We start from the raw sequence: 115,099 nt of genomic DNA on the forward strand, positions 1-115,099 counted from the left end.
CAAAGAGTCAGCACTATTAAAGATGCAGATACAATAATTGTGTTGGATGAAGGGCAAGTTGCGGGGATCGGGACACATGAGCAATTGCTTATCAGTTGCAGCGTATACCAAGAAATTGTGAAGTCACAAGGCATTGTGGAGGAGACAGTATGAGTGGACAACATCACAGCAAAAATAATTCACCGATTCCCTCAAAGGGCCACGGGGGTCCAAGCCATATGCCTGTCCAAAAAGCAAGGGATGCAAAAGGCACACTGAAGCGTCTTGCCAAATACCTTGGTGCATATAAGCTGCAGCTATTATTTGTTATTCTAGCTGCCATTCTTAGCACTGTCTTTTCAGTATTTAGCCCGAAGATTTTAGCAAAGGCAATTGATAAAATCTTTAACGGGCTGATGGCCAAAATGAACGGTGTACCAGGTGCTGTCATTGACTTTGGAGCAATTGGACAAATTCTGTTATGGCTTATTGTTCTTTACATCGTCAGCTCCTTATTTATGTATATACAGCAGATTATTATGGTCAATATTTCACAGAAGACAATATTCCAGCTGCGGCAAGAGGTACATGAAAAGCTGGAAAGACTCCCGCTCAAATATTTTGACAGAACACCACATGGTGAAACATTAAGTAGAGCTATTAATGATATTGATAATATCAACAATACGATGCAACAAAGTGTGACACAATTAATTACATCTGTGATTACATTTGTCGGAGTTATTATTATGATGCTTACTATCAGTCCTGTTCTTGCACTAGTATGCTTTTTGACTATTCCTTTGAGCATATTTGCAACAGTGAAAATTGCCAAACGCTCACAGGTTCAGTTCAGAAGTCAGCAGGCATCATTAGGTGCATTAAATGGTCATATTGAGGAAATGTTCACAGGTCATCAAATCGTAAAAGCATTTGGTCATGAAAAGAAAGCAATTGAAACATTTGACGGTATTAATGATAAATTATTTGAATCAAGTTGGAAGTCTCAGTTCATATCAGGTCTGATCATGCCATTGATGCAATTTATTAATAATATCGGCTATGTATTCGTCGTCGTAATCGGAGCAATTTATGCTTCAGCAGGAAGAATTACTGTCGGAGACGTTCAAGCCTTCATCCAATATGCAAGACAATTCTCGCAGCCTATTCAACAGCTCTCCAATATCTCTAATGTCATCCAATCAACGATTGCCTCTGCTGAGAGGGTGTTTGACCTATTGGATGAAGAGGAAGAATCGAAGAATTCGGATGAGAAGACTGTCATTGACCATCCATCTGGTGCCGTACAATTCAATTCTGTCTATTTCAGCTATAAAGAGGATGAGGAGCTTATTAAAGACTTGAACATTCAAATTAAGCCAGGACAGAAAGTAGCAATCGTGGGACCAACTGGCGCCGGGAAAACAACCCTAATCAACTTATTAATGAGGTTTTATGACCTTAATCAAGGCTCTATTAAAATTGACGATGTTGATATTTCCACAATGGAGCGAGGGCATTTGCGCAGCATGTTTGGCATGGTGCTCCAGGATACTTGGTTATTTAAAGGAACGATTCGGGACAATATTGCTTATGGCAAGCAAGGTGCAACAGATGAGGAAGTGCGCAAAGCAGCTGTGCTGGCAAACGCCGCACACTTTATCCGAACATTGCCTGATGGCTATGAAACAGTTATTAATGAAGATGGTTCCAATATTTCGCAAGGTCAAAAGCAATTACTTACTATTGCCAGAGCACTATTAGCAGATCCAGCTTTGCTAATTCTAGATGAAGCAACAAGCAGTGTCGACACAAGGACAGAAGCACAAATACAAGAAGCAATGGCAGAGCTTATGAAAAATCGTACCAGCTTTGTTATCGCACATAGACTTTCAACCATTAAAGATGCAGATGTCATCCTAGTCATGAAAAACGGTCAAGTGATCGAACAAGGAAACCATGAAGAGCTGCTGCAACAAAACGGATTTTACGCAGACTTATATAACAGCCAATTTTCAGAAGCAACAGCTTAAAATTTGGCAGAAAAACCGAGCTATGATTCAGAATTCTCTTATGTGAATTTCGACATAACTCGGTTTTTTCTTTATTACTATCAGTGATTTAGCTATATCAACTCTTAATAGTTGATATGGAAACAACTAACTTTAAAGTCATACACGAAATAAAAAAATCATCTGTCCAATATTTCATAGTAAATTCTAAGCCTATAGTCTGAGAAAAGATAATGCTAAAGTTTGTTCACCAAAACGGCAAACGTCTATATGATGAAAAGAGGGAAAAGCTTCATTTACTGAAATTCATCCTTATATACAGTAATCAGTAAGGTGAATGGACTATTTTTTCATAAATGGAAACCTTTTGCATTATTAAATCGTTATACAATAAAATGTAATTTTGGTGGAGGTTAAGAATGGATGAGCAGACTGTTTATTTAATACTAAGTGATACTGGCACCTTGTTCACAAGATGCATTAAGCTTTTTACAAAAAAACCACATAACCATGCCTCTATTTCTTTTGACTCCCAGTTAGTAGAAGTTTACAGCTTTGGACGAAAGAAACCGAAAAATCCTTTCATCGGCGGGTTTGTTAAAGAAGATATTAGAGATGAATTTTTCAAAAACGCCTGCTGTGCCATCTATAGCATTCGTGTTACAAAAGAGCAGCATGACAAGATGAAGGACATTATTAATCAGATTGAAAAGGAAAAGCATTGCTATCGCTACAACTTAATTGGTTTGTTTTTTATTATGTTTAATATTCCTTTTCCCCGTAAAAATGCTTTTTTCTGTTCGCAATTTGTCGCGTCTGTTTTACATGAAAGCGGGGCTTTATATTGGAATAAACACCCATCTTTAGTAACGCCATATGATTTGCTTGATGATTATAAAATGGAGCATATATATGAGGGGAAACTGCAGCATTATTATGTAAAACCAGCAGCTTCCTTTTAAATACATTAATAGCACTTATATCTATTTTATCCCTAACCATCCAATGATGGTTTTTTTTATTTTTATTAAAAAGATGGTTATCAGAAAAGCTTTTGGTGAAAATATAAAAAGAAAGTAAATAACTTTTGACAAATAACTTCTCGATATAATATGATAACTTTTGTCTTACAAGACATATCGGAATTAGGAGGATTTTTCGCATGAAGAAATTCAGTTTACTGCTATGCTTATTATTAAGTTTAACAATAGCATTGGCTGCTTGTGGCAGCAATGCAGATAAAGACGATTCAAATTCAAATGCTGATAACAACAGTAAGGATTTGCTCGAAAAAATAAAAAGTGATGGGAAAATTGTCGTTGGTACAGAAGGTACATATGCACCATTCACTTTTCATGATGAAAAAACAGGCGATTTAACAGGATTTGACGTTGAAATTGCTCAAGAAGTAGGCAAGCGTCTTGGCGTCGATGTAGAATTTAAAGAAACACAATGGGATGCAATCTTTGCAGGTCTTGATGCAAAACGTTTTGACATGATCGCAAACCAAGTAGGTATTAATGATGAGAGAAAAGAGAAATATCTATTCTCAGATCCATATATCTCCTCTACAGCAGTTCTAGTTACGAAGTCTGATTCAGATATTAAAAGCTTTGAAGACCTTAAAGGCAAGAAATCAGCTCAGTCACTAACAAGCAACTATGCGAAAACAGCAGAGTCTTACGGTGCTGAACTTGTCGGTATTGATGGCTTTAACCAAGCGGTTGAATTGCTGAACTCTGGCCGTGTTGATGCAACAGTCAATGATAAACTGTCATTCTTAGATTATAAAAACCAAAAGCCTGACACAGACATCGTCATTGCAGACTCAGCAGATGATGTGGCACAAAGTGGTTTAATGTTTAGAAAAGACAGCGAATCATTAGTAACAGAGGTTAATAAAGCACTTACAGATATGATCGATGATGGCACATACAAAAAAATATCTGAGAAATGGTTCGGGGAAGATGTTCTTAAATAATATCTTTACAGATCCTGAGCAGCTTCAACGTTATACGGATATAGCAACAAGTTCCCTTCTGCCTTTGCTGAAGGGGGCCTTTTTGTATTCGTTGCCTTTAGCCATTGTGTCTTTCATCATCGGTCTTGTTCTCGCGGTGCTAACCGCCCTTGCGCGTTTATCGAGCGTAAAGATTTTTCAAATTATTGCTCGTGTCTATGTTTCCATAATTAGAGGTACACCGTTATTAGTACAGCTCTTTATTATTTTTTATGGTCTTCCGAATTTAAGTACGGAACACCTTACCATCGATCCAGTGCCGGCAGCAATTATCGGTTTCTCCTTGAATGTCGGCGCATATGCGTCAGAAATTGTCCGAGCATCGATTTCGAGTATTTCAAAGGGACAATGGGAGGCAGGCTATTCTATTGGAATGACATACGGACAGAATTTAAAAAGAATTATTCTGCCACAAGCAGCCCGAGTGTCTCTGCCGCCATTATCAAACACATTCATCAGTTTGATAAAGGATACATCACTTGCGGCACTTATCCTTGTTACGGAAATGTTCCGCAAGGCACAGGAGATTGCAAGTACTAACTACGAGTTTTTACTGCTGTATTCAGAAGTAGCTTTGCTTTATTGGCTAATTTGTTTTCCGCTATCCATTGTTCAGCAAAGGTTGGAGGACCGCTTCAGCAGGCATTTGCTTAAATAGACAACACAATTGCAGAAAGGAGGATGCCAAATGATTAAGATTACAGGCCTATCCAAAAGCTTTGGAGAGCTGGAGGTTTTAAAGGACATTAGTTTAAATGTAGAAAAAGGGAAAGTGATTGTTGTGATTGGACCATCTGGATCAGGGAAAACAACAATGCTTCGCTGCTTGAATCTTCTTGAAACACCATCTGGAGGAACGATTGCTATCAGCAATAAAAGCATTGATTTCTCTCAGAAAGTTTCTAAAAAAGAAGTAACAGAATTTCGTAAACTGACAGGTATGGTATTCCAAGGCTATAACCTGTTTCCTCACAAGACAGCATTACAAAATGTAATGGAAGGACCGGTTATCGTCAAAAAAGAGGATAAGGAAAAAGCTCGGAAAAAGGCAGAACAGCTTCTCGCTAAGGTTGGCTTGGCCGATAAGCTGGACTTTTACCCTTATCAGCTTTCAGGAGGACAGCAGCAGCGTGTTGGTATTGCGCGCGCGCTTGCGATGGAACCGGAAGTTATGCTTTTTGATGAGCCGACATCAGCACTAGACCCAGAGCTTGTCGGTGAAGTATTGAAAGTTATGAAGGATCTTGCAAGAGAAGGAATGACGATGATTGTTGTTACACATGAGATGAAGTTTGCCAGAGAAGCAGCAGACGAGGTCTTATTTATGGATGGCGGCTATATCGTAGAAAAGGCAACTCCTGAAGAATTTTTTACTAATCCAAAGGAAGACAGAACAAAAAGATTTCTGCAGTTGCTGCAATAAAAAAAAGAGATATTCGGCTAATAAATCCTTAGGGGGGATGATTGCCTAATATCTCTTTAACAAAAGGGGGAATTACACTTTGTAATAACATTGTGGTCTCCCTTTTTGATTTTTATACATTCATTCTAAAAAAAATTATTCGCCCCGTATTTTTTGATGAATAATTTCATCCTCCAGCAAATTAATGAAGGCAAGTACAATGCCAGCAATTAGTGCAGCAATCGTATACACGGAAATATCAGTGATGATATAGAACAAAAGTGTGCTGATAAACGTCCAGACCATACAAAACTGGACACTTGACAGCTTTTTGAGTTTTTCCAATGGAGCCCCTCCTAACAGCGACCAACAATCTTCCCCCTACAGTATATGGCAAGACCATTCTCTTTAGAAGACAGATATGGACATGCATCAATTTTTTATTAGGGGCTTGCCCTTTTTCAGAAAAAAACAGGATAAGCCCTCACTTTTCCTCAGAAAAAGCATATCTAATAAGTATAAAGAATAGCTTGTATCATCTTTTCCGAAAGAGTTACAGCGCTTTTCTTTATACCGTAACCCCATAACCTCCTCTCACTTTTGAGCATTATGTGCATGCACATAATGCTCCTTTTTTTTGTTTAACTAGTAAGAAAGTTCTAATAAATGGCTAAATAAATCAAATGAGATGACCGATAAAATAAATATATGCTATATTGTACCTATAAGTATTAGGTATTATATCCTATAAATTAAAAAGTTAGGGCGGTTTAAAATGAAAAAGAAAAATCTGTTTCATAGTTTACGGACAAAAATAGCTTTCATTATTGTTTTAGCAACAATGATAAGCACGCCTATATCCATACAATTAAATGATATGCTTAGGAATGCGGGAATCTTCGCACCAGAATTAGGAATGGTCATTAATACGGTTATCAACTTGGTGTTCACAACCTTGATTGCGTCTTTATTCACGCGCAGAATTATTATCAAGCCAATTAAAAATCTGCTTGCAGCAACGAAGGAGATTCGCAAAGGAAACCTTGAAATTGACCTTCAAAAAAAATCAAATGATGAAATTGGTCAATTGACTGACGAGTTTGTTTTAATGAAAGACTCCATTAAATCGATGGTAGACAAAGTAAATGAAACTGCTGGAATAGTTAATTCATCTGCAGAAACACTTACAGCTAATACAGTAGAAACAAGTCATGTATCGGAGCAAATTTCTTCGGCCATCCAAAGTGTTGCTGTCGGTTCTGAAGAACAAACAAAGGGTATGGAAAGTGTCGCAGATGCAGTTTCAGTAGTGAATAGTGAAATAATGGATATCGCCAAAAATACAGAAGAGATGGTTCAAGCATCGAATGACACAGTTAATAAGGCAAAAGAAGGACAAGAGGTTGTTGAAAGCACTGTTAAACAAATGAGCCTTATCCAAAATTCAGTCAAAGAATCGAACCAAACAATTGAGCTTCTGCAGGAGCGCTCCCAAGAGATTGGCCAATTCTTAAATGTCATTACCGAAATTGCTGATCAGACTAACCTGCTGGCTCTGAATGCAGCCATTGAAGCAGCAAGAGCAGGCGAAGCAGGGAAAGGGTTTGCTGTTGTTGCAGAGGAAGTCAGAAAGCTTGCTGAACAATCGAATCAATCAGCTAAACAGATTGCCGTTCTCGTTAATGAAATTCAAAAAGACACATTAACCTCTGTTAAGACGATGAGAAGAGTAACAGATGAAGTGAAAGACGGCATAAATATAACAAACAATACGAAGGAAAAATTCAACGTCATTTCAAGCAGCATGGAGAATATGAGTGATCAGATGAAAAACATCCTTGCTGCAGCGAAAAACATCAATGCAAGCATTGTTGAAGTGGCCGGATCTGTTGATCAAGTCACAACCATTGCAAAAGAAAACAGCCAAAATTCCATGAATGTATCTGCTTCTTCCCAAGAACAATTAGCAGCAATTGAAGAAATAACAGTATCCACACAATCCCTTGCACAAATCGCAGATGACCTAGTGGAAGTAGTTAAGATATATCATAAGTAAGAATGGGATATAAGTAGTTAGTCTAGATAAAACCGAGCTAATCGATTACCGAATTATCGATTAGCTCGGTTTTATTTGTGTTTTTAGGAATAAACAAAACTTAAAAAACCTTAGTAAAATGGAGCGGAGGTCACTCAACACTTGCGTGAAATAGAGACGCTTTAGTCCCCGCAGGCGGAGCCGAAGATGATCCATTCCTCCCTGTGCAATGGATGAACATAATATTTTAAGGTAGACTTAAGCTAGGAAGTATATATTAACATCTATAAAAAGAGTTACAGATTTTCTTCCCGTGACAATATTAAAAATACTAAGTGGAATAATATGGAGGATTACATTAAATTTTCATTAAATCCTTGTCGAAAGTTGTTATTTACTGCAATTACAAATATAATGAAGAATTGTATAAACTATTATGTAGGTTACTCTTTTTTAAACCATTTAACTTAAGTTTTCACATATTCGAGGAGCAATGAGAAATGACCCCAAACAGGAATACATCAAAAATAGACTTTACACTTGTACTTATATTAATGCTGTTAAGCTTGGCAAGTCTTGTTGCCATTTATAGTGCCAATTCGAGTTTTGTTATTAAACAAGTTGTCTTTTATGTAATTGGAACGGCGATTATCGCGGGAATTATGCAATTGGATTCAGATCAGCTGAAAAAACTGTCCTGGTATTTATATGGATTTGGACTTGTGCTCCTTTTGCTGCTAATTGTTGCACCTTCTAGTATCGCTCGCGAAATCAATGGTGCGAAAAGCTGGTTTACACTGCCTGGCTTCTCTTTACAGCCTTCTGAGTTCGTTAAAGTCTTTTTAATCTTAACCTTATCTAAGATTATTGTGGACCATCAGGAAAAGCATATCTCAAAGACTACCCAGAGCGATTTCTTATTGCTGCTGAAAATCGGCGGAATTACATTTGTACCATTGCTGCTTGTTATGCAGCAGCCTGATTTAGGTACATCGCTTGTACTTATTGCCATAATGGTTGGGATGATTTTTATATCAGGTATCTCTTGGAAGATAATAACGCCGATATTTGGCGGCGGAATATCCATAGCTACTGGAGTGCTGTATATGGTAATTTGGCATCCAGAGTGGCTGAAGAAGTATTTAGGTGTGCAGGAATACCAATTTGGAAGAATTTATTCATGGTTAGACCCATATAATTATCAAAGCTCTACTGGCTATCATTTGACACAGTCATTACTTGCGATAGGTTCAGGGCAGACGACAGGAAAAGGGATTGGCACAAGCGAAGTTGTTTTGCCGGAAAATCACACAGACTTTATCTTCAGCGTTGTCGGAGAGGAATTCGGATTTATTGGTGCGAGTGTTATCATAAGTTTGTTCTTTCTGCTGATTTATCACATAACTAAAGTTGCGCTTGAAACGAAAAACTCCTTTTACACATGCATTTGTGTTGGTGTCATCAGTATGATAACCTTCCATGTGTTCCAAAATATTGGTATGACTGTTGGAGTATTACCGATAACAGGTATCCCCTTGCCATTTATAAGCTATGGAGGAAGTTCCTTGCTTGGTAATATGTTGGCCATTGGGCTTATCTTCTCGATACGTTTCCATTATAAAAAGTATATGTTCTCAAGTAATGAATAAATTGGCAACAAAAAAGATGTCCTTTTCTTAGGACATCTTTTTTTCTAGTATTGGCTCAGGGGCTATTATTTTTTTATGAGGGGGAAAAATAATAGGTGAGACCACTAGTGCGGTTTAATCAATATTGATAATCATTATCAATTGATTTAAATTTATAATAAAATATAATGAACTTAATGTCAAATGAAAAAAGAGGAGGATACAAGTTTGGATAAAGAATTTCTCGAACAATTTGATTCATTAGTGACAAAATATACAGAGTTATTGCTTGGGGAAGAACAGGAGCATCTTAAGAAGGAAGTGGAGATTTGGATGCTGTACAATCATATGGCAAAATCAATGCCAAGTTTAGTTAAGCATTGGAATGGCCAATTTCCTGAAGCAAAACAGCAAATAGTAGGCATGATAAGTGAAATAAAAAAATTAAATGATTTTCAAAAACAAAAAACAAAATAAATCATATGATGCTAGTAGGAGGACAACTATTCCGCTGTCCTTGCTACTAGCTTTTTTATTTATTGCAAGCCGCCGTTTCCGTTAGGAAACTGTGATTCATATCCTTTAAACTGTTGAAAGGATTGCTGCAATTTTTGCTGATCCGCTGATTCGAGCTTATACCAGCCAGCACGAAACATAAGATCATACAGCTCTCTCTGCATGTTTTGTGTTTCGGTAAAGATGCCGAGCAAATCCTGATACAATACTTCATTGCTTGCTTCATTAAGGGCCGTTGAATAAGAAGCAGTCATGTATTTTTCTGTTGCCAGTAAATCATTAATGAAATCTCTGTCGTTCATTTGTGGAGTTTTGGCTACCTGTTTTTCTGGATTTTGAACTTTTTGTTGATTCATTCTTTACCTCCGTTCACTGCTGCTGCAGTCCTGACGTTTGAGTTTGATTTGTGTCATTCAAGTGAGCCAGTATTTTTTCATAATGCTTCTGGTGCATTTGAGCACATTTTTCTGCTTGCAGTTTCATATTGGCATCTTGAATATTTTGAGCGAAAAAATGAGCTTTTTTAATGGCAAGCAGATTCCAAGAAAGCATATCAGTTAAATACAAGGAGTCTTTGACTGTAACCATTACAGGCGGTTGCATCATTATTCCTTGGTTTTGGTTCATACTGTTAATTGCTTGCTGTTGCATTAATGTACCTCCATTTCCTAATAAAAAGTATGAAAATCGCAATCCTTATTTTTTATACTGGTTGTTTTGGCTATTCCTTTTGCCGCCACCATCACTTTCAACTGTCGGTCCAGCATCTCCCTTAACACTTGCAGCGCTAACTCCACCTTTAGAAGGATTTTTTTTCATCTTGGCCATAATACTCACCCCCTCATTCCTTTTTAGGATTGCCTATTTAGACGGTTTTAAAGATTAAACTTTTTCTTTTCGGCAAATGGGATTAAAATCCGCATATGTTTATTGAGAAGTTCATCATTGTTTTTTATTGTAAAGAAGAAGGCACTCACCCCCTTGCCTTTACTTGTAGATTAAAGAAGGAGGAAGACGGAATGTACAGTATAAAGAAAGCAGCTGTTATTGGTTCCGGAGTCATGGGCTCGGCCATTGCTGCACATCTGGCAAATGTGGGTATTTCAACATTGCTCCTTGATAAAATACCTGCAAGCCTCTCGAAAGAGGAGCAATCAAAAGGCTTAGCCCTTGCTGACAAAGAAGTGCGCAACAGGTTTGCTGCACAAGCGCTTCAAAGAATAAAAGTAAGCAAACCGAGCATGCTCACGGCAATCAGTCACATGACATTGCTGGAAATAGGCAATACAGAAGATGATTTGGAAAGATTGAAGGAAGCAGATTGGATTATTGAGGTTATCACAGAGGAAATAACTGCGAAAAAGGCACTGTTTCAAAAAGTGGATAAAGTAAGAAGACAGGGGTCCATTGTTAGCAGCAATACATCAGGAATATCCATTACACAGATGAAAGAAGGGCTGTCAGATGACTTTCAAGCCCATTTCTTAGGCACTCATTTCTTTAATCCACCACGATATATATCATTGCTTGAATTCATCCCAACAAACAACACCTCAAGTGAAGTTATTTCCTTTATGAAATCATTTGCTGAAACCGTCTTAGGAAGGGTAGTGGTAGAAGCCAAGGATACTCCGAACTTTATTGCTAACCGAATCGGGGCACATGCTTTTCTTACTTCATTGGAAGCAATGGTCCAGATGGATATGACAATCAGTGAAGTAGATCAGCTGACAGGACCACTTATTGGCAGAACAAAAAGTGCTACCTTCCAAACACTTGATATGGTTGGATTAGACACATTTTTTCACACTGTTAAAAATGTTCATAACCGAACAAAGGATAATTTGGAAAAGGAGCAGTATAAGATTCCCGCATTCTTGCTAGAAATGCTTAATGAAAACCTGTTAGGAAGGAAAACAAAGCAGGGGTTCTACAAGAAGACAAAGGATAAAGTTCTAGTCCTTAATTATCATACGATGCAATATGAAGAAGAACTAAAGCCAAAAAGAAGCGAGAAACGTAAAAAGCTAAAGGAGCTTATTTATAATCACAGTACGGAAGGAACCTTTTTATGGAAAAGTGTAATGCCATATTTGCTTTATTCTGGTGAACATGCAACAGAGATTGCAGATAATATCTTCCAAATAGATTTAGCAATCAAGACAGGTTTTAACTGGAAAAGCGGCCCGTTTGAAACATGGGATGAAATAGGACTGACAGAATCACTTGAAAAGCTGAAGCAGGAGAATCAGAAGCTGCCTGAATGGATTGAGCAAATGATGGAGAATGGCTTTACTAGCTTTTATAAAAGGATAGATGGAAAACAATTCTATTATCATAATGGAAAGTATGTACCTATTCCGCTTACGAGCGACGAATATCGATTAAAGCATAGAAAGCAAATTGGCGGAATACTTGCTTCAAATAAAGCGGCAAGTATTATTGACATGGAAGATGATGTGCTTCTTTTTGAAATGCATAGTCCAAATAATGTCATCGGCATGGATATGATTAAGATGCTGAACAAAACAATTGATATGGTGGAAAATACGGACAGAATTAAAGGTCTTGTGATAGGCAGCAGCGGCAAAAACTTTAGTGCAGGAGCAAATTTAGCGATGATGCTCCTTGAAGCACAGAATCAAGATTATATCGAGTTACAGGTAGTGGTGAAGGCATTTCAAGATGTTCTGAAGCGCATTAAGTATTGCAAAAAACCAGTCGCAGCAGCAAGCCATCGTAAAACATTAGGTGGCGGTGCAGAAATTTGTCTTGCCGCTGAGAAAATTCACGCCTCTATCGAAACATATATTGGCCTTGTTGAGACGAGTGCAGGACTTATCCCAGGTGGTGGCGGTACGAAGGAGCTGTACTTAAACATGCTGGCAGAGCAGGAAAACCCAAATGTTGTTGCAGCAGCGGCGCAGGCCTTTAAAGCAATATTGACGAGCAATGTGTCCACATCAGCAGAAGAGGGCAAGGCAACAGGCTTTCTAAAGAGCGGCGATACGATAACATTTAACAGCATGAATGTTATGGAAGAGGCTAAATCTGCCGTAATTGAAATGTTTGATAATGGCTATGAGCTGCGAACAGAAATGAAAATACCTGTCGCAGGCAAACAAGGCTTTCAATTTCTTATGGGTCTGGTAAAAGAATTTGCAGACAAAGGTGCAATATCAAAACATGGTGAAGTTATTGCAGAGAAGCTTGCATACGTTATAACTGGTGGAGATGTTGAGATTCATACGGAAGTGGAGGAAGATTATTTATTGCAATTGGAAAGACAGGCGTTTATAGATCTGTTGCGGGAGAAAGAGACGATAAAAAGAATGCTGCATGTACTAACAGCAGGTAAGCCCCTGCCATTGTAGACAGACATGAAGGAGTGGAGCGATGATGAATAAAGGTGGAAGTTTTTTGCTTGAGGATTCAAGCTGGAAAGATGTATACACACCAGAGGATTTTTCAGAGGAGCATGAGCTGATCGGAGAAATGACAAATGACTTCGTACGAAATTCCGTTATGCCTCATTTGGACAGCATGGAAAAGCATGACTTTAAAAAGGTGCTTGAGCTGATGAAGCAGGCCGGAGAACTTGGACTGCTTGGCGCTGATGTACCTGAAATGTTTGGAGGAGCAGGTCTTGATAAAATAAGCTCTGCCATCATTTCTGAAAAAATGTCCATCGCTGGTGGCTTCTCCATAACGCATGGAGCACATGTCGGAATTGGCTCACTGCCAATCATTCTGTTTGGTAATGTGGAGCAAAAGCAAACGTACTTGCCTGCATTAGCTACAGGAGAAAAGATTGCATCCTATTGCCTAACAGAGCCTACAGCAGGATCTGATGCATTAGGGATAAAAACAACAGCAACATTAAATGCTGAAGGAACCCATTATATTTTAAAGGGACAGAAACAGTGGATTACTAATGCCGGCATCGCAGATGTTTTCACTGTTTATGCGAAAGTAGATGGCAAGGATTATTCTGCTTTTATCGTAGAACGAGAGTTTCCGGGAGTATCTATCGGGAAGGAAGAGAAAAAACTTGGTATTAAAAGCTCCTCCACTTGTTCTGTAATATTGGATAATGTTCTTGTGCCAAAAGAAAACCTTCTTGGAGAAAAAGGGAAAGGACATCTCATTGCCCTAAATGTTTTAAATATGGGCAGGTTTAAATTAGGCATGGGAGCAATTGGCGCAAGTAAGGAAGCATTGAAGGTGACTGTGCCATATATAAAAAATCGTAAGCAATTTCAAACACCAATTTCTGAATTTCCCCTGACAAAAGCAAAAGTCGCCACATTGGCGTCATTGCTGTATGCCTCTGAGAGCTCTGTTTATCGCACAGCAGGATTATTATCGGATGCCCTTGACCCGTTAGAGGGAACAGAGGATTGGAAAATTCCTGCTAAGCTTGTTAATGAATACAGTATGGAATGCAGCTTAAATAAAATATTTTCATCTGAGGCGTTAGACAAGATAGTGGATGAATGTTTGCAGCTTCATGGTGGCAACGGCTTTATGGAGGACTACGCAATTTCAAGAATGTATCGTGATTCAAGGATTAACCGCATTTTTGAAGGAACAAATGAAATTAATCTCTTGGCCGTACCAGGAAATTATTTAAGAAAAGCGATGAAGGGAGATGTCCCGTTATTTGCTGCAGCAAAAGCTATTGAGCGTGAAATGATTACCTTCATTCCAAGTGAGCCTGATGACAGCGTTCTTTCTCAGGAAAAGCTGTTTGTTAAAAATGGCAAAAAGATAGTTCTTATATTACTGGGTTTATTAGCGAAAAAGTATACAACGGAAATAGAGCAGCAGCAAGAGGCACTCACTTCGATTGCAACAATCATATCCCATGTGTTTGCAATGGAATCATGTATTCTGCGTACGGAAAAAGCAATTGCGACAACGAATACAGAAGAAAATCAAAAGCTGTTATATACAGAAATTTATTGTCAGGAAGCATTTCAAATCATTCATACTGAAGCCCAAAACACACTAGCTTACATGGAATCTGGAGATGACTTGCGCCTTGCTCTCTCAGTCCTCAAAAAATATACAAGATTTTTACCAAAGCCGTTGATTGCGTTAAAAAGGGAAGCGGCTGAAAAGGTGATTGCGGCAAATGAGTATATTGTATAAATAAAGGCTGGTAATATAAGATTTTCTCTCAATTAAACCTGAATGATTAGGCGAAATTCATATATTGGCCTAATCATTCAGATTCTTGCATGTTTTTTTGAAGAGTGCAGTAAAGCCAAGTTAAGAATTATTCGTCTTTCGAAGGTTTTCGATAAATCCTTAATATAATGACCGATATATTTAGAAAATGAATGTTATGAATTTATCTTGATATATGATAATATTCAATTATAAATTTAAAAAATACATAAGTAAGGTGAATCGTATGGAGCTTACATTTTATTGGTATCCAAAATGCAGCACTTGCCGAAACGCAAAAAAATGGCTGGATGAAAATGGAGTAGGTTATAAAGAAGTACATATTGTGGAAAATCCTCCTTCACGCTCTACGCTTGAAGACCTATATAAACATAGCGGCTTAGAATTAAAGAAATTCTTTAATACTAGCGGCCAGCGTTATCGCGATCTTGGCTTGAAGGATAAGATGAAAGATATGTCGGATTCAGAGCTTCTCGATATACTTGCTTCTGATGGCATGTTGATTAAACGTCCTTTCACTACAGATGGAAAAAAGGTTACGTTAGGGTTTAAGGAAGAGGATTTTAAACAAAGCTGGACATAATAGTGCCGCTTGCAGGATATTAAACTATTTGGAGGGATAAGCATGAGTACACCGAAAGATTTGCGCTATTCAGAAGAACATGAATGGGTAAAAGTTGAAGGGGAGAATGTGCGAGTTGGAATTACACATTTTGCTCAATCAGAGTTGGGAGACATCGTATTTGTTGAACTTCCAGAGGTTGGAGATGAAGTAAAAGCGGACGAGCCTTTCGGCAGTGTAGAATCTGTCAAAACAGTTTCTGAGCTATATGCACCAATTAGCGGCAAAGTAGTGGAAGTAAATGAAGATTTAAGTGATAATCCTGAATATGTAAACGAATCACCATATGAAAAAGCTTGGATGATTGTTGTTGAACCAACTAATCTTGCTGATGTTGAGCAATTGATGACAGTTGAACAATATGAAGAAATGACAAACGAAAACTGATTTAAGAAGAAGCGCCGGCATATTATCGGCGCTTCTTTGTGTCTAAAATGCCGATAACTTTAACTACTAAAGGCAATATGTTAAAGTATTACATAATAAAACCCTCTCAAGCTGGGGAGAATATGCTGCAAAAATAATATTCTTCAGGTGATTATAATGGATAAAATTATTATTGTAGAAGGTACATCAGATAAGCGGAAAGTAAAAGATATTGTGAGAGAACCAGTGGAAATTATTTGTACAAATGGAACCATCGGTATTGCGAAAATAGATGATCTTATTGAAGATTTATTTGAAAAGGATGTATATATACTCGTGGATGCAGATACATCCGGGGAGAAAATAAGAAAGCTGTTCAGGAAGGAATTGCCTGAAGCAGAGCATATTTTTATCAATAAAATGTATCGTGAAGTCGCAGCAGCACCAAGTCAGCATATTGCTTCCGTTTTGCTGCAGGCTAATATTGATGTTTACCCTGAATTTTTGGATATGAGGATGAAGTAAGTATGGATGAATGGACAGAAAAGGGGCTTCAGGCTTCCTTAAAAGATAAAGGACGATCTTTCCTTTACTTATACACACCCATGTGTGGTACTTGTATGGTAGCAAGCAAAATGCTTACAGTTGTGGAAACAATGAACAATGACTTTTCAATAGGTAAAATGGATTTGAATTATGCGCCTCATTTAGCGGAAGAGTACAAAATAGAAAGTGTTCCATGTCTATTAATTTTTGATGACGGAAACCTAAAAGAAAAATTATACCGCTTTGAGTCGGTACCGCATTTGTTGGAAAAGATGTCTATATAGTTCTTTATCATTCGACAGGAATATTCATATTTCCTGGGAAATGATGAAACATGTCAAAAAGTATTTTCCTTGAACGGAAAGGGAAACAAGCGAACAAGCAGAATACCTTCTATATGAAAATATAGAGGGTGTTGATAAATGCAGCAGATGTTCGCTCAGCTTGTAAATAACTTAAATACAAATCATGTTATTAAGCCGCTATTAAGAAGAGAAGCTTTTATCCTAGAATTAGATTGTGAAGGAAAGACATTTTACTTAGAGCTAAAAAACGGTGTCTTCTCTGTTTTAACAACAACGGAGGACAAGAATATATGCTTGAAGGGTGAACGATGCGTGCTGCAGGATGTATTGCTTGGCAAAGTGCTGCTTCGCCATGCGAAAAAGAAACGGACAGTAGAAGTACATTCTTCCTTAAGAAAGTTATTGCTGTTAGAATCGATCCTTCATTTAGTCAATGTAAATGAGCCGGCAATTTGCAAGCAGTGCTCCTAAAAAAATACTCCTTAAAAAGGGGTATTTTTTTATATATCAGGATAATTTATTAGAATAGTAAGAATTTTCATTTCGTTTATAGGTTAACTCTTTATTGACCAGTAATAACGGGGAATACAGAAAAATACCTTGTTTATATTATTGTCAGAAAATATGACGGTTATTTAATCGATAATTCAGAAAAAACACTATATTAGAAACTTAAAAAAAAATATTGACACCTCCTATTTACCCATGGTACATTACGACTATCAAATTTAACAACGAACTTATTATAACTATATATTCTATACTCTTATCGAGAGAGGTGGAGGGATGTGCCCTATGAAGCCCGGCAACCGTCATATATTGACATGGTGCCAATTCACACAAAGCGTAAGCTTTGATAGATGAGAGGAAGGTTAACTGATAATGCCTTTCTGCTCATTTTATACAAGCGGGAAGGCTTTTTTTATGCAAAAAGTATGGAATGGACTAATTCGTAAAACAATACTTACGATAATAAGTAGTAGGAGCATTTGATAAGACAGTAAAGTAGGTGAACAGTCATGATTAATATCCAAAAGGTTAAAAAAATATATCCTTCTAAACGAGGAAAAGTTACAGCAGTCGACAACGTCAACCTTACGATTGATAAAGGCGAAATTTTCGGTGTGATCGGATACAGCGGTGCAGGTAAAAGTACATTAATCCGTATGCTTAATGGTCTTGAGATTCCTTCAGAGGGAACTGTTTCTGTTGCAGGCTACGAGGTTTCGAAAATAAAAGGGCGCAAGTTAAGACAGGCACGTCAGGAAATCAGCATGATTTTCCAGCATTTTAATTTGCTCTGGTCAAGAACGGTTAAACAAAATATTAGCTTTCCACTTGAAATAGCTGGTGTTGGTAAAGCGGAACGTGACAAGAAGGTGCTTGAGCTTATCAAGCTTGTTGGGCTTGAAGGAAGAGAGGATGCCTATCCATCACAGCTGAGCGGTGGTCAAAAACAGCGTGTCGGTATTGCAAGAGCGCTGGCGAGCGATCCTAAAGTGTTACTTTGTGATGAAGCAACATCTGCTCTTGATCCGCAAACAACAGATGCTATTCTAGATTTGCTTGTAGACATCAATAAACGATTAGGTCTTACTATTGTCCTGATTACACATGAAATGCATGTTATCCGCAAAATTTGTCATCGTGTTGCAGTGATGGAAGGCGGCCGAGTGGTGGAAACAGGTCCTGTAATCGATGTTTTCAAACAGCCTGAGCAAGACATCACAAAAAGGTTTGTCCAGCAAGTTATTGAGCCTGATGAGGCAAAAGACACGATTGAACATTTAGTTGCGAACTACAAAACAGGCAAAATTATCATGCTTGGGTTTGTTGGTGAAAGTGCAGAAAAACCGATTATTACACAGTTGATTCGCTCATTTGATATAACAGTAAACATCATTCAAGGTAAGATTTCACCAACCCAAAACGGTTCATACGGAACACTGTATGTCCATTTGGATGGTAAAGGAGAAGAAGTTGACAAAGCACTTCAATTTCTTCAATCACAAGAAATCAGCGTGGAGGTGATTGAAGGATGACACAATTATTTCCGAATGTAGATTGGGAAAAAATGTGGGCAGCTACTGGAGAAACGCTCTATATGACTGGGTACTCCATTGTTGTCACATTTGTATTAGGTTTAATATTAGGAATTACGCTGTTTCTAACAGCGAAGGGGAATATGTGGAGCAATGTGGTCATCAATAAGATCATCAGTGCGATCGTTAATATATTCCGATCTATTCCTTTCATTATATTGATAGTTCTGCTAATTCCATTCACAAAGCTGCTTGTCGGCAGCATGATTGGGGCAGAAGCTGCATTACCAGCATTGATAATCGGTGCAGCACCGTTTTATGCAAGACTAGTGGAAATTGGTTTGAGAGAAGTGGACAAAGGTGTTATTGAAGCTGCCAAGTCCATGGGAGCAAAACCGATGACAATCATTATGAAGGTATTAATACCTGAATCTTTACCAGCATTAGTATCTGGTATTACCGTTACTGCAATCGCCCTTGTTGGTTCAACAGCAATGGCAGGAGTTATTGGGGCAGGAGGATTAGGAAACCTAGCATATTTGGAAGGCTTCCAGCGCAACAGATCTGATGTCACATTAATGGCAACTATTATTGTTCTTGTTATCGTATTTATTATCCAATTTATTGGAGACTTTATCACATCGAAGATTGACAAAAGATAATAACATGATCATGATTTTCTTTCATTAGCTTGTGTGAGACAAATCATTCCATGATAAAAAAACAAAAAAAGAGGGGTAATTAGCATGAAGAAATTATTGTCTTTACTATTCGCTGTAACATTATTGTTGGCTTTAGCTGCTTGCGGTGCTTCTAAAGATGAGGGTTCATCATCAGACAGCAGTGATACAAAGAAATTGGTTGTTGGAGCATCAAACGTTCCCCATGCTGAAATTTTAGAAAAAGCAAAACCGATCTTAGCTGAAAAAGGTATAGACTTAGAAATTAAAGTATTCCAAGACTATATCCTTCCGAATAAATCATTAGAATCTAAAGAATTGGATGCGAACTATTTCCAACACATTCCTTACCTTGAGCAACAAATTAAAGAAAATGGTTATGATTTTGTAAATGCTGGCGCAATTCACATTGAGCCAATGGCTGTTTACTCTAAAAAATACAAAAGCTTAAGTGATCTTCCAGATGGTGGAACAGTTATTTTCTCTAACTCAGTAGCAGAACAAGGCCGTGTACTTTCATTATTGGAAAAAGGTGGCTTAATCAAGCTTAAAGATGGCGTTGAAAAAGTAGATGCTACAATTGATGACATTGCTGAAAATCCAAAGAATATCAAGTTCAAACCAGATTATGAGCCATCCCTATTGCCTCAAATCTATAATAATGACGAAGGTGATGCTGTTGTTATCAATGCGAACTATGCGTTAGATGCAGGCTTAAACCCAGTTGATGATTCTATTGAAATTGAAGGCAGTGAGTCTCCATATGCAAACATCATCACAGTTCGCAAAGGTGACGAAAACAGAGAAGAAATCAAAACACTTGTTGAGGTTCTTCAATCTAAAGAAATCCAAGACTTCATTAATGAAGAATATAAAGGTGCAGTTATCCCTGTATCAGAATAATGTCAAAAAAAAACGCTTTAGGCTTTTGCCTAGAGCGTTTTTTTTGGAATAAGAATGCCTGCAAATATTAATACTAAGTTTGCAATTCAATACTGTGATAATGCTGCAAAAATCACTGATAAAGTTAATTCTTTAAAAATGGAGGGAATTATTGATGGATATGCAAACACATGGTTCAATTGGAAGTGCGATTCACAACTATAAAGAGGGTATGGGGACTTTTACAAAAAAGATGCCTGAGCTTGCTGAATTATTTAACGCTTATACAGAAAAGTGCTTTCAGGAGGGGCATTTATCTCAAAAGGAAAAGCAGCTCATCGCCCTTGGAATAAGTCTTTATTCTCAAGATGAGTACTGCATTATCTATCATGTTAAAGGCTGTATTGATCAAGGAGCAACAGAAGCGGAGATTCTTGAGGCAATCGGTGTCACTGCCGCTTTTGGAGGCGGAGCTGTTATGAGTCAGGCAGTTACGTTAGTACAAGAAGCAATGACAGAATTTACATCTATCCAGCAATAATTTAGAAACAAAAGTAAGGAGCCGGGTTTAGAGTGTATCTACCGGCTCCTTCTTCGTGATTTTTTTTGAGATATATAATAAGGAAGTAAAATGTTTTTTTGATAAAATCTGCTCGTTTCCAAATGGTATGAAATTCCACCAAATTACTTCAAGAAAATGAAATAATCGGGATATTTTAAAAATTAAACAATATTTGTTATTATTATGTATAGCGTACAAATAAGTTTAAGGTATCAAAGGTTGCCATTAGATTTTATTTGTTATAAGATTAGAATGATAATAAATTGATAATGAAGTTTCGACAATTTTGTGAACAAAACTTCTTTTACTGTGGAGGTATTAAATAATGGGTCAATCTAAATTAGTAATTAATGACTTACATGTAGCAATTGATGAGAAAGAAATTATCAAGGGTCTTAACCTTGAAGTTAAAGGCGGAGAAATCCATGCAATCATGGGACCAAATGGTACTGGTAAATCAACTCTTTCTTCTGCAATCATGGGACATCCTAAGTATGAAGTAACAAGCGGAAGTGTTTCTCTTGATGACGAGGATGTATTGGAAATGGAAGTAGACGAGCGTGCTCGTGCTGGCCTTTTCTTGGCAATGCAATACCCAAGTGAAATCAGCGGTGTCACAAATGCTGACTTCTTGCGTTCTGCACTTAACAGCAGACTAGGTGAAGGCAATGAAATTTCATTGATGAAATTTATCCGTAAAATGGATAGCAATATGGAATACTTGGAAATGGATCCAGATATGGCACAAAGATACTTGAATGAAGGTTTCTCTGGCGGTGAAAAGAAACGTAATGAGATTCTTCAATTAATGATGCTTGAGCCGAAAATTGCTATTTTAGATGAAATCGATTCTGGTTTGGATATCGATGCATTGAAAGTCGTTTCTAAAGGAATCAACCAAATGCGTGGCGAAGACTTCGGTTGCCTAATTATTACACATTACCAAAGATTATTGAACTATATTACACCTGATTTCGTCCATGTCATGATGCAAGGTCGCATTGTTAAGTCTGGCGGACCAGAACTAGCAGCACGTCTTGAAGCAGAAGGTTATGATTGGATTAAGCAAGAGCTTGGAATTGAAGACGAAACAGTTGGACAAGAAGCGTAATAGTTAGGAGGACCCTACCATGACAACGGAAATTAAATTACCATTTGATCAGGAATATATCACTTCCTTTTCAAAAGATATGGGTGAACCAGCTTGGTTAACAGATTTGCGTGTGAAAGCATTAGAATTGGCTGAAGACCTGCCAATGCCAAAGCCTGACAAAACAAACATCAAGAACTGGAACTTCACTCAAATTGATAAACATATCGTGAGCAGTGAGGATTTCGACAGTGTAGATGATTTGCCAGAAGAGGCAAAAGCGCTGATCGACCTAGAAAACAATAAAACTCTTTATATACAACGCAACAACCGCCCTACTTTTATTGCTGTTTCTAACGAGCTAAAGGAAAAAGGTGTGATTTTCACAGACATTTTCACAGCAGCAAGAGAGCACGGCGACCTATTGCAAAAATATTTCATGAAGGATGCTGTAAAAGTTGATGAGCACAAATTAACAGCATTACACGCAGCATTGTTGAATGGTGGAGTATTCCTTTACATTCCGAAAAATGTTGAAGTAGAAGAGCCGATTCAATCCATCTTCCTTCATGATGACGAGGAAACAAACTTGTTTAACCATGTATTGGTTGTGGCAGAAGATAATAGCTCTGTTGTGTATGTGGAAAACTATCTGTCTGTTGCAGAGCCGAAGGAAGCAGTTTTCAACATCGTTACAGAGGTTGTAGCGAATGCAAATTCTAGAGTACAATACGGTGCTGTTGACAACTTGGCTTCTGGTGTAACAACATACGTAAACAGACGTGGTGTTGCTAACCGTGATGCTAAAATTGAATGGGCATTAGGCTTCATGAATGATGGCAACACAATCAGTGAAAATACAACAAACCTTATGGGCGACGGTTCATATGGTGATACGAAATCTGTTGTTGTTGGGCGTGGCGAGCAAAAACAAAACTTCACAACACAGGTTATACATTTCGGGAAAGCTTCAGAAGGCTATATCTTGAAGCATGGTGTTATGAAGGACAGTGCATCATCAATATTCAATGGTATTGGTAAAATTGAGCATGGAGCTACAAAAGCAAATGCTGAACAAGAATCACGCGTACTTATGTTAAGTGAAAAAGCTCGCGGTGATGCAAACCCAATCCTTCTTATTGACGAAGATGATGTAACAGCAGGACATGCTGCATCTGTCGGCAGAGTAGATCCACTTCAGCTTTACTACTTGATGAGCCGCGGTATTCCAAAGCATGAAGCAGAAAGACTTGTTATCCATGGCTTCTTGGCTCCTGTAGTAGAACAGCTTCCAATTGAAGGGGTTAAAAAGCAATTGGTTGAGGTAATTGAAAGGAAAGTAAAATAATGAATATCAAAGATGTTCGTCCATACTTCCCAATCCTGAATCAAGAAGTCAACGGTCATCCTTTGGTATATTTAGATAGTGCTGCTACGTCACAAAAGCCAGTGCAAGTAATTGAAGCATTGGAAAAGTACTATAGAGAATACAACTCTAATGTCCATCGCGGTGTTCATACACTTGGAACAAAAGCTACTGATGGTTATGAAGGCGCAAGAGAAAAAGTCAAAAACTTTATCAATGCTAATTCTACGGAAGAGATTATTTTTACTAGAGGTACAACCACTGCACTAAATACAGTTGCTCAAAGCTATGCGATGGCTAATCTTAAGGAGGGAGACGAAATTGTCATCTCTCCGATGGAGCACCACAGCAATATTATTCCTTGGCAGCAAGTGGCAAAAAGAACAGGTGCTGTTTTGAAGTACTTGCCTCTTCAAGCCGATGGCACCATTAGTTTGGCAGATGTGGAGGAAACGATCACTAATGCAACGAAGCTTGTATCTGTGACGTATGTTTCCAATGTGCTTGGTGTCATTAACCCTGTTAAGGAAATTGGTGCAATTGCCCACAAAGCTGGTGCAGTGCTCGTAGTAGATGCTGCTCAGGCAGCTCCACACTTAAAGGTAGACGTACAGGATATTGACTGTGATTTCCTTGGTTTCTCTGGCCATAAGATGTGCGGTCCAACAGGGATCGGTGTTTTATATGGCAAAAAGCAGTTGCTTGAGAACATGGAACCAATCGAATTCGGCGGCGAGATGATTGATTTTGTAGGACTGTATGAATCAACATGGAAGGAGCTTCCATGGAGGTTTGAAGCAGGTACACCAATCATAGCTGGAGCAATTGGACTAGGAGCAGCAATTGACTTTTTAGAAGAGATTGGCCTAGATACTATTACAGAGCATGAGCATAAGCTTGCTGCATATGCAATGGAAAGAATGTCAACAGTCAATGGTCTGACAATATATGGTCCGAAAAGTGCCGAGAACAGAGCTGGTGTAATCACATTTAATATTGAGGAAGTTCATCCTCACGATGTGGCTACAGTACTTGATGCTGAAGGTATTGCTGTGAGGGCAGGCCATCACTGTGCACAGCCGTTGATGAAGTGGCTGAACGTTTCTGCAACTGCGAGGGCGAGCTTCTACCTCTATAATTCCGAAGATGATATTGATAAATTTGTTGACGGAATTGTTAAAACAAAGGAGTATTTCAGCGATGTCTTTTAATAATTTAGATACACTTTACAGAAGTGTCATTATGGATCATTATAAAAATCCCCGCAATAAAGGGATTTTAGAAGGCAGTCTGACTGTTAACATGAATAATCCGACCTGCGGTGACCGCATTCTGCTGACATTGCAAGTGGAGGATGGCATTGTAAAAGACGCAAAGTTTGATGGGGAAGGCTGCTCCATCAGTATGTCTTCCGCATCCATGATGACACAGGCAATCAAAGGGAAAAAGGTAGACGAAGCATTTGGGCTTTCAAAAACCTTTTCTGATATGATGCAAGGCAAGGATTATAGTGATGATATAGATTTAGGGGATATTGAAGCACTTCAAGGTGTTTGCAAATTCCCTGCGAGAATTAAATGTGCAACATTGGCATGGAAGGCAATGGAAAAGGGCTTTAATGAGGGGCTTAACTAATTAAAGATCCCTTTTCTTCTTATCCAAGGCCAGCTTGGCTGCATATAGAATGGAGGAAAACGAAATGGCAAAAAAAGCACCCGATATTGGGGATTATAAATATGGATTCTCAGACAAAGACGTTTCTATCTTTCGTTCTAAACGTGGTTTAACGAAAGAAATCGTCGAAGAAATTTCAAAAATGAAGGAAGAGCCGCAGTGGATGCTTGACTTCCGCTTAAAGTCTCTTGAGCATTTTTACAAAATGCCAATGCCACAATGGGGCGGAGATATGGCTTCATTGAACTTTGATGAAATCACTTACTATGTTAAACCATCTGAGAAAACAGAGCGTTCTTGGGATGAAGTACCAGAAGAAATCAAGCAAACTTTCGACAAGCTTGGTATTCCAGAAGCGGAACAAAAGTATCTTGCAGGTGTTTCTGCTCAGTACGAATCTGAGGTTGTTTATCACAATATGCAAGAGGACTTGGAGAATATGGGGATTGTCTTCAAGGATACAGACTCAGCATTGAAAGAAAACGAAGATGTTTTCCGTGAACACTGGGCGACTGTTATCCCGCCAACTGACAACAAGTTTGCTGCATTGAATTCAGCAGTTTGGTCTGGTGGTTCCTTCATCTATGTACCAAAAGGAATCAAAGTGGATACACCGCTGCAAGCGTACTTCCGAATTAACTCAGAAAACATGGGGCAGTTCGAAAGAACATTGATCATCGTTGATGAAGGCGCACATGTTCATTATGTTGAGGGCTGTACAGCTCCTGTTTATACAACAAACTCCCTTCATAGTGCAGTAGTTGAAATTATCATCAAAAAAGATGCTTATTGCCGTTATACTACAATCCAAAACTGGGCTAACAACGTATACAACCTTGTTACAAAAAGAGCTGTATGTGATGCCAATGCAACAATGGAATGGATTGACGGTAATATCGGAAGTAAATTAACGATGAAATATCCTGCTGTTATCTTAAAAGGTGAAGGCGCACGAGGAATGACATTGTCTATCGCTCTTGCAGGTAAAGGTCAGCACCAAGATGCTGGTGCGAAAATGATTCACTTAGCACCAAATACTTCTTCAACAATTGTTTCGAAATCAATTTCGAAGCAAGGCGGAAAAGTAACGTACCGCGGTATTGTTCACTTTGGCCGTAAAGCAGACGGTGCTCGCTCTAATATTGAGTGTGACACTTTAATAATGGATAATAAATCTACATCAGATACTATCCCTTACAATGAAATATTAAATGATAATATTTCACTTGAGCATGAAGCGAAGGTTTCTAAAGTTTCAGAAGAGCAATTATTCTACTTGATGAGCAGAGGTATTTCCGAAGAGGAAGCTACTGAAATGATCGTAATGGGCTTCATCGAGCCATTTACGAAAGAGCTGCCAATGGAATATGCTGTTGAGATGAACCGCTTGATCAAGTTCGAAATGGAAGGCTCCATCGGTTAATGCCAAAAAAATTCGTATCTAATTTAGATACGAATTTTTTTTATAAAAGATTAAGTTCCTCCTGACGGTTATGTTAAGATATTTATATTGACTATATTAAAAAGGTAAAATCCAAAAAAATGGCCAATAGGTCATTAGGTCTAGGAAGTGTGGCGGTTTTCGTCCATAATGTTAGATAGAGGTGGTCATTTGATTCATATTGGCTTAACTGGATGGGGCGACCATGATACTTTATATGGTTCCCATGTTTCTTCGCGAAATAAGCTGCAGGAATATGCAAGCTACTTCCCAGCGGTCGAAGTAGACTCCTCTTTTTATGCAATACAACCAGTAAAGAATGCGGAAAGATGGACAGGAACTACGCCAGACCGTTTTCAATTTGTCGTTAAGGCATTTCAGGGAATGACAGGCCATCAAAGGGGAGAGCTTCCATTCGCAACACAGGAAGAAATGTTTGATGCGTTTCTTGAATCTATCTCACCATATGAAGCAGCAAATAAGTTAAGTATGGTGCTTTTTCAGTTTCCTCCATGGTTTGATTGTACGAGAGCACATGTGGATTATCTAAGGGAATGTAAGGCTAAGATGAAGGATATTCCTTGTGCATTGGAATTCCGCCATCAATCATGGTTTAACAATCAATTTAAGGAAAAAACACTTTTATTTATGAAAGAAGAAAACTGGATACACAGTATTTGTGATGAGCCCCAGGCAATGCCTGGTTCAATTCCAGCGATTTTAGAGCCTGTTCAAAAGGATAAGGTTCTTATCCGGTTTCATGGCAGAAATTATTATGGATGGACACAAAAAAACAATCCAAACTGGAGAGAGGTTCGTTATCTTTACAGATATAATCAGAAGGAATTGGAAGATTGGGCAGAGAATATTAAACGGTTGCACGAACAGTGCAAAAATGTCTATGTCTTGTTCAACAATAATTCTGGTGGAGACGCTGCAGATAATGCACTGCAGTTAATGAAGATTTTAGGCATAGTATATGAAAATCTTGCTCCAAGACAGTTGGATTTGTTTTAGCAATTTTGTGATCAAGAATCAATATACGACAGGCAGGCGAAATAAATGGAAAACATCCATATATATCATACTAATGATTTGCACAGTCATTTTGAAAACTGGCCTAGAATCATAGAACTTTTCAGAAAAAGAAAACAATGGCATACAGAGGCCGGAGATGCGGTCTTCTTGTTTGATATCGGTGACCATTTGGATTTATCACATCCATATACGGAGGCTACACAAGGAAGAGGCAATGCATCTTTATTAGAGTCAGAGCAGTTTGATGCAGTCACAATCGGTAATAATGAGGGTATAACGCTTCCCTTTGCTGCGCTGGATCATTTATATGATGATGCAACCTATGATGTCATTGTTGCAAATCTTTTTTATGCGAATGGTATAAGGCCAGATTGGTGCATTCCACATAAAATTTATGTTACTGATCAAGGTACACGGATTGGTGTTATCGGTTTAACTGCCTATTTCCATACATTATATGAACTGCTTGGCTGGAAGCTGTCTGTTCCTTTTCAAGCATTAAGAGAACAGCTCGCACTGCTGCAAGGTAAAACAGACATCATTGTTGTATTGTCTCATTTAGGGATCAATGACGACGAGCAGATGGCTGAAATCTTTCCGGAAGTTGATATTATTTTGGGAGCACACACCCACCATATTCTGCATCAGGGCAAGCTAATAAAAAACAGCCTACTAGCTGCTGCGGGGAAATACGGCCAATACGCTGGTCATATTGAAATAAAATACGACCCAGCGACAAAAAAGGTGTTGGATAAAAGGGCCGAAGTGTATGATACAAATAAACTTCCTTTAGCAAATAAGGAAGAGGAATACATTGAAAATCTCTATTTAGAAGGAAAAAAAGCACTTTCCGAGGAAGTACTCTCTCTAAATAAGTCACTACCTAAACAAGAAATTGCAGGACTTTTATGTGATGCGGTCCTTAAATGGTGCAATGCAGACGTATCTATTCTTAATGAGGGCTTAATCCTTGATGATTTGAGCAAAGGATGTGTAAGCTTTTACGACTTATTAAGTATTTGCCCACATCCGATTAACCCTTGCACTGTTATCTTGACAGGAGCAGAGCTAAAGGAAGTCCTAACAGATATGAAGCGGGATTCTTGGGAGACCCTTCCGGTGAAAGGTCTTGGATTCCGAGGTACATTAATGGGTAAAATGATTTCTAAAGGAGTTAAGTCTGAAGTGGAAGGCCAGATTACATCCTATTGGATAAATGGCCAACAACTTAATCCTAAAACAAACTATACAGTGGCTATCCCTGACATGTTCACATTTGGTGATTTTTTTCCTTCCATATACCGTGCAACAGAAAAGCAGTATTTCCTGCCAGAATTTATGAGGAATATATTGGCAGAAGCCTTAAAGAGGTCTCAAAAATAATCTGTCTGTCAATACACGCCTTTTTCCTTACTGAATAGTATATAAGGAAAAAGAGAGGGGTGATTGTCATGGTAGAATTATATCCTATTGTGATTGAGGAGCAGACATTTATTGCCGTTAGCGTTCAGTTGCCCAAAACAAATCTGCTTGTTGTTAAGAATGATAAAGGATATATAATGTGTGGAGCGTTGGATGTAGGATTATTAAATGAAAAGTTGAAAGATCGAAAAGTGATTGCTGGGCGAGCGGTCGGGGTTAAGACAATCGAACAGCTGCTTGAAGCCCCGCTAGAATCAGTAACTTATGAAGCTGAAAATCTCGGCATTCATAAAGGGATGATCGGTAAAGACGCTTTAGTAAAGATGGTGTAACGTTTCTGCAGCAATTTAAGGCCAAGTGTGAGGCTGAAAAAGGATGGGAATAGCCTTTCCCTCCTTTTTATGTATTTTAAGAACGCACATATTAAAATATTTTGTCATTTTTTTAAATCATGTTAAATTAGGAGCTAGTATGGAATGAAATTAGTTGGAACAAAATACCTTGCAGAAGGAGCAATATTAGCGAAACCGATACATAATGAGCGAGGCAATATTCTCGTTAACAGTGGCGTAAAGCTCGATAAGCAATTAATACAGCGTTTGCTGCAACTTGGTATTGCCTATTTATACATAGAAGATAAATTGACAGACGACATCTTCCCTGTTTCCGTTATCTCTGATAAGTTGAAGAGAGAAGCAATGAAAACAATTGAAGCAAGCTTCCAGGAGATTAAGAATTCTAAAAGTACAGACAGATCCTTTATTATGGAAAAATCAGCACCTGCTTTTAAAGCGTTGATTGAAAAAGTTCTCGAGGAGCTTAAAAAGCATCAGGAGCTATTTTCCATTATGAGTGATGTATTTCTTTATGATAATTATATTTTCTCACATAGTTTAAATGTTACCCTTTATTCCTTAGCATTAGGTTTAGAATTGAAGCTGTCCAGAAAACAGCTGGAGGACCTGGGACTTGGAGCAATTCTGCATGATGTTGGCAAGATGGATATTCCCTTGGAGATTCTGTTAAAACCGGGGAAGTTAACCTTTGAAGAATTTACTGAAATAAAAAAGCATGCAAATGCAGGCTTTGATATACTGCGTAAGGTCCATAATATGCCTTTAATTGTGGCACATTGTGCTTATCAGCATCATGAAAGAATAAACGGATCTGGTTACCCAAGAGGAATTACCGGGGAAGAGATTCATCTTTTCGGCAGGATAATCGCCGTTGCAGATGTTTTTGATGCCATTACCTCTAATCGTGTATATAGGCAGGCCATGCTCCCGCATGAGGCCCTTGAGATTCTCTATACAGGGATAGATACACTTTTTGATGCGAAAATTGTCGAAGCATTTCGTAATGCAATCATTCTTTATCCTAACGGTGTGAGTGTGGTATTAAGCAGTGGTGAAAAGGGCATTGTTTCAAAACAAAATAAAGGCTTCAATGAACGTCCAGTTGTTCGTATTATGGAAAGGGACGGAGAAAAAATTGATCCTTATGACCTTGACCTTAAGGAAAACCTTGCCATTATGATTATTGAATGTGAAGCAATCGGCTAGTTAAATAGTAAGTCAAATCATACACATAACAAATAGGATTAGCCTTCTACATGTCCCTCTTTCAGCATATACATTAGCTTGGAAGGAGGGATGTTTTTTTGCGGAAATTTTATTTTCGACAAAGGATGCCAAAGAAAAAACCGTTGACTTTTCAGCAGGTTCTTTTGATTACAGCTGTGTTTTTTATCTTTTCCACCATATTGAGTTTTTGGATCATTAATAATGGCTTAAAGCCGACACTTTCTTATTATGCACAATCACAAACGAAGAAGCTGGCAACATTAGTTATTAACGATGCACTTAAGGATGAGGCGGAAGAGGAAGATAATAATCTAATGATAGATGGCAATAATTTTGTGTTTAATACAGCACAAATTGTAAAAAAACAGCAGGAAATTACCAGCTTAGTCCAGGAAAACATAACTAGAATGGAAAAAGGAGTCATACCCGCTGGAGCACAATTGTCAGATATTGAATTAGATAAGAGCTTGACGGCACAGGGGAAAGGAATTGTGTATAATGTTCCAATTGGCCAAGCAACAAACAATGCTTTGCTTGGAAATCTAGGTCCAGATGTTCCAATAAAATTTAATGTAGTAGGCAGTGTGAAATCAGATTTAAAGACAGAGATGGAAAATGTGGGCATCAACTATGTCGTGGTAAAAGCATTTGTGGAAATAAAAGTAGACATACAAATTATTATTCCTTTTGCTACAAAGCTGACAACTGTCAAACAGGATATACTTATAGCAATGGCAGGGTTTGAGGGAGATGTACCTGAGTTTTATAACGGGAGTGGCAGCAGCAGTATTCCTGCGCTACAATTGCCGGCAGATAATAAAAAATGATATTGCTCACCCCAAAAGCTGGGATGAGCAGTGTCATTATTTTTTTGATTTTAATCTGATTCTTTCTTGTCTTTCCCACAACTTCAAATGAGAGTATGGATCATATGACCATTCTGTAAAGCCATTATCTTTATACATTCCATAATGTAGGTGCGGCGGGAATTTCCCAGAAGTTCCTGGAGGTCCATAGCCTGAGGAGCCGACTCCACCAATTAGCATTCCAGGCTCAACAATCATCCCATTATGCACATCCTTTGCAAAACCACTTAAATGAGCAAAATAATGATAGTTATTATTTATGTCCCGAATACCAATCCGCCATCCGCCATATCTATTCCAGCCTTTCATTTCGATAATTCCATAGGAGGTGGCTCTTACTGGAACGCTGTAATCGGCAAAGATGTCAGTACCTTCATGGATTCGTTTGCCTCCCCAGCCTCTGGCATCTCCCCATGTGCTTCGATAGCTGTGATTGCTCCGCAGCGGCACAGGAAATGCATGCTCATCAAGATTAAGTCGCCCAAAATGCCTGTATATGGCAGCTTTACCCATAATGATACTAACTGTTTTATCTCGTTTGTAGTAATCCCAAAGCCCAATCCGGAAATTATCTTCATCCACACCATACCGCAAGATATAGTTGGCAAAGGTAAAAAGCACATCCTCATCGTTTAAAGAGTCGGCTTTACCATCACCATTACCATCGACCCCGAACCCTCCAAAAAAGGCGATGCTTTTTGGATCCGTATCATCTTTGTCTGGATTTATGATGCCAGCCCATTTTTCTTTAGGGAAGTAAATTCCTGTTAAGCCAGCCGCTTTAGGAAGGTCCTTTCGTGAAGACCGTATATTCCGTTCATATTGGTCAACTGCAGCAATATAGTACCATGGAAGTTGTGTTACCGCCTCGATCTTTTCATATAATTCCATCCTTTTGTAATATGTATCATCTGCAGAGGATTTTTCTGCAGCATGAGATACAATATTAGGTGCCAGGAATGCAAACAGGACGGCTAATAATATTTTTCGCATCAATATCCCTCCTTCCTAAAAGCTAATCGTTATATTTTGTGTGAATTAACAAAATAAATGAATATCAATAAATGGTAATAACAAAACTACAGCTTGTAGCAGTGTTTTGGTTATGTTAAAGTGACATTGGAACAATTACTAGGCTATATTTTGTGTTATAAGATACATCTAAACCATTGAGGCAGGTGTTGTAGTATAGCCCTTTTTTTTAGTTCTAAGCGGTGTTATAAATTTCACATATGAAGAGCATCCTGCCCTACATACAGTTTTCTTTTCACATGGCAATAAGCAATTGTAAATGGCAAAAGAAGGCTTTAGGAAATGAGTTTCATTATGAATCCAGGAGATGAATTGTAAATGGCTGAAAGAAAAGACGAATACCAACGCAAACCTGAATGGCTGAAAATCAAACTTAACACGAACGAAAACTACACTGGCCTTAAAAAAATGATGAGGGAAAAAAAGCTGCATACAGTGTGTGAGGAAGCAAGATGTCCAAATATTCATGAATGCTGGGCTGTCAGAAGAACAGCTACCTTCATGATATTAGGTGATACTTGTACAAGAGCTTGCCGCTTTTGTGCAGTTAAGACAGGCCTGCCGACAGAACTAGATTGGCAAGAGCCGGAAAGAGTCGCAGATTCAGTTGTTACAATGAACTTAAAGCATGTGGTTATCACAGCTGTTGCCAGAGATGATTTAAAGGATGGCGGTGCAGCTGTATTTGCTGAAACAGTTAGAGCAATCCGCAGAAAAAACCCATTCACTAGCATTGAGGTTCTTCCATCTGACATGGGGGGAGTAGAAGAAAACCTGCGCGAATTAATGGATGCAAAGCCTGATATTTTAAACCACAATATTGAAACAGTAGAACGTTTGACGCCAAGAGTGCGTGCACGCGCTAAATATGACAGATCACTGGAGTTTTTAAGAAGAGCAAAAGAAATGTATCCAGAGATTCCGACTAAATCAAGCTTGATGATTGGTTTAGGGGAAACAAAAGAAGAAATTATTCAAACGATGGATGACTTAAGAGCTAACAATGTTGACATTATGACTATAGGACAATATTTGCAGCCAACTGCTAAGCATCTTAAAGTGCAAAAGTATTATCATCCAGATGAATTTAAAGAATTTAAGAAAATAGCGTTAAGCAAAGGCTTCAGTCATTGTGAAGCTGGTCCGCTTGTACGCTCATCCTACCATGCCGACGAACAGGTAAGTGAAGCGAAGAAGAACCAAATGCTCGGAGCCCAGAAAAAAGAAGCGTGAAAATTTTAGAGAGTAATCAAGGCAACTAATTACAGCCATGGTTATTCTCTTTTTTATTTGCTCCATAAACAAGTTGAATCTTGTGCAGCAGAAACACATCACCCGTTGTATTGTAAATAATTATTTCAGTTTTTGCTTTTCAGCACTATGTAAATTATCTGTTATCAGGTTATAATGAAGTGGTGAGAGATAGTACCTATTGGGTAAGATGGACGCTAGTCTAAATAGGACTTATTTAGGAGTACATATAATAATTATACAAGTATACATATGATCAAGAATGTTTCAAAAAGTGAGGTGAAGGTTTTGGTTTGCATAAATAATCACTGTTATGAACTCATAGAAGAACGCAAGGAAGGCTTTAATGAGGAGGCATTTAAAGGCAGATACAGCGATATTCTAACAAAGTACGATTATATTGTCGGAGATTGGGGATACGGACAGCTCAGACTTAGAGGGTTTTTCGATGACCAAAATCAAAAATCCAGCTTTGATACGAAAATTAGTACATTGACAGAATATTTATATGAATACTGCAATTTTGGTTGCCCGTATTTTGTCGTTAAGAAAATAAAAAAACATTGATACGAGAAGAGTGCTGATGGACTTAGCACCGCTTCTTAATACAGATGGGAAACGCTTTCCAGTTGACAGGCAAGTTTAGTCTTTAGAAAGCAGTTTTTCCTTTGTCTTTTTGCTATTACTTACAGGTTGCTGTATGAGAGGAAATGAAGCGATGGTCCATGTTGATGTTAAAAAAATAAAAAGCTTGAAGAACTGGGGGAAAATCATCTTTCCTGCCAGTAAATTAAAATATTATCCTCCGCAATTCATATTGCGGGATCCTGTGCAGCAAAACGTGAAGGCTTCCTTTCAGAAAGGTAATGAAGTCGCAGTAATTGTCTTTTCCATTAAAAACATGGCCATTATGAAAAGAGGAATGGAAACGGCAGTATTGAAAAATGTTTGGCAGGAAATGAAAAAGTCATTTCAAACTGTTGTCACAAAAGAGCTGCCTACTGAACAGATTGTTGCAGTTCGAGATTACCATCAAGGTGGGATTGCCCTGTTTTTGAGCATAGATCACAAGATGGATTATATCCCGAATATGGACGCAACCATCCAGTTGATATTGGAAAAGCTGAAGGAAGAAGAAAAAAGTAACCAGCTATTAGTAAGGCCGATATTAAGTACAGGCTATATGTTTATTGACAAACAGGTTGATGTATTACAGGATGCTATTTATCTGGCCTATCAACAGGCGTTAGCTATGGCCCAAAAAGGGTTTAAATCTGAATTCAATGAAATGACAATTGCCTTAGGAAAAATCGTGGCAAATAAGGATATTCGTTTATTGGCACAGCCGATAATGGATGTGGAGACAAATGTAGTTAAAGCATGTGAAATGCTGACACGAGGTCCACACGGCACTTCGCTGGAAAATCCGCTGCAGTTATTTTCTGTTGCCCGGCAAACAAATCATCTTTATGAGTTAGAAATGATTGTACTCGAAAAGACGCTGGAACAAATTAAATTGACAACATGGAAGTATGATATTTTTATTAACTTTACACCGTTGACAATAGGCAACCAGCATTTTGTTAAAGACTTAAAGAAGTTAATGAACAAATATAAAGGTATTGCTCCAAGCAAAATCACAATTGAAGTGACAGAACGGGACTCAATTGAAGGGCTCGAATATTTTATTTCTAACTTAAAGCTTTTACGTCAAATAGGCTTTCGAGTCGCAGTAGATGATACAGGTTCAGGTTATGCAAGCTTAAATTCGATTAGTGAAATTATGCCTGATATTATAAAAATAGACCGTTCTGTTATCCAAAATATTGATAAGAACTCTGTAAAGGAGTCCATGCTTAAAGGCTTGCTACTTATTGCAAAAGAGGTCGGCTCTGTAGTTGTGGCAGAGGGAATTGAAAGTGCTGAAGAGGCACTTGTCTTATCAAGAAACAAAGTGGACTTAGCACAAGGTTATTTTTATGCACGGCCGACAAGCTTAAGTAATAACCTGCAAACACTTGCTTAAAGTTAAATTTACATACCTATATAAAGGAACTAATGAGGAGGCATTCAAATGTATTTTGTGGATCGTAATAAGATCGGACAGCAATTGGAATATCTGCAGCAATTAGTTCAGCTTTTTAAAGAGAGAGAAGCTTTTGACAGCCCATTGGAAAAACTGGGACTGGAAAGACTAGCCCATATGATGATTGAGGCAATGCTTGATGTTGGTAACAGTATGATCGATGGATTTATTATGAGAGATCCGGGGAGCTATGACGATATTATGGACATACTTACAGATGAACGAGTGCTCACTCCAGCAGATGCAAGTGCGATAAAAGGGCTGCTTGCTTTAAGAAAAACACTGGTGCATGATTACACGAGTATTAACCATGATCAGGTTAAAAAAGCTGTAGCAAAAGAGCTTCCTGCTGTCACAGCATTTTCTGAGTCAGTTAAAAAATACTTAATTGATGAGCTTGGTCCTGTCACTGCCTTCAAAAATTAAAGCCGCATATGCTAGAAAGGACTTTATTTGATGAAAAACTATAAAGGTTACTTAATTGATCTTGATGGAACGATGTATAAAGGGACAGAGGTCATTGAAGAGGCTGCTGCTTTTGTCAAACGCTTGATAAAGCTTGAAATCCCTTATTTATATGTAACGAATAATTCAACCAAAACACCAGAGCAGGTTGCTCAAAAGCTGCGAGATTTTGATATCCCTGCAAAAAAAGAAGAAGTATTCACCTCTGCAATGGCTGCAGCTGGATATATATATGAACAAAACAATGAAGCAAGTGTTTATATGATTGGCGAAGAGGGCTTAAGATATGCTCTTCATGAAAAAGGTATAAAGATAATGGCTGACAGTGAGGGTGCTGATTTTGTAGTAGCAGGCATGGACCAACAAATCACTTATGAGAAGCTCTCGCAGGCATGTCTTGCCGTTCGGTCAGGAGCAAAATACATTATAACAAATGGCGATACTGCATTGCCGACCGAAAGAGGTCTCCTGCCAGGGAATGGGGCACTGACCTCCGTTATTACTGTATCTACTCAGACTACGCCTGTTAACATGGGGAAACCGGAAGCAATCATAGTGGAACAGGCGTTGAAGCTGCTTGGAATAGGAAAAGAAGATGCCATTATGGTTGGCGATAATTATCATACAGATATAATGGCTGGGTTAAATGCTGGTATTGATACTTTGCTCGTTCACTCTGGTGTAACAACTTTAGAGCATTTAGCAACATACGAGAAAAAACCAACGTATTCTGTTAATAGTCTGTCAGAGTGGGAATAGAAATAAAAAAAGGAAGAGCTGCAACCTTTGCATCTCTTCCTTTTTTATTTCGTTTATTTTTCACCTCTGACACTATGTGCCAGCCTGCTTGATGCTGCAGCGGCAATAGCACCAACAATATCATCTAAAAATGTATGGCAGCTGCCTGATGATTTATCATTAAGCTTTTTTAGTATACCTGGTTTTAATTTGTCTACATAACCATAATTAGTAAAGCCGATGGAGCCATAAACATTCACAATGGAAAAGCTAAGAACTTCATCAACACCATACAAACTTTCATCACTTTCAATAATGCCTTGAAGTGGTGCTTCGAGCATTTTCTTTTCTGCAAGCACATCTAGCTGAATCCCTGTCAGCAGAGCATTTTGAACCTCTCTTTTTGACAATACTCGCTCAACATTATGAATACACTCTGACATTTCTAAATCATCATGGTACTTTTCCTGTAATAAGTAGACCAGTTCTGCAATATCTTCTATTGTCACTCCACGTTCATGTAGCCATTTTCTAGCTGTTTTTTCTGTAATATCTGACATATTATCACCTTTTCTTTCTCGGATTCACTATGTATACACAGTGTGGTTTTTATCATGCCAGTAGTGGCTGTACGCTAATTTCAGGCAGGCTGTGATAATAGCTGTATATCCTTTAGTATATGTAGGACTTCTATAAAGGTATGTGTGATTTAAAAATGAAAATTTTTTTAGGTGGCGGTCTTTGTTAAATAAAAAACACAAGATTGTCAGCTGCTGACATATATTTTCATATAGGCTCATTGTTGATGGGGCATTTACGCAAGAGGAGGGATAGAATGATTCGGAAAATCTTATACAGCCATTACGGTATAGAGGTAACAGACGAAATGCGGTTTGGACATTATGAAGCATGCAGAAAGGATGATAATTTATACACTTTAATACCGGTGGATAATAAAGAGGAAGAAGAACTCCAAGAGCTGGAAGAGCTTGTGCAACATATGACAAGATTAGGTGATCATCGTGTAAGCAGATTTTTAGAATCAAAGGAAGGGAATATCAGGGAGGAAGTGGATGGGCAGGCATATTGTGTTTTGCTGAATGAACATCTCCAGCCATTGCAGTCAAAGCAATTGGGCAGAAAGCTTGGGAAATTTCATTATAGAGGCAGATCCGTCCAGTTTGGCGTTCAGAAGATCTCCAGAATGGGACAATGGAAAGGGATGTGGGAGCAGCGAATCGATCAAATGGAAACTTATTGGAACACGAAGATGTATCAGGAGCCCGAAAGCGAATTCGATAAGCTTTTTCTTGAAGCATTTCCTTACTACATGGGAATTGCTGAAAATGCGATTCAATATCTCGTTGATACAGAGCTTGATGACGAAACCTCATCAATAGACAGCGGGACAGTTTGTCATAACCGATTTATGAAGTCCACCTGGAATGGCGAATACTATGTGAAGAATCCGTTTGATTGGGTATTCGACCATTGTGGCAGGGATTTAGCAGAATGGACAAGAGAACGTTATTTTATCAATATTAAGACATACCACCGCGATGTCAGGAGTTTTTTTACTGATTATCAAACTGTCACACCACTTAGCTCCTTTTCCTGGCGGCTCATTTATGCAAGGCTGCTGTTCCCCCTTCATTTCGTGGAATGCGTAGAAAATTATTACTCCAGTTCCAGTGAGGCAGAAAGGCATTTTTTGGAGGATCAATTTAAGAAGTATTTGAATCAATCAAAGGATGCAGAGGAATTTCTGCGAGTCTTCTATGAAATGGTTGAAGCACCTGTGAAGAAGACAAAAATCCCCACATTAAGCTGGCTTTATTGAGTTAGGCCAGTGCCGCATCAAATGTCACAAGCTTCCCGGCAATACTAATTCGCCATGAATTATGCCGGGAATCCTTTCCAAAATAGTTGCCCTTTTTTTAGTGAATTACTTTATAATAGAAAAAACAGTAAAATGACAAAAATAAGAGTTGAATAAATTTTCAAAGAATATATAATTCACCTCTTGTAAAAAAACAGAACAAACACTATAATGTCTACTATACGAAGACAGTTGTATGTTTATGGAGAACATCTTAGGGGGAATGGCAAAGTGGAGACAATATCAATAGGACTGCTTGGATTGGGCACAGTAGGGACAGGTGTTGTGAAAATTATTGAGAACCATCAAGATAAAATCATGCACCAGATTGGCTGTCCAGTAAAAGTAAAAAAGATACTTGTGAAAAATATAGATAAAGACCGGGATGTTTCAATTGCAACTGACATGTTAACAACAAATCCAGATGAAATTTTGAACGATCCAGAAATAGATGTAATCATCGAAGTAATGGGCGGTGTCGAAGAGACGAAGGAGAAATTACTTCACGCTCTTAAAAATCGCAAACACGTTGTTACAGCCAATAAGGATTTAATGGCTGTCCACGGAGCGAAGCTTCTGCAGGTAGCTTCAGAAAATAACTGCGACCTTTTCTACGAGGCAAGTGTTGCAGGTGGTATTCCTATCATTAGAGGACTTGTTGATGGCCTTGCATCAGACCACATTACAAAAATGATGGGTATTGTGAATGGCACAACGAATTTTATTCTAACAAAGATGACCAAGCAGGGTAAAGCTTACGAAGAGGTACTAGAAGAAGCGCAAAGACTTGGGTTTGCAGAAAGCGATCCGACATCAGATGTAGAAGGTCTTGATGCGGCACGTAAAATGACAATATTGGCAACATTAGGATTCTCCATGAATATCAGCCTTGAGGATGTGAAGGTAGAGGGTATTACAAAGGTGACAGAGGAAGATATCCAATATGGTAAACAGCTTGGCTATACGATGAAACTGATTGGTTTTGCACATCGACAGGATGAAAAGGTGGAAGTAAGCGTACAGCCGGCCTTCTTAATTGACAGCCATCCACTGGCAGCAGTCAATAATGAATTTAATGCTGTTTATGTTTATGGGGAGGCAGTTGGTGAAACGATGTTTTACGGCCCTGGCGCGGGCAGTATGCCAACAGCTACAGCTGTTGTTTCTGACTTGGTTAATGTTCTTAAAAACATGAGACTCGGTGTAAATGGAAAAACAGCAACTACACCGCAGTTTAAGAAAAACTTGAAGAAACCAGACGAAATGTACTCCAAATACTTCCTTCGTCTACAAGTAGAAGATGCAGTTGGTGTATTTGCTGAAATTACATCAATCTTTTCTAAGAATGGCGTTAGTTTTGAGAAGATACTGCAATTGCCTGTTAAGGAAAAGGGTATGGCAGAAATAGTTTTAATTACACATCACGCATCCTTGTTAAACTATGAAAATATATTAATTCAATTAAGAGACTTATCATCTGTCAGAACAGTAAAAAGCTCTTACCGTGTAGAAGGAGGAACTAAGTAATGAGATGGAATGGCCTGCTTGAAGAATATAAAGAATTTTTACCTGTGAACGAAAACACACCAAAATTGACATTAAATGAAGGAAATACGCCTTTAATTAAACTAGAACACCTGTCTCAAGAATGGGGAGTAGAGCTCTATGTGAAAACAGAGGGAACGAATCCGACGGGCTCCTTTAAGGACAGAGGAATGGTTATGGCTGTCGCAAAGGCGAAGGAGGAAGGTAATTCCACTGTTATTTGTGCTTCTACAGGTAATACATCCGCAGCCGCAGCTGCATATGCGACACGTGCCGGCATGCGCTGTATCGTCGTCATTCCGGAAGGGAAAATCGCTATGGGTAAGTTAGCGCAAGCTGTTATGTATGGTGCAGAGATCATTTCAATTGAAGGGAACTTTGATCAGGCGTTGCAAATGGTGCGCAAAATAAGTGAAACAGAGCCTGTTGCCCTTGTGAATTCTGTTAATCCATATAGACTGGAAGGCCAAAAGACAGCAGCATTTGAGGTATGCGACCAACTTGGCGGCGCGCCTGATATATTGGCAATTCCTGTTGGAAATGCCGGCAATATCAGTGCCTACTGGAAAGGCTTTAAGGAATATAATGAAGTAAAGCAAACAGGACTTCCAAAAATCCATGGCTTTGAAGCAGCTGGCGCAGCAGCGATTGTTCATAACCGCGTTTTTGAAAATCCGGAAACAATTGCAACAGCTATTCGTATCGGTAACCCTGCAAGCTGGAAGCTGGCTGTACAAGCCCAGCAGGAATCAGAAGGAATTATTGATGAAGTGACAGATGAAGAAATTATTGCTGCATATCGCTTAATTGCTGCGAAGGAAGGTGTGTTTGCAGAACCTGGTTCATGTGCATCAATCGCTGGAATTTACAAGCATCTGCAAAGCGGAAAAATCGCTAAAGGGAGCAAGATAGTAGCAGTATTAACAGGTAATGGCTTAAAAGATCCAAACACAGCAATTGATGTAAGTCCGCTTAAGCCGGTCGTTCTTCCAAATGATGAAAAAGCAGTTGCAGCTCATATTAAGGGAGTCGTTCATATATGATGGAAAGCGAAATGCTCCAAATTAAGGTTCCGGCAAGCACAGCAAACCTAGGACCGGGATTTGACAGCATTGGTTTGTCTTTAAGCCTTTATTTGGAGCTGCAAGCTTCTCCAGCAGAAAAATGGGAGGTTATTCCTCTTTCTGAAGAGCTGAAGGCATTTCCAGCAGATGAAAGCAACTTCATCATTGCAACAGCCTTACAAGTGGCAAAGCAATATAACAAGGAATTGCCACCATGCAGAGTAACGGTTGCGAGCGAGATACCTTTGGCAAGAGGGCTTGGTTCCAGTGCATCAGCAATTGTCGCAGCGATTGAACTTGCTGATGCATTAGGTGAACTCGGTTTAACTAAAGAGGAGAAATTCACTATTGCCACAAATATGGAGGGCCATCCTGATAATGTTGGGGCTAGTATTTTTGGCGGACTTGTGGTCGGCTGTCAGCTTGGTGAGGAGGCAGATGTTGAGGTAATTCATTCTGTAGACCTTGAACTGCTGGCAGTTGTTCCTAATGAAGAGCTGCTTACGAAAGCAGCAAGGGATGTTCTGCCAGCAGCGATGCCTTTTGCGGAAGCAGTTGCAGCAGGGGCAGTATCAAACCTGCTTGTTGCAGCCTTGCTGACAGGAAACGATAAGCTTGCAGGCAAGATGATGTCTCTTGATAAATACCATCAGCCGTACCGAAAGCAGCTTGTGCCTCACTTGGAGCTCATTGAAAAAGAGGCTCCTCTGTTAGGAGCTTATGGTGTCGCATTAAGTGGAGCAGGTCCGACAGTTCTTTGTTTCATTGAAAAAGGAAAAACGGAGGCAGTTAAAGCTGGATTGCAGAAGCATCTGCCAGACATGAGTCTTCTTCCTGTTGAGATGGACAAGGAAGGTGCAGTTGTGAAAGGGAAATCATATACGAGTAAATAAAAAGGGCAGCCTTTAAGGCTGCCCTTTTTATTTCTTGGCTGTTCATATACTTAGAATACTTGCTCTACTTCATATACTCCTGGAACTTCTTCCAAAAGCGCACGCTCAATACCTGCTTTTAGTGTGATTGTCGAACTTGGGCAGCTTCCGCAAGCTCCTAGCAAACGAAGCTTAACGATACCGTCTTCCACATCTACCAATTCACAATCCCCGCCATCTCTTAGAAGGAATGGGCGTAATTTATCTAATACTTCTTGTACTTGTTCTTTCATTTCTAATTCTGCCATTCATATCGACTCCTTTCCTATAATTTATTATAATCACATTAAAGAGAAAAATCTATTCTAGAAACACGAAATCATTAAACAATCAATTCCAGTTTGCATTGTCTCGTTAAAGAGTGTAAATGTCAACACTGTAAAGCAGAAAACAAGCAGGAAAGAGAGGAAGAAAAATGAAAAAAGAGCTCGAAGTCAGCATATATGGAGCAGAGCAAATTTGTGCAAGCTGTGTGAATCTCCCTTCTTCAAAAGATACATATGAGTGGCTGCAGGCTGCCATAAGCAGAAAATTTCCTGATCAAAGCTTTAAAATTCATTATTATGATATTTTCCAAGCAAATTACGAGGAAGAAAAAAATGCATTTTGCCATAGAGTCATTGAAGAGGATTTATTTTATCCAGTTGTAGTTATTGAGAATGAAATAATTGGTGAAGGAAATCCAAAGCTAAAGCGTATCTATGAGGAATTTGAGAAGTATGGCTACTTAAGCGCTCAGTAATGAATACAGGGAGGCGTTAAAAAAACCACCTTAAATAGAGAATAGCTTGAAAGCTTAGGTTTAATTGTGCGAATATTCACTCCGTTATTTATATCTAAGCAGCAAAACACCTGAACTATTACGCCAACTCCAAGCAAATAATAGGCGGAATAGTTCAGGTATTGTTTAGAGCGAAATAATTATTTTTTTGCCTTGGCATATTTATCTTTTTGTCCATATTTTATAAACAGAGTGTATTAGCTTTTTTTTTTATTTTTATCCTTCCACAAAATACTGTGCTTTAGAATTCTTGGGATTCGCCCAGTTAAGGCAGTGTTAGCAACGAGCCCGAAACCGTGTTTTTTTCCGAGTGAGCCTAATACTCCTTTTAATCTTATTGGAGGTAAGGAGGGAGGCTTTGCTCCTTGCCAACGGGCAATAAGAACTGCTGCGACTTGCTCGGCCTGTTTTTCTGCCAGCTGTGCACTTGGTGGCAGATTAAGGCTGGCACAATCACCAACCACGAATATCTTATCATCAGCAGGCAAGTGATGAAGGTCTGTTAACAATATGCGACCTTTTTTATCCTTCGCGACTGTCAGGTCAGCAACTATCTTGCTTGGCATAACACCAGCAGTCCAGACAATGCAATCAAAGGGAAGAGGGTCTTCTTTATTATATAAAGTATTTTCTTCAATTAAAGTTATATTTGAGTTTTTGTGAAGTTCTACATGGTGATCCTCAAACCACTTTTCTACATAAGCGCTCACCTTTGGTGGATAAGAGGAAAGAATGGTACTTCCCCGATCGAACAAGGTAATCTGCAAATCTGTTCGGTTTTCTGCTAATTCTGAAGCGAGTTCTACACCACTTAATCCACCGCCAATAATTGCCACTTTTGCGCCTGCAGCCAAGTTATTAAGCTCAGAATAGGTTTTTTGTGACTTGCTTTTGGTTTGAATGCTATGTGTAAACTCAGCGGCACCCTTTATACCATGAAAGTTATCCTCACAGCCTAAGGAAATGACTAAATCATCATATTCCATACTTTCTCCATTAACTAGGTTCACTGTATATACTGATCTGTCGATACTGGCTACTTCTGCATTTAGAATGGATACTTGGGGATGTTTTGGAAAGGGAATCCTGATATGCTCATCTGAAACAGTGCCTGCTGCTAGAGCATAGAACTCTGTTTTTAGAAAATGGTATGGGGCTTTATCAATAAGGATGACCATTATATTATATGGTAGATTGGAAATCAGTCGTGACAGGAGCGTCATTCCACCATAGCCGCCGCCGAGAATAATTAGTTTTTTCATATAACCTCCCCATTAGTTTGTATCATGTTTATATTTGAACAAAAGGCTGTATGTAACAATGCCTGCTTGCTTCCAATTTTAGTTGTCATTCTTTAAGAGTATATTATGAGGAATGGGCAGTTTATTCGTAAATGAGGAAGAAATAAGAAACATAGTAATGCTTGATTAATAAAACAAAAAAAGTTAGTATATGTTTTATTGAAGAGGTGATTACATTGTTTAAACCAATAGTTGAATTTTGTTTAAGCAATCTAGCATCTGGTTCTGAGGAGGCAAAGCTACTCTTAGAACAGGATGATGAACTGGATGTTATAGATTATGGCTGTTTAGGCATGTGCGGACAATGCGGAGAAGCATTATTTGCCTTGGTAGATGGAGAAATAGTAACAGGTGAAACATCTAAGGAGCTTGTAGAAAATGTGTACAAGCATATTGAAGAAAACCCGATGTTTTAATATAGGAAGCATAAAAAGCAGGCGGATAAATTCGCCTGCTTTTTATTTATGCTTGTTGCAAGTCTCTAATTTTATGCCAGCCGTCTTTTGCTAAACTGATAATTTTTGTCTCAACCGTTCTGCTTTGCTGCTCAATTACTTTTGAAAAGTATTTGATGGCTTCCTCTATTTTTTGTGTTCTTCTTGAAAGCTCACCAGCCAAGTATAGCGTTTTCAATTCAGATACTTGTGTTCCAAGAAAATCTCCAGTAGAGTAGGAAAGCTCATATTCTGATAGGGCCAGCTGCATAAAGCGTGTTTCCTCATGTCTATCCTCCAGCAATCGATAAAGCCATGCCAGTCGTATGTATAGCCCTGCGATTGCTATATGCCTGTCATTTCTTAACATACCTGCATAGGCAGCAAGCTTATACGTTTTAATACTGTCACCTATTGACCTGGTTTCCCCAAAGTTTTGCTGCACCCAGTTGTTCGAGATATTTTTTATTAGGATGGCTTTTTCTGCCTCCTTTAAACGAATTTCAACTTCATCCGAATAGGCAAATCCGCATAATGGACAAACATTAACATAATACAAAGTTGGATTATGTTCTTCATAAAATGGAAAAAAGTCAGAATCAAAGCCTTTTGCTTTAATGAATCTAGAGCGCATTTTTTTTGTAGTAAAATGGGCAGTACATAAAGGGCATATGCACTTTTTGTCATAAAGAGGTCCAATGGTCGTCATTTTCTCATACCTCTCGTTAAAAAGTAGTTATATTATACTACTATTATACATCTTATTAAGATTAAATACCTATTTAGAAATTGTATTTTTAAAAAAAACATGACTTTTCGATTAAAGGTAATGCAATTAATTGGTATGTTATTAGCGAGTTGCACGAGTTGAGTAGTTGTGTTTTGCGGTATATAATATAGAGAAAGGCTACACTAACGAAATGGAGGATATATTCATGACAGAAGAAGTATTGCACTTAACGGAAGCGGCAGCATTACAAATAAAAGAAATGATGAAGGAAAATGAGGAAGAAGGCTCTTTCTTAAGAGTAGCAATTAAAGGTGGAGGCTGCAGCGGTTTATCTTATGGTATGGGCTTCGCACCAGAAAAAGAAGACAATGACTATCTGACAGAACAGCACGGCATACAGGTTATTGTTGATAATAACGATACAGCCATCCTAAAAGGAACAAAAATTGATTACAAACAATCCTTAATGGGCGGCGGTTTCACAATCGATAACCCAAATGCCATTGCATCTTGCGGATGCGGGTCATCCTTCCGCACGGCGGTAAATGCAGGTTCTCCAGAAGAGTGTTAAAATATTTAAAGCCTTTTCCGCATTGCGGAAAAGGCTTTTTTCTTATTCATCCTTAAACATGGATGTACTGTGGAGCGGCTGTACTCTTGCTTTTGGATCAAGATATGATTTTGCGTTGTTTACCGCAGTCGGTGCTTCGCCAAAGCCTGATGCAATCAGCTTAACTTTACCGTCATATGTACAGATGTCACCAGCTGCATATATTCCTGGAATATTTGTTTCCATTTTGCTGTTAACAACGATAGAATTCTTTTCTATTGCTAAGTCCCAGTCTTTAATTGGACCAAGTGAAGAGACAAATCCGTAGTTGACGATAACAGCATCTACATCAATCACTTCTTTTTCTTGTGTTTGCACATTTTCAAGGACAACTTGTTTAATTGCTTCTTCTCCAATAAGCTCTGATGGAATATAAGGAGTTTTAATTTGCACACTTGAATTCTTCAAGTTTTCCACACTGTGTTCATGAGCACGGAATTTATCTCTTCTGTGTGCAAGGTAAACAGTGTCAGCAATAGGCTCAAGCATCAATGCCCAGTCTACCGCGGAATCTCCACCGCCAAACACCATTACTTTTTTGCCTGCAAATTGATTTAGGTCATTGATGAAGTAATGCAGGTTTTTGCCTTCATAATTCTTTGCCTGCTCCAATTCAAGCTTACGTGGTTGAAAAGCACCGTTTCCAGCAGTAATAACCACCGTTTTAGTGAAGTGAACTTCTTTGTCTGTTGTTAATTTGAACACACCGTCAGCCTGTTTTTCCAAGCCTTGAACCGCTTGCTCCAGTACGATTGCCTGCTCAAACTTATCCATTTGTGCCTTAAGGTTATCAACAAGCTCCTGGGCTCGGACTTTCGGGAAGCCGGCAATGTCATATATATATTTTTCAGGATAAAGTGCAGTAAGCTGCCCGCCTAAATGAGGGAGACTTTCGATAATTTTCACAGTAGCTTGTCTCATTCCTCCGTAAAACGCAGTAAACATCCCTACTGGACCACCGCCAATAACCGTTATGTCATAAATTGTTTGATCCTCTTTCAATGAAGATACCCTCCTACATCAAGTTAAAATTCTAATCAATATCATATCATAATTGATATTATTTCTCACTTCTTTGATTTTATATCTTCTCTTAAAATATGTAAAACATGCGCTTATACTTATAAATAGAGCATATGCAGGGAACTTACCTGAGTAAGCTGCAAGCTTTTTAGCCAGAATAAACGCTAAAAACATGCTTTATTCCAGAAAAAAACCGCCTTTTTATAACAATTTTTGTTAATTTACTAGGAAAAAAGCTTCTCTTTTAAACTATTTGTGAATAATTGTCTTTATTTTGGGAAATGAATAGTTTTGGAGGAGTTGAATTATATGACAAATAAAAAAATTCTTAGAAGGGTCGGAATGACCTTCCTTTTCGTTGCAGCACTATTAACAACATTTCAATCCATTTCAGGCGTTCAAGCAAGTTCATTCCATCTTTCAAATAATGAGGAAACAAAAGAAGATAACTATCTCAATCATACTTTTAAACAAATTGGCTTTGGTTTTAAAAACTTGAAGGAAGCCCTTGCTGATACGACGCAAATATCTTCTAGCACTGAGGTTGAAGGAAACCCGCCATTACTTGAAGATAGAGATTGGTCACAATATCAAAAAAGGCAAGTTGTGGCTACTGGCTATACTGCTGGTTATGAATCGACAGGAAAAAATCCTAATCATCCGTCATTTGGCATTACATACTCTGGAGTGAAAGTAAAACGAGATTTATACAGCACAATTGCTGCTGACATAAGTGTTTTCCCAATTGGAACAGTGCTTTTTATTCCTGACTATGGTTTTGGGGTAGTAGCAGATACAGGCTCTGCCATAAAAGGGAACAAGCTTGACTTATATTATGAAACAGTTGATGATGTCTACAGCCAGTGGGGTAAGAAAACAGTTGATGTATACGTTGTTGAAATGGGTAAAGGAAAACTGACAGAGGATACTTTAACAGCCTTTAATGAGGCAAAGGCTATGCAGGTGTTCCGTTCGCAATATACTAGTGCTGAAAGTAAATAAAAAAAAGTTCCACAAGAAAATCTTGTGGAACTTTTTTTTATCGAAAGATTAAATCAAGTATAAGTGTCAGTGCAATTCCGGTAAGACCTCCAAAGAAAACCTCAATCGGCTTATGTCCAAGAAGCTCTTTCAGCTGTTTTCTTTTCTGCTGTTCAGGTTTTTGTTGCCAGTCCTTTGCATCCTCCACAAATTTATTAAAATCATTCACAAGTTGATTCAGAACGATAGCTTGTTCTCCAGCTTGCCTTCTTACTCCTGTTGCATCAAACATTGTGATGATTGCGAAGATAGCAGAAACTGCGAAAATCGGTGAATCAGCACCAGTTTCCATGGCTACCCCTGTGGCCAGTGCCGTCACTGCAGCCGAATGAGAACTAGGCATTCCTCCTGTACTTGTTAACAGAGACCAATCAATTTTTTTTGTAACAAAAAAAGTAATAGGAACCTTAACGAATTGAGCGAAGAAAATTGCTGCAAGACTTGCTAAAAAAGGAAAGTTAATAAGAAGTTCCAAAAAAAATCACCTCAAGGTTATGTATTTCTATAAAATAAAACATTACCCTTATTGCAGCAAATTAATCATCTCTATAATAAAAGACCGCAATTATGGAAATAGTGTTAATTGAAAGAAAATCACTTTATTACTATTATAACATAACCAAAATGATGAAGTTCTACTTAAAAAAGCAATTTTCTGATAGTGAAAAGTAATTAGCTATACGAAATATCTAAAGGTCCGCTATAATAGAAAATGGATTAGAAGAATGGAGGAATGAAAAAGAATGTTTACATTAAAACAAGAATGGAACTTTACAGATAAATTAGAATGTATAGTAGTCGGATTGTTTGAGAAATCTATTAAACTGGAAGGCCAATTAGCGGAATTAGACGAGGCCTTTGACGGTGAGCTGACAAAATTATTAAAGGAAAGCGATCTTTCCGCAAAGAAAAACCAAATACATATTGTTCATACTTTTGGTAAGATTGGTGCCAAAAGAATTGTTTTCGCAGGATTAGGAAAACAAAAGGAATTATCCTTCCATGATTTGCAAGAGGTTTACGGTGCTGTTTTTCAAGAGTTGTCTAAATGGAAGTATCAACAAGCTGCCGTTCTGTTGAACTCTTTTACTACAGATGCCCTTGATTCGCTTGATGCTGCACATGCTTTAGCAGAAGCATTTGCATTGTCTACATATGAATATACAGGCTATAAGCAAAAATCAAATGAGCCAGACAAAAAGATAGAGGAAATCATTTTATATAGTCAAACAGATGAGAAAGAAATTCAGGCGGCTGCAAACGTAGGCTATACATATGGCAGCGGAACAAATTCGGCAAGAACACTTGTTAATTTGCCAGGTAATATGCTGACTGCAACGGATATGGCTGCATATGCAGAAAAGCTCGGTGAAAAATATGGATTTGAAGTCGAAATACTGGAGAAAGAGGATATGCTTAAGCTTGGCATGGGCGCAATTCTTGCTGTAAACCAAGGCTCGACAGAACCTCCGAAGATGATTGTACTAAAATATCAAGGAAAAGAAGAATGGACAGATGTTATCGGTCTTGTCGGGAAAGGAATCACCTTCGACACTGGTGGCTATTCGATCAAGCCGAAGGACGGCATTGTTGGAATGAAGACAGATATGGGTGGTGCTGCAGCAGTTCTTGGCGCAATGGAAATTGTCGGAGAGCTTAAGCCAGAACAAAATGTTGTGGCTGTTATTGCTTCAACAGACAATATGATAAGCGGATCTGCCTTTAAACCAGATGACGTTATTACATCCATGAGTGGAAAAACAATTGAAGTGTTGAACACTGATGCTGAGGGCCGATTAGTGCTTGCAGATGCTGTTACTTATGCAAAACATCATGGTGCAAACTATCTTGTTGATGTCGCTACATTAACAGGTGGTGTCATTGTTGCGCTTGGGATGGAAACGACAGGTGCAATGACGAATGATGAATTGCTGTTTGAACAAGTACTTGAAGCATCGTATGAAGCAGGAGAACCTATCTGGAGATTGCCGATTTTTGAAAGCCATAAAAAAAGAGTAAGAAATAGTCCAGTAGCAGACTTAAATAATTCTCCTGGGAGAGAAGGACATGCAATTGTTGCGGGTGCTTTCATTGGAGAATTTGCAGAAGGCACACCATGGGTACATCTGGATATTGCAGGCACATCCTATACGAGTAAAAATTCAGAGCTGCAAAAAGCGGGTGCTACAGGCGTCATGACAAGAACGTTAGCTTTATTGGTCGAAAGATTTGGTCAAGAGGATTAAACGAAAAAGAAGCTGTGCTCATAAGGCACAGCTTCTTTTTATTCAATGGGATTAATTAGAGTCCGCTCCATCTATCTCTATGCAATGGTTATAAAGCCATTCTTCCATTGGGTATGGCATGTTTTTGTTAGCAACTAACGATGCATGACCACCTTCAAACAAAACGAATGTCTTATCCTCACTGCCAACGACGTCCATGATGGGCTCACAAAGGGTGCTTGGGACAAGTGGATCATATTTAGTGGAAAATACAAGCAGGTTACAAGTAATATTGCTGAAGTCGACAGGCTCTCCGTTAATTTCCAAGCCGCCTTCCACGATTTTGTTATCACGGATATAGTCATTCATAAGCTGCTTGAATGCCTTGCCTGGAAGCGGGATATGGTCAAGTGTCCATTTGTTCATTCTCAGCCATTTCTCCCGGTATTTTGGATCATCGACTCTGTTCAGCAATGCCAAATAGTGGCTGTAGGACACAGGTGCTGCAATCATTCTAGTTCCATATTTAATAAAGTCCGGTGGAACCATCGAAATGGCATCAGTAAATTCCTCCATTTCAATTTCTCCGTTGCGGAGCGCTTTAAGCCATTTATCATACATAGGGAAACTAGAAAAATCAATTGGTGATACGGCTAGTATCAGATTTTTTATTTTTGCCTTCGTAACCGCCGCAAAAACGGCTGCAAGTGTTCCGCCGAGGCAAAAGCCAATGACCGTCATTTCGTCGGTGCCTGCATGACGCAGTGCGCGCTGGTAGCCTTTATCAATATACTTTGTAATATAGTCATCAATTGATGTGTCGCGATCTTCAAAGCCAGGAATGCCAAAATCAATTAAATAGGTGTCATATCCAGCATTTGTAAAGGACTCAATCAGACTGATTGATGGAGCCAAGTCTAAAATATATGCCTTATTAACGATAGAATATATAAGGAAAATCGGTTCTTTAAACTTTTTTTGCCGAGCTGGATAATACCAGAGGGTTGTTTTGTTTGTCTTCCAAATAGGGTACCTTTCGGAGAGGCCGACAGGTATATCTTCCTCCGTAAGTGCCCCGAAAAATGTGGAAAATCGTTTCAGCACCATAGTTAATTCACCTTATAAGGGTCATCAGAGGATGCTTCTGTCAAATAAAACTGTTCTTTTTGCTCGGCCATTTTCTGTTTAACATCCAGCATTTCTTGTTGAAGGGACGCAATTTCTTCCTCTTGCTTGGCGATTTCTTCACTTAAACTAAGAGAAATTGGTTCAGAATTTGTTTCCTCGCTTGCAGCAATCTTTTCAACAAGCTCTTTCATCTCTTGCAGCATTCTTGTCATTTGATAAATTTGGTCATCAATATTATCAATTTTTTCTTCTGATTGAATAATGAGCTGAGTAGCATTGGATAAATCCGTTTTAGTTGGGAAATTCAAAATGGTAGCAGTCTGTTCTGTATATTTTTGAACTAGCTTTATTTTTTTGGCAAGCGCTTTTGGTTGCGACTTGGCTAATTCAATTAGGGAATAATTATTAAGCTGATTTTGAATCATATTATTGATTTGGAATTGAAGGAAAGTTCCTCCTCGTTTCAGTAAATCATATACATCTAAGGTAACCTGACCCATAAAAAACATCCTTTCTTCATTTGTTCATTATTTTTTTAAATTGCTAAGCTACTCTTAAAGCATGGATGACATGCCACCATCTATGGCAATTGTCTGTCCAGTTATATAATCAGAACCAGAACCTGCTAATAAAAGTGTCAGTCCTCTTAAATCTTTTGAATCACCAGCCCTATGTGCTGGTATCTTCATTAAAAGCTGTTTTTCGTGTTTTTCTAAGACAGATGTTATCTTTGTTGGGAAAAAGCCAGGTGCAATTGCATTCACTTGAATATTATAAGGAGCGAGCTTAACTGCCAGTTCTTTTGTTAATGTGATAATAGCACCCTTGCTGGTGTTATAAGCAATGGCGTCTAAAAAGAGTGGGTGTGTGCCGAATAAAGCAGTCACAGAGGAGATATTGATAATTTTTCCTGATTTTTGCTGAAGCATTTTTTTTGCAGCAGCTTGTGAAAATAAGAAGGCTCCCTTTACATTAACATCCATGACTTTGTCCCATTTATCCTCAGGATAATCTAATGTAGGAGCTATCCAGGAAGTTCCGCTATTATTAATAAGGATGTCAATCGAGCCAAACTGTTCCTCGGTTTTTACAATTACTTCTTCTATTTCTTTTTGATTTGCTACATCACACGCAAGTGCGATTGCTTGAATTCCCTTTGCTTTAAGAAATTCCACTGTTTCACTGCAATTTTCAAGCTTTCTCGAACAAATTACAATATTGGCGCCAGCTTCTCCTAAGCATGCAGCCATTTCTTTTCCTAACCCTCTTCCACCACCTGTTACGATAGCCGTCTTTCCTGTAAGATCGAATAACTCATTCATCTATATGATTATCCTCCTGTAGTTAAAGATTTCCTTATAGTATAAACAAGCAGTGGGTGAAAGGTGCTTAAAATAAGGAAATCCCCCAAGCCTATAACTTAGGGGAATTTCCTTGTGTGAGGCTTTTGCCCAGTCCAAAAAAGGGACAGATGCATATGTAATAGAGTAAGGATAAATAGAACACAAAGAAGAGGAGGCAATGCAACAGATGTATGGATATAGACATCCTCATGACTCAAGAATATTTTTTGGCGCACCGTTAGTTGGTGGTTTAATAGGCGGATTAGTTGGTGGAGCAGTAGGCGGCGCTTTAGTAAGACCAAGACCTTATTTTTATGGACCTCCAGTCCCTTATGGTCCGGTTCCTTATGGCCCAGGCCCGTACGGCCCTTACCCATATTATTAAGAAGTTATCGCCCGCATCATTTGCATGCGGGTTTTTCTTTTTTTAAAGTTCGCTCCAGCGCAGCTTTAATGTTAAATAACAGCAAGGAGGGGCATTTTTATTATCAAAATCCAATGTAATTCCGTCAGGAGTATATTTTACCTTTGGGAGATGGGTAATGCCGCTTGTTCGCAGTAATTCGTTAACAGCATTGGTGTTGGAGGATTGTGCTGCTTGCATAACCCGTCTTGCATAATCCTTTGATTGAAATCTTGTCATAAGAGTCCTTGCATCTGTTAACAATATCAAGCTATTTTGAGCGCTCTTTACAAACTGGTCTGGCTTTACTTCTGGCAGCTGGCGAAATGGATATGGGTAGAATAAATATGGGTGAATAGGTATTGGTGAAAAGGGGTAACAGCGATGAGTTTGTTGTCTAAACATATTATTCACTCCAATCACTTTGAATAGTGGATATTTAATCGTATTCTTCCCCTGTTTTTCATATGAACAATTTACATACTTTTCTACACTTTGGAGAAATAAAAAGCATTAGGCGAAAAAATTACATTTCGCACTAATGCTGGGAATTTTACTTATTACGGTGTTCCACTAAATCAATTGCTCCTAGTACAATATGTGCCAAGCCAAAGCCGAACACAGTATTAGAAACCATGGAATCGATTCTGCGATTTTGTTTCATAACAATACCAGCTGTTGTTACTGCAGTACCTAAGACAGTTGGAATTAAGCCTTCACGAATATTTTCCATTTAGTTTCACCCCGATTCAAGTTTGTCCGTAACAGGACAATAATAATATGCTCTTTTTTGTATGTTGTTAGCCTTGTGATCTGTTGGTACATATTACAATATTGTTTGCCTTTGTTCAAATTATTCTAAATGTTAATGCTTGTGCTTAGCTTGTAAATAAAGTAGGGGTATAAATGATTTTATTAGGAAAAAATAGGAGGAGAGCACTCATTTTTTTCTATAGAGTTTTGCACAATAATGTCTTTTTTACTACAATAAAAGCAGTGTGGTTAAGATAATGTTAAGTATAAGGAGATTTAAAGGGAATTAGATGAATACTTATTTGACAAGTTACTTTCCGCTTTTTTCAATAAGTTTTTTTAGTTTATCATTTGCTATCCGTATTCAATCAAGTATTATTGCTGTTTTTAAGAGGCTGGGAATGTATGAAGGTCTGCTTGAGTTTTTTTCAGAAACAGGGATAAGGCTCGCATTATTGCTGTTTTTTTGTGTTTTTATTTTTATGGCCTTATCTGCACTCAAACTTATTGCAGATACTTTGAATGGATTATCGTTATTATTTTTCTCCATTGATTCAAAAGGTGAAAGCCTGATTAAGACAAGGAAAGGGAGCTTAATCTATTTTTGTGGAAGCATTCTGTCGCTTTTTGGTGTTTACAGCTATGCACTTTTGCTTGGTATTTTTGTAGTGACAACGCTTGTTTATTTCGTCTATTTTGTCAATTCAGCGAGCAGCAGTCTCAGTTTTAGTGGCATTGTTTTTTATATCTTTTTTCAAGTATTAACATGGGCTGTCATGATAACCGGATTCATTTTGTTATGTATTAAGCTTTACAATGCTATAATTGGCAGCCTGCCCATTTAAGCTGGATTACGGAAATGTTTTTTCACGAACAGAAAGGCTTCGGTGCATAAGCGCCGAAGCCTTTCAACGTTCCAAACGACCACCTTATCAGTGGTGTCCATTTATTCTGAACCATTTGTTCAGAATAAATGGTATTTATGGCGTCATTATCTTTTTCCAAATGGACAAATGTGGCGCTTTGCTTTCGATGCTCTTCAGATTTGTTGGTGAATCGTTTCCGACCCAGACGCCGACGGTAATATCCTTGGATAATCCGACCATCCAGTAGTCTTTATAATCATTAGTAGTACCTGTTTTGCCACCGAGATAAGCGGATGGAAAGCTTGCCTTCTTGGCAGTTCCGGCAGTGACTGTTTTCTTGAGCAGTGCTCTCATTTTGTCGTTTGTGTCTGAATTCCAAACTTTTGCTCCTTTTTCCTCCCATTTATATAGCAGTTTACCGTTAAGATCTGTAACAGAGGTAATAGCATGAGAGCTTTCGAAGTTGCCATCGTTCCCAAATACCGTGTAAGCATTCGTTAACTCTAATGGTGACATGCCTGTCGTGAATCCGCCAATTGCAGAGGACAAATGAACATCCTTTTCTGTTACCTTCTTAAATGGAAAATGGGCTAAATAGCTAAATGCAGTCTCTAATCCAATTTCATCAACAAGCCTGACAGCAGGCGTGTTATAGGAGTGAATAAAAGCCTGCTCCAATGACACGTTGCCATATCCTTGTCCACTGTAATTTTGCGGACAGTAGCCATCCTTACAAAACGCATCTGCATTCACAAGACTAGAAATATTCTTGCCTGTTTCCTGAAGATAAGGTCCGTACACAAGCAATGGCTTAATTGCAGAGCCGGGCTGGCGATACGCCTGATAACTTCTGTTAAAGTCGTATTTTTGATACTTTTTTCCGCCAGCAAGCGCACTGATTGTATGGCTGTTATGATTGATGACAACAGCAGCTCCCTCTGCATCTATCGAGCTAAGTGAGCTTTTAACAGCATTAACAGCTTTATCCTGCAGCTTGCGATCTAATCCTGTATGAATAATAACCCCTTGCTCAAGAACAGTTTGAACCTCTGCATCAAGTTTTTTGCTAAGTGCCTCTGTTTCCTGTTCATCTGCATTTTTTATTTTTTCTGCATAGCCTGCTTTTACAGAAACAAGCGTTCTTAATTCATCCTCTACATATGTGACATAATCAGGATAAAGGTCCGTTTTCTTTTGAAGGTGGAGCGTGATTTTTTCTTGTGTCATTTTCTCCGCTTCCTTTACGGAAATCTTCCCTTCCTTCTTCATTAACTGTATTAACCGAGCTTGTCTTTTTTTTGTTTGCTCAAAATGCTTTTTCGGATCATAAATAGTGGGGTTATTTGGTATGCTCGCCAAAAAGGTCAGCTCTGCTTTTGACAGGTCGCTAGCCTTGCTGTTGAAATAATAATTTGCTGCAGCTTCTAGGCCATATATATTATTAGCAAAATAAACGGCATTGATATACTGGGTCAGGATTTCTTCCTTTGTCCATTTTCTTTCTAATTCATAGGCATAAAGCAGTTCCTTCAGTTTGCGGTTGTATGTCTTGTCGTAGGACTGAAACATATTCCTTGCAAGCTGCTGTGTAATGGTACTTCCGCCTTGTTCGATTGAATCTGATTCGGCATTAGTCAGAATAGCCCTGCCGATAGCAGGAAGATCAAACCCAACATGGTCATAAAAATGTTGATCCTCTGACAATATGAATAAGTCCCTCACATATTGGGGGATTTCTTCTTTTGGTACCATTTTTCTTATTCCTGTTGAAGGGTTGATTTCCGAAATGATTTTTCCATCAGTATCGGTAATAAAGCTAGATTGAGCAAGCTTCATGGAAGACAGCGGGATACTGTCATCTAAAAATTTATGAAAGCTAATATAGTTCTTTTTTTCTACTGCTGTCAAATAAAGGACAGCAACTAAACTAAACAGCATTAAAAGTGTAAAAATAATTCCGAGTCTTCTTCTCATTTCTTTTCCCTCATTAATAAGATGTTAATAAAAGCATAAAGGATTTTTGGCATGTATGCATGAAGTATTTTGCAAAAAAACGGGATAAAATATTACGATTTAAGTTAACAAAAAAATAAATAGAAAATTTTAAAGCTTCGTGAATATTCTGTTATAATAGAAGAAAAGGCTTTTATAAAATTTAGTCGACCGGATATTCTGAAGAAAGAAGGTGAAAAGATGGAGAAGCAGCAACAGCATTTGTTTATAGACTTTGAGTTTACAATGCCAGAAAGAAACACTAAATATAAAGGGTTTCAGCCGGAAATTATTGAAGTCGGCATCGTTGCTGTCGTTAATGACAAGATAAGAGAAACCTACTCTGCCTATGTGGCTCCTAACAAATTTCCCATTCTTTCAGAGCGATGTAAGTCCTTCTTACATATTACTCAGGAGCAAGTCGATAACGGGATTACATTCTTGGGCTTGCTGGAAAAAATCAAGGAGATTGGCAGCGGCTACTCAAATATTGTCGTAACATGGGGCAATATGGACATGAAGGTGCTCAAAAGCAATTGCAGCATGGCAGGTGCAGCATTTCCTCATTTCTGTAGTGAAGTTGATCTGTCTATGGAGTACAAAAGGTTTTTTGGAGACCAAAACCAGACTGGTTTGTGGAAAGCAGTGCGAGAGTATGGCAGTGAAGGGACAGGGAAACATCATCGAGCCTTGGACGATGCCCTTACAACCTTTGATATCTTTAAATTCGTCGAAAAAGACAAAAGATACTTAGGGAAAACAGAAACGACAACTATCGGTGATTTAATTGATCTATCCAAGTTTTATAATAAATTTGCATAAAAAAAGGATTGACAGCTAAGTATTATTAGTTGCCACCCTTTTATTTTTTTGCTGTTTTTTCAGCCCTTATGCTTTTTTGTAAACACGGTTATACTCCGTTTCCAGTATTTCAAGATTTCTTAAGCTTTTTTCCGCAAATACTGAATTGTCCTCCGTAAGGTCTGAGCGCATTTTATCGACAGCTAGTAAAAGTGATGTCCTGTAGTCGGGTATTTCCTCTTCAAATGGTTTTACCATTGGCTTAGGCGTGTTCATTTGCTCTCTGAATGAAAGTGCCTTCCTTTCATGGAAAAAGACGCCTTCTGCTTGCTTCGGATTGTGTAAATCCCCTTGCATGGGGTGTTTAAGCACTGCCAATACTCGAACCAAATAGCTATTGCTGCGAATATCTGTAATTTCACCGATGTATTTTCCTGTTTTATAAATGGCGGTAACCTTAGTACCAACTGCAAGAACTTCCATTTCATACGCCTCCTAGTACAATCTTTCTTAAATAGTACCATATCCAATAGTTATGTTAGAAATAGAAGAACTGGCATAATTTGATTATTTCTACAAATAATACTCCTATTATCGATATTGGAGGAGTTCGTAAATGAAAAAAATCATGCCTATGATAGCGGCACTTCTTATTATTACAGGTTGTGCGTCAGGAGATGTATCTAAGGTAGATGTGGAAATGTTTAATGATGTCGGCGATTCCTTGGGGACAATCAATATAGAAGAGCAAACATCAGGAGTGATGCTTACAGTTAATTTAAAGGGGCTAACACCTGGAGTGCATGGGATTCACATTCATGAAATAGGAAAATGTGAGGCTCCTGAGTTTCAGAGCGCTGGTAATCACTTAAATCCTGAGGACAAAGAGCATGGCTTGCTGCACCCGAAAGGAGCGCACGCAGGTGATCTTCCCAATATAATTGTTGAGGCAGATGGTTCTGTAAAGGCAGAGTTAATGGCACCGCAGGTTACACTGCGCGATGCGAAAAATTCATTATTTACGCCAAAGGGCACTTCTATCGTGATAACAGAACAAGAAGACGATGGAATGACACAGCCTGCTGGTGATTCTGGGAACAGAGTTTCATGTGGAGAAATAAAAAAATAATCAAAAAAAAGCATGGAACGCAACTGTTCACATGCTTTTTTTAAATAGTAATAGTTAGAAAAAAGTATCGTAAAGCAAGAATAAGTTTAAAAGCACGATAACTGCTGCAATAATCCAAGAAAGAATAGTGATTATCCTTGTATTCCGCAAACTGCCCATAATTCGTTTACTGCTAGTAAACATAATTAGTGGGATTAAAGCAAAGCCAATCCCAAAGGACAGGATAACCTGGCTTAATACTAATGCCGAAGTTGGATTAACCCCTGAAGCAATGATGATGATTGGCGGGATAATGGTAATCAGCCTTCTAACATAAATCGGAATTCGGAAATTGATGAAGCCCTGCATGATAACATCTCCGGACATTGTACCAACAGAAGAGCTGGACAAGCCTGCAATTAAAAGTCCTAAACCGAATAATATGGCAGATAACGGACTAACTAATTGCTCGAAATGCGTGAAGGCAACATCAAGGTCATTAACAACAAAGCCATTTGCATGAAACAATGCACTCGCCACGATAAGCATAGCAGCATTGATAAAGCCTGCAATCAACATGGCGATAAGGATATCAAAGAACTCAAAACGGAAGATCATTTTCTTCTCTTTATCCGTTCTTCCGACAATTCTCTTTTGAGTTAAGGCAGAGTGTAAATAGATGGCATGTGGCATAACCGTTGCCCCAAGTATTCCTGCAGCAAGCAGTACACTGTCCGTACCTTTAAACTGTGGTGTAAACAAACCATGCATTACTGACTGTAAATCCGGTTTAGCGAAAAACATTTGTGCAATAAATGATAAGACAACAATGAACAGCATAGCAGTAATTCCAGCCTCAAGGGAGCGGTAGCCTCTTCTTTGAAGCTCCAATATCGCAAAGCTGCCGATTGCAGCAATGATGCTGGATTCAAGCATTGGGATACCAAAAAGTAAATATATCCCAAGTGCAGCGCCGATAAATTCGGCTAAATCGGTAGCAATGATGACTAGTTCACCTTGAATCCATAATCCGATGCTGACGGGCTTAGGAAATTCCTCCCGCGCTACTTCAGCGAGGTTTTTTCCAGTAGCGATTCCTAACTTTGCAGATAATGATTGAATGATTAAGGCCATAATATTAGAAAACAAGATAACCCATAATAATAAGTAACCGTATTGGGAGCCTGCAGCGATATTTGTAGCAAAATTACCTGGATCAATATAGGCAATGGCGGCGATAAAGGCAGGACCAAGAAACGGCAGAAACTTTTTGATTCCTTTAGGACCGTTTAAAACAGAATCTACATGAGAAGCCTGTTTACTTCTTTCCAATTTGTTCACCTGATTTCTTTTGGTTTTTTCCTATATGATAAAATGTTTCCTTAGCGCAACTTTATCTTAGGATATTCCTCGTTTTCTATTTTGTCAATGATTCTGCAATAAAATGTATGAAGTAAATAATAGGACTAATTGGTCGGTGCTGGTTCATAAAATCCACAGCAAAAAATTAGCCCATTTTGGTTGTAATCGTGTTAACGGCACATATTTTATGATAAAATATGGACAGCAAAATAGGAATAAAGGTGAAAGTATGAATAACCAAGAAGTGAACGTAGAGCTTATAGTGCTTTTGAATGAATGGGATCCCTTTAAGATTGGTGTGGGGAATTATGATACCGAAATTGCAGATTGTGTCTATGCTGTCCATAAAACCGACAATGTAGAGGAACTTGCTGCAGAAATTCAGAAGATATATGAGTTTTCCTTCGAAGAAACGATTGCGATGGAAAATTGTCTTTCTATTTCAGCAAAGCTGTTGCTTACAAAGGAAAGTGGCTCTTGTGCCCTTTAACGGGGAAAAATTTTCGCTCAAAAATTTGGAGGGATATAAATGAAGTTGACAGAAAAAGAAATTGAAGTGGCAGAAATTTTAGAAAAAAATGCCCGTATTACAGATGAAGATATCTCTAAGATGATTGAGGAAGATTTGCAGACGACGAAAGAAATTGTAGCCAAATTGGAAGATATGAAAGTAGTTGTCCGTTATACGAGCATTGTGGACTGGTCGAAAGTGGAGGGGCATGAAGGCGTTACCGCAATGATCGATGTTAAAGTAACACCAAAGCGTGGAGTTGGCTTTGATGAGGTTGCCCAAAGAATCTACCGCTTCAAAGAAGTGAAATCGTTATACTTAATGTCAGGGACATACGATCTGTCTGTTATTATTGAAGGAAAATCAATGAATGATGTCGCTAGATTTGTGTCAGAAAAGCTGTCTACATTGGATTCAGTCTTGTCGACGACAACTCATTTTATCCTTAAGCAATACAAGCATGATGGGACAATTTTTGAACCGAATAATGATGATAAAAGGATAGTGGTGTCACCGTGATGAATCAGACAAAAAGCTATATTGCCGACAGAGTTGCGGAAATGAAGCCTTCGGGTATAAGGAGATTTTTTGATTTGGCTTCCAACATGGAGGGAGTCATCTCACTTGGGGTTGGGGAGCCGGACTTTGTAACATCATGGTCTGCAAGGGAAGCCGCCATCCTGTCCTTGGAGCAAGGCTATACTTCCTATACGGCAAATCCAGGTATGCTGGAGCTTAGAGAGGAAATATCCTCTTATATGAACAGAAGGTTTCATGTCGAGTATGATCCTAAATCGGAAATAATTGTAACTGTTGGAGCAAGCCAGGCAATTGATATTGCTTTAAGAGCAATCTTAAATCCAGATGAAGAGGTTATTGTGCTTGAGCCCTGCTTTGTTGCCTATGCGCCGCTCGTTACCTTGGCAGGAGGCACACCAGTGCCTGTTCAAACTTTAAAGGAAAATGAATTTAAGGTTCTTCCTGACCAGTTGGAAGCAGCGATAACAGCTAAAACAAAAGCAATAATGATTTGTTCGCCGAGCAATCCGACAGGCTCGCTATTGTCTGCATCTGAATTAGAGGGAATCGCAAAGGTTGCGAAAAAGCATGATTTGCTGATAGTATCTGATGAGATTTATGCAGAGCTGTGCTATGACGAGGAATACACTAGTATGGCTGCAATTAACGAAATGTGGGACAGAACATTGCTTATTTCTGGTTTTTCTAAAGGATTTGCGATGACTGGATGGAGACTTGGCTTTGTGTGTGCACCAGAGGAATTAACGCAGGCTATGCTTAAAATCCATCAATACAGCTTAATGTGTGCCCCAACAATGGCACAGTTTGCTGGACTTGAGGCCCTAAAATCAGGCAGCAATGATGTTGAAGATATGAAGAAAAGCTACCGTCGCAGACGAAATCTTGTTGTGCAGTCCTTAAATGATATGGGCTTAAGCTGTCATATTCCAGGCGGAGCATTTTATGCATTCCCTGATATTACAGCGACAGGCTTAACATCAGAGCAATTTGCAGAGAAGCTATTGTTGGAAGAAAAAGTAGCAGTCGTGCCAGGAAATGTTTTCGGTGAGAGTGGTGAAGGACATATACGTTGTTCCTATGCTTCCTCATTAGAACAATTGCAAGAAGCTTTAAAGAGAATGAAGGATTTTACAGATAGATACAGACAATAATGAGGTTTAACATAAATATGTAATCCAAAAACGAACTATCTATTGTTTATTGAGTGATAGTTCGTTTTTTTTTTGTTATTAGCTTCATTACAATGATTAGAAGTACCAGTAGAATAGGGCGGAGGCCACTCGACTCCTGCGGGAAATAGGAACGATTTAGGTTTTATTTTGTTTCACCTTTTCCTTTTTGTTTGGAAACATTCTGCCAGCATTTATTAAGCAAACTTGGCAAAAACTTTAAATGTCCTGCTTAAAGCGGAGAGATATAAAAATACCTTTTGTATTAACGTCTCTTTTGTGATATAATTTTATAATGCATATTAAAGGAAAAATTAATATATAAAATACTAGGAGTGTTCTCATGTCAGATAAAATCGAAGTTGGAAGTGTATTAACAGGAAAGGTTACTGGAATTCAGCCATACGGCGCTTTCGTTTCTCTAGACGAAAACCAACAAGGGCTTGTTCATATTTCAGAAGTAACTCATGGCTATGTTAAGGATATCAATGAATTCCTTAAAGTTGGCGACGAAGTGAAAGTGAAAGTTCTATCTGTTGATGGAAATGCAGGAAAAATCGGATTATCTATCCGTGCTACTGAAGAAGCACCAGCAGCTCCAGCAGATGCTGAAAAAACAAAAAAACCTCGCGCTAAGCGCCAAGCAGCTCCTGTTACTGTTGATGCAGACAGCAGCCAAGGGTTCAATACACTTAAAGACAAATTGCAAGAGTGGATTGATCAATCAAACCGCAGCGATTTAATTAAGAAGTAATAAAAAAAAGCAGGATGCTCAAGCATCCTGCTTTTTTTTTATGTTATTTAATTGATCTTGGTTCAGGTTCACGAGATACTTCAGCACTTGGCTTGAATAGGAGTCCTAAATTGATTAAGCCTGCAAGTCCAACCAAGCCATAGATGATTCTTGACAATGCAGATTCTTGCCCGCCGAAAATGGCTGCTACTAAATCAAATTGAAAAAATCCAATTAGTCCCCAATTTATTGCTCCTATAATCGTCAACACTAATGCTGTTCTTTGAATACCACTCATGATTATTTCCTCCTTGTATTGGATTCCTTATTATCTTTTGCAATGGCATTGCATTTATACATTGGCTATTCTGCATTTTTTCTTTTTTTGGGTAAGATAATGTTTGGTAAGTAACTTGGTAATGTCAGTTCATTTCTTTTGATTTTCAAATTAATTTAGTAAATAATAAGTAGTGTCCTCCTGCTGATTCCTTCATTTCAGGAACAAAAGGAGCATTAATATTGATTATAGGAGGAAAAGTGAGCATGAATAATTTCACATTTTATAACCCGACAAAATTAATTTTTGGGAAGGGCCAATTATCGCAGCTCGCAGATCAACTTGCTCCGTACGGAAATAAGATCCTTCTCGTTTATGGTGGAGGAAGCATAAAACGCAGCGGCCTTTATGACCAAGTTGTTGGCATCTTAAAAGAAAATAATAAAGAAGTTTTTGAACTGTCAGGAGTAGAGCCAAACCCTCGATTAACAACTGTTCAAAGAGGCGTAGATATCTGCAAGACAGAAGGAATTGATTTTATTTTAGCTGTTGGTGGCGGAAGTGTTATTGATTGTACGAAAGCTATTTCTGTGGGCGCTAAATATGATGGAGATCCATGGGATATTGTGACAAGAAAAGCAATACCAACACAAGCAGTGCCATTTGGAACAGTGTTAACACTTGCTGCAACAGGCTCTGAGATGAACTCAGGTTCTGTTATTACTAATTGGGAAACACAAGAAAAGTATGGCTGGGGAAGCCCATTAACATTCCCTGTTTTCTCTATTCTTGATCCAGAGAATACATATACAGTACCTAAAAATCAAACGATTTATGGAATTGTGGATATGATGTCACATGTACTTGAGCATTATTTCCATTTAGAAGAGAACACACAATTCCAAGATTATATGTGTGAATCTTTGCTGAAGACAGTAATGGAAACAGGTCCTAAACTTGTTGAGGACTTGGAGAATTTTGAATATCGTTCAACAATCCTATATTCCGGCACAATGGCATTAAACGGCATGCTTAACATGGGTTACCAAGGGGATTGGGCAACACATAATATTGAGCATGCAGTGTCAGCTGTTTATGACATTCCGCACGGAGGAGGCCTTGCCATTCTTTTCCCTAACTGGATGAAGCATAACTTGAGTGTGAAGCCTTCAAGATTCAAGCAGCTTGCTGTACGAGTGTTTGGAGTGGACCCAGAAGGTAAAACAGATGAGGAAGCTGGATTGGAAGGCATTGATAAGCTAAGAGCATTCTGGAACAGCATCGGTGCACCATCAACGCTTGCAGACTATGATATTGATGACAGCAAGCTTGAGCTTATGGTTGACAGAGCAATGGCAAGAGGAGAATTCGGCCGCTTTAATTTATTGAAGGCTGAAGACGTTCGTGCTATTTACAAAGCATCCTTGTAAGAGGTGCTTAGCTTCTATTGATCATAAAATACTATTAGGTCCCAGCTAATTTAATTAGTTGGGACCTAATAGGTAATAGTGACTAAAAGATGAATTACGAAAAAAAACTCTATTTGTATCCGCTTTCAAAACAATCTCATTCTTGATTAGTTTGGACACTTTGTATAAAGTGAAAGAGGATACAAAAATAAATATAATGGAGGATCATTTATGACACACGTTCGTTTTGATTACTCAAAGGCATTAAGCTTTTTTGGAGAACATGAAATTACATACTTATCTGATGCGGTTAAAGTTGCTCATCATTCCTTGCATGAAAAAACTGGAGCAGGAAGCGACTTCTTAGGCTGGATCGATCTTCCTGTTGATTATGATAAAGAAGAATTTTCCCGTATTTTAAAATCATCACAAAAAATCCAAAACGATTCTGAAGTATTGCTTGTAATCGGAATTGGTGGATCTTATCTTGGTGCACGTGCAGCAATCGAAATGCTGAACCACAGCTTCCATAATGCTTTATCTAAGGATAAAAGAAAAACTCCACAAATCATCTTCATCGGAAAAGACATCAGCTCAACATATATGAGCGATGTTATCGATTTCTTAGGTGATAAGGATTTCTCTATCAATGTTATTTCTAAATCTGGTACAACTACAGAGCCAGCAATCGCATTCCGTATTTTCCGCAAGCTGTTGGAAGAGAAATACGGTGCTGAGGAAGCAAAATCAAGAATTTATGCAACAACTGACAAAGCGCGCGGTGCATTAAAAACACTTGCTACTGAAGAAGGCTTTGAAACATTTGTTATTCCTGATGATGTTGGCGGGCGCTATTCTGTACTGACAGCAGTGGGCTTGCTTCCAATCGCAGTTAGTGGTGCAGATATTGAGACAATGATGAAGGGTGCAGCAGCTGCGCGTGAAGACTTCAGCTCTTCAGAATTAAGTGAAAATGCTGCATACCAATATGCTGCAGTACGTAATGTACTTTACAATAAAGGCAAAACAATCGAAATGCTTATTAACTATGAGCCAGGACTTCAATATTTCTCTGAGTGGTGGAAACAGCTGTTCGGCGAAAGTGAAGGGAAAGACCAAAAAGGTATTTACCCGTCTTCCGCTAACTTCTCAACTGATTTGCACTCATTAGGGCAATATGTTCAAGAAGGTCGTCGCGATATTTTTGAAACAGTTGTTAAAGTAGACAAGCCTCGTCATGAATTAACGATTGAAGCAGCAGAAAACGATCTTGACGGCTTAAACTATCTTGCAGGTAAAACAGTGGACTTTGTGAATAACAAGGCATTTGAAGGGACACTTCTTGCACATACAGATGGCGGTGTTCCAAATCTAATCGTTACAATTCCTGAAATGGACGAATACACTTTCGGTTACTTAGTGTACTTCTTCGAGAAAGCATGCGCAATCAGCGGATACCTTCTTGGAGTTAACCCATTCGACCAACCAGGTGTTGAAGCATATAAAGTTAATATGTTCGCATTGCTTGGCAAACCAGGCTTCGAAGAGAAAAAAGCAGAACTTGAAAGCCGTTTGAAATAAGAGATTAATCACTTGAAAAGGACAATCCATATAAAGGGTTGTCCTTTTTGTTTCGACCATTTTATATTTTCATGTTTTTAGAAAGACAATTAAGGATAAATAACTACTATAATTCATAATTGTTTTAGGAGGGATATGAATGTTAGTAGAACAGGACCAAACATTAATACGGGCATTACAGGAATGCATGATAGCAACTAATCACTGCCTGAATGAATGTCTTGCTGAAGATGAATCAAATATGATGATAGATTGTATTCGCTTAGACCGGGAATGCATGGCGTTTTGTGCCAACTTAGAACAAGCAATAATCCGCCAATCTCCATATGCGAAAGAACTTGCCGAGCTGTGTCTGAAGGTTTGTGAGGCGTGCGCCCAAGAATGCCAAAAGCATGACCATAAACATTGCCAATATTGTGCAGAAATTTGCTTGCAATGTATGGAAGCATGTAAAACATACGTAAAGAATTAATTCAATGCATAAAAAAACAGCGCCTTTTTTGAAGTGCACCCCAATTGTTAGACAAAGGTCTAACAATTGGAGGTGTCTTTTTTATGGATTTTATAATCCGGCAATCAGGATTAGCTCATCTTTTTCCTCCACCATAAAGGATGCACCTGGCTTAATATAAGACTGACTGCCTCTTTTTACCCCTAATAATAGCTTGTCATCAAGAAGAAGATACGAACTGAGAGCAGCAAAATCAAGTCTCTCCTCATTTCTCCATTCTCCCAATGGGACAATTTGCAATCTTTTATCTTTGAAATTCCCTAACAAATCAAGGAAGGCAATCATTGTATCTTGTGAATTAAGACTACTGTGCATAACAAAGCTGGACAATCGATTTGTTTGAATAATTTCATCAGCACCGGCTCGATTGGCATTCGTTACTTGCTCTACAGTCAATATTTCAATAATACAAGGAACTTCAGGATTTAACCCTTTTATGGCGAGCAATGTCAAAATTGAATTCATATCAGCATACATTTCCTCTTTACTTTGGTCAGCAGTAATAATGACTTTGCTGGCCTTCAAAATATTGGCGCGCAGGAGCGTTTCATCAATATTTGGATTCCCTTGAATAAAATGGAGCGATTCAGGGCTTGGGTTTTGAGAAAGAGATTCATCAACAAGTGTAATGACTGCTTTTATGCCATCCTTTGTGATAGAATGAATCAGCGCCTTAGAACGTTCATTCCATCCGATAATGACAATATGATTTCGCCCTTTATAAGCTGATTTTCCTTCCAAAAAGGCATTTTGTCTGGCGACTGCTGCTGTTGCCAATGTTACCAAGTATGTTGATAAAAAACCTGCTCCAGTAAGAATAAGCAGCATGCCTGTCAATCTTCCAATAATTGTAGTAGGAGTGTAATCGCCATATCCGACGGTAGATGCTGTGATAATGGCCCACCATACTCCTTCAAAAAAGGATGGGAAGTTGTCAGGCTCTACTATCGTAATGACCATTCCGAAAAAAAGGATAATGGAAGCTGCAATAGATAGAATTCTGAGACTGATCGGAAGACGTAGAAATGCGGTGAGTACAGTGTTAGGCAAAATATTTCACTCCATCATAATTGTATATATGTCATTATGGACGAAATAAAAATCTTTCATAATAAAATGAAAGATTTTTTATTGTACTGCCTATTCACTTAGTAAAGGGAGAAATGCAATAATATTTTTTAATTTTCTCAATTGATTCATGCAGCTCGTCATATCCTGCAAGGTTTGAAAGCATTCCTTGAATAATTGGATTACGAGGGGAGTCTGTTTTAATTTCAGATTCCAGTACGTCCAATGTGATTTCAAGCGAATCCTTATCTGCATATCCTTCTGCCTTTTTGCGGATTTGGTTGAGGATATCGATTACTTTTTCTGTACTTGATGCCATAAAATCAATTTTCGGTTTATGCAGTAACTTGTGTATATTTGCTTCAGTGAAAATGGGAGAATCATCCGCTATCCCATCCACGATAGAATCCATTCTTCTCCACAAATATTGAGACAAAGTAAGTGCACTCATGTCAATCTGTCCATGAAGCAGAAGTCTTAAAAATGACTGCAACAGTCCTTCATACATAATTTGAAGATCCAAGTGAAAGCGACTCGTTTTTTCTCCGTATAATTCAAGCAAGTAAGCTAAAGAAAATTCTCTAATATCTGTCTGCATTTGGATTATTAACTGCTTAATAGAATCATTAAGCGGAATTGCTTGCTCGCGTGTTTGCATAATAATGAAGTCTTTATGTTTTAAGGCATGTACAAAAAAGGCTGATGTTTGTTCAACCAGCTTGTCCTTTGCTGTAATGTCTTTATGCTTGATGCTGTCAAACAGTTCGACTAATTCCTTGTAATAATAATCAAGAATGGCAAACAATAATGTATCTTTCGATTTAAAATATATATAGAAAGCACCTTTTGATATTCCACAATCATTTGCTATTTCTTGAATGGAGGTGGAGGAATATCCTTTTTGCGCAAAAAGCTTCAGCGCAGAGTCTATTATTTTTTTTTCTTTCTCTTTCAAACGAAGCGCCTCCTATTCTTTTATAAGGAAGAGTTGGAAAAGTGAATATGAGTAACTTTCTTATCGAGATTTTACTATTAAACCACACAACTTAAAATAAGTAAAAAGAAAGCTAGATTCTTTCTATTATACCATTTGTTCCTTCTGAAACTTCAGAGTGAAAATAAGTTGTTTGTACAAAAAAAGATATTCCTATATGATAATTATTATCACTTTTTGTACGATAAGAGAGCAGGGATGAAAAATAGGTAAATTAATTACTTGACGCTATCTTCTTATATATATATACTTACTTACATATAGTAAGTGGTTTGATTAAAAATAATTAAATGATGCAAATTAAGATGGATGAATTTCAAAGGAGACTTAAATATGAAAAAAGAAGTAATTGATCTTCTTCAAAATAAAATGAATATGATACCTTTCAAGGAAGACAAAAAATTATGCTTAGTCGGGCCTGTAAAGCTGCCCGTCCAGCTTGAAGATAAAGTGGTAACATTCCAATGGTATACATGGCTGCCGATTGCAGAGCAACAATCAAAAGAGGAGCTTCTTAAGAGCTTGCCCTCATTAAATCTTGCTGAGTACCAGCAGTCATCAGTACTAGTATATGGCGACTTTGAACATATAGATGAGACGCTAATCCGCATGCATAGCATATGCCATACAGGGGATATATTCGGAAGCAAACGCTGTGATTGTGGATACCAGCTGCACCAGTCCATGAAAATGATTGTCGAGAACGGCAGCGGAGCACTTTTCTATTTGGCAAACCATGAAGGTAGAGGAATTGGTCTTTTCACTAAGTCATTGGCTTATATTCTTCAACAGGAAGGCATGGATACTGTAGAGGCAAATCATGCCCTTGATTTTGCTGACGATACAAGAAGCTATGAAGAGCCAATCAGTGTGCTGCAAGCATTGCGTACAAAGCCTGTTAAATTAATTACAAATAACCCGAAAAAGCTGGAAGCATTAAAAAAGCTCGGCTTAACTGCAGAAGAAAATGTTCCACTTTGGGGAGACAGATCAGAATTTAATGAGAAGTATTTAGATACGAAGGTCCTGAAATCTGGACATATACCAGTGCAAGAAGAAATTGTCACTTTTTGAGGAGCAGAATGATGATAAAAACGGATCATGATTTTATGAAAATGGCTTTGGACCTTGCAGCAACTGCCAAGGGGAAAACAAATCCTAATCCAGTAGTCGGTGCAATCTTAGTGAAGGATGGCGTTATTGTCGGTTCTGGTCTGCACAGAAAAGCAGGTGAGCCCCATGCAGAGGTTCATGCATTCAAAATGGCTGGCGAACATGCTAAAGATGCAACTCTTTATGTCACATTGGAGCCATGCTCGCATTTCGGGAAAACACCACCATGTGCAAATTTGGTGAAAGACTCTGGTGTGAAAAGAGTCGTAGTTGCAGCGCAGGACCCGAATCCGTCTGTTGCGGGTAAAGGCATTGGCATTATAAAAGATGCTGGTATCGAAGTGGAAGTTGGTGTGCTTGAGGAGGAAGCAAAAAAGCTAAATGAACGCTTTATGCACAATATGATCACACAAACTCCATTTGTTATCTCTAAGGTTGCTATGACATTAGACGGCAAAATAGCAGCATATACAGGTCACAGCCAATGGATTACAGGGGAGGAAGCGAGGAAAGAGGTTCATTATCTTCGCAATGAAGTCGATGCAATCCTTGTCGGTGTTGGAACTGTACTAGCTGACAATCCAAGATTAACGACTCGTCTTGACCAGCCTGCCAAAAATCCAATTCGAATTATTTTAGACAGCAAGCTGCGAACGCCAATTGATGCAAATGTAACAGATTGTTCTGAAGCTCAAACAATAATTGTCACAGGGCTCGATATCAATCATGAGAAGGCAGTGGCATTAAAAGCAAAAGGCGTTAAAATTCTTCAGGTGTCTGATGATGGAAAGCTTGATCTTAAGGCGGCAATGCAAAGGCTGTATGAAGAGGGGATAACAGATATCCTGCTTGAAGGCGGCAGTGAAGTGAATGCAAGCTTCATGAGAGCTGATCTCATTCAAAAATACATTGTTTACATTGCACCGAAGATTTTAGGCGGGAAATCCTCCTATACTCCATTTAGAGGGGAAGACGTGGAAACGGTGGATGAGGCTGTACAATTGCGGTTTGAAACAGTAGAAAAGGTTGGAGAAGACTTAAAGGTTTTCGCATACCCAGCAGGTTAACCAACAGTGAAAGATTAAAGGAAGAGGATGGGGAAATGACAGTTCTGAATGCAGAGGTATGTATTGTAGGTGCAGGTCCTGGTGGGGCGATGCTGGCTTATTTGTTGAGCACAGCAGGAGTCTCGACAATCCTGCTTGAACGGCATCATGATGTGGATAAAGAATTTCGGGGAGAGCACTTGAATGAAGAGGGGGAGCAGGTCCTCAAAAGTGCGGGTCTCTTTTCAAAATTGAAAGAAAAAGGCATCCTTTGCATGAGCCAAGTTGATTATATAGCGGATGGTAAAGTAGTCAAAAGCATCCATCCTCATCCTGAAGTCGGACATACTGGCATCCATGTTCCACAAAAACATCTGCTGAAGCTGCTGTTGGAGGAATCATCAAGGAACGCTGCGTTTAGGCTGGAAATGGATAGTGCTGTCAAGGAGCTAATTCAGACTGAAACGGGAGAATATTCTGGTGTAATCGCGGTAATAGACGGTGTTGAAACCGTTGTTAACAGCAAAATAATTGTTGGTGCAGACGGAAGATTTTCAACTATAAGAAAGAAAGGGGATTTTCCTGTAGAGGCAATTAAGCATGGCTATGATTTGCTGTGGGCAAAAATCCCCGCACCATCTAATTGGGAACCTGCCATTAAGATGGCGCTAGTCCAGGACAGCCAGCTTGCCCTTTTCACACAATACGGTGGGTTTATCCAAATTGGCTGGAATATAGAAGAGGGAAGTTTTCCCACACTCCGAAAAGGGTCTATCTCTCATTTTACGGAACAGCTCTTATCTGCTTTTCCAGAACTGAAGGAGTCCGTGCATGCGCATATTAAGGGCTGGAAGAATTTCGTCCTTTTGAAGGTGGAAAGCTCTAAAAGCAAAACATGGATCAATCATAATGTGATTTTGTTAGGAGATGCAGCCCATACAATGAGTCCAACAGGAGCTTTTGGTCTTAACAGTTCCTTAAAGGATGCAGAGGTGCTGGCAGAACTATTACAACGAATTCTTCACCAGCATGAAACGATGGATTTATTGAAGATATACGAGACTGTCCGGAAAACAGAGGTAGAAAAGGTACAGGAAGAGCAGCTTCGCAGAGAAGCGGCCTTTAAGGACCATTTCCCCGCAGCAGCAGTGGTTGTTAATTGATTGGAAGGGAAGCATATAATGAAGTTCGGTTTTGATATTGATGATACATTGATTAGTTTACGTGAGCATGCCTTTCATTTATATAATAAAACACTGCAAAAGGATGTGCATGTCGATCATTTTCATGCACTAAAAACAGTAGAAATACATGAGCCGTTTGGTCTTGATAACGATGAAGGGAAAAATATGTGGAGCTCTTTAAGTGAAGAGATATATTTCACAGATTGTCCCCCATATCCAAGTGCAGTTGAATTTCTGCAAAAGCTGACTGCTAATGGACATGATGTTTATTATATAACTGCACGAAACAAGGAGTTTGCAGAACGTACGAAGGAATGGATGAAAGCACAAGGCTTTCCAGTTAAGGATGGTCATTTTTTCTGCGGCATGGCTGACCATGAGAAAGTTGATGTTATCCAAAACCTTGGGCTTGATTACTATATGGATGATAAGTCTGCTGTTTTGGATACACTTGCAGAAACTGGTGTTCAGCTGCTAGTGAAAGACCAATCGTATAATAAGAATCTTTCCTATGACAGAGTGTACAGTTGGGCAGATGTTTGGGACTATCTTAAATTAGCAGAAGGCATAAAATGAAAAAAGCAGGGAACTAGATTCCCTGCCTTTTTTCATTTACACTGTTATAGCTTCATTCCCATCCTACTCTTATACCTTTTTATGAGCATTTGGCAATCGACACTGACAACGCCTTGGATTGCGTATAATTTATTCGTTAAAAATTGCTCCATTTCATGATTGTCTGCGAAAATTCCGTGCATATGTAATTTACTTGGTCCTGTCATATGATAGAGGCTGCTGATTGCGGCTTCATTTGCCAAAAGTTCAGCTACCTCCTCAAGATACTTTGGTTCCACATCAATATTAAAGAAAGCAGACACCGTCTTGCCGATTTTTACAGGATTAATAACAGCAGTGAACTTTTCAATTATGCCATTTTCCACCATTGTGTTTATTCGCATTTGCACTGCTACCCTTGATATTCCAACTTCTTTTCCAATATCTGTGTAGGAAATCCTGCCATTATCATGCAATAAAGACAATATTAAATGATCAATCTGATCTAATTTACTTGGCGTCAGTTCATGTCCATTTGTCATTTAGGTCTGTTCCTTTCTAATTTAAATGGGGTACAACAATGCCGCCATATGCAAAGGCTAGAATAATAACAATAGCAGGGTGAACCTTAAATTTCTGCAGTAAGGCAAAGGAAATCACCGCGATAGCAGCTGTTTGAATCCATCCTAACGAAATATAGGAGTCTTGCAGCATTTCAAAGGTAAGGATTATCATTAATGCTGCGATGACAGGCTGAACTAGAAGTGCCATTCCTTTCACTATTTTTGAATCACGATGCTTACTCATGATATTAGCAAGAAAAATAAGGGCAGCGGCAGATGGTACAACAGTTGCAACTAAAGCTACGATAAAGCCCCACCATCCGCCAATTCCAAACCCGACGTATGCCGCTATTTTTGTTGCGATTGGGCCGGGAAGAGCATTACCAAGTGCGAGCATATTGGAGAAGTCGGCATTTGAAAGCCAATTGTAGCGATTAACAATCTCTTCATACATAAGAGGAATGGAAGCTGGACCGCCACCATATCCGAAAATATTAGATAATAGAAAACTTAAAAAAATGCTGATTAGTATCATTTCTACATGCCTCTTTCTTTTTTATGGAGGATACGATCTTTAAGGTTAAAATGAAATGCTCCATAAGTTAAAAATATTAATACGACAATAGCAGGATGGATCGATATGTATTGCAGTAAAAACAGGCAAACCAATGTTAAAGCAACACCAACATATATTCCTAAACCTTTGATTGCTTTCTCCGCAAACTCATATGCCATTAAACCAAGCATAACGGCAATAACAGGAATGACGGCAGATACCATGCTTGTGATAACTGCTGAATGGCTAACAACGTTGATGAATGAAATCAACACGACCATTGCCAGACATGTCGGTAGAATGTGGGCAAGGACTGATACGATAGCTCCCAAAATGCCTTTTTGGCGATAACCAAGATATGCGGCCATTTTGGTGGCAATTGGACCTGGTAAAGTGTTGGCAATTGCCAAAATTTCGCCGAATTCATCATTATCAAGCCATTTGAATTTTGTCACGGCTTCATAACGGATAAGAGGTATAACGGAAGGCCCCCCTCCAAAACCAAGTATGCCAGACCGGCACATTGCGATAATTATTTCTTTATAAACCATCTGCTTTTCTCCCTTCTGTGTTATGAACATTATGTAATTAATAAATGCATAATTAATATCTTTTCGTAAATATAATAACATAATTGCTGTTATTTGAATTACAAAATATAAAAAAATATAACAATATGAAAATATGTTAATGCGTGATACCCCGCGAAAAAGAATTTGAAACTTGCTTCGAACTATAATACAATAGTAAAAATAATTTCAAAACGGTATGAAATACCAGTTCTCCTCTAGTTTGAACAATTCATCCCAACACATACTCTTCCATACCATTTGCAGTATCATTTTCCCATAAAGACAGGTTAATGATGGAAAGTAACAAAGACACATACAGGAAATAAGCAAGTGAAAATAAGAAGGGGGCTAAAAACGCATGAGCAGTACATATGAAAAGAGATTGAAGATAGCAGCGAAAAGGGAGAAGGCAGACCTTGTCATAAAGAATGCTTCCATAGTTAATGTATTTACAGGAGAGTTGATGGAGGGAGATATAGCTATATCCGATGACTCGATTGCAGGCATTGGCAATTACGAAGGAAAGAGTTCTATTGACGCAAAAGGAAAGTTCATTCTCCCTGGTTTGATCGATGGCCATGTTCATATTGAAAGCAGTATGCTCACACCACAGGAATTCGCAAAGGTTCTTTTGCTGCACGGTGTCACTACCGCGATAACTGATCCTCATGAAATTGCCAATGTTGCGGGAACAGAGGGAATACAATATATGCTAGACCAATCAGAAGGCTTGCCGCTTGATATTCGTGTTATGCTCCCTTCATGTGTGCCTGCCGTGCCGAACGACAGCAATGGTGCGGCTTTGTATGCAGATGACTTGGCTCCTTTTTTCAAGCATGAGCGTGTCCTTGGATTAGCAGAGGTTATGGATTTCCCATCAGTCTTTAACACAAGCCCTGACATGGTTAGTAAGCTTCTTCTAACAAAGGAGAGCAATGGAATAATTGACGGTCATGCTGCTGGAATTGATCGGGAAAGCTTGAATGTCTACAGTGCTGCAGGTATTCGGAATGATCATGAAGCAACTACTCTTAAAGAGGGCAAGGACAGGCTGGATTTAGGGCTATACCTTATGATAAGGGAAGGTACTGTCGCTAAAGATTTAAAAGCATTACTGCCAGTCGTTACAGAAAAAAATGCTCGCAGATGTCTGTTTGTAACAGACGATAAACTGATCGATGATCTATTTGATGAGGGCAGTGTAGATCATTGCGTTCGTTTAGCTATAAAGGAAGGGCTTAATCCAATAACCGCCATTCAAATGGCGACAATTAATACTGCTGAATGCTATAAACAGGAAAGAATCGGAGCTGTGTCACCTGGTTATAAAGCTGATTTCTTAATTGTTGACAGTCTGGAGGATCTTTCCATCAAGCAAGTTTATAAAGACGGAAAATGTATTGTGGAAGACGGCAACCTGAAATTAGAGCGGTTCAAGGAGCAGACATACGAAGATACCACTCTTCCCGCATTAAATTATGCACCATTTAAGGTAGAAGAGTTGCAGCTGCCACTGCAATCTGAAAGCTGCCACGTAATTGGGGTTATTCCAAACAGTATTGTGACAGAGCATCTAATAGAGAAGGTACAGGTCGAGGACGGGATTTTTCAGCCTTCAGTAGAAGCGGATTTACTTAAGCTAGTTGTAGTAGAGAGACATCATCGTACAGGAAATATTGGACGTGGAATTGTAAAGGGATTTGGCTTTAAAAAAGGAGCAATTGCCACTAGCATCTCCCATGATTCTCATAATATCGTCGCAGTTGGCACAAATGATGAGGATATAATGCTTGCGATTGAAGAATTGAAAAATATTAATGGAGGCATCACAGCAGTTGCCGAAGGACAATTAATTGCTTCCCTGCCATTACCAATAGCAGGTCTGATTTCAGATCAAAGCTATGAAACACTGTACCAGCAAATGAATACACTTAACGAGAAGGTAAAACAACTTGGTGGGGAAAGCAGCTTTAATCCATTTCTAACTCTTTCCTTTTTGTCCTTGTCTGTTATTCCTACCTTAAAACTGACCGATAAAGGGCTGTTTGACTTCAGCCAATTTGCGTACATTGATATAGAAGCAAATAAATAGGTAGAAACGGACATCTTCAAGATGTTCGTTTTTTGTCTTTTAAACAAAAAAAGGATCCAGCTTTCTTAAAAGCTGGATCAAAAAAATATATTTTAAGAGGGGAAACTCTTAACATAAATCTATTCTACTAGGTAATTATGAATAAATAATGAACAAACCATTAAAAAATAAAAAATATAGTAATTGCTTTTTTTCCATTAAAAAATATTTTCACTCAATAGAGAAAAAGACCTATTAAGAAAAGAATTGGCTAGGCCGATATATTTGGTAAGAAGCACCATTACAAGCTAAATATAGGTACAGATGTTTATTTAACAAAAAAATGGGTCATATTAATAATAAATACAGACATAATGAAAGCGTTTTCGTATATAATGGATGTAAGCTAATCATTAATTCTGGTCTCACTTACTAATAAGGGGTGGATGGCATGGAAGAACAAGCGAAATTTTTTACTGGATTGAAATGGGGCGTCTTACTTAGCGTACCACTGTGGATTTCCTTTTTTGGATGGATTAAACTACTTTATCACTTTGTTTGAATTAAATAAAAAAAAGGGCTTCGGGATTTTTCCCGAAGTCCTTTTTGGGTTTATGCTAAAGGAAGTGGAGGATCGATGCCAATAACAGGTACTCCGTCAACAGTCAGCCAAATATAATAATGATCGAACTCTTTACCTGTAATTTTTTCAATCTTCGCGATGATTTTTTCTTGTGCATCAAAAGTGCGTTTTGCTGTTTGTTCACCAAGCGGAATATTCTTCATTCCTAATAGGTCGGCGATTTGTCGTGCTTGCTCATATGTTACTTCCACATATTTATCATATTCTGGAAAATAAGCTGCTTCTGCAGGCTTTACCTGTAAGGAAACGATTAAAATAACGGCAAGTAAGCTCCAAACTAGTTTTTTCATTATGTTTTCTCCTCTTTAATATTTTTCTATTTTATCTCTTAGCGCTATAAAAGCATCAACCACAAGTGGATGATACATAGTACCCTTGTTGTTAAGAATTTCCTCGAAGGCTTCTTCTTTCAATTTTCCCTTTTTGTAGACTCTATCTGTAGTCATGGCATCAAAAGAATCAACCACCGCAATTATGGCAGCTTCAATTGAAATTTCATTTCCCTTTAGTCCCTTTGGGTAGCCTTTGCCATCATATCTTTCATGATGTTGTTCTACTATTACTCCTACTTCTCGAAGGAATGGAATTCTGGTTTCTTCCAATAATTCACGTCCAAATGTAGTGTGAAGCTTCATTACTTCCCACTCATCTTCTGTAAGTTTACTTGGCTTTTGTAATATATTTAACGGAACTTTGACTTTTCCGAGATCATGAAAAAAAGACGATAGATTTAAACGGGCAGTCTGCTTGGTGTTAAGGCCGAGTGTCTCTCCTACAAGCATCGAATAATCCTTAATTCTTTCACAATGATCTCTTGTGTAACCGTCTTTTTCTTCGATAGATATTGTAAGCTCAAATAAATCTTTAGAAAGTTGGCTATAGTGGTGAAACACTGGTTGGCTTGTGACGTATATAAATTCCGTTATCTCTTCAGCATAGAAGATAGTATATACCTTAATAGGGCTTCCATAAAAAGATTGTCCAGGATTTAACTCTATTGAATTGCCATCCCTCTGATAAAGTAATTTTCCTGAGAGTATATAGAAATACTCTAACCCTTCCCAACCTTCTTCAGGACCCATTGCCCAACTGGAGCCTTGCTGCAGTTTATGGTAAATCACTTCCGTTCCATCCCCAGCTGCAATTAGAGATATCTGTAAGCCCTTAAAATGTACTGTTTCAATAAACTCTCCTTCATTTAAAATTCCCACACTATTTCCCTCTCTCTTCTAACAATAAAAGCTATTTTTCTAGACTCTAAGAATATACCTTATTTTATCTAAAATATAGTGTAATTGTAATAGGTAAAAGTCATTAAATTAGGTCTAAATGAGTGGTTTTTCAGATGGAAACAGAGTAAAAATTATACAAATTAATGATAGCAAAATATAATAGGAAAAAATAGTGTAATTTTCTTTATTTTTACTAGATTAAACGACTCATTCTTGACAGAAGGTCTTTATTAGTAGTATGATTATCTCGAATTCGAGATAAAATAAAAATCAACAATATTAAGTTTCTGCTTACTAAAGAATGGAGGTATCTTATGTTAACAATTTATCCAAGTACGCTTTCTGCTAAGGAAGTGTATAAGTTCTTTATCGGAAGCGTTATTCCTAGGCCGATTGCGTTTGTTACTTCTAAAGGAAGCAGTGGTGTTATAAATGGTGCACCGTTCAGCTTCTTTAACATTGTATCCTCTGATCCACCTATTTTGTCTGTTGCTGTTCAAAGAAAGGATGGCCAACAAAAGGATACAGCGAGAAATATAGAAGAGCACAATGAATTTGTTATCCATATTAGTGATGAAGACAATATTGGAGCGATTAATGAAACTGCTGCAAGCCTTCCTCCAGATGAAAGTGAGCTTGAGCTTGCGAACTTGACGCTTGCCGAAAGTTCTGTCATTTCCGTGCCAGGAATGAAGGAGGCAAAAATACGGATAGAATGTAAGCTTGAGAAAATTGTAGAAATTAAGGATGACAATGGGATTGTAACGTGTGATTTGATTTTAGGCAGAGCTGTCTGCTTCCATATTGAGGATGCTTTATATAAGGATGGAAGAATTAATCCACATCTTTTGAAGCCTGTCAGCAGACTTGCAGGAAATGACTACAGCAGGCTTGGAGAGTTGTTCACCATTACTAGACCAAAATAAAAAGACATTATTATGTCTTAGATAGGAGATAAATATGAAGCATATCTTTAAAAAAGGTACAAATGAGCAATTGCCAACATTATTATTACTCCATGGAACAGGAGGTACAGAGACGGACCTTTTGCCGCTTGCAGAATTAATTAGTCCACAGTCATCTGTACTTAGCGTTAGGGGAAATGTATTAGAAAATGGCATGCCACGTTTCTTCCGCCGGTTAGCAGAAGGGGTTTTCGATATCGAGGATTTGAAGGAGCGCACAAAGGAGCTTCATGACTTTCTTGACAGCAGTGCAGACGAATACGGCTTTGATCGGAATAATATTATAGCAGTCGGATATTCAAATGGAGCAAATATAGCAGCAAGTATCTTATTCCATTATGCAAACGGCTTGAAAGGTGCGATTCTCCACCATCCAATGGTTCCGTTAAGAGGTATGGAATTGCCTGATCTAAATGGTGTGCCTGTTTTTATTTCTGCAGGCACAAATGACCCAATTTGCCCGCGCAGTGAGTCAGAGGAGCTGAAAGAGCTGCTTGAAGGAGCTGGAGCAAGTGTTGAGGTGCATTGGGAGAATTATGGTCATCAATTGACAAGATCAGAAGTTGATGCAGCAGCTGTCTGGTTAGCAGGTACTAAATAATTCAAGGTGAAAAGAGGTGTATTTGCATGATTAACGTATTTAAGAAAGCGGACGGACATTCTGCAAGTAATGACTGGGTAGAAAGCCATTTTAGCTTTTCGTTTGGAAATTATTATGATTCGGACAATGTTCGATTTGGTCCGATGCGTGTATTAAATGATGATACGATTCAGCCTAATAAGGGATTTGGAATACATCCGCATAGAGAGGCTGAGGTCGTGTCGATTGCGATCACAGGACAGCTTAAACATGAAGACAGCTTAGGAAACAGTGGTGTCATCGAATTTGGCCAGGTGCAGCGAATGACAGCAGGTACAGGTATACTTCATTCCGAAATAAATCCGTCTGAAACAGAGCCAGGGAGATTCTTACAGCTTTGGTTTTTCCCAGATACAAAACAGCTTCCTCCGTCCTATGAAGATGTGAAATTCGATGTAAATCAGTTAACAAACCAGCTCTTGCCAGTGGTAGCACCTTCTGCAAGTGAAGGTGTAGCAATGATACATCAAGATGTAACAATCTATTTATCCAAGCTAGAGCAAGGAGAGTCTCTTGATTTCAATCAGGAACAGAACAGGCGAATACTTGTGTATGTGATCAGTGGAGCGGCACAGCTGAACAACGAACACCTCATTGGAAAACAAGACTCAGCTCGTATTACAAATCTCTCTTCCTTGCATATTAAAGCAGATGAAGACTGCTTTTTCATGCTGATTGATTTACCAGGAGGGGATCTTTAATGCTGATGATTCGCCATGCTATTGGAAGCAGACTGTTTTTACAAACGGAGGATTACACTATCACATCAGAGGGTGAAAAGTGGATAATTACTGCTGATGCCAAGCAAGAGGAGCTTGATAACTTATTAGCTTTCAAAGAGGAATTAAATTTATTTGTTGTTGGAGAAAACGAGAAAACATGGTATTACTCATCAGATGCTGACATAGAAAAAACTGATGCGGGTAATATTCAAATTATCGCAGACCATAAAACAATATATCCGGTATAAAGAAATAAACCCGAATGCAAAAGCATTTGGGTTTATTCTTAGTTGTTAATTTGTTATAATTTTAATATTAGTTGTTGTTATTTGTGGAGTTGCCGCCTTTTCGACCAATTTCTTGATAAAACTCTTTATCATGATTATCGGAAGTGGCTTCTCCGCCTTTTTTGCCGATTTCTTGATAGAATTCTTTATCATGATTATCGGAAGTAGCCTCTCCGCCCTTTTTCCCGATTTCTTGATAGAATTCTTTATCATGATTTTCAGAAGTGGCTTCTCCGCCCTTTTTCCCGATATCTTGATAAAAGTCTTTATCATGATTTTTGGAAGTGGCTTCTCCGCCTTTTTGTCCAATTTCTTGATAAAATTCCTTATCGTGATTTTTTGAAGTTGCTTGTCCACCTTTTTTACCTGCTTCTTCTCGACTCATTTTGTTGTCTGCCATGTTAATCACTCCTTAGAATTTTTAGTTAATAAATTGTACATTGGTTATATAGCCGATTTCACTACATATAAACATATTAGTCTAAATTATTCACACGGAAATGTTTGGTAATTAGTTAATTTATATGAATTATATAGATATTACTTAAAGGGGAAATGATTAAATTTATGATTACAATCGATAAATTTATGGAAGTTGTAGCAAAGGCAGAACAGCTTGGCTGCAAGGTCGTTTATAACGCAGATAAGAAAATTAGCTTTAATGCAAATATGTATATAACAATTCCTTTCTTAATTACATTGGAAAATACATACGCACTCGCACATGAAATTGGCCATGTTATGGATTATGTTAATGGCGATTTAGATTATGATAAATGGTTGAATGACTGGTCTTACAGAGTGAATGCTGAAATGAGCGCATGGGTGAACGCCTATAAGCTGCTTAATGAGCTTGGTGTTTCATTAGATCAATGGCAAGCACATGTGGACAGTAAATTAAGGAATTATTTTATATTGCCTGAGGTGATTTAAAAAAAGGCTTTATGCATGGAAAACAGCATGCATAGAGCCTTTTTTTATTTCTAGATATTGTTAATAAGTTAAGGATTAATTAAGAAACGTTCGCTAGAATCAAGCTATTCCAATCGGATCATCTTTCGAAGTTGCGATTTATAGAAAGGAAGAGTGATTTTCATGACGAACGAAAAAGTAGATTATTCTATTGTTATTCCTGTTTATAACGAGGAAGAAGTAATTGAACATACGTATGAAAGACTTAAAACAGTGATGCAAAGCGCAGATGGAAATTACGAGCTGATGTTCATTAATGATGGGTCGAGAGACAAGTCTGTGGACATATTGCTGCAGCTAAGTGAGCAGGACAAAACAATCAAGATTGTTGATTTCTCCAGAAACTTTGGCCATCAAATTGCGATTACAGCTGGAATGGATTATGCAACAGGGAACGCCATTGTCATCATTGACGCAGATCTCCAAGATCCGCCAGAGCTGATTCTTGAAATGATTCAAAAATGGAAAGAAGGCTATGATGTCGTATATGCAAAGCGCACATCGAGAAAGGGCGAAACCTTTTTTAAGAAACAGACCGCATCAGCATTCTATAGAACATTACGGGCAATGACAGAAATTGATATCCCGATTGATACCGGAGATTTCCGCCTCATTGACCGAAAAGTGTGTGATCAAATGAATAATATTCATGAAAAAAATCGCTTTGTTAGAGGGCTTGTTAGCTGGGTAGGCTTTAAGCAGACGGCAGTTGAGTATGAGAGAGATGAAAGGTTTGCCGGTGAAACGAAATATCCGTTAAAAAGGATGCTTAAATTATCGCTGGACGGGATAACATCCTTCTCCTATAAGCCCTTAAAGCTAGCTAACTATTTAGGGGCTTCTCTGTCTGTAATTGGATTTATTTATATGCTGATTGTCCTCTATCAAAAGCTGTTTACGACTACAACTGTTACAGGATGGTCATCGATTATTGTTATCCAGCTCTTCTTTAGCGGGATTACTCTTATGATGCTTGGTGTTATTGGGGAATATATCGGACGGATTTATGATGAAGCAAAAAACAGGCCGCTTTATATTGTAAAGGACATTTATCAGCATGAACAGGCATCAGCTAAACCATTTGTGCTGAAATGAAGAAATGGCTAGTTTTTATAAAATTTGGCCTTGTGGGGTCATTAAATACAATCATTGATTTTATTGTTTATGCGATTGTAACAAGTGTTGGAGCAAATTTTCTCCTAGCACAAATCCTTTCCTATTCATGTGGACTATTAAACAGTTATTTTGTGAACAGAGCATGGACTTTTAAACAGACAAAGAAAGCTAGTATTAGTGAGTTTCTTCGGTTTTTAGCCGTTAATGTTGTGACATTATCCATCACATTGTACCTGCTTGATTTGTTTTATACAAAGCAAGACATGAATTTGTTGTTAAGTAAATTTTTAGTGACGGCAATTGGGACAATCGTTAATTTTATTGGCACAAAAATGCTAGTCTTTACAAAGGAAAAAACAGAGCAAACCAAAATACAAGATTAAAAAGAATGGAGAAAAATATGAAAAAATGGACAAAGGGAAGAGTTGATATCCTTTTAATCGCTATATTGCTGTTTTCTGCAGGATTAAACTTCTATAATCTGCAGAATGCTGGTACGAATTCCTATTATTCTGTAGCTGTGAAAAGTATGTTGACAAGCTTCCATAACTTTTTCTTTGTTTCCTTCGATCCAGCTGGGTTTATTACAGTTGATAAGCCTCCAGTTGCATTATGGATTCAAGCAATTTTTGCCAAGCTTTTCGGCTTCAATGACTTTGTGCTTCTTTTGCCTGAGGCGTTGGCAGGGGTCATTTCTGTATGGTTATTATATATCATGGTTAAGCCGAAATTTGGTAGAGCAGCAGCGCTTATTTCTAGTTTAGTACTGGCATGCTCACCGATATTTGTAGCTGTTGTCAGAACGAATAATGTCGACAGTATTTTGATTGTCACATTGATGACAGCTGCTTGGGCATTAATGAAAGCAGTTGAAAAGCAGAAGCTTGGTTGGCTGCTAGTAAGTTTTGCGCTGGTTGGTGTTGGCTTTAACGTGAAAATGCTGCAAGCATATATGGTATTGCCTGCATTTGCTTTCTATTATTTCTTTGCAACAAGAGAGATAAAAATCTGGAAAAAAATCATTCATTTAGCGGCATCAACGCTGCTTCTGATTGTTATATCATTGTCGTGGGCACTTATTGTCGACTTAACTCCAGAGAGCGAAAGACCGTATATGGGCGGAAGTGAAACGAATTCAGTGTTAGAGCTTGTCTTCGGATATAACGGGCTATCGCGATTAACTGGTCAGGATTCTGGGATGGGAGGCGGTGGAAGCTCACAAGCATCGCAAGCTCAGACACAAACGCAAACAGATGACGTTAGTACATCAGCAAACAGCAGTTCGAGTACAAGTGAGGAAAGTCCTCCATCTATACCTAGTGGCGGGCAGCAAGGTGACGGTGGCAGCTCAAGTCAATCTGGTATGTTTAATACAGGAGAAGCAGGACCACTTCGTTTATTCCAAAGTGAGTTATCTGGCCAAATCAGTTGGTTGCTTCCATTCGTATTATTTGCAATCATTGGGCTAGTGGTGTCCTTCGTTAAAACAAGAAAGTATACGATGAAGCATCATTTTGCAGCATTCTGGTTCATATGGCTTGCACCTATGTTCGTATTCTTTAGCATCGCATTGTTCTACCATCATTATTACTTGAGTATGATGGGACCTGCTATTGCAGCACTTGTCGGTATCGGCTTCACGACATTATGGGATTTCTATAAGGAAGAAAAAGGATGGGAAAGCTGGCTGCTTCCTGTTGGCATCCTTGTCACTTTCTTTTTCGAGGCGTTAATTGTTTATCAAAACAGCTCATCTGTTTCGATCATTTGGATGTGGGTTGGCATCATATTAGGTGTCGTACTGTTCATGCTCTTAATTGCCGGAAAATCGAGTGCGTCTATTAAGGAGACAATTGCTGTGATTAGTATACTGGCGTTATTAGTACTGCCAATATATTGGACAGCTATTACGATCACAAAGACTGGCAATGAGTCTACACCAACTGCTGGACCGACAAGTGGAATGGGCGGACCAGGCGGCGGTGGCGGTGGCATGGGTGCCTTCGGAGGAAATATGCAGCAAGGCGAAATGCCAAGCGGTATGCCATCAGATTCTAAAGAAGCTCCATCTGGATTCCCTGGTGGAAATGCAACTGATGATAACAGTGGTGGAATGGGCCGCATGGGCGGCGACGGAGGAGATATGGAAAGTATTGACTCGGGCTTAACGTCTTATTTGGAAGATAACTATAATGGAGAGAAATTCTTCCTTGCAGTCCAGAGTGCTCAATCCGCTTACTCCATCATGCTGAACACAGACTATGCTGTAATGGCAATGGGCGGTTTTGGAGGCTCAGATCCTGCTCCGACAGTCGAAGAGCTCGAAAAGATGGCTGAAGCAGGAGAAATTAAGTACTTCTTACTATCCGGACAAGGAATGGGCGGCAATAGTGAAGTTACAGAATGGATACAGGAAAACTGTGTTGAGGTGCCAAGCAGTGAGTATTCCTCTGATACAACAGACACTACTGACAGCTCTGCAGCATCAAATATGAGAGGCGCTGGCCAAACCTTGTATGAGTACCAAAAGTAATCAAAGAACAGCGATTCGTCCTAAGCGAATCGCTTTCTCGCTTTCAAATATAGCAAAAAACATCATGATAGTATTTATTTATACTTGGGCGTATGTTATAAATAATCCTAATGAATCAGCTTAGCAACTGCAAAACTTAACAGCCAAAGGAGATATAATACGATGAAATTACTAGTTGTGGAGGATAATAAGCCATTATTAGAATCCATAAAAGGCATATTGGAGAAGGAATATTCTGTGGATACTGCAGATAATGGTGAAGATGGATTATTTTTTGCGCAGCAAAACATTTATGATTTAATCGTCTTAGATGTCATGCTTCCATATATGAACGGCTTTGAAATAGTGCAAATATTGCGCAAGGAGAAGGTCAATACACCCGTCCTTTTCTTAACAGCAAAGGATTCGCTTGAGGACAGGGTTAAAGGCTTAGAGTTTGGCGGAGACGATTATTTAGTCAAACCATTTCAGGCTCCCGAGCTTGAGGCACGAATTAAAGCACTGCTTAGAAGAAGCGGAGCTTTGGACATAGATGCAGGGCTTAAGTATGAGGAAATAGTGCTGACTGGAAAAGAAAATGATGTGCTTGTGAAAGATGTTCCAATTAAGTTAACGGTCAAGCAATATGAATTATTGGAGTATTTAATCCAAAACACAGGGAAAATCCTGACGAAGGAACAAATATTTGACCGTATCTGGGGCTTTGATTCTGATACGACAATCGCCATAGTGGAAGTGTTCATACATCAGCTTCGTAAAAAATTAGAAGAATTTGCTTATCATAAAGATATTCAAACAGTTCGAGGCGTTGGCTATATTTTGAAAAAAGCATAAGGGGATATACACTATGTTCCAAAAGACAAGAATTAAGTTAACCTTTCTTAATTCGCTTGTATTTATATTATTGATGGTCGTCCTTGGTGTAATGATTTATCATTACACAGAAAAGCAAATATATAAGGATATAAATAAGTCACTGGAAGAAGCAGTGGAATCTGTCAGTCATCCAGACCAAAGAGAAGTGGGAAGGGGACCAGTGGGTGATCCGCAAATCTCCCTTATCAAATGGACAGATGATAAACAAATGGATTCAATTTCCCAAAATATCATAAATTATGCAAGTGAGTTCGAGAATTTTTATCCAAAGGATTACGATAAGATTGTTGAGAAACAGACGGTCAGCGGCTACAGTTATAACACTATTGCTGTCAAAGTTAAGATGGAAGATGGAACAAAGGAAACCTTTCAGTTTATCCGCAGTACCAATCCGGAAAAATCAATGCTGAATAGATTAATTATTATTATGACGGTAGGTGTGCTTGCGGGAAGTATATTCGCCATATTAGCTGGTTATTTCCTTGCAGGGCGAGCTTTAGTTCCAATTCAGAAATCTTGGGAATCACAGCAGCAATTCGTTTCAGATGCTTCCCATGAGCTGAGAACACCGTTAGCTGTCATTCAATCGAGAACAGACCTGCTGTTCCAGGAACCAGAAGCCACCATTCAGGAAAAGGCGATTGACATCTCTGTTATCTCAAAAGAGACACGAAGGCTGAATAAGCTTGTTACCAGTTTACTAACACTTGCAAGGTCTGATTCAAACCAGATGGAAATATCGAAACAGGAATTTGCGTTAGATGTTCTCATTCAAGAAGTTATTGACCAGTATGCAGATATAGCAGACTTCCAAGGCAAAAGGATTTATACAGATACAATTACACCAATCAAGCAGATTGGAGACAAAGAGCGGATACACCAGTTGCTTGTTATTCTCGTTGATAACAGCATGAAGTTTACGGATGAGGGTGGCACAATTGCTATAAATGCCGCTGCTAAGGCTCATACAATTGAACTTGAGGTGAAAGACAACGGAATTGGAATTCCAAAGCAAGACATCTCAAAAATATTCAACCGTTTCTATCAGGTCGAACAATCACGGACAGATATAGAAGGAACAGGTTTAGGCTTGTCTATTGCAAAGTGGATTATCGACAAGCATTCAGGCACGATAAGAGTAGACAGTGAGCTGGAAAAAGGCACAAGCTTTGAAATCACCTTTCCGAAGCTTGGTCAGTAAAGAAAACATCCTCCGATTAAGGAGGATGTTTTTTTTATTCCTTCAAATCCTTTGCATGAAAGCCTTGTTTTTGCAGCACTGGTCCAATGCTCGGATAATATGGCTGCTTATAAAAGTTGGCAACTCGGTTTGTCCAATTAGCTTGTTCACTACCGCGTTCTTGTAAGTACTTCTTAAATACTTCATTATATTCCTGTAAAGCGTCTGTTTGGTCACTATTATAGGATTCTTTATGAACATAAGCTTCTTTAGGAAGTCTTGGCTTAACACCAGGATCTTCAGCAGGGAAACCGATGCATAACCCAGAAATAGGCACTACGTATTTAGGGAGCTGTAAAAACTCAATCACTTCAGGAGCATTCCTTCTGATTCCTCCGATTGGAACAGTACCCAATCCGAGTGATTCAGCAGCTGTTATAGCATTTGCCAAAGCAATTCCTGCATCTGTTGCTCCAACAAGTAGCAGGTCTGATTGATCTGCTGCACCGAAAGTAGTGTTTTCCAGCGTAGCTGAAAGCTCTGTTCGGTGGAAGTCCATACAGAAGACCAAAAATACAGGTGCTTCATTAATATGCTTTTGATTACCGCAAAGCTCTGCTAGTTTTTCTTTTCGTTTATGGTCCTCCACTACTATGACAGTTACGTGCTGCCCGTTAATCCAGGAAGGTGCAGCTTGTGCTGAATCCAAGATAGCATCAAGCATTTTCTCTGGTACTTTTTTATTTTCGTATTTACGGTAAGAACGGTGCTGTGTCAGTGTATTTATGACATCATTCATTTTATTAACCTCCAGTTACCCGAATATTTGCTTGAGAAAAAACATTTTCCCAAATCGTCAATAATGACATTTTAGCATAATTGACAGGAAGTCCACCTCTCATAAGTCTTACATGAAAAAAGGCTAAGGATGCAGAGTAATTGCAAACTTAGCCAATGATTATTAAAGCAGTGATTCTGCGCCATCGATATAAATTTCTGTTCCAGTTATATGACTGGAGGCATCAGAGCTTAGGAACAGGACAAGATCTGCAACCTGTTTTGGCTCGCCAGATTTTTGTGCAAGCGGCTGACTTCCCTGAGGATATTCTACAGGGATAGCAATTTCCTTTAGTTTTTCCTCTTCACGGAAAGTATTCTCTTCAATATTTGTATCAATTGCACCAGGACAGATGATATTTACCCTTATCTTATACTTGGCGAGCTCCAATGCGGCCATTTTACCAAAGGCAACTTGACCTGCTTTGGAAGTGCTGTATGCGGACATACCGAAACTGGAGTATGTTCTGTTTCCGTTAATGCTGCTGGTGATAATGATGCTACCGCCATTCTTTTTCAAATGAGGAACAGTATATTTTATTGTAAGGAAGGTACCTTTAAGATTTATTTGCATGGTTTTGTCCCAATCCTCTGGAGCGAGATGTTCAATCGGTGAGACTTTTCCATTGATTCCTGCATTTGCAAACACAATATCGAGCTGTCCCCATTTGTTGATAATATAGTCAATCGCAGTACTCATTGAACATGGATCTGCGATATTCGCTTCTAATATAAGAGCTTCACCGCCAAGCTCTTTAATTTCCTTATCAACAGCTTCTAAATTTTTGGGGATTAAGTCGAGCAGTGCAACTTTAGCACCGCTTTTCACTAGAGAAATTGCGGCCGCATGTCCAATTCCAGATGCCGCGCCTGTAATTAATGCCACTTTGTTTGACATATCACTCATAATAATTCCTCCTAAGATTAATTTAATTAAGTTAGCAAGTACTTCCTTAATAACCTTTTTGCCTGAAATTAAAACCAATGCAGAAATAGTTCCTCTCTCTTTTTATTTTCTGTAAAATAAAAGGGAGAGGAGAGGTAATTAATGATGAAAGCAATGATTATAGATTCATATGGTAATTCTTCTGTATTTAGTGAAGTAGACATGGAAAAGCCTAGTATTATACCTGGCTATGTCATTATTAAAGTAATGGCTTCAAGTGTTAATCCAATCGATGTAAAGATTAGAGCAGGGGCAGTTCAAGCTGCTTCTCCGGAGTTACCTGCTGTCCTTCATGGTGATGTCGCAGGAATCGTTGCAGAAGTAGGTGAAGGTGTCGAAAGCTTTAAGGTAGGAGATGAAGTTTTTGGCTGTGCCGGCGGTTTTAAAGGGACAGGCGGTGCATTAGCAGAATTTATGCTTGCTGATGTGCGATTATTAGCGCGAAAACCTAAAAATATTACGATGCAGCAAGCAGCATGTCTGCCACTAGTTAGCATAACTGCTTGGGATGCGCTGTTTGTTAAAGGGAATTTGTCAGCAAATCAAAATATATTAATTCATGGCGGTACAGGCGGTGTCGGTCATATCGCAATACAGCTTGCAAAGTGGAAGGGTGCTAACGTTTATACAACTGTTTCCTCAGAGGAAAAAGCAACTATAGCAAAATCCTTAGGTGCAGACACAGTCATTGACTACAAAGCTGAATCAGTTGAAGAGTATGTAGAAAAATATACTGGAGGAGATGGATTTCAGATTGTGTTTGACACTGTTGGCGGAAAGAATTTAGATACATCTTTTCATGCAGCAGCAACTCATGGCACAGTACTTGCAATTGCTGCAAGATCAACACATGATTTGTCGCCAATGCATGCAAAAGGTTTATCCTTACATGTTACCTTTATGCTTTTAAAAATATTGGACGAATCAAAAAGGGCGGAACATGGAGAGATTCTGCAAAAAATTGCAGAGATTGTAGAAGCAGGCGAGCTTAAGCCGTTAGTCGATGAAAAGGATTTTTCATTTGTAGAGGCTGGGAAATCGCATGAATACTTGGAAGCAGGTAAGGCAATCGGCAAAATAGCATTGATTAATCGCTGGCAATGATAAAAGGAAACAAATGAGACTAGGGAAACCTAGTCTCATTTGTTTCCTTTTTGTCTGTAAAATTTTCTTGAAAAACAAACAGACTTTTTACTCAAACGAAACAATTCATAGTAAAATAAGGTGAATACTTGAATAGGGGAAATATCTGTAACTATGAATTATTACAATACAGCTTTGATTACTAGTATGAAAATGGCAACCTTGCAATTGGAAAGCTGTAATCATTTGACTATACAGCATGTGAATTGGACAGGAGGGATATAAAATGGAATTTATATTATTGATGATGGTAGCATTAATTCCACTCATTATTTCCCTGACTGTGCTGCTTTTTTCAAAAACTAGATTAACTATAGCACTTTCCCTCTTTTTAGGGATGTTATCCTTTTGGCAAATGGATGTTGCTACCCTTTATGCAGATGAAGTGCTGTCCCTTAAGTGGATTGATACGCTTTTTCGTACCTTTAGAGGTGGTTCTATTTTCATCATGCCAATAATGTATTACTTCTCCTACTATTTAGTACGAAAAAATGATGAGTTAAGAAAATACAGATGGCTTTTAAATAAAGGAGTGCTTATCTCATTCCTCCTATATACTGTTATTGTCTATATTATTAACTTTACTAATCTTGGGATTGAATCGTATAAATTGAGAGATGATAAGCTATTATCCCCTTCTCACCTGTTGCCGGTATATGGAGTCGGAAATGTGGTTTTTATGGTCAATATTATTTTAGGTTATCTTAATACCTTCCTGCTGCTATTTATTACAACAAAGATAAGGGATACAGCGGATAAAAAGTTTTATGTAAAACTGGTAACTGCAGCTATTCTGCTATTTATTAATGGTAACTTAAGTGGTTTTGCTTTTATACCGCTGTATTACTCCAGTTTTAACTCGATTTTTGCTGCGATTATCTTATTAATTGGTTTTTTTCAAATGCAATCATATAAGATAAATGCAATGAATGGAGAAGTGCTGAAGCAAAGTGAGCAACTAGAGGCTATTATGAATATAAATCCGAATTATCTTCTTGTAATAGATGGAGAGACAATTATAAAAGTAAATGAATCCTTATGTGAGCTATTAAAAAGGAGCAGCAATGACCTGCTTGGCAAACCGTATTCTTATATATCAAAAGAGATTAGTATGGAAACAATAAAGCCACAAAAATACTCGGATGCAAACGGGAAGAGACACTATATATTATGGGGAAAAAAAGAGCTTAACTACAATAATGAAGGTAAACGTACTATTTACTTCGGAATGGATATAACAGAGCAAAAAAGAAATGAACAGTTGATTATTTCCTCTGAAAAGTTGAAAGTGGTTGGTGAAATGGCTGCGAGTGTTGCCCATGAAATAAGAAACCCATTAACAACTATAAGAGGCTTTATTCAGCTTCTAAAAGAAAAAAGCAATAAGACAGGCTATGAAGATATACTATTAGAAGAAATAGATCGTATCAACCATGTGCTAAAGGAATTGCTTATCCTTGGCAAGCCCGAAGCAATCGCAGCCGCAAGAAATGAGACTTTAAGGAGTCAACCATTCACCGAACTGCAAAATATCAAACTTCTATTTCAGGCATTAGCAATTGAACAGAACAAGGAAATCATGCTTGAGGACAGGCAACATAACCCCATTTTTGTTTCGATGGAAAAATCACATTTTAAGCAGGTAATCATTAATGTACTGAAAAATAGTCTTGAGGCCATACCTGGTGGCAGCGGGAAAGTAAAGATGATTATAGACAGCAAAGCAGACTATGTCAGAATTCGAGTGATAGATAATGGGGAAGGCATCAATAAGGAGCTTCTCAACCGAATTTGGGAGCCTTATTATACAAGTAAAGAAAAAGGCAATGGGATTGGCTTAACTGTCTGCAATAGACTATTGCTAGAGAATGATGGTCAGATGTTCGTTAACAGCAAGGCAGGGTTAGGCACATGTGTAACAATAACACTTCCTATTATAGGTTAATGGAAAAGGAAAGACATTCGATGTTTTTCCTTTTTTTATTAGCTGGCATTTTTCTTTGCGAATAAAGCATAGGCTTCCTTGCTTATAGACAAAGTATCCTGTTGCTTTGTAGCAGTCAGTGAAGCTTTTGAAGATGACTGCAACGAAGTCAATTGTTCATCAATTTTCGTGATTTGCTGTTTTATTGTTTTTTCCTGCTGTTCCTTTTTTTCTGCAGAGAGCTGTTCATTTTGCTCTAACCTGCTAAGCTGGCTTTCTAATTGTTTTTTTCTGCTCTCGAGTGAAGAGGAGTTATTATTAGTTATTGCTGATATTGCAGTAGTATTGCTTGTTGAGATATTCTGTATAACCATTTTGAAGCTTCCTTTCTGTATATGTATGAGTAAAGTATAAGTGTGCAACCTGAATTTTCCCTTAATAAATGAGAAAAGAATCGTTGAATTTCCTTTTTTCCCTGCGTATAAAAAAACAAGAACTAAACAAAATACTATAGTATTTTAAATTACAGGAGGAAAAATCGATGACAGATAACCGTCCAAATCCAGATAATAGAGAAGATAATGTAGAAAAGCTGCAAGATATGATTGAAAATACGTTAGACAATATCGAGAAATCAGATGAGACGATGGCAAATGCTTCTGCTGATGAAAGAGCTAATATAGAAGCTAAAAACAGAAGAAGAGAAGAATCGATTAATGCATTCCGAGAAGAAGCTAAAGATGAAGCTGCTAATCGTGAAAATGGTTACCAATAAAAAGATCGAAAGACCTCTAATCATTTAGAGGTCTAATTTAATGATGATATAGAGGGAATTTGCTAGTAAAGAGAGAATATTAGAGATTATAAAGAGCAGAAGGAGTGGGATCATGATTAAATCGATGTATCCTTATTTCGTGTTAAACGGAAATGGAAGAGAAGCAGTAGAATTTTATAGGAACGCACTCAATGCTGAAGTAATAAGTGTTCAGCTTTTTGGTGATATGCCCCATGATTCGGAAAAGCCATTGCCAGAAGAGGCGAAAAATCGTGTGTTAAATGCACAGCTGAAAGTTGGAAACATAGACTTGATGCTTTCAGACAACTTTCCGGGAATGCCATATTCGGTAGGTACTAATGTGACTACTGCTATTATTTTGGAGGATCCGGAGGACACAAAAAGAATATTTGCAGCCTTAGAAGAGGGCGGTAAGGTAAAGATGCCGCTTCAGGAAACATTTTGGAGCCCTTTATATGGACAAGTCGAGGATAAATACGGATTTGAATGGCAAGTGTCCACAGAAGGAAAGCTTACAAACAGCTAATATCAATAAAAAGACATCAGCAGAAATAGCAGTTAGCTGATGTCTTTTATTATGTTAATCCTTAGCTGTCCAATTCCCGTCATTATCTTTGAGATATTTATTTTTAACTGCGCTCCATGCCACTTTAAAAGCAGTTTCTTCTTGATGATATTCATCCGAGGCAGAATTAAATGCTTCTTTGAAAATTTCCTGAGCATGATGTGGCAAGTTATCCTGGACCGATTCAGGCAAATCCTTCACACTTTTATAAGGCATATTTTGCTCCTCCTTTACCCTTTAATTAATGATTCAGCACTATCTACATATACTTCCGTACCTGTTAGGTGCGAAGCTTCATCAGAAGCTAGAAACAGAAATAAGTTTGCTACTTCTTCTGGTTTTCCAGCCTCTTGCTTTAAAGGGATCCCGTTTTCAGGAATATCGAACGGGAAGTTTATTTCCTTCACACTCTCTGACTCTTGCAGAGATTCAAAAATATTGGTATCGATAGTACCAGGGCAGATAGAATTAACTCGTATTTTGTGTTGGGCCAGCTCGATTGCAGCCATTTTAGCAAAAGCTGCAATTGCTGCTTTAGAGGAACTATAGGCAGAGAATCCCTCTTGGGCAAAACGGCGATTCCCGCTGACAGAGCTGGTAATGGTGATTGTACCACCATTATCTTTCAAATAGGGAATAGCTTGCTTAACGGTTTCGAATGTTCCAATTACATTATTTTGAATAGTTGTGGCCCAATCCTTTGTTGAAAACTGTTCAATCGGTGATATTGTTCCGACAATACCTGCATTAGCAAAAAGAGTAGTAATTGTACCCCATTTTTTAGCTGTTTGTGCCATTGCATCAGCTACTTGCGTTCCATCAGTTATATCTGCATGACAAAATATCGCTTCTCCACCCAATTCCGTAATATCTTTTATGACAGCTTTGCCTCGTTCTTCATTTCTATCAATTATCGTGATTTTTGCGCCTTCCTGTGCTAAGCGAATGGCAGAGGCTTTTCCAATTCCGGAAGCACCGCCTGTTATGACAGCTACTTTATTTTCTATACGGTTCATTTTTTCTGTCACTCCTATATGTTACTAGTTTTTATTATCTTTCTCCTCTTACCCTTTCCATAGAGGAATATGCAAAAAAAACCCCTTCTCTATATTAGAGTAGGGGTTCATTTGCTTATGATAGGCGGTTGCTGTAATCCTCAAACTTAAATTGTCTTATGACTTTAATTCCTTCTTCGTCATTGTATGAAACGATAGAAGGGAGATTTACACCATTAAACATATGATTTTTCACCATTGTATAATGAGCCATATCGCAGAAAACAATTTTATCACCAGGCTTTAGTGGCTCTTTAAAGGAGTAGTCACCGATGACATCTCCTGAAAGGCAAGTCATTCCACCAAGTCTGTATGTGTATTCATATTCACCAGGCATTCCAGCACCGATGATATTTGGTCTGTATGGCATCTCAAGTACATCAGGCATATGGCATGTAGCTGATGTATCAAGAATAGCCAAATCCATTCCGTTTTTCATAACGTCAAGAACAGTACTCACAAGATAGCCGGTATTTAAAGCAATTGCTTCACCAGGCTCAAGATAAACTTCGACATCATATTTTTCTTTCAAGTAAAGTATGCATTCAATTAATGTTTCAATATCATAATCTGGTCTTGTGATATGATGACCACCGCCAAGATTCAGCCACTTGACCTTTTTGATATGTTCGCCAAACTTCTCGTCAACTACTTTAAGTGTTCTCTTTAAAGTGTCGGAGTTTTGCTCACACATTGTATGGAAGTGAAGGCCATCAATTTCATCAAGGCGATCAGCATCGAAGTTATCCAATGTAACACCGAATCTCGAATATGGAGCACATGGGTTGTAGAGTTCTGTTTCAATCTCAGAGTACTCTGGATTGATACGAATTCCGACATCAATTTTTTTGTCAGCATTTTTTACTTTATCTTTAAAACGGTCCCATTGTGCAAAGGAATTGAAAACAATATGGTCCGTGTATGACATCAGTTCATCGAACTCGCTGTCCATATATGCTGGTGCATATGAATGAACCTCTTTTCCCATCTTTTCAAAACCTAATCTAGCTTCAAACAAAGAGCTTGAAGTTACTCCTGTAAGGTACTTTGAAACAAGTGGAAATACAGAGTGCATCGAAAATCCTTTTAATGCAAGGAGAATCTTAGCACCAGTTTTTTCTTGAACATAGTTCAATGTCTCCAGGTTTTTCTTAAGAAGACGCTCGTCCACTACATAACTAGGAGATGGTACTTTATCAAATTCAATGTTTTTCATTGCTTTCCTCTCAATCTATAAGAGTTGGAGAGAAGTTCTCCTGCCATGGCAATCCGTGTTTGTTCAATGCATCCATGAATGGATCTGGATCGAATTCTTCCACGTTGTATACGCCTGGTTTTTTCCATTGTCCTTTAATGATAAGCATTGCACCGATCATTGCTGGAACACCTGTTGTATAAGAAATTGCTTGTGAGCCAACCTCTCTGTAGCATTCTTGGTGGTCACATACATTGTATACATAGTAAGTTTTTGGCTTACCGTCTTTAATTCCTTGGATGATACAGCCAATGTTTGTTTTTCCTTTTGTTCTTGGTCCAAGAGAAGCAGGATCAGGAAGCAATTCTTTCAAGAATTGCAAAGGAATGATTTCTTTGCCTTCATAGTTAATAGGTTCGATAGATGTCATACCAACATTTTCAAGAACTTTAAGATGGTTCAAGTAGTTGTCAGAGAATGTCATCCAGAAACGGATTCTTTTCACGTCTTTAATGTTAACAGCTAAAGATTCTAATTCTTCATGATATAGAAGATAGATGTTTTTTGGTCCAACTTCCGCCAAATCATATTCTCTCTTCTCAGAAAGTGGTGCAGTCTCTATCCACTCACCATTTTCGAAATAACGGCCATTTGCTGTAATTTCGCGAATATTGATTTCTGGGTTGAAGTTTGTAGCGAACGGATACCCGTGATCACCGCCGTTAGCATCAACGATATCAATATAGTGAATCTCATCAAAATGATGCTTCTGTGCATAAGCAGTAAATACACCAGTAACACCTGGATCAAATCCGCTGCCTAAAAGTGCAGTTAAGCCAGCTTCTTCAAATTTTTGTTTATAGTCCCATTGCCATTTATATTCGAACTTAGCAGTTTCTGGTGGCTCATAGTTAGCTGTATCAAGGTAGTGAACTCCAGTTGCAAGACATGCATCCATGATTGTTAAGTCTTGGTATGGCAATGCCACGTTAATAACTACATCTGGTTTGAAGCTATTGATTAACTCAATTACTTCTTCTGTTTTATCTGCATCGACTTGAGCAATAGATACCTTTGTTTTGCCACCGTCTAATTTATTTTTAAGCGCTTCACATTTTGAAAGTGTTCTGCTTGCAATACAAATTTCTTCAAATACATCAGGTACTTGGCAGCATTTATGTGCAACAACACTTGCTACACCGCCAGCACCAATAATTAATGCTTTACCCAAAATGAAAAACCTCCTTTAACTATATTGAAAAAATTCAATAAGCATGATTATACAGAATGTACGACAAATAATCCATAAAATCCGACAAAATATAAATATTTTTTACACTTATTATGTTAGAATCTTTTGATTTTGTTTAGTGTGTGATTATACGAGGTGGATATACTTGTGGAAACATAAAAAGTAAGAAAAAAGGACGCAAAAAAGACATTTGCACGGAATGCTTTATAAGCAACCAAACAAATGTCTTGAAATTATGTAATATTGGTGGAGACTATCGGGATCGAACCGACGACCTCTTGCATGCCATGCAAGCGCTCTCCCAGCTGAGCTAAGCCCCCATTTATGATGTTAATTTATATTATACATGCAAATAGCAAGAATGCAATATTTAAAACAAATAAGAGAAAGGGCAAAAGAAAAGGGTGGATAAACCATCTTCTTTAGCCCAGGTTAACATTGAAAAGTTTAGTTTAAGTTTTCTATTTCAATTTCCCTAACGCCACTTATGCCTGAGATATCTTTATAGAATTCAGTCAGCTCTCTTTTCTGATCAACAATTAAAATCAAGTTAATAGAATGTTCACCTGTTTCTAAGTCTTTTATGCGTAAGTTTTTAATCCCAGCCTTCAATTGGCGGATGGAATCAATGATGGTTGTGACATCCTCTTTTTCTGTTGCCTTAAGCTTTACTTTAATTTCTTTTTCACGCAACTGTCTAGGACCGATAAGACTCATAATGAAAGGAACAAACTTAACACTTACCAATAAAAGTGTAACGCCTGCGAGTGCTTCTATATAATACCCAGCACCCACTGCAATGCCAATTCCGCCTGCTCCCCAAATAAGAGCTGCGGTTGTTAGCCCTGATATACTGTCATTTCCTCGACGAAGGATTACACCTGCACCTAAAAAACCAATTCCAGATACTATTTGTGCAGGGAGACGAAGTGGATCCATTGTTATGTTTACATGGTCACTCCCAGGAAACTTATATGCAGATTCTATTGAAACAATTGTCAACAGACAGCTGACAATGCTAATAACAAGACTTGTTTTCAAGCCAACAGGTTTACGTTTTATTTCTCTTTCTAATCCGATTATTAAGCCAAGTCCTGTAGATATTCCTAATTTTATTAAGAAGTCGATGTCGATAAGCATAATACCTCCTGTGAATGTCTTTGTTAAATTAATATGTATTGAAAAGTTCTTTTATTTGTGTTTTTGCTTCGTTATGTATTTTTAGATAGTAGCGTTTATTTGATGTACTAATATTAGATTAATCGGCCAATAGGTAGCCTATATATAACCAATAATAAGGATTTGAAAACATTGAATGAAGGAAAGGATTTTCTATATCTTCATATATGAAGGTTGGAATTGCAATCGATATTTACATTTTATTGATTAGTATTTCTTATTATATAGATACAATCTGTACTACTTTTTTTATCACAGTATTTAATAGTAAATAAGAGCATGAAAAAGAAAAATGATTATTTTTATAAAAAAAACAGAAAAGCTATTGCTTAATAAATTTCTACATGATATATTATATCTCGTCCTCAACGAAAGAGTTTAAACGAAAATAAAAAACTTTTAAAAAGTTGTTGACACTAACTAATTGATATGGTAAATTGATAAAGTCGCTTCTGAAACAAGCGATAACAATTAGTGAAAATTGCTCTTTGAAAACTGAACAAACAAACGTCAACAATAATCGTTTTTATAACTTCGTTATAGAAACAAAAAACAAGTAACAAAAAGCTAGAGTTTAGCATTTGAGCTAATCTTACTCTTTATCGGAGAGTTTGATCCTGGCTCAGGACGAACGCTGGCGGCGTGCCTAATACATGCAAGTCGAGCGGACTTAAAAAGCTTGCTTTTTAAGTTAGCGGCGGACGGGTGAGTAACACGTGGGCAACCTGCCTGTAAGACTGGGATAACTTCGGGAAACCGGAGCTAATACCGGATAATCCTTTTCTACTCATGTAGGAAAGCTGAAAGACGGTTTACGCTGTCACTTACAGATGGGCCCGCGGCGCATTAGCTAGTTGGTGAGGTAACGGCTCACCAAGGCGACGATGCGTAGCCGACCTGAGAGGGTGATCGGCCACACTGGGACTGAGACACGGCCCAGACTCCTACGGGAGGCAGCAGTAGGGAATCTTCCGCAATGGACGAAAGTCTGACGGAGCAACGCCGCGTGAGTGATGAAGGTTTTCGGATCGTAAAACTCTGTTGTTAGGGAAGAACAAGTACGAGAGTAACTGCTCGTACCTTGACGGTACCTAACCAGAAAGCCACGGCTAACTACGTGCCAGCAGCCGCGGTAATACGTAGGTGGCAAGCGTTGTCCGGAATTATTGGGCGTAAAGCGCGCGCAGGCGGTCCTTTAAGTCTGATGTGAAAGCCCACGGCTCAACCGTGGAGGGTCATTGGAAACTGGGGGACTTGAGTGCAGAAGAGAAGAGTGGAATTCCACGTGTAGCGGTGAAATGCGTAGAGATGTGGAGGAACACCAGTGGCGAAGGCGACTCTTTGGTCTGTAACTGACGCTGAGGCGCGAAAGCGTGGGGAGCAAACAGGATTAGATACCCTGGTAGTCCACGCCGTAAACGATGAGTGCTAAGTGTTAGAGGGTTTCCGCCCTTTAGTGCTGCAGCAAACGCATTAAGCACTCCGCCTGGGGAGTACGGCCGCAAGGCTGAAACTCAAAGGAATTGACGGGGGCCCGCACAAGCGGTGGAGCATGTGGTTTAATTCGAAGCAACGCGAAGAACCTTACCAGGTCTTGACATCTCCTGACAATCCTAGAGATAGGACGTTCCCCTTCGGGGGACAGGATGACAGGTGGTGCATGGTTGTCGTCAGCTCGTGTCGTGAGATGTTGGGTTAAGTCCCGCAACGAGCGCAACCCTTGATCTTAGTTGCCAGCATTCAGTTGGGCACTCTAAGGTGACTGCCGGTGACAAACCGGAGGAAGGTGGGGATGACGTCAAATCATCATGCCCCTTATGACCTGGGCTACACACGTGCTACAATGGATGGTACAAAGGGCAGCAAAACCGCGAGGTCGAGCCAATCCCATAAAACCATTCTCAGTTCGGATTGTAGGCTGCAACTCGCCTACATGAAGCTGGAATCGCTAGTAATCGCGGATCAGCATGCCGCGGTGAATACGTTCCCGGGCCTTGTACACACCGCCCGTCACACCACGAGAGTTTGTAACACCCGAAGTCGGTGGGGTAACCCTTTTGGGAGCCAGCCGCCTAAGGTGGGATAGATGATTGGGGTGAAGTCGTAACAAGGTAGCCGTATCGGAAGGTGCGGCTGGATCACCTCCTTTCTAAGGAAAATGGATTTATTCCATTCATAGATTGTTGACAGTTTGTTGTTCAGTTTTGAGGGAGCAATTCCTCAAAACATGAGGGTATTGATAAGTAAATTAATCAATAGCCGATTTTGTTCCTTGAAAACTAGATTATGTATAGTAAGAACCAAGAAAAAAACCGAGTAATCGCCATCTTAGATTCTCTATTAAATTAGAGAAATTGAGGGTAAAGAGTAACATCTTTAGCCAAAATCAAGTTAAGTTAGAAAGGGCGCACGGTGGATGCCTTGGCACTAGGAGCCGATGAAGGACGGGACTAACACCGATATGCTTCGGGGAGCTGTAAGTAAGCTTTGATCCGGAGATTTCCGAATGGGGAAACCCGCTATCCGTAATGGGATAGCATCGTTACTTGAATACATAGAGTAACAGAAGGCAGACCCGGGGAACTGAAACATCTAAGTACCCGGAGGAAGAGAAAGCAAACGCGATTCCCTTAGTAGCGGCGAGCGAAACGGGATTAGCCCAAACCAAGAGGCTTGCCTCTTGGGGTTGTAGGACACTCTACATGGAGTTACAAAGGAACGGGGTAGATGAATAGGTCTGGAAAGGCCAGTCACAGAAGGTAAAAACCCTGTAGTCGAAACTTCGTTCCCTCCTGAGTGGATCCTGAGTACGGCGGGACACGAGAAATCCCGTCGGAAGCAGGGAGGACCATCTCCCAAGGCTAAATACTCCCTAGTGACCGATAGTGAACCAGTACCGTGAGGGAAAGGTGAAAAGCACCCCGGAAGGGGAGTGAAATAGATCCTGAAACCGTGTGCCTACAAGTAGTTAGAGCCCATTAATGGGTGATAGCGTGCCTTTTGTAGAATGAACCGGCGAGTTACGATTACATGCAAGGTTAAGTTGAAGAGACGGAGCCGCAGCGAAAGCGAGTCTGAATAGGGCGATAGAGTATGTGGTCGTAGACCCGAAACCAGGTGATCTACCCATGTCCAGGGTGAAGTCCAGGTAACACTGGATGGAGGCCCGAACCCACGCACGTTGAAAAGTGCGGGGATGAGGTGTGGGTAGCGGAGAAATTCCAATCGAACTTGGAGATAGCTGGTTCTCTCCGAAATAGCTTTAGGGCTAGCCTCAAGGTAAGAGTATTGGAGGTAGAGCACTGTTTGGACTAGGGGCCCCCATCGGGTTACCGAATTCAGACAAACTCCGAATGCCAAATACTTATCCTTGGGAGTCAGACTGCGAGTGATAAGATCCGTAGTCAAGAGGGAAACAGCCCAGACCACCAGCTAAGGTCCCAAAGTATACGTTAAGTGGAAAAGGATGTGGAGTTGCTTAGACAACCAGGATGTTGGCTTAGAAGCAGCCACCATTTAAAGAGTGCGTAATAGCTCACTGGTCGAGTGACTCTGCGCCGAAAATGTACCGGGGCTAAACGTATCACCGAAGCTGTGGATTGACATCTATGATGTCAGTGGTAGGAGAGCGTTCTAAGGGCGTTGAAGCTAGACCGTAAGGACTGGTGGAGCGCTTAGAAGTGAGAATGCCGGTATGAGTAGCGAAAGATGAGTGAGAATCTCATCCACCGAATGCCTAAGGTTTCCTGAGGAAGGCTCGTCCACTCAGGGTTAGTCGGGACCTAAGCCGAGGCTGAAGAGCGTAGGCGATGGACAACAGGTTGATATTCCTGTACCAACTTATGAATCGTTTGAGCGATGGGGGGACGCAGGAGGATAGGGTAAGCGTGCTGTTGGATTAGCACGTCCAAGCAGTTAGGCTGGTAATGAGGCAAATCCCATTACCGTGAAGGCGGAGCTGTGACGGCGAGGGAAATATAGTACCGAAGTTCCTGATTCCACACTGCCAAGAAAAGCCTCTAGCGAGATTCAAGGTGCCCGTACCGCAAACCGACACAGGTAGGCGAGGAGAGAATCCTAAGGTGAGCGAGAGAACTCTCGTTAAGGAACTCGGCAAAATGACCCCGTAACTTCGGGAGAAGGGGTGCTCTTTTGGGTGCAAGCCCGAGAGAGCCGCAGTGAATAGGCCCAGGCGACTGTTTAGCAAAAACACAGGTCTCTGCGAAGCCGTAAGGCGAAGTATAGGGGCTGACACCTGCCCGGTGCTGGAAGGTTAAGAGGAGGGGTTAGCGTTCGCGCGAAGCTCTGAATTGAAGCCCCAGTAAACGGCGGCCGTAACTATAACGGTCCTAAGGTAGCGAAATTCCTTGTCGGGTAAGTTCCGACCCGCACGAAAGGTGTAACGATCTGGGCACTGTCTCAACGAGAGACTCGGTGAAATTATAGTACCTGTGAAGATGCAGGTTACCCGCGACAGGACGGAAAGACCCCGTGGAGCTTTACTGTAGCCTGATATTGAATTTTGGTACAGCTTGTACAGGATAGGTAGGAGCCTTGGAAGCCGGAGCGCCAGCTTCGGTGGAGGCATTGGTGGGATACTACCCTGGCTGTATTGACATTCTAACCCGCACCCCTTATCGGGGTGGGAGACAGTGTCAGGTGGGCAGTTTGACTGGGGCGGTCGCCTCCTAAAAAGTAACGGAGGCGCCCAAAGGTTCCCTCAGAATGGTTGGAAATCATTCGTAGAGTGTAAAGGCACAAGGGAGCTTGACTGCGAGACCTACAAGTCGAGCAGGGACGAAAGTCGGGCTTAGTGATCCGGTGGTTCCGCATGGAAGGGCCATCGCTCAACGGATAAAAGCTACCCCGGGGATAACAGGCTTATCTCCCCCAAGAGTCCACATCGACGGGGAGGTTTGGCACCTCGATGTCGGCTCATCGCATCCTGGGGCTGTAGTCGGTCCCAAGGGTTGGGCTGTTCGCCCATTAAAGCGGTACGCGAGCTGGGTTCAGAACGTCGTGAGACAGTTCGGTCCCTATCCGTCGTGGGCGTAGGAAATTTGAGAGGAGCTGTCCTTAGTACGAGAGGACCGGGATGGACGCACCGCTGGTGTACCAGTTGTCTTGCCAAAGGCATAGCTGGGTAGCTATGTGCGGAAGGGATAAGTGCTGAAAGCATCTAAGCATGAAGCCCCCTCGAGATGAGATTTCCCATAGCGTAAGCTAGTAAGATCCCTGAAAGATGATCAGGTTGATAGGTTTGAGGTGGAAGCATGGTGACATGTGGAGCTGACAAATACTAATAGATCGAGGACTTAACTAAAATAAGTGTGCTTCAATGCCATTTGGCTTCTGTAGCTGCACAAAAGATTACTCACTTTTTCTTCTTACAACATAATCTAGTTTTCAGGGAATAAAAATCTTTGAAAAAATAAAAAAAGTGTTGCAAAACACTGAGAGATAAGATATAATAATACTTGTCTTGAAAAAAGTCTGGTGGCGATAGCGAGAAGGTCACACCCGTTCCCATACCGAACACGGAAGTTAAGCTTCTCAGCGCCGATGGTAGTTGGAGGTTCTCCTCCTGTGAGAGTAGGACGTCGCCAGGCATATAACGGAGGATTAGCTCAGCTGGGAGAGCATCTGCCTTACAAGCAGAGGGTCGGCGGTTCGATCCCGTCATCCTCCACCATATACGCCGATGTAGCTCAATTGGTAGAGCAACTGACTTGTAATCAGTAGGTTGGGGGTTCAAGTCCTCTCGTCGGCACCATCTTTCTTGAAAAAGAAACGAGTCATTAGCTCAGTTGGTAGAGCATCTGACTTTTAATCAGAGGGTCGCAGGTTCGAATCCTGCATGACTCACCATAATGCGGGTGTGGCGGAATTGGCAGACGCACTAGACTTAGGATCTAGCGCCGCAAGGCGTGGGGGTTCGACTCCCTTCACCCGCACCATTTAATTTAATAATCGAGCGGAAGTAGTTCAGTGGTAGAACATCACCTTGCCAAGGTGGGGGTCGCGGGTTCGAACCCCGTCTTCCGCTCCAAATATGAAAACAATGCCGGGGTGGCGGAACTGGCAGACGCACAGGACTTAAAATCCTGCGGTAGGTGACTACCGTACCGGTTCGATTCCGGTCCTCGGCACCATTGTTTTTTAAGAAATTAGCGCCCGTAGCTCAATTGGATAGAGCGTCTGACTACGGATCAGAAGGTTATGGGTTCGACTCCTTTCGGGCGCGCCATATATACGGGAAGTAGCTCAGCTTGGTAGAGCACTTGGTTTGGGACCAAGGGGTCGCAGGTTCGAATCCTGTCTTCCCGACCATGAAACACCTATATTGGGGCCTTAGCTCAGCTGGGAGAGCGCCTGCCTTGCACGCAGGAGGTCAGCGGTTCGATCCCGCTAGGCTCCACCAATTAATTGTTAATATCTATTTGAATAATGGCGGCGTAGCTCAGCTGGCTAGAGCGTACGGTTCATACCCGTGAGGTCGGGGGTTCGATCCCCTCTGCCGCTACCATATTCTTTTGGAACTTGTTTGGACCTTTAGCTCAGTTGGTTAGAGCAGACGGCTCATAACCGTCCGGTCGTAGGTTCGAGTCCTACAAGGTCCACCATGATATCGAGGAGGAATACCCAAGTCCGGCTGAAGGGATCGGTCTTGAAAACCGACAGGCGGGTCAAACCGCGCAGGGGTTCGAATCCCCTTTCCTCCTCCATTTTAAATAAAGTATTATCGTCGCGGGGTGGAGCAGTCTGGTAGCTCGTCGGGCTCATAACCCGAAGGTCGCAGGTTCAAATCCTGTCCCCGCAATAATGGTCCGGTAGTTCAGCTGGTTAGAATGCCTGCCTGTCACGCAGGAGGTCGCGGGTTCGAGTCCCGTCCGGACCGCCATTATAATTTAAAAAGTATTAAGGCTCAGTAGCTCAGTCGGTAGAGCAAAGGACTGAAAATCCTTGTGTCGGCGGTTCGATTCCGTCCTGAGCCACCATTAATGCCATCGGCGTTAATAAAAAAACATCATGGCGGTTGTGGCGAAGTGGTTAACGCATCGGATTGTGGCTCCGACATTCGTGGGTTCGATTCCCATCAGTCGCCCCATATTTTCATATTTTAATAACGCGGGTGTAGTTTAATGGTAAAACCTCAGCCTTCCAAGCTGATGTCGTGAGTTCGATTCTCATCACCCGCTCCATTATATGGGCCTATAGCTCAGCTGGTTAGAGCGCACGCCTGATAAGCGTGAGGTCGATGGTTCGAGTCCATTTAGGCCCACCATATATTGTTCCGCAGTAGCTCAGTGGTAGAGCACTCGGCTGTTAACCGAGCGGTCGTAGGTTCGAATCCTACCTGCGGAGCCATTTTTTTTGGGGAAGTACTCAAGAGGCTGAAGAGGCGCCCCTGCTAAGGGTGTAGGTCGCGTAAGCGGCGCGAGGGTTCAAATCCCTCCTTCTCCGCCATTCGGCCCATTGGTCAAGCGGTTAAGACACCGCCCTTTCACGGCGGTAACACGGGTTCGAATCCCGTATGGGTCATACTAAAATAGAAAGAGCTGTTGGTTAAGATGCCAACAGCTCTTTCTATTGCTTTCATTTATTTTTACCTGTGGATAACTTAAAAACACTAGACTTTAAAAGATTAAAGTCTGGTTATATTAGTAAGATAGGGCAAGTATTTATTTAAAACTTGCCCTTTTTTATGTCCTCTTCTAATTTGTCTCTGTCCGTCATTAATTTTTGACCAGGATTATTTAAGTCAAAATCAGAGAACATGCCTGTGTTAGGACCCCTAAAGATATCTGTAGCTAGAATTTTTTTGTCCGGTGCATCAAAGTATGGATTCGGATCTTTCTGGTTTTGTTCCAATAGATATTCTTCTTCACTTTTACTCATTAGGAAACCCCTCCTTCTTTCTTACCTTTATATCCTTTCTAAAATGAATATAAACTATGTTATAAAAATCATCAGCGTTTTTTGCATGACTAAACATAAAAAGTTATTTAATGTCATAAAATTTTAAAAAAACAGAAAAGGGTTTATAACAACACTAATAGAATATTACATTTAATTGAACCATTTTATCCTTATACAAATTATTTCCCCGTAGGAGTGATGTAGTTTTAAAACTAGCAAAAAAGGGAAAATGGTTTGTACAATTTATAATTTTTGCAGTCGAATTAAATCAATAGTCAAAGAAAGTAGGATGAATGTGGAGACAGTATTCCCAACTGAATTTCAGCAGCATTTATTTCATGAAGGTAATCTATTTGAAAGCTATCAATTGTTTGGATCTCATGTAAAGGAAGAAAACGGGAGATTATGTACTGTTTTCTGTGTGTGGGCACCGAATGCTCAAACAGTCCGACTAGTAGGAGATTTTAACAATTGGAATGGCGAGGGATTTGACCTTCAAAAAATAAATAAAGAAGGAATATGGCTTATAAGTATTTCCGAGGATCTAACTGGTGCTATATACAAATATGAAATTACCGGTCAAGATGGTAAAAAACAGCTTAAAGCTGATCCATATGCCTTTTATTCGGAAGTAAGGCCAAATACAGCTTCTATCGTTTATTCACTGGAAGGTTACGAATGGAATGATGCGAAATGGGTTCAAAAAAAGAAGAAAAAACAATTTTTGAAAGAGCCTGTATCCATTTATGAGGTGCATTTAGGGTCTTGGAAATTAAAAGAAGACGGCTCGCTGTATACATACAGAGAATTAGCAACGGAGCTTATTCCTTATGTTATGGACCTTGGCTTTACTCATATAGAGATATTACCGATAGTCGAGCATCCGTTAGATATCTCATGGGGTTACCAAGGAACTGGCTATTATTCTGCAACAAGCAGGTTTGGAGAGCCAAAGGATTTTATGTACTTTGTGGATCAATGTCATCAGAATGGTCTTGGAGTCATCTTGGACTGGGCACCAGGACATTTTTGCAAGGATGCTCATGGTTTATATCAATTTGATGGTTCCAGTCAATTTGACTATCCCAATGCTACAGACAGAGAAAATCTTGTATGGGGAACAGCTAACTTTGACCTAGGAAGAATGGAAGTACATAGCTTTTTAATCTCAAATGCAATTTTCTGGATGGATTATTATCATATTGATGGTTTTAGGGTGGACGCTGTTTCTAAAATCATTTACTGGCCGAATTCTACTGATGATACAGTGAACCCTTATGGAATTGACTTTTTACAAAAGCTAAACACAACAGTATGCCAATATGACCCTACTGTTTTGATGTTTGCAGAGGATTCCAGTGATTTACCGCAAGTAACAGCACCTGTCCATTATGGAGGCATAGGCTTCCATTATAAGTGGAATATGGGGTGGATGAATGACTTGCTTTCTTATATGGAAACAGAATCAGATGCTAGAAAGCATGAACATAATAAAATTACTTTTTCCATGCATTATGCCTTTTCAGAAAATTTTGTGCTGCCACTATCCCATGATGAGGTTGTGCACGGCAAAAAATCTCTTCTGGATAAAATGCCAGGTGATTATTGGCAAAAGTTTGCCCAGTTCAGGCTTCTTATCGGATATATGATGGCACATCCAGGAAAGAAGCTATTATTTATGGGTGCAGAACTTGCCCAGTTTTCTGAATGGAAGGATAAAGAGCAGCTTGATTGGATGTTAATGGATTTTGACATGCATCAAAAAGCAAATGTCTTTTTTAAAGAAGCATTAAAACTGTATAAACGCTCTAAACCTCTATATGAATTGGATCATCTTCAGGAAGGTTATGAATGGATTGATGCCAATAACCACGAACAATCGATCTTCTCCTTTATCAGGCAAGGAGAAAAGGAGGAAGATTTCCTAATAGTAATCTGCAACTTTACTTATCAAACGTATGAAGAGTATTTAATCGGTGTACCAAAGGCCGGAAGCTACCGAGAAATATTAAACAGCGATGAGGAACGGTTCGGCGGAGCCAATTATATAAATAAAAAAATTATAAAGGCCAAAGAGAACTCGTTCCATGGGAGGCCATATTCAATTCCAGTGACGATTCCAGCTTATAGCATCATCATCTTACGGCCAGTCCAACATCGGAAGGGGAGAAAAGAGAATGGGAAAGAAACGGTGCGTCGCAATGCTATTAGCGGGAGGAAAGGGAAGTAGACTTTACTCTTTGACAACAAACCTGGCTAAGCCAGCCATTCCATTTGGGGGCAAATATCGAATCATTGATTTTACTTTGAGCAATTGCTCTAATTCAGGAATCGAAACCGTTGGTGTGCTGACTCAATATCAGCCCCTCGTCTTAAACTCTTATATAGGGATAGGCAGTGCATGGGATTTAGATAGGGTAAATGGAGGCGTCACCGTATTACCTCCTTACAGTGAATCTTCAGAAGTGAAATGGTATACAGGAACAGCAAGTGCTATTTACCAAAACCAAAATTATCTTTCTCAGTATGATCCTGAATATGTGCTTATTCTTTCCGGTGACCATATATATAAAATGAATTATGAATCAATGCTAGACTATCATATTCAAAAACAAGCTGATGCTTCTATTTCGGTCATTGAAGTTCCGTGGCATGAAGCTAGCCGATTCGGTATTATGAACACGAATGATAAAATGGATATCATTGAATTTGAAGAGAAGCCAAAAAAGCCAAAAAACAATCTCGCATCAATGGGCATTTACATATTTAAATGGAAAGTGTTGAAGGAATTGCTGGAAGAAGACGATGAAAACGGCAATTCTACCCATGACTTTGGAAAAGATATCATTCCAATGCTTATTGAAAAGCAAAGAAAGGTTGTCGCTTACCCATTCAAGGGCTATTGGAAGGATGTTGGTACAGTACAAAGTTTATGGGAAGCAAATATGGACTTATTGGATGATTCAAGCGAATTAAATATCTCCGATTATAACTGGAGAATATACACAGTTAATCCTAATCATCCACCCCAATATATTTCGAGTGATGCGATTGTGAAGGAGTCTTTAATAAACGAAGGCTGCACAATCAGTGGAAATATTGAAAAGTCCATCGTGTTTCAAGGAGTTAATGTGGGCACAGGCTCGATTGTCCGAAGCTCTGTCATAATGCCTGATGCTCGGATTGGTGAAAATGCTTATATTGAAAAGGCCATTGTTCCATCTGAAATTGAGATACCGGATGGAATGGTTATTAAGCCAAATGACGGTACTGATGATGTTGTACTAGTAACAGAAGAGATGGTTAATGCATTTGTATCCTGACAAACAGAGAATAGGGAGGGGTTTTCAGTGTTAAAAACAATGCTAGGGGTAATTGATGCAACAACATATCATCATGATTTGGAAGAATTGATTTCGCACAGGACACTTGCTGCCTTGCCAATTGGCGGAAGATATAGGCTCATAGATTTTGTCCTCTCAAATATGGTGAACTCCGGAATAGGAAGTGTAGCGATTTTTCCTAAGTACCAGTACAGATCCTTAATGGATCATCTTGGTTCAGGAAAGAATTGGGATTTGGATAGAAAAAGAGATGGATTATTTTTCTTTCCTGCTTCTATAACGGACGGAGATAGCGAAGGGATAGGTTCCTTCAATCAGTTTGCCGCAAATATGGATTATTTCTACCGCAGCAAACAAGAATATGCTTTAGTAGCAAATTGCTTCACTGTTTTTAACATGGACTTTAACCCCGTCCTTATTCGGCATTTGACATCAGGATGTGATATAACGGAAATCACGAATAACGGTGCTTCGTTGGAAATCTATCTTATCAAAAAATCATTATTAATAGACTTGATTTTGACACGGGATATCACTGGTTATACATGCATGAAGGACGTCATGCTTGACCATAATCATGAATACAAAATATGTCATTATGAATACAATGGCTATGCAGAAAAAATATCCTCTATTTCTACCTACTATGAAGTAAGCAGGGACATATTGAATGCAGAAACATGGAAACACCTATTTATTAAGGAGCGGCCAATTTTTACGAAGGTAAAGGATGAACCACCGACTCGTTATACAAGTACAGGCGAAGTAAAAAACTCCATGATTGCAAATGGCTGCATTATTGAAGGAGAGGTTGAAAACAGTATCATTTCAAGAGCTGTGAAAATCGGTAAAGGATCTCGCGTAAAAAACTGCATTATTATGCAAAAATGCTCTATAGGTGATAATTGTGTATTAGAAAATGTAATTTTAGATAAAGATGTTACGGTAGGAAATGACACGGTAATGACTGGAAGTAAAAATACACCATTTGTCGTTAGAAAAGGGACAGTGCAGGGAGCGTTGATGAATTCGTGAAAGTTATGTTTGCAGTATCAGAATGTGTACCATTTATTAAATCAGGAGGACTGGCAGATGTAGCTGGTTCTCTTCCGAAAGAACTTGTGAAACAAGGAACAGAGGTTACTGTCATCATGCCAAAATACAGAGATATTCCAGAGAAGTATTTAGGCGATTTGGAGAAGGTGATGGACTTCCGTGTTCAGGTTGGCTGGAGAAACCAGTATTGCGGTATTGAAAAGCTACAGCAGGATGGCATTACTTTTTATTTTATTGACAATGAATACTATTTTAACAGACAGGGATTATACGGTTATTTTGACGATGGAGAAAGATTTTCTTTCTTTAATAGAGCAGTGCTGGAAAGTCTCTCTTATTTATCTTATTACCCAGATATTATTCACTGTCATGATTGGCACACTGCCATGATTCCATTTATGCTGAATGTAGACTATAAGTGGAGAAGAGAATACAGTCAAATCAAGACAGTATTCACTATACATAATCTTCAGTTCCAAGGAATTATGCCAAGAGGGGCTCTTGGAGATATGCTGAATATAAATGACGATCATTTTACGACAGACCAGTTAGAGTTTTATGGGAATGTTAACTTTATGAAAGCAGCATTGATTGCTTCTGACAAGGTAACGACCGTTAGTCCAACATATATGAATGAAATACAAACAGATTATTACGGGGAGAAGCTTAATCAGCTTCTGGAATTAAGACAAAGTGATTTAACTGGAATCATCAATGGGATAGACGAGGAAGTATATAATCCTGCAACAGATGATGTCATTATTCAAAATTACTCGAATACAAATATTAGTGGAAAGGTCCAAAATAAGCTTCATATCCAAAAGTTGTTTGGGTTAAAAGAAGATGAATCTATACCGGTCATTTCCATGATAACAAGGCTGACAAGTCAAAAAGGACTTGAGCTAGTCCGCCATGTCTTCCATGAAATTATGGAGGAGAATGTGCAGTTTATTGTGCTAGGCACAGGTGATCCTGAATTCGAAAATTTCTTTAGAGAAATGGAGTTCAAATATCCCGATAAGTGCAAAGCGTATATTGGTTTTGATGAAAACTTGGCACATAAATTATATGCAGGAGCAGATCTTTTCCTGATGCCTTCCAAGTTTGAACCATGCGGGCTTGGCCAGTTAATTGCATTGCAATACGGGAATATCCCTATCGTCAGAGAGACAGGGGGATTAAATGACACAGTGTTTTCATACAATGAAGCTACGAATAGCGGAAATGGTTTTAGTTTCACTAATTTTAATGCTCACGACATGCTCTATACTATCCGCAGAGCCTTAAACATCTATGAAGACAAAGACGTATGGAGCACTATTGTTAAGAACGCAATGACAATGGATAATAGCTGGGCACAGTCAGCATTTAAGTATAACCAATTATATGCTGAGCTTATCTCAAGGAGTGAAACACATGTTTTCTGACAAGGAAAATTTCAAAACTTACTTTTTGCAAAAGCTTGAGATGACTTACGGCAAACCGTTTGAAGATTGCACTAACAGCGATCACTTCCAGACATTAGGACATATGATCAGGGAGTATGTAAGCGGAGATTGGATTAATACAAACGAACTTTACCGAAGAAACAAAGGAAAACAAGTGTATTATTTATCAATAGAATTTTTATTGGGAAGATTACTGCATCATAATTTAATTAACTTAGGTATTGATAAAGTAGTAGAGGAAGGGTTTGCTGATTTAGGAATAGACCTTTCTGATATTGAAGAGATTGAATGTGATGCAGGTCTTGGCAATGGAGGACTTGGAAGGCTTGCGGCTTGTTTCCTTGATTCATTGGCTACTTTAAATCTCCCAGGTCATGGTTTTGGAATCCGTTATAAGCATGGCTTATTTGAACAGAAAATTGTTGACGGATATCAGCTTGAGCTGCCGGAGCAATGGTTAAGGCAAGGGCAAGTTTGGGAAGTACGTAAGGAGGACTTAGCAGTTGATATTTCCTTCTGGGGGCATGTAGATTCCTATGAGAAAGATGGAGTATTACAGTTTCGGCATTTGAATGCTGAAACTGTAACTGCTGTTCCTCATGATATACCTGTAATCGGATATAACAGCAGTACGGTTAACACGCTCAGATTGTGGAATGCTGAGCCCGCCTCTCTCCTTGCAAAGGATGTAGCAGACATCATGAAATACAAAAGGGAAACAGAAGCAATCTCAGAATTCCTGTACCCGGATGATGCACATGATGAAGGGAAAATATTGCGCTTAAAACAGCAGTATTTTTTAGTTTCTTCCAGCCTTCAGTCCATTATAAAGGACTATAAGCAACAATATAAAGACATCAAGGATTTTCATGAGCATGTTAGCATTCATGTGAATGATACACATCCCGTTTTAGCAATTCCAGAGCTTATGAGAATTTTAATTGATAAAGAAGGACTAAGCTGGAATGATGCTTGGACCATAACAACAGGTGCAATATCTTATACAAATCATACAACCTTGTCTGAGGCTTTAGAGAAATGGCCGATTTCAATTTTTCAGCCATTATTGCCAAGGATTTATATGATTATTAATGAGATAAATGAACGCTTTTGCCAACAGCTGTGGGATATATATCCTGGTGATTTTAACCGAATTGAAAATATGGCTATCATAGCACATGGCATGGTGAAGATGGCTCATCTGGCATTAGTAGGAAGCCATAGTGTAAATGGTGTAGCGGAAATCCATACAGAGATTCTGAAAAAGAGAGAAATGGCAGAGTTTTATCAAATTTTCCCTGAGAAATTTAATAACAAAACAAATGGAATTACACATAGACGCTGGCTGATAAAGTCAAATCCAAAGCTTGCAAATCTTATAAGCAAAACAATCGGGACAGAGTGGATTGAGACGCCTGCAAACCTCGAAAAGCTATTAGCTTATAAACAAGACTCATCATTCCTAGAACAGCTTTCCACAGTTAAACAGGAAAATAAACAGAAGCTAGCGAATATCATAAAGGAAAGTAATGGTATCATTGTTGATCCTCATTCTATCTTTGATATCCAAGTGAAGAGGCTGCATGCATACAAGCGGCAATTGTTGAATGTCCTGCATATCATACATCTATACAACCGCCTTAAAGAGAATCCATCCTTATCTATAACTCCTAGGACATTTGTATTTGGAGCCAAGGCATCGCCTGGTTACTATTATGCGAAAAAGATTATTAAGTTAATTAATGCTGTAGCGGAAAAAATTAATCAAGATAAAACGATAGAAGACAAATTAAAAGTAGTATTTTTGGAGAATTACCGTGTTTCTCTTGCAGAGCATATTTTCCCGGCAGCAGATGTAAGTGAACAAATTTCTACTGCAAGTAAAGAGGCCTCTGGAACAGGCAATATGAAGTTTATGATAAATGGTGCCTTGACCGTTGGAACACTTGATGGAGCTAATATTGAAATGAGAGATTTGGTCGGGAATGATAATATTTTCATATTTGGTATGAATGCAGATCAGGTGCTTGAATTGTATAAAAATGGTGGATACAAGTCAGCTGAATATTATCATCATGATAAACGAATTCATCAAGTTGTTGATCAGTTGAAAAATGGCTTTTTCTCAACAAATATTAATGAATTTGAACCGATTGTTGATTCGTTGCTGACAGAAAATGATCAGTATTTCCTGCTGAAGGATTTCCATTCTTATGCATGTGTTCAGGAGGCTGTTGACAAAGCCTATCAGGACAAACAAAAATGGCTTGAAAAGTGTACCGTCAATATTGCAAAAGCTGGTCATTTCTCCAGCGACCGAACGATTAAGGAATATGCAGAGGAAATATGGAATATTAAAGGGCTAGTACATTAAGAAAAACAGATAGATGCGATTGTCAGACTTTCGTCAGACAATCGCTTTTTTTATTTGTTCTCATCATCTATATAGCTGTCTCTATTTTTGTATGGAATATCGCCAAATGGAGCATCAACGTCAGAATCTTCCAGCGTATTTTCATATTCCTTCTCTTTGTCTGTTCGATAACCCCCTTTTTCTTGAACAGCTGCATCGTTTGCAGAAAAAGATTCATATTCCTCTGGGAAGCCGTCATTAGGGTCATTATCAGTATATAGGCTATTATAATCTTTATAGTCAC

General features: G+C 39.0%; 117 protein-coding genes, 22 tRNA genes, 3 rRNA genes and 1 riboswitch (2 of these 143 cut by a window edge). Of the genes, 103 read left to right on the forward strand and 39 right to left on the reverse strand.

From position 1 onward, the window contains the following. The 6 genes from CEQ21_RS16580 to CEQ21_RS16605 form a co-directional block, all read left to right on the forward strand. Positions 1-153, forward strand: partial view of an ABC transporter ATP-binding protein gene (locus tag CEQ21_RS16580; protein ID WP_185765482.1) — the end only. Its footprint begins 1,572 nt before the window's first position; 153 of the gene's 1,725 nt are visible here — the last part of the coding sequence; its start codon lies beyond the left edge, outside the window; it ends in the stop codon at positions 151-153. Continuing rightward, positions 150-2,012, forward strand: a complete 1,863-nt coding sequence (locus CEQ21_RS16585; RefSeq protein ID WP_185765483.1) for an ABC transporter ATP-binding protein — start codon at positions 150-152, stop codon at positions 2,010-2,012. The genes CEQ21_RS16580 and CEQ21_RS16585 overlap by 4 nt, the downstream gene beginning before the upstream one ends. A 398-nt stretch (positions 2,013-2,410) precedes the next feature. Then, the gene (locus CEQ21_RS16590) at positions 2,411-2,953 is read left to right on the forward strand and encodes a hypothetical protein (RefSeq protein WP_185765484.1); all 543 of its coding nucleotides are present in this window, start codon (positions 2,411-2,413) and stop codon (positions 2,951-2,953) included. A gap of 200 nt (positions 2,954-3,153) precedes the next feature. Next, positions 3,154-3,972 carry an amino acid ABC transporter substrate-binding protein gene (locus tag CEQ21_RS16595; RefSeq protein ID WP_185765485.1) on the forward strand — a complete coding sequence of 273 codons (819 nt, stop codon included), beginning with the start codon at positions 3,154-3,156 and terminating at the stop codon, positions 3,970-3,972. Further along, on the forward strand, positions 3,959-4,669 hold the full coding sequence (locus CEQ21_RS16600) for an amino acid ABC transporter permease (protein ID WP_185765486.1): 711 nt from the start codon (positions 3,959-3,961) through the stop codon (positions 4,667-4,669). Before CEQ21_RS16595 ends, CEQ21_RS16600 begins: the two co-directional genes overlap by 14 nt. 30 nt (positions 4,670-4,699) lie before the next feature. Continuing rightward, positions 4,700-5,434 carry an amino acid ABC transporter ATP-binding protein gene (locus CEQ21_RS16605; protein ID WP_185765487.1) on the forward strand — a complete coding sequence of 245 codons (735 nt, stop codon included), beginning with the start codon at positions 4,700-4,702 and terminating at the stop codon, positions 5,432-5,434. Between the two features lie 135 nt (positions 5,435-5,569). Here CEQ21_RS16605 and CEQ21_RS16610 read toward each other — a convergent pair whose 3' ends face one another. Next, positions 5,570-5,758 carry a hypothetical protein gene (locus tag CEQ21_RS16610; RefSeq protein ID WP_185765488.1) on the reverse strand — a complete coding sequence of 63 codons (189 nt, stop codon included), beginning with the start codon at positions 5,756-5,758 and terminating at the stop codon, positions 5,570-5,572. 430 nt (positions 5,759-6,188) lie between these two features. Between CEQ21_RS16610 and CEQ21_RS16615 the strand changes: the two genes are divergently transcribed. The 3 genes from CEQ21_RS16615 to CEQ21_RS16625 all read left to right on the forward strand — a co-directional run bounded on the left by CEQ21_RS16615 (position 6,189) and on the right by CEQ21_RS16625 (position 9,553). After that, positions 6,189-7,469 carry a methyl-accepting chemotaxis protein gene (locus CEQ21_RS16615; RefSeq protein WP_185765489.1) on the forward strand — a complete coding sequence of 427 codons (1,281 nt, stop codon included), beginning with the start codon at positions 6,189-6,191 and terminating at the stop codon, positions 7,467-7,469. Positions 7,470-7,948: 479 nt separating this feature from the next. Next, a complete protein-coding gene (gene rodA, locus CEQ21_RS16620) occupies positions 7,949-9,097 on the forward strand; it encodes a rod shape-determining protein RodA (RefSeq protein ID WP_185765490.1) in 1,149 nt (382 codons plus the stop codon). Between the two features lie 207 nt (positions 9,098-9,304). Beyond that, the gene (locus CEQ21_RS16625; RefSeq protein ID WP_185765491.1) at positions 9,305-9,553 is read left to right on the forward strand and encodes a DUF2573 family protein; all 249 of its coding nucleotides are present in this window, start codon (positions 9,305-9,307) and stop codon (positions 9,551-9,553) included. A gap of 59 nt (positions 9,554-9,612) precedes the next feature. Here the strand turns inward: CEQ21_RS16625 and CEQ21_RS16630 are convergent, their stop codons facing one another. Genes CEQ21_RS16630 through CEQ21_RS16640 form a run of 3 tightly spaced genes read right to left on the reverse strand, consistent with a single transcriptional unit; the run spans position 9,613 to position 10,420 of the window. After that, complete coding sequence (locus CEQ21_RS16630) at positions 9,613-9,948, reverse strand: spore coat protein (protein ID WP_185765492.1); 336 nt, start codon at positions 9,946-9,948, stop codon at positions 9,613-9,615. A gap of 13 nt (positions 9,949-9,961) precedes the next feature. Next, entirely contained in the window at positions 9,962-10,243 is a 282-nt protein-coding gene (locus CEQ21_RS16635) for a hypothetical protein (protein ID WP_185765493.1), read from the reverse strand. 45 nt (positions 10,244-10,288) lie between these two features. Further along, a complete protein-coding gene (locus tag CEQ21_RS16640; protein WP_127738038.1) occupies positions 10,289-10,420 on the reverse strand; it encodes a YuzL family protein in 132 nt (43 codons plus the stop codon). A gap of 191 nt (positions 10,421-10,611) precedes the next feature. Here CEQ21_RS16640 and CEQ21_RS16645 point away from each other — a divergent pair, with 191 nt between their 5' ends. The 21 genes from CEQ21_RS16645 (at position 10,612) to yunB (ending at position 31,231) form a co-directional block, all read left to right on the forward strand. After that, complete coding sequence (locus CEQ21_RS16645) at positions 10,612-12,966, forward strand: 3-hydroxyacyl-CoA dehydrogenase/enoyl-CoA hydratase family protein (protein WP_185765494.1); 2,355 nt, start codon at positions 10,612-10,614, stop codon at positions 12,964-12,966. A gap of 25 nt (positions 12,967-12,991) precedes the next feature. Then, on the forward strand, positions 12,992-14,746 hold the full coding sequence (locus CEQ21_RS16650) for an acyl-CoA dehydrogenase family protein (RefSeq protein ID WP_185767308.1): 1,755 nt from the start codon (positions 12,992-12,994) through the stop codon (positions 14,744-14,746). A 265-nt stretch (positions 14,747-15,011) separates the two neighbouring features. Further along, entirely contained in the window at positions 15,012-15,368 is a 357-nt protein-coding gene (locus CEQ21_RS16655; RefSeq protein WP_127738036.1) for an arsenate reductase family protein, read from the forward strand. A 42-nt stretch (positions 15,369-15,410) separates the two neighbouring features. Continuing rightward, positions 15,411-15,794, forward strand: a complete 384-nt coding sequence (gene gcvH, locus CEQ21_RS16660; protein ID WP_127738035.1) for a glycine cleavage system protein GcvH — start codon at positions 15,411-15,413, stop codon at positions 15,792-15,794. A gap of 156 nt (positions 15,795-15,950) precedes the next feature. Next, positions 15,951-16,298, forward strand: a complete 348-nt coding sequence (locus CEQ21_RS16665) for a toprim domain-containing protein (protein WP_419181596.1) — start codon at positions 15,951-15,953, stop codon at positions 16,296-16,298. Between the two features lie 2 nt (positions 16,299-16,300). After that, a complete protein-coding gene (locus tag CEQ21_RS16670) occupies positions 16,301-16,603 on the forward strand; it encodes a thioredoxin family protein (RefSeq protein ID WP_185765496.1) in 303 nt (100 codons plus the stop codon). A 138-nt stretch (positions 16,604-16,741) separates the two neighbouring features. Next, positions 16,742-17,095, forward strand: coding sequence for a hypothetical protein (locus CEQ21_RS16675; protein ID WP_185765497.1), 354 nt, complete (start codon positions 16,742-16,744; stop codon positions 17,093-17,095). 292 nt (positions 17,096-17,387) lie between these two features. Continuing rightward, positions 17,388-17,491, forward strand: a riboswitch (SAM riboswitch). Positions 17,492-17,643: 152 nt separating this feature from the next. Continuing rightward, entirely contained in the window at positions 17,644-18,666 is a 1,023-nt protein-coding gene (locus CEQ21_RS16680; protein ID WP_185765498.1) for a methionine ABC transporter ATP-binding protein, read from the forward strand. Further along, positions 18,663-19,328, forward strand: coding sequence for a methionine ABC transporter permease (locus CEQ21_RS16685; RefSeq protein ID WP_144453567.1), 666 nt, complete (start codon positions 18,663-18,665; stop codon positions 19,326-19,328). Before CEQ21_RS16680 ends, CEQ21_RS16685 begins: the two co-directional genes overlap by 4 nt. Before the next feature lie 84 nt (positions 19,329-19,412). After that, entirely contained in the window at positions 19,413-20,249 is an 837-nt protein-coding gene (metQ, locus tag CEQ21_RS16690; RefSeq protein ID WP_185765499.1) for a methionine ABC transporter substrate-binding lipoprotein MetQ, read from the forward strand. Between the two features lie 154 nt (positions 20,250-20,403). Beyond that, a complete protein-coding gene (locus tag CEQ21_RS16695; protein WP_185765500.1) occupies positions 20,404-20,769 on the forward strand; it encodes a carboxymuconolactone decarboxylase family protein in 366 nt (121 codons plus the stop codon). A gap of 346 nt (positions 20,770-21,115) precedes the next feature. Continuing rightward, positions 21,116-21,901 (forward strand): Fe-S cluster assembly ATPase SufC, encoded by a 786-nt coding sequence (gene sufC / locus CEQ21_RS16700; protein ID WP_185765501.1) that lies wholly within the window; start codon positions 21,116-21,118, stop codon positions 21,899-21,901. Positions 21,902-21,920: 19 nt separating this feature from the next. Further along, on the forward strand, positions 21,921-23,228 hold the full coding sequence (sufD, locus tag CEQ21_RS16705; RefSeq protein WP_185765502.1) for a Fe-S cluster assembly protein SufD: 1,308 nt from the start codon (positions 21,921-21,923) through the stop codon (positions 23,226-23,228). Continuing rightward, positions 23,228-24,457 carry a cysteine desulfurase gene (locus tag CEQ21_RS16710; protein WP_185765503.1) on the forward strand — a complete coding sequence of 410 codons (1,230 nt, stop codon included), beginning with the start codon at positions 23,228-23,230 and terminating at the stop codon, positions 24,455-24,457. Before sufD ends, CEQ21_RS16710 begins: the two co-directional genes overlap by 1 nt. Continuing rightward, on the forward strand, positions 24,447-24,881 hold the full coding sequence (gene sufU, locus CEQ21_RS16715) for a Fe-S cluster assembly sulfur transfer protein SufU (protein ID WP_185765504.1): 435 nt from the start codon (positions 24,447-24,449) through the stop codon (positions 24,879-24,881). The genes CEQ21_RS16710 and sufU overlap by 11 nt, the downstream gene beginning before the upstream one ends. 64 nt (positions 24,882-24,945) lie before the next feature. Further along, positions 24,946-26,343: a Fe-S cluster assembly protein SufB gene (gene sufB, locus CEQ21_RS16720; protein ID WP_185765505.1), complete on the forward strand. Its 1,398-nt coding sequence runs from the start codon at positions 24,946-24,948 to the stop codon at positions 26,341-26,343. 189 nt (positions 26,344-26,532) lie between these two features. Further along, positions 26,533-27,378 carry a DUF72 domain-containing protein gene (locus CEQ21_RS16725; protein ID WP_185767309.1) on the forward strand — a complete coding sequence of 282 codons (846 nt, stop codon included), beginning with the start codon at positions 26,533-26,535 and terminating at the stop codon, positions 27,376-27,378. 45 nt (positions 27,379-27,423) lie between these two features. Next, the gene (locus CEQ21_RS16730; protein WP_185765506.1) at positions 27,424-28,782 is read left to right on the forward strand and encodes a bifunctional metallophosphatase/5'-nucleotidase; all 1,359 of its coding nucleotides are present in this window, start codon (positions 27,424-27,426) and stop codon (positions 28,780-28,782) included. A gap of 68 nt (positions 28,783-28,850) precedes the next feature. Then, on the forward strand, positions 28,851-29,153 hold the full coding sequence (locus CEQ21_RS16735; RefSeq protein ID WP_185765507.1) for a YunC family protein: 303 nt from the start codon (positions 28,851-28,853) through the stop codon (positions 29,151-29,153). Positions 29,154-29,297: 144 nt separating this feature from the next. Continuing rightward, on the forward strand, positions 29,298-30,383 hold the full coding sequence (locus CEQ21_RS16740) for an HD-GYP domain-containing protein (RefSeq protein WP_185765508.1): 1,086 nt from the start codon (positions 29,298-29,300) through the stop codon (positions 30,381-30,383). Positions 30,384-30,481: 98 nt separating this feature from the next. Beyond that, positions 30,482-31,231, forward strand: a complete 750-nt coding sequence (gene yunB / locus CEQ21_RS16745) for a sporulation protein YunB (RefSeq protein WP_185765509.1) — start codon at positions 30,482-30,484, stop codon at positions 31,229-31,231. A 36-nt stretch (positions 31,232-31,267) separates the two neighbouring features. On the opposite strand, the gene CEQ21_RS16750 is transcribed toward yunB, so the two are convergent. Next, complete coding sequence (locus tag CEQ21_RS16750) at positions 31,268-32,263, reverse strand: M23 family metallopeptidase (protein ID WP_185765510.1); 996 nt, start codon at positions 32,261-32,263, stop codon at positions 31,268-31,270. A 357-nt stretch (positions 32,264-32,620) separates the two neighbouring features. Between CEQ21_RS16750 and lipA the strand changes: the two genes are divergently transcribed. The 5 genes from lipA (at position 32,621) to CEQ21_RS16775 (ending at position 36,863) form a co-directional block, all read left to right on the forward strand. Next, the gene (gene lipA / locus CEQ21_RS16755) at positions 32,621-33,535 is read left to right on the forward strand and encodes a lipoyl synthase (RefSeq protein ID WP_185765511.1); all 915 of its coding nucleotides are present in this window, start codon (positions 32,621-32,623) and stop codon (positions 33,533-33,535) included. Between the two features lie 306 nt (positions 33,536-33,841). Continuing rightward, positions 33,842-34,120, forward strand: coding sequence for a YutD family protein (locus tag CEQ21_RS16760; RefSeq protein WP_185765512.1), 279 nt, complete (start codon positions 33,842-33,844; stop codon positions 34,118-34,120). Positions 34,121-34,253: 133 nt separating this feature from the next. After that, complete coding sequence (locus tag CEQ21_RS16765; RefSeq protein WP_235907277.1) at positions 34,254-35,579, forward strand: EAL domain-containing protein; 1,326 nt, start codon at positions 34,254-34,256, stop codon at positions 35,577-35,579. A 48-nt stretch (positions 35,580-35,627) separates the two neighbouring features. Then, positions 35,628-36,065: a DUF86 domain-containing protein gene (locus CEQ21_RS16770; protein ID WP_185765513.1), complete on the forward strand. Its 438-nt coding sequence runs from the start codon at positions 35,628-35,630 to the stop codon at positions 36,063-36,065. Positions 36,066-36,095: 30 nt separating this feature from the next. Continuing rightward, positions 36,096-36,863, forward strand: a complete 768-nt coding sequence (locus tag CEQ21_RS16775; RefSeq protein WP_185765514.1) for a TIGR01457 family HAD-type hydrolase — start codon at positions 36,096-36,098, stop codon at positions 36,861-36,863. Positions 36,864-36,916: 53 nt separating this feature from the next. Here the strand turns inward: CEQ21_RS16775 and CEQ21_RS16780 are convergent, their stop codons facing one another. Further along, positions 36,917-37,402: a phosphatidylglycerophosphatase A family protein gene (locus CEQ21_RS16780; protein ID WP_185765515.1), complete on the reverse strand. Its 486-nt coding sequence runs from the start codon at positions 37,400-37,402 to the stop codon at positions 36,917-36,919. 275 nt (positions 37,403-37,677) lie between these two features. Here CEQ21_RS16780 and yutH point away from each other — a divergent pair, with 275 nt between their 5' ends. From yutH to thrB, 4 genes are all read left to right on the forward strand, one after another. Continuing rightward, on the forward strand, positions 37,678-38,682 hold the full coding sequence (yutH, locus tag CEQ21_RS16785) for a spore coat putative kinase YutH (protein WP_185765516.1): 1,005 nt from the start codon (positions 37,678-37,680) through the stop codon (positions 38,680-38,682). A 270-nt stretch (positions 38,683-38,952) separates the two neighbouring features. Next, complete coding sequence (locus tag CEQ21_RS16790) at positions 38,953-40,248, forward strand: homoserine dehydrogenase (RefSeq protein WP_185765517.1); 1,296 nt, start codon at positions 38,953-38,955, stop codon at positions 40,246-40,248. Further along, positions 40,248-41,309 (forward strand): threonine synthase, encoded by a 1,062-nt coding sequence (gene thrC, locus CEQ21_RS16795; protein ID WP_185765518.1) that lies wholly within the window; start codon positions 40,248-40,250, stop codon positions 41,307-41,309. The genes CEQ21_RS16790 and thrC overlap by 1 nt, the downstream gene beginning before the upstream one ends. Next, complete coding sequence (gene thrB / locus CEQ21_RS16800; protein ID WP_185765519.1) at positions 41,306-42,223, forward strand: homoserine kinase; 918 nt, start codon at positions 41,306-41,308, stop codon at positions 42,221-42,223. The genes thrC and thrB overlap by 4 nt, the downstream gene beginning before the upstream one ends. Positions 42,224-42,273: 50 nt before the next feature. On the opposite strand, the gene CEQ21_RS16805 is transcribed toward thrB, so the two are convergent. Continuing rightward, entirely contained in the window at positions 42,274-42,510 is a 237-nt protein-coding gene (locus CEQ21_RS16805; RefSeq protein ID WP_127738008.1) for a NifU family protein, read from the reverse strand. Between the two features lie 167 nt (positions 42,511-42,677). Between CEQ21_RS16805 and CEQ21_RS16810 the strand changes: the two genes are divergently transcribed. Then, entirely contained in the window at positions 42,678-43,004 is a 327-nt protein-coding gene (locus CEQ21_RS16810; protein WP_185765520.1) for a YuzD family protein, read from the forward strand. Between the two features lie 236 nt (positions 43,005-43,240). On the opposite strand, the gene CEQ21_RS16815 is transcribed toward CEQ21_RS16810, so the two are convergent. Then, positions 43,241-44,305: an NAD(P)/FAD-dependent oxidoreductase gene (locus CEQ21_RS16815; RefSeq protein ID WP_185765521.1), complete on the reverse strand. Its 1,065-nt coding sequence runs from the start codon at positions 44,303-44,305 to the stop codon at positions 43,241-43,243. 215 nt (positions 44,306-44,520) lie between these two features. Between CEQ21_RS16815 and CEQ21_RS16820 the strand changes: the two genes are divergently transcribed. After that, positions 44,521-44,760, forward strand: coding sequence for a YuzB family protein (locus CEQ21_RS16820; protein WP_185765522.1), 240 nt, complete (start codon positions 44,521-44,523; stop codon positions 44,758-44,760). Positions 44,761-44,806: 46 nt separating this feature from the next. On the opposite strand, the gene CEQ21_RS16825 is transcribed toward CEQ21_RS16820, so the two are convergent. After that, complete coding sequence (locus CEQ21_RS16825; RefSeq protein WP_185765523.1) at positions 44,807-45,487, reverse strand: DUF2225 domain-containing protein; 681 nt, start codon at positions 45,485-45,487, stop codon at positions 44,807-44,809. Between the two features lie 226 nt (positions 45,488-45,713). Between CEQ21_RS16825 and CEQ21_RS16830 the strand changes: the two genes are divergently transcribed. After that, positions 45,714-46,079, forward strand: a complete 366-nt coding sequence (locus CEQ21_RS16830) for a HesB/IscA family protein (protein WP_185765524.1) — start codon at positions 45,714-45,716, stop codon at positions 46,077-46,079. A 42-nt stretch (positions 46,080-46,121) separates the two neighbouring features. Here CEQ21_RS16830 and CEQ21_RS16835 read toward each other — a convergent pair whose 3' ends face one another. Further along, positions 46,122-47,120, reverse strand: a complete 999-nt coding sequence (locus tag CEQ21_RS16835) for an NAD(P)/FAD-dependent oxidoreductase (RefSeq protein WP_185765525.1) — start codon at positions 47,118-47,120, stop codon at positions 46,122-46,124. 330 nt (positions 47,121-47,450) lie between these two features. Between CEQ21_RS16835 and CEQ21_RS16840 the strand changes: the two genes are divergently transcribed. Continuing rightward, a complete protein-coding gene (locus tag CEQ21_RS16840; RefSeq protein ID WP_185765526.1) occupies positions 47,451-48,143 on the forward strand; it encodes a 3D domain-containing protein in 693 nt (230 codons plus the stop codon). Between the two features lie 37 nt (positions 48,144-48,180). On the opposite strand, the gene CEQ21_RS16845 is transcribed toward CEQ21_RS16840, so the two are convergent. Beyond that, on the reverse strand, positions 48,181-48,657 hold the full coding sequence (locus tag CEQ21_RS16845; protein ID WP_185765527.1) for a divergent PAP2 family protein: 477 nt from the start codon (positions 48,655-48,657) through the stop codon (positions 48,181-48,183). A 268-nt stretch (positions 48,658-48,925) separates the two neighbouring features. Here CEQ21_RS16845 and CEQ21_RS16850 point away from each other — a divergent pair, with 268 nt between their 5' ends. Then, positions 48,926-50,428 carry a leucyl aminopeptidase gene (locus CEQ21_RS16850; RefSeq protein ID WP_185765528.1) on the forward strand — a complete coding sequence of 501 codons (1,503 nt, stop codon included), beginning with the start codon at positions 48,926-48,928 and terminating at the stop codon, positions 50,426-50,428. A 51-nt stretch (positions 50,429-50,479) separates the two neighbouring features. On the opposite strand, the gene CEQ21_RS16855 is transcribed toward CEQ21_RS16850, so the two are convergent. The 3 genes from CEQ21_RS16855 to CEQ21_RS16865 are packed head-to-tail and all read right to left on the reverse strand — an operon-like array spanning position 50,480 to position 52,857. Then, complete coding sequence (locus tag CEQ21_RS16855) at positions 50,480-51,514, reverse strand: alpha/beta fold hydrolase (protein WP_185765529.1); 1,035 nt, start codon at positions 51,512-51,514, stop codon at positions 50,480-50,482. Between the two features lie 2 nt (positions 51,515-51,516). Beyond that, positions 51,517-52,035 (reverse strand): DUF3450 domain-containing protein, encoded by a 519-nt coding sequence (locus CEQ21_RS16860; protein ID WP_185765530.1) that lies wholly within the window; start codon positions 52,033-52,035, stop codon positions 51,517-51,519. Between the two features lie 54 nt (positions 52,036-52,089). Next, a complete protein-coding gene (locus CEQ21_RS16865) occupies positions 52,090-52,857 on the reverse strand; it encodes an SDR family oxidoreductase (protein WP_185765531.1) in 768 nt (255 codons plus the stop codon). A 208-nt stretch (positions 52,858-53,065) separates the two neighbouring features. On the opposite strand from CEQ21_RS16865, the gene CEQ21_RS16870 reads away from it, so the two are divergent. Next, positions 53,066-53,263, forward strand: a complete 198-nt coding sequence (locus tag CEQ21_RS16870; protein ID WP_127737996.1) for a hypothetical protein — start codon at positions 53,066-53,068, stop codon at positions 53,261-53,263. Between the two features lie 42 nt (positions 53,264-53,305). On the opposite strand, the gene CEQ21_RS16875 is transcribed toward CEQ21_RS16870, so the two are convergent. Both CEQ21_RS16875 and CEQ21_RS16880 read right to left on the reverse strand, forming a co-directional pair. Next, positions 53,306-53,686 carry a YuzC family spore coat inner layer protein gene (locus tag CEQ21_RS16875; protein ID WP_185765533.1) on the reverse strand — a complete coding sequence of 127 codons (381 nt, stop codon included), beginning with the start codon at positions 53,684-53,686 and terminating at the stop codon, positions 53,306-53,308. Positions 53,687-53,834: 148 nt separating this feature from the next. After that, entirely contained in the window at positions 53,835-54,014 is a 180-nt protein-coding gene (locus CEQ21_RS16880; RefSeq protein WP_185765534.1) for an asparagine synthase, read from the reverse strand. 310 nt (positions 54,015-54,324) lie between these two features. Between CEQ21_RS16880 and CEQ21_RS16885 the strand changes: the two genes are divergently transcribed. Then, complete coding sequence (locus CEQ21_RS16885) at positions 54,325-54,879, forward strand: DUF5366 family protein (protein ID WP_185765535.1); 555 nt, start codon at positions 54,325-54,327, stop codon at positions 54,877-54,879. Positions 54,880-55,014: 135 nt separating this feature from the next. Here the strand turns inward: CEQ21_RS16885 and CEQ21_RS16890 are convergent, their stop codons facing one another. Further along, entirely contained in the window at positions 55,015-56,874 is a 1,860-nt protein-coding gene (locus CEQ21_RS16890; RefSeq protein WP_185765536.1) for a transglycosylase domain-containing protein, read from the reverse strand. A gap of 219 nt (positions 56,875-57,093) precedes the next feature. On the opposite strand from CEQ21_RS16890, the gene kapD reads away from it, so the two are divergent. Next, positions 57,094-57,714 (forward strand): 3'-5' exonuclease KapD, encoded by a 621-nt coding sequence (kapD, locus tag CEQ21_RS16895; protein ID WP_185765537.1) that lies wholly within the window; start codon positions 57,094-57,096, stop codon positions 57,712-57,714. A 66-nt stretch (positions 57,715-57,780) separates the two neighbouring features. Here kapD and CEQ21_RS16900 read toward each other — a convergent pair whose 3' ends face one another. After that, positions 57,781-58,176, reverse strand: a complete 396-nt coding sequence (locus CEQ21_RS16900; RefSeq protein ID WP_185765538.1) for a kinase-associated lipoprotein KapB — start codon at positions 58,174-58,176, stop codon at positions 57,781-57,783. Between the two features lie 133 nt (positions 58,177-58,309). Here CEQ21_RS16900 and CEQ21_RS16905 point away from each other — a divergent pair, with 133 nt between their 5' ends. After that, the gene (locus CEQ21_RS16905) at positions 58,310-58,822 is read left to right on the forward strand and encodes a superoxide dismutase family protein (RefSeq protein WP_185765539.1); all 513 of its coding nucleotides are present in this window, start codon (positions 58,310-58,312) and stop codon (positions 58,820-58,822) included. A gap of 54 nt (positions 58,823-58,876) precedes the next feature. On the opposite strand, the gene CEQ21_RS16910 is transcribed toward CEQ21_RS16905, so the two are convergent. After that, positions 58,877-60,133 (reverse strand): Nramp family divalent metal transporter, encoded by a 1,257-nt coding sequence (locus tag CEQ21_RS16910; RefSeq protein WP_235907279.1) that lies wholly within the window; start codon positions 60,131-60,133, stop codon positions 58,877-58,879. A gap of 259 nt (positions 60,134-60,392) precedes the next feature. Between CEQ21_RS16910 and CEQ21_RS16915 the strand changes: the two genes are divergently transcribed. From CEQ21_RS16915 to yugI, 4 genes are all read left to right on the forward strand, one after another. After that, entirely contained in the window at positions 60,393-60,653 is a 261-nt protein-coding gene (locus CEQ21_RS16915; RefSeq protein WP_185765541.1) for a DUF1871 family protein, read from the forward strand. 39 nt (positions 60,654-60,692) lie between these two features. After that, positions 60,693-61,193 (forward strand): Lrp/AsnC family transcriptional regulator, encoded by a 501-nt coding sequence (locus CEQ21_RS16920; protein ID WP_127737986.1) that lies wholly within the window; start codon positions 60,693-60,695, stop codon positions 61,191-61,193. Next, positions 61,193-62,365 carry an aminotransferase gene (locus CEQ21_RS16925; protein WP_185765542.1) on the forward strand — a complete coding sequence of 391 codons (1,173 nt, stop codon included), beginning with the start codon at positions 61,193-61,195 and terminating at the stop codon, positions 62,363-62,365. Before CEQ21_RS16920 ends, CEQ21_RS16925 begins: the two co-directional genes overlap by 1 nt. 361 nt (positions 62,366-62,726) lie before the next feature. Beyond that, positions 62,727-63,137: a S1 domain-containing post-transcriptional regulator GSP13 gene (gene yugI / locus CEQ21_RS16930; protein ID WP_127737984.1), complete on the forward strand. Its 411-nt coding sequence runs from the start codon at positions 62,727-62,729 to the stop codon at positions 63,135-63,137. Between the two features lie 43 nt (positions 63,138-63,180). On the opposite strand, the gene CEQ21_RS16935 is transcribed toward yugI, so the two are convergent. Further along, the gene (locus CEQ21_RS16935) at positions 63,181-63,414 is read right to left on the reverse strand and encodes a DUF378 domain-containing protein (RefSeq protein WP_127737983.1); all 234 of its coding nucleotides are present in this window, start codon (positions 63,412-63,414) and stop codon (positions 63,181-63,183) included. 245 nt (positions 63,415-63,659) lie between these two features. Between CEQ21_RS16935 and CEQ21_RS16940 the strand changes: the two genes are divergently transcribed. The 3 genes from CEQ21_RS16940 to CEQ21_RS16950 all read left to right on the forward strand — a co-directional run bounded on the left by CEQ21_RS16940 (position 63,660) and on the right by CEQ21_RS16950 (position 66,855). Further along, positions 63,660-64,823, forward strand: a complete 1,164-nt coding sequence (locus tag CEQ21_RS16940; RefSeq protein ID WP_185765543.1) for an iron-containing alcohol dehydrogenase — start codon at positions 63,660-63,662, stop codon at positions 64,821-64,823. 210 nt (positions 64,824-65,033) lie between these two features. After that, complete coding sequence (locus CEQ21_RS16945) at positions 65,034-66,383, forward strand: glucose-6-phosphate isomerase (RefSeq protein ID WP_185765544.1); 1,350 nt, start codon at positions 65,034-65,036, stop codon at positions 66,381-66,383. A 139-nt stretch (positions 66,384-66,522) separates the two neighbouring features. Beyond that, entirely contained in the window at positions 66,523-66,855 is a 333-nt protein-coding gene (locus tag CEQ21_RS16950; RefSeq protein WP_185765545.1) for a four-helix bundle copper-binding protein, read from the forward strand. A 90-nt stretch (positions 66,856-66,945) separates the two neighbouring features. Here the strand turns inward: CEQ21_RS16950 and CEQ21_RS16955 are convergent, their stop codons facing one another. Both CEQ21_RS16955 and CEQ21_RS16960 read right to left on the reverse strand, forming a co-directional pair. Continuing rightward, positions 66,946-67,944 carry a potassium channel family protein gene (locus tag CEQ21_RS16955; protein WP_185765546.1) on the reverse strand — a complete coding sequence of 333 codons (999 nt, stop codon included), beginning with the start codon at positions 67,942-67,944 and terminating at the stop codon, positions 66,946-66,948. 94 nt (positions 67,945-68,038) lie between these two features. Further along, positions 68,039-68,917, reverse strand: coding sequence for a TetR/AcrR family transcriptional regulator (locus CEQ21_RS16960; RefSeq protein ID WP_185765547.1), 879 nt, complete (start codon positions 68,915-68,917; stop codon positions 68,039-68,041). A 372-nt stretch (positions 68,918-69,289) separates the two neighbouring features. On the opposite strand from CEQ21_RS16960, the gene CEQ21_RS16965 reads away from it, so the two are divergent. The 4 genes from CEQ21_RS16965 to CEQ21_RS16980 are packed head-to-tail and all read left to right on the forward strand — an operon-like array spanning position 69,290 to position 72,875. Next, positions 69,290-70,030, forward strand: coding sequence for a GTP cyclohydrolase II (locus CEQ21_RS16965; RefSeq protein WP_185765548.1), 741 nt, complete (start codon positions 69,290-69,292; stop codon positions 70,028-70,030). Positions 70,031-70,041: 11 nt separating this feature from the next. Beyond that, positions 70,042-71,136, forward strand: coding sequence for a bifunctional diaminohydroxyphosphoribosylaminopyrimidine deaminase/5-amino-6-(5-phosphoribosylamino)uracil reductase RibD (gene ribD / locus CEQ21_RS16970; RefSeq protein WP_185767311.1), 1,095 nt, complete (start codon positions 70,042-70,044; stop codon positions 71,134-71,136). A 35-nt stretch (positions 71,137-71,171) separates the two neighbouring features. Then, complete coding sequence (locus CEQ21_RS16975) at positions 71,172-72,278, forward strand: FAD-dependent monooxygenase (protein WP_185765549.1); 1,107 nt, start codon at positions 71,172-71,174, stop codon at positions 72,276-72,278. An 18-nt stretch (positions 72,279-72,296) separates the two neighbouring features. After that, positions 72,297-72,875, forward strand: coding sequence for a 5' nucleotidase, NT5C type (locus tag CEQ21_RS16980; protein ID WP_185765550.1), 579 nt, complete (start codon positions 72,297-72,299; stop codon positions 72,873-72,875). A gap of 44 nt (positions 72,876-72,919) precedes the next feature. Here CEQ21_RS16980 and CEQ21_RS16985 read toward each other — a convergent pair whose 3' ends face one another. Genes CEQ21_RS16985 through CEQ21_RS16995 form a run of 3 tightly spaced genes read right to left on the reverse strand, consistent with a single transcriptional unit; the run spans position 72,920 to position 74,524 of the window. Then, positions 72,920-73,396, reverse strand: a complete 477-nt coding sequence (locus CEQ21_RS16985) for an Lrp/AsnC family transcriptional regulator (protein WP_185765551.1) — start codon at positions 73,394-73,396, stop codon at positions 72,920-72,922. A gap of 16 nt (positions 73,397-73,412) precedes the next feature. Beyond that, complete coding sequence (locus CEQ21_RS16990; RefSeq protein ID WP_185765552.1) at positions 73,413-73,952, reverse strand: chromate transporter; 540 nt, start codon at positions 73,950-73,952, stop codon at positions 73,413-73,415. 2 nt (positions 73,953-73,954) lie between these two features. Then, positions 73,955-74,524: a chromate transporter gene (locus CEQ21_RS16995; protein ID WP_185765553.1), complete on the reverse strand. Its 570-nt coding sequence runs from the start codon at positions 74,522-74,524 to the stop codon at positions 73,955-73,957. Between the two features lie 379 nt (positions 74,525-74,903). Between CEQ21_RS16995 and ade the strand changes: the two genes are divergently transcribed. Continuing rightward, a complete protein-coding gene (gene ade / locus CEQ21_RS17000; RefSeq protein ID WP_185765554.1) occupies positions 74,904-76,637 on the forward strand; it encodes an adenine deaminase in 1,734 nt (577 codons plus the stop codon). A 591-nt stretch (positions 76,638-77,228) separates the two neighbouring features. On the opposite strand, the gene CEQ21_RS17005 is transcribed toward ade, so the two are convergent. Beyond that, a complete protein-coding gene (locus CEQ21_RS17005) occupies positions 77,229-77,549 on the reverse strand; it encodes an 8-amino-7-oxononanoate synthase (protein ID WP_185765555.1) in 321 nt (106 codons plus the stop codon). 15 nt (positions 77,550-77,564) lie between these two features. Then, positions 77,565-78,470, reverse strand: a complete 906-nt coding sequence (locus CEQ21_RS17010; RefSeq protein ID WP_185765556.1) for an HD domain-containing phosphohydrolase — start codon at positions 78,468-78,470, stop codon at positions 77,565-77,567. Between the two features lie 335 nt (positions 78,471-78,805). Here CEQ21_RS17010 and CEQ21_RS17015 point away from each other — a divergent pair, with 335 nt between their 5' ends. From CEQ21_RS17015 to CEQ21_RS17030, 4 genes are read left to right on the forward strand one after another with little or no spacing between them, the layout of a single operon-like run. After that, complete coding sequence (locus CEQ21_RS17015; protein ID WP_185765557.1) at positions 78,806-79,417, forward strand: flavin reductase family protein; 612 nt, start codon at positions 78,806-78,808, stop codon at positions 79,415-79,417. 34 nt (positions 79,418-79,451) lie between these two features. After that, complete coding sequence (locus tag CEQ21_RS17020; protein WP_185765558.1) at positions 79,452-80,057, forward strand: alpha/beta hydrolase; 606 nt, start codon at positions 79,452-79,454, stop codon at positions 80,055-80,057. A gap of 26 nt (positions 80,058-80,083) precedes the next feature. Beyond that, positions 80,084-80,797, forward strand: coding sequence for a pirin family protein (locus CEQ21_RS17025; RefSeq protein WP_185765559.1), 714 nt, complete (start codon positions 80,084-80,086; stop codon positions 80,795-80,797). Next, entirely contained in the window at positions 80,797-81,066 is a 270-nt protein-coding gene (locus CEQ21_RS17030) for a hypothetical protein (RefSeq protein WP_185765560.1), read from the forward strand. Before CEQ21_RS17025 ends, CEQ21_RS17030 begins: the two co-directional genes overlap by 1 nt. Positions 81,067-81,133: 67 nt before the next feature. On the opposite strand, the gene gsiB is transcribed toward CEQ21_RS17030, so the two are convergent. Next, complete coding sequence (gsiB, locus tag CEQ21_RS17035) at positions 81,134-81,505, reverse strand: glucose starvation-inducible protein GsiB (RefSeq protein ID WP_185765561.1); 372 nt, start codon at positions 81,503-81,505, stop codon at positions 81,134-81,136. Between the two features lie 155 nt (positions 81,506-81,660). Here gsiB and CEQ21_RS17040 point away from each other — a divergent pair, with 155 nt between their 5' ends. From CEQ21_RS17040 to CEQ21_RS17065, 6 genes are all read left to right on the forward strand, one after another. Beyond that, a complete protein-coding gene (locus CEQ21_RS17040; RefSeq protein ID WP_185765562.1) occupies positions 81,661-82,038 on the forward strand; it encodes a type III secretion system effector protein in 378 nt (125 codons plus the stop codon). A gap of 162 nt (positions 82,039-82,200) precedes the next feature. Then, a complete protein-coding gene (locus tag CEQ21_RS17045; protein ID WP_185765563.1) occupies positions 82,201-83,172 on the forward strand; it encodes a glycosyltransferase family 2 protein in 972 nt (323 codons plus the stop codon). Continuing rightward, on the forward strand, positions 83,169-83,576 hold the full coding sequence (locus tag CEQ21_RS17050) for a GtrA family protein (RefSeq protein WP_185765564.1): 408 nt from the start codon (positions 83,169-83,171) through the stop codon (positions 83,574-83,576). Before CEQ21_RS17045 ends, CEQ21_RS17050 begins: the two co-directional genes overlap by 4 nt. 17 nt (positions 83,577-83,593) lie before the next feature. Then, complete coding sequence (locus CEQ21_RS17055) at positions 83,594-85,726, forward strand: glycosyltransferase family 39 protein (protein WP_185765565.1); 2,133 nt, start codon at positions 83,594-83,596, stop codon at positions 85,724-85,726. A gap of 162 nt (positions 85,727-85,888) precedes the next feature. Then, entirely contained in the window at positions 85,889-86,560 is a 672-nt protein-coding gene (locus CEQ21_RS17060) for a response regulator transcription factor (protein ID WP_185765566.1), read from the forward strand. A gap of 13 nt (positions 86,561-86,573) precedes the next feature. After that, positions 86,574-87,803, forward strand: coding sequence for a sensor histidine kinase (locus CEQ21_RS17065; protein ID WP_185765567.1), 1,230 nt, complete (start codon positions 86,574-86,576; stop codon positions 87,801-87,803). Between the two features lie 34 nt (positions 87,804-87,837). Here CEQ21_RS17065 and CEQ21_RS17070 read toward each other — a convergent pair whose 3' ends face one another. Beyond that, entirely contained in the window at positions 87,838-88,581 is a 744-nt protein-coding gene (locus tag CEQ21_RS17070) for an NADPH-dependent oxidoreductase (protein WP_185765568.1), read from the reverse strand. 162 nt (positions 88,582-88,743) lie between these two features. After that, on the reverse strand, positions 88,744-89,526 hold the full coding sequence (locus tag CEQ21_RS17075; protein WP_185765569.1) for an SDR family oxidoreductase: 783 nt from the start codon (positions 89,524-89,526) through the stop codon (positions 88,744-88,746). Positions 89,527-89,670: 144 nt separating this feature from the next. Between CEQ21_RS17075 and CEQ21_RS17080 the strand changes: the two genes are divergently transcribed. Further along, positions 89,671-90,669, forward strand: a complete 999-nt coding sequence (locus CEQ21_RS17080; protein WP_185767312.1) for a zinc-dependent alcohol dehydrogenase family protein — start codon at positions 89,671-89,673, stop codon at positions 90,667-90,669. 265 nt (positions 90,670-90,934) lie between these two features. Next, positions 90,935-92,653, forward strand: a complete 1,719-nt coding sequence (locus CEQ21_RS17085) for an ATP-binding protein (RefSeq protein WP_185765570.1) — start codon at positions 90,935-90,937, stop codon at positions 92,651-92,653. A 38-nt stretch (positions 92,654-92,691) separates the two neighbouring features. On the opposite strand, the gene CEQ21_RS17090 is transcribed toward CEQ21_RS17085, so the two are convergent. Then, positions 92,692-93,006, reverse strand: coding sequence for a hypothetical protein (locus tag CEQ21_RS17090; RefSeq protein ID WP_185765571.1), 315 nt, complete (start codon positions 93,004-93,006; stop codon positions 92,692-92,694). Positions 93,007-93,173: 167 nt separating this feature from the next. Here CEQ21_RS17090 and tlp point away from each other — a divergent pair, with 167 nt between their 5' ends. Together tlp and CEQ21_RS17100 are read left to right on the forward strand one after the other, a co-directional pair. Beyond that, on the forward strand, positions 93,174-93,407 hold the full coding sequence (gene tlp, locus CEQ21_RS17095) for a small acid-soluble spore protein Tlp (RefSeq protein WP_185765572.1): 234 nt from the start codon (positions 93,174-93,176) through the stop codon (positions 93,405-93,407). A 112-nt stretch (positions 93,408-93,519) separates the two neighbouring features. After that, complete coding sequence (locus CEQ21_RS17100; RefSeq protein WP_185765573.1) at positions 93,520-93,954, forward strand: VOC family protein; 435 nt, start codon at positions 93,520-93,522, stop codon at positions 93,952-93,954. Positions 93,955-94,008: 54 nt separating this feature from the next. On the opposite strand, the gene CEQ21_RS17105 is transcribed toward CEQ21_RS17100, so the two are convergent. The 6 genes from CEQ21_RS17105 to CEQ21_RS17130 form a co-directional block, all read right to left on the reverse strand. Continuing rightward, complete coding sequence (locus tag CEQ21_RS17105; protein WP_185765574.1) at positions 94,009-94,209, reverse strand: ChaB family protein; 201 nt, start codon at positions 94,207-94,209, stop codon at positions 94,009-94,011. A 14-nt stretch (positions 94,210-94,223) separates the two neighbouring features. Continuing rightward, positions 94,224-95,009: an SDR family NAD(P)-dependent oxidoreductase gene (locus CEQ21_RS17110; protein ID WP_185765575.1), complete on the reverse strand. Its 786-nt coding sequence runs from the start codon at positions 95,007-95,009 to the stop codon at positions 94,224-94,226. Positions 95,010-95,124: 115 nt separating this feature from the next. Beyond that, the gene (gene nspC, locus CEQ21_RS17115) at positions 95,125-96,264 is read right to left on the reverse strand and encodes a carboxynorspermidine decarboxylase (protein WP_185765576.1); all 1,140 of its coding nucleotides are present in this window, start codon (positions 96,262-96,264) and stop codon (positions 95,125-95,127) included. Between the two features lie 10 nt (positions 96,265-96,274). Beyond that, positions 96,275-97,474 (reverse strand): saccharopine dehydrogenase family protein, encoded by a 1,200-nt coding sequence (locus CEQ21_RS17120; protein WP_185765577.1) that lies wholly within the window; start codon positions 97,472-97,474, stop codon positions 96,275-96,277. A gap of 265 nt (positions 97,475-97,739) precedes the next feature. Beyond that, positions 97,740-97,815 (reverse strand) — tRNA-Ala (locus CEQ21_RS17125). A 127-nt stretch (positions 97,816-97,942) separates the two neighbouring features. Then, the gene (locus CEQ21_RS17130; protein ID WP_185765578.1) at positions 97,943-98,635 is read right to left on the reverse strand and encodes an MgtC/SapB family protein; all 693 of its coding nucleotides are present in this window, start codon (positions 98,633-98,635) and stop codon (positions 97,943-97,945) included. A gap of 638 nt (positions 98,636-99,273) precedes the next feature. On the opposite strand from CEQ21_RS17130, the gene CEQ21_RS17135 reads away from it, so the two are divergent. The 24 genes from CEQ21_RS17135 (at position 99,274) to CEQ21_RS17250 (ending at position 106,216) form a co-directional block, all read left to right on the forward strand. Next, positions 99,274-100,823 (forward strand): 16S ribosomal RNA (locus CEQ21_RS17135). A 240-nt stretch (positions 100,824-101,063) separates the two neighbouring features. Further along, positions 101,064-103,997: ribosomal RNA gene (locus tag CEQ21_RS17140) — 23S ribosomal RNA — on the forward strand. 169 nt (positions 103,998-104,166) lie between these two features. After that, a 5S ribosomal RNA gene (gene rrf / locus CEQ21_RS17145) occupies positions 104,167-104,283 on the forward strand. Together the 16S, 23S and 5S rRNA genes with 21 tRNA genes alongside form the textbook arrangement of a ribosomal RNA operon. Before the next feature lie 7 nt (positions 104,284-104,290). Then, a tRNA-Val gene (locus CEQ21_RS17150) sits at positions 104,291-104,366 on the forward strand. Positions 104,367-104,371: 5 nt separating this feature from the next. Then, positions 104,372-104,447: transfer RNA gene (locus CEQ21_RS17155), tRNA-Thr, on the forward strand. A 19-nt stretch (positions 104,448-104,466) separates the two neighbouring features. Beyond that, positions 104,467-104,542, forward strand: a tRNA-Lys gene (locus tag CEQ21_RS17160). Positions 104,543-104,546: 4 nt separating this feature from the next. Continuing rightward, positions 104,547-104,631: transfer RNA gene (locus CEQ21_RS17165), tRNA-Leu, on the forward strand. 17 nt (positions 104,632-104,648) lie between these two features. Beyond that, positions 104,649-104,723 (forward strand) — tRNA-Gly (locus CEQ21_RS17170). A gap of 14 nt (positions 104,724-104,737) precedes the next feature. Beyond that, positions 104,738-104,826: transfer RNA gene (locus CEQ21_RS17175), tRNA-Leu, on the forward strand. A gap of 18 nt (positions 104,827-104,844) precedes the next feature. After that, positions 104,845-104,921 (forward strand) — tRNA-Arg (locus CEQ21_RS17180). A gap of 6 nt (positions 104,922-104,927) precedes the next feature. Then, positions 104,928-105,004: transfer RNA gene (locus CEQ21_RS17185), tRNA-Pro, on the forward strand. 15 nt (positions 105,005-105,019) lie between these two features. Then, positions 105,020-105,095 (forward strand) — tRNA-Ala (locus CEQ21_RS17190). Positions 105,096-105,123: 28 nt separating this feature from the next. Next, positions 105,124-105,200, forward strand: a tRNA-Met gene (locus tag CEQ21_RS17195). A gap of 20 nt (positions 105,201-105,220) precedes the next feature. Next, positions 105,221-105,297, forward strand: a tRNA-Ile gene (locus CEQ21_RS17200). A gap of 9 nt (positions 105,298-105,306) precedes the next feature. Beyond that, positions 105,307-105,399: transfer RNA gene (locus CEQ21_RS17205), tRNA-Ser, on the forward strand. 21 nt (positions 105,400-105,420) lie between these two features. Beyond that, a tRNA-Met gene (locus tag CEQ21_RS17210) sits at positions 105,421-105,494 on the forward strand. Between the two features lie 4 nt (positions 105,495-105,498). Continuing rightward, positions 105,499-105,575 (forward strand) — tRNA-Asp (locus tag CEQ21_RS17215). Positions 105,576-105,596: 21 nt separating this feature from the next. Next, a tRNA-Phe gene (locus CEQ21_RS17220) sits at positions 105,597-105,672 on the forward strand. Between the two features lie 34 nt (positions 105,673-105,706). Next, positions 105,707-105,782 (forward strand) — tRNA-His (locus CEQ21_RS17225). Between the two features lie 20 nt (positions 105,783-105,802). Continuing rightward, positions 105,803-105,876: transfer RNA gene (locus CEQ21_RS17230), tRNA-Gly, on the forward strand. Positions 105,877-105,882: 6 nt separating this feature from the next. Continuing rightward, a tRNA-Ile gene (locus CEQ21_RS17235) sits at positions 105,883-105,959 on the forward strand. Positions 105,960-105,967: 8 nt separating this feature from the next. Further along, positions 105,968-106,042 (forward strand) — tRNA-Asn (locus CEQ21_RS17240). Positions 106,043-106,050: 8 nt separating this feature from the next. Then, positions 106,051-106,141, forward strand: a tRNA-Ser gene (locus tag CEQ21_RS17245). Positions 106,142-106,144: 3 nt separating this feature from the next. After that, positions 106,145-106,216, forward strand: a tRNA-Glu gene (locus tag CEQ21_RS17250). Positions 106,217-106,360: 144 nt separating this feature from the next. Here the strand turns inward: CEQ21_RS17250 and CEQ21_RS17255 are convergent. After that, the gene (locus tag CEQ21_RS17255) at positions 106,361-106,573 is read right to left on the reverse strand and encodes a hypothetical protein (protein ID WP_127736756.1); all 213 of its coding nucleotides are present in this window, start codon (positions 106,571-106,573) and stop codon (positions 106,361-106,363) included. Between the two features lie 310 nt (positions 106,574-106,883). Here CEQ21_RS17255 and glgB point away from each other — a divergent pair, with 310 nt between their 5' ends. The 5 genes from glgB to CEQ21_RS17280 are packed head-to-tail and all read left to right on the forward strand — an operon-like array spanning position 106,884 to position 114,816. Continuing rightward, on the forward strand, positions 106,884-108,824 hold the full coding sequence (gene glgB / locus CEQ21_RS17260; RefSeq protein ID WP_185765579.1) for a 1,4-alpha-glucan branching enzyme: 1,941 nt from the start codon (positions 106,884-106,886) through the stop codon (positions 108,822-108,824). Beyond that, positions 108,772-109,917: a glucose-1-phosphate adenylyltransferase gene (locus CEQ21_RS17265; RefSeq protein WP_185765580.1), complete on the forward strand. Its 1,146-nt coding sequence runs from the start codon at positions 108,772-108,774 to the stop codon at positions 109,915-109,917. The genes glgB and CEQ21_RS17265 overlap by 53 nt, the downstream gene beginning before the upstream one ends. A gap of 27 nt (positions 109,918-109,944) precedes the next feature. Continuing rightward, positions 109,945-110,973 carry a GlgC family sugar phosphate nucleotidyltransferase gene (locus CEQ21_RS17270; RefSeq protein WP_185765581.1) on the forward strand — a complete coding sequence of 343 codons (1,029 nt, stop codon included), beginning with the start codon at positions 109,945-109,947 and terminating at the stop codon, positions 110,971-110,973. Further along, entirely contained in the window at positions 110,970-112,421 is a 1,452-nt protein-coding gene (gene glgA, locus CEQ21_RS17275) for a glycogen synthase GlgA (protein WP_185765582.1), read from the forward strand. The genes CEQ21_RS17270 and glgA overlap by 4 nt, the downstream gene beginning before the upstream one ends. Further along, positions 112,411-114,816: a glycogen/starch/alpha-glucan phosphorylase gene (locus CEQ21_RS17280; protein WP_185765583.1), complete on the forward strand. Its 2,406-nt coding sequence runs from the start codon at positions 112,411-112,413 to the stop codon at positions 114,814-114,816. Before glgA ends, CEQ21_RS17280 begins: the two co-directional genes overlap by 11 nt. A 50-nt stretch (positions 114,817-114,866) precedes the next feature. Here CEQ21_RS17280 and CEQ21_RS17285 read toward each other — a convergent pair whose 3' ends face one another. After that, a protein-coding gene (locus CEQ21_RS17285; RefSeq protein ID WP_185765584.1) for a TraR/DksA C4-type zinc finger protein crosses the window boundary here: on the reverse strand, positions 114,867-115,099 show its 3' portion. It continues 505 nt past the right edge of the window; the window shows 233 of its 738 coding nt (coding positions 506-738); the start codon falls outside the window, past its right edge; it ends in the stop codon at positions 114,867-114,869.

This window comes from Niallia circulans, from assembly GCF_007273535.1.
GTDB classification, from domain to species: domain Bacteria; phylum Bacillota; class Bacilli; order Bacillales; family Cytobacillaceae; genus Niallia; species Niallia circulans_B.

Coding starts and splice junctions, on each gene's coding strand:
- CEQ21_RS16585 (WP_185765483.1), top strand. CDS start 150: ATGAGTGGACAACATCACAGCAAAAATAATTCACCGATTCCCTCAAAG.
- CEQ21_RS16590 (WP_185765484.1), top strand. CDS start 2,411: ATGGATGAGCAGACTGTTTATTTAATACTAAGTGATACTGGCACCTTG.
- CEQ21_RS16595 (WP_185765485.1), top strand. CDS start 3,154: ATGAAGAAATTCAGTTTACTGCTATGCTTATTATTAAGTTTAACAATA.
- CEQ21_RS16600 (WP_185765486.1), top strand. CDS start 3,959: ATGTTCTTAAATAATATCTTTACAGATCCTGAGCAGCTTCAACGTTAT.
- CEQ21_RS16605 (WP_185765487.1), top strand. CDS start 4,700: ATGATTAAGATTACAGGCCTATCCAAAAGCTTTGGAGAGCTGGAGGTT.
- CEQ21_RS16615 (WP_185765489.1), top strand. CDS start 6,189: ATGAAAAAGAAAAATCTGTTTCATAGTTTACGGACAAAAATAGCTTTC.
- rodA (WP_185765490.1), top strand. CDS start 7,949: ATGACCCCAAACAGGAATACATCAAAAATAGACTTTACACTTGTACTT.
- CEQ21_RS16630 (WP_185765492.1), bottom strand. CDS start 9,948: ATGAATCAACAAAAAGTTCAAAATCCAGAAAAACAGGTAGCCAAAACT.
- CEQ21_RS16635 (WP_185765493.1), bottom strand. CDS start 10,243: ATGCAACAGCAAGCAATTAACAGTATGAACCAAAACCAAGGAATAATG.
- CEQ21_RS16640 (WP_127738038.1), bottom strand. CDS start 10,420: ATGGCCAAGATGAAAAAAAATCCTTCTAAAGGTGGAGTTAGCGCTGCA.
- CEQ21_RS16645 (WP_185765494.1), top strand. CDS start 10,612: ATGTACAGTATAAAGAAAGCAGCTGTTATTGGTTCCGGAGTCATGGGC.
- CEQ21_RS16650 (WP_185767308.1), top strand. CDS start 12,992: ATGAATAAAGGTGGAAGTTTTTTGCTTGAGGATTCAAGCTGGAAAGAT.
- CEQ21_RS16655 (WP_127738036.1), top strand. CDS start 15,012: ATGGAGCTTACATTTTATTGGTATCCAAAATGCAGCACTTGCCGAAAC.
- gcvH (WP_127738035.1), top strand. CDS start 15,411: ATGAGTACACCGAAAGATTTGCGCTATTCAGAAGAACATGAATGGGTA.
- CEQ21_RS16665 (WP_419181596.1), top strand. CDS start 15,951: ATGGATAAAATTATTATTGTAGAAGGTACATCAGATAAGCGGAAAGTA.
- CEQ21_RS16670 (WP_185765496.1), top strand. CDS start 16,301: ATGGATGAATGGACAGAAAAGGGGCTTCAGGCTTCCTTAAAAGATAAA.
- CEQ21_RS16675 (WP_185765497.1), top strand. CDS start 16,742: ATGCAGCAGATGTTCGCTCAGCTTGTAAATAACTTAAATACAAATCAT.
- CEQ21_RS16680 (WP_185765498.1), top strand. CDS start 17,644: ATGATTAATATCCAAAAGGTTAAAAAAATATATCCTTCTAAACGAGGA.
- CEQ21_RS16685 (WP_144453567.1), top strand. CDS start 18,663: ATGACACAATTATTTCCGAATGTAGATTGGGAAAAAATGTGGGCAGCT.
- metQ (WP_185765499.1), top strand. CDS start 19,413: ATGAAGAAATTATTGTCTTTACTATTCGCTGTAACATTATTGTTGGCT.
- CEQ21_RS16695 (WP_185765500.1), top strand. CDS start 20,404: ATGGATATGCAAACACATGGTTCAATTGGAAGTGCGATTCACAACTAT.
- sufC (WP_185765501.1), top strand. CDS start 21,116: ATGGGTCAATCTAAATTAGTAATTAATGACTTACATGTAGCAATTGAT.
- sufD (WP_185765502.1), top strand. CDS start 21,921: ATGACAACGGAAATTAAATTACCATTTGATCAGGAATATATCACTTCC.
- CEQ21_RS16710 (WP_185765503.1), top strand. CDS start 23,228: ATGAATATCAAAGATGTTCGTCCATACTTCCCAATCCTGAATCAAGAA.
- sufU (WP_185765504.1), top strand. CDS start 24,447: ATGTCTTTTAATAATTTAGATACACTTTACAGAAGTGTCATTATGGAT.
- sufB (WP_185765505.1), top strand. CDS start 24,946: ATGGCAAAAAAAGCACCCGATATTGGGGATTATAAATATGGATTCTCA.
- CEQ21_RS16730 (WP_185765506.1), top strand. CDS start 27,424: ATGGAAAACATCCATATATATCATACTAATGATTTGCACAGTCATTTT.
- CEQ21_RS16735 (WP_185765507.1), top strand. CDS start 28,851: ATGGTAGAATTATATCCTATTGTGATTGAGGAGCAGACATTTATTGCC.
- CEQ21_RS16740 (WP_185765508.1), top strand. CDS start 29,298: ATGAAATTAGTTGGAACAAAATACCTTGCAGAAGGAGCAATATTAGCG.
- CEQ21_RS16750 (WP_185765510.1), bottom strand. CDS start 32,263: ATGCGAAAAATATTATTAGCCGTCCTGTTTGCATTCCTGGCACCTAAT.
- lipA (WP_185765511.1), top strand. CDS start 32,621: ATGGCTGAAAGAAAAGACGAATACCAACGCAAACCTGAATGGCTGAAA.
- CEQ21_RS16765 (WP_235907277.1), top strand. CDS start 34,254: ATGAGAGGAAATGAAGCGATGGTCCATGTTGATGTTAAAAAAATAAAA.
- CEQ21_RS16770 (WP_185765513.1), top strand. CDS start 35,628: ATGTATTTTGTGGATCGTAATAAGATCGGACAGCAATTGGAATATCTG.
- CEQ21_RS16775 (WP_185765514.1), top strand. CDS start 36,096: ATGAAAAACTATAAAGGTTACTTAATTGATCTTGATGGAACGATGTAT.
- CEQ21_RS16780 (WP_185765515.1), bottom strand. CDS start 37,402: ATGTCAGATATTACAGAAAAAACAGCTAGAAAATGGCTACATGAACGT.
- yutH (WP_185765516.1), top strand. CDS start 37,678: ATGATTCGGAAAATCTTATACAGCCATTACGGTATAGAGGTAACAGAC.
- thrC (WP_185765518.1), top strand. CDS start 40,248: ATGAGATGGAATGGCCTGCTTGAAGAATATAAAGAATTTTTACCTGTG.
- thrB (WP_185765519.1), top strand. CDS start 41,306: ATGATGGAAAGCGAAATGCTCCAAATTAAGGTTCCGGCAAGCACAGCA.
- CEQ21_RS16805 (WP_127738008.1), bottom strand. CDS start 42,510: ATGGCAGAATTAGAAATGAAAGAACAAGTACAAGAAGTATTAGATAAA.
- CEQ21_RS16810 (WP_185765520.1), top strand. CDS start 42,678: ATGAAAAAAGAGCTCGAAGTCAGCATATATGGAGCAGAGCAAATTTGT.
- CEQ21_RS16815 (WP_185765521.1), bottom strand. CDS start 44,305: ATGAAAAAACTAATTATTCTCGGCGGCGGCTATGGTGGAATGACGCTC.
- CEQ21_RS16825 (WP_185765523.1), bottom strand. CDS start 45,487: ATGACGACCATTGGACCTCTTTATGACAAAAAGTGCATATGCCCTTTA.
- CEQ21_RS16830 (WP_185765524.1), top strand. CDS start 45,714: ATGACAGAAGAAGTATTGCACTTAACGGAAGCGGCAGCATTACAAATA.
- CEQ21_RS16840 (WP_185765526.1), top strand. CDS start 47,451: ATGACAAATAAAAAAATTCTTAGAAGGGTCGGAATGACCTTCCTTTTC.
- CEQ21_RS16850 (WP_185765528.1), top strand. CDS start 48,926: ATGTTTACATTAAAACAAGAATGGAACTTTACAGATAAATTAGAATGT.
- CEQ21_RS16855 (WP_185765529.1), bottom strand. CDS start 51,514: ATGGTGCTGAAACGATTTTCCACATTTTTCGGGGCACTTACGGAGGAA.
- CEQ21_RS16860 (WP_185765530.1), bottom strand. CDS start 52,035: ATGGGTCAGGTTACCTTAGATGTATATGATTTACTGAAACGAGGAGGA.
- CEQ21_RS16865 (WP_185765531.1), bottom strand. CDS start 52,857: ATGAATGAGTTATTCGATCTTACAGGAAAGACGGCTATCGTAACAGGT.
- CEQ21_RS16870 (WP_127737996.1), top strand. CDS start 53,066: ATGTATGGATATAGACATCCTCATGACTCAAGAATATTTTTTGGCGCA.
- CEQ21_RS16875 (WP_185765533.1), bottom strand. CDS start 53,686: ATGTTTAGACAACAAACTCATCGCTGTTACCCCTTTTCACCAATACCT.
- CEQ21_RS16880 (WP_185765534.1), bottom strand. CDS start 54,014: ATGGAAAATATTCGTGAAGGCTTAATTCCAACTGTCTTAGGTACTGCA.
- CEQ21_RS16885 (WP_185765535.1), top strand. CDS start 54,325: ATGAATACTTATTTGACAAGTTACTTTCCGCTTTTTTCAATAAGTTTT.
- CEQ21_RS16890 (WP_185765536.1), bottom strand. CDS start 56,874: ATGAGAAGAAGACTCGGAATTATTTTTACACTTTTAATGCTGTTTAGT.
- kapD (WP_185765537.1), top strand. CDS start 57,094: ATGGAGAAGCAGCAACAGCATTTGTTTATAGACTTTGAGTTTACAATG.
- CEQ21_RS16900 (WP_185765538.1), bottom strand. CDS start 58,176: ATGGAAGTTCTTGCAGTTGGTACTAAGGTTACCGCCATTTATAAAACA.
- CEQ21_RS16905 (WP_185765539.1), top strand. CDS start 58,310: ATGAAAAAAATCATGCCTATGATAGCGGCACTTCTTATTATTACAGGT.
- CEQ21_RS16915 (WP_185765541.1), top strand. CDS start 60,393: ATGAATAACCAAGAAGTGAACGTAGAGCTTATAGTGCTTTTGAATGAA.
- CEQ21_RS16920 (WP_127737986.1), top strand. CDS start 60,693: ATGAAGTTGACAGAAAAAGAAATTGAAGTGGCAGAAATTTTAGAAAAA.
- CEQ21_RS16925 (WP_185765542.1), top strand. CDS start 61,193: ATGAATCAGACAAAAAGCTATATTGCCGACAGAGTTGCGGAAATGAAG.
- yugI (WP_127737984.1), top strand. CDS start 62,727: ATGTCAGATAAAATCGAAGTTGGAAGTGTATTAACAGGAAAGGTTACT.
- CEQ21_RS16935 (WP_127737983.1), bottom strand. CDS start 63,414: ATGAGTGGTATTCAAAGAACAGCATTAGTGTTGACGATTATAGGAGCA.
- CEQ21_RS16940 (WP_185765543.1), top strand. CDS start 63,660: ATGAATAATTTCACATTTTATAACCCGACAAAATTAATTTTTGGGAAG.
- CEQ21_RS16945 (WP_185765544.1), top strand. CDS start 65,034: ATGACACACGTTCGTTTTGATTACTCAAAGGCATTAAGCTTTTTTGGA.
- CEQ21_RS16950 (WP_185765545.1), top strand. CDS start 66,523: ATGTTAGTAGAACAGGACCAAACATTAATACGGGCATTACAGGAATGC.
- CEQ21_RS16965 (WP_185765548.1), top strand. CDS start 69,290: ATGAAAAAAGAAGTAATTGATCTTCTTCAAAATAAAATGAATATGATA.
- ribD (WP_185767311.1), top strand. CDS start 70,042: ATGATAAAAACGGATCATGATTTTATGAAAATGGCTTTGGACCTTGCA.
- CEQ21_RS16975 (WP_185765549.1), top strand. CDS start 71,172: ATGACAGTTCTGAATGCAGAGGTATGTATTGTAGGTGCAGGTCCTGGT.
- CEQ21_RS16980 (WP_185765550.1), top strand. CDS start 72,297: ATGAAGTTCGGTTTTGATATTGATGATACATTGATTAGTTTACGTGAG.
- CEQ21_RS16985 (WP_185765551.1), bottom strand. CDS start 73,396: ATGACAAATGGACATGAACTGACGCCAAGTAAATTAGATCAGATTGAT.
- CEQ21_RS16990 (WP_185765552.1), bottom strand. CDS start 73,952: ATGATACTAATCAGCATTTTTTTAAGTTTTCTATTATCTAATATTTTC.
- CEQ21_RS16995 (WP_185765553.1), bottom strand. CDS start 74,524: ATGGTTTATAAAGAAATAATTATCGCAATGTGCCGGTCTGGCATACTT.
- ade (WP_185765554.1), top strand. CDS start 74,904: ATGAGCAGTACATATGAAAAGAGATTGAAGATAGCAGCGAAAAGGGAG.
- CEQ21_RS17005 (WP_185765555.1), bottom strand. CDS start 77,549: ATGAAAAAACTAGTTTGGAGCTTACTTGCCGTTATTTTAATCGTTTCC.
- CEQ21_RS17015 (WP_185765557.1), top strand. CDS start 78,806: ATGTTAACAATTTATCCAAGTACGCTTTCTGCTAAGGAAGTGTATAAG.
- CEQ21_RS17020 (WP_185765558.1), top strand. CDS start 79,452: ATGAAGCATATCTTTAAAAAAGGTACAAATGAGCAATTGCCAACATTA.
- CEQ21_RS17025 (WP_185765559.1), top strand. CDS start 80,084: ATGATTAACGTATTTAAGAAAGCGGACGGACATTCTGCAAGTAATGAC.
- CEQ21_RS17030 (WP_185765560.1), top strand. CDS start 80,797: ATGCTGATGATTCGCCATGCTATTGGAAGCAGACTGTTTTTACAAACG.
- gsiB (WP_185765561.1), bottom strand. CDS start 81,505: ATGGCAGACAACAAAATGAGTCGAGAAGAAGCAGGTAAAAAAGGTGGA.
- CEQ21_RS17040 (WP_185765562.1), top strand. CDS start 81,661: ATGATTAAATTTATGATTACAATCGATAAATTTATGGAAGTTGTAGCA.
- CEQ21_RS17045 (WP_185765563.1), top strand. CDS start 82,201: ATGACGAACGAAAAAGTAGATTATTCTATTGTTATTCCTGTTTATAAC.
- CEQ21_RS17050 (WP_185765564.1), top strand. CDS start 83,169: ATGAAGAAATGGCTAGTTTTTATAAAATTTGGCCTTGTGGGGTCATTA.
- CEQ21_RS17055 (WP_185765565.1), top strand. CDS start 83,594: ATGAAAAAATGGACAAAGGGAAGAGTTGATATCCTTTTAATCGCTATA.
- CEQ21_RS17060 (WP_185765566.1), top strand. CDS start 85,889: ATGAAATTACTAGTTGTGGAGGATAATAAGCCATTATTAGAATCCATA.
- CEQ21_RS17065 (WP_185765567.1), top strand. CDS start 86,574: ATGTTCCAAAAGACAAGAATTAAGTTAACCTTTCTTAATTCGCTTGTA.
- CEQ21_RS17070 (WP_185765568.1), bottom strand. CDS start 88,581: ATGAATGATGTCATAAATACACTGACACAGCACCGTTCTTACCGTAAA.
- CEQ21_RS17075 (WP_185765569.1), bottom strand. CDS start 89,526: ATGAGTGATATGTCAAACAAAGTGGCATTAATTACAGGCGCGGCATCT.
- CEQ21_RS17080 (WP_185767312.1), top strand. CDS start 89,671: ATGAAAGCAATGATTATAGATTCATATGGTAATTCTTCTGTATTTAGT.
- CEQ21_RS17085 (WP_185765570.1), top strand. CDS start 90,935: ATGGAATTTATATTATTGATGATGGTAGCATTAATTCCACTCATTATT.
- CEQ21_RS17090 (WP_185765571.1), bottom strand. CDS start 93,006: ATGGTTATACAGAATATCTCAACAAGCAATACTACTGCAATATCAGCA.
- tlp (WP_185765572.1), top strand. CDS start 93,174: ATGACAGATAACCGTCCAAATCCAGATAATAGAGAAGATAATGTAGAA.
- CEQ21_RS17100 (WP_185765573.1), top strand. CDS start 93,520: ATGATTAAATCGATGTATCCTTATTTCGTGTTAAACGGAAATGGAAGA.
- CEQ21_RS17105 (WP_185765574.1), bottom strand. CDS start 94,209: ATGCCTTATAAAAGTGTGAAGGATTTGCCTGAATCGGTCCAGGATAAC.
- CEQ21_RS17110 (WP_185765575.1), bottom strand. CDS start 95,009: ATGAACCGTATAGAAAATAAAGTAGCTGTCATAACAGGCGGTGCTTCC.
- nspC (WP_185765576.1), bottom strand. CDS start 96,264: ATGAAAAACATTGAATTTGATAAAGTACCATCTCCTAGTTATGTAGTG.
- CEQ21_RS17130 (WP_185765578.1), bottom strand. CDS start 98,635: ATGCTTATCGACATCGACTTCTTAATAAAATTAGGAATATCTACAGGA.
- CEQ21_RS17255 (WP_127736756.1), bottom strand. CDS start 106,573: ATGAGTAAAAGTGAAGAAGAATATCTATTGGAACAAAACCAGAAAGAT.
- glgB (WP_185765579.1), top strand. CDS start 106,884: ATGAATGTGGAGACAGTATTCCCAACTGAATTTCAGCAGCATTTATTT.
- CEQ21_RS17265 (WP_185765580.1), top strand. CDS start 108,772: ATGGGAAAGAAACGGTGCGTCGCAATGCTATTAGCGGGAGGAAAGGGA.
- CEQ21_RS17280 (WP_185765583.1), top strand. CDS start 112,411: ATGTTTTCTGACAAGGAAAATTTCAAAACTTACTTTTTGCAAAAGCTT.